The sequence below is a fragment of the Achromobacter sp. MFA1 R4 genome, assembly GCF_900156745.1.
Classification (GTDB): Bacteria; Pseudomonadota; Gammaproteobacteria; order Burkholderiales; family Burkholderiaceae_B; genus Achromobacter.
Genome location: NZ_LT707065.1, coordinates 6,070,974 through 6,184,419, shown reverse-complemented (window position 1 = coordinate 6,184,419; position 113,446 = coordinate 6,070,974). Strand labels below are relative to the sequence as shown.

104 protein-coding genes and 2 tRNA genes (2 of these 106 only partly in view) are annotated in these 113,446 nt (G+C 66.3%); 48 read left to right on the top strand and 58 right to left on the bottom strand.

Annotation, left to right across the window (positions count from 1 at the left end; genetic code table 11):
• From BXA00_RS28300 to BXA00_RS28275, 6 genes are all read right to left on the bottom strand, one after another.
• Positions 1–9,213, bottom strand: the 5' portion of a protein-coding gene (locus BXA00_RS28300) for a retention module-containing protein (RefSeq protein WP_076521683.1). 4,470 nt of this gene lie to the left of the window's left edge; the window shows 9,213 of its 13,683 coding nt (coding positions 1–9,213); its start codon is at positions 9,211–9,213; the stop codon falls past the left edge of the window.
• An 84-nt stretch (positions 9,214–9,297) separates the two neighbouring features.
• Entirely contained in the window at positions 9,298–9,954 is a 657-nt protein-coding gene (locus tag BXA00_RS28295; protein WP_076521682.1) for a response regulator transcription factor, read from the bottom strand.
• A 19-nt stretch (positions 9,955–9,973) separates the two neighbouring features.
• A complete protein-coding gene (locus BXA00_RS28290) occupies positions 9,974–11,395 on the bottom strand; it encodes an HlyD family type I secretion periplasmic adaptor subunit (protein ID WP_076521681.1) in 1,422 nt (473 codons plus the stop codon).
• Positions 11,396–11,402: 7 nt separating this feature from the next.
• A complete protein-coding gene (locus BXA00_RS28285) occupies positions 11,403–13,568 on the bottom strand; it encodes a type I secretion system permease/ATPase (RefSeq protein WP_076521680.1) in 2,166 nt (721 codons plus the stop codon).
• Complete coding sequence (locus BXA00_RS28280) at positions 13,552–13,764, bottom strand: hypothetical protein (RefSeq protein ID WP_076521679.1); 213 nt, start codon at positions 13,762–13,764, stop codon at positions 13,552–13,554. Before BXA00_RS28280 ends, BXA00_RS28285 begins: the two co-directional genes overlap by 17 nt.
• A 25-nt stretch (positions 13,765–13,789) precedes the next feature.
• Complete coding sequence (locus BXA00_RS28275; protein ID WP_076521678.1) at positions 13,790–15,295, bottom strand: TolC family outer membrane protein; 1,506 nt, start codon at positions 15,293–15,295, stop codon at positions 13,790–13,792.
• A gap of 529 nt (positions 15,296–15,824) precedes the next feature.
• On the opposite strand from BXA00_RS28275, the gene leuC reads away from it, so the two are divergent.
• The 11 genes from leuC (at position 15,825) to BXA00_RS28220 (ending at position 27,166) form a co-directional block, all read left to right on the top strand.
• Positions 15,825–17,228, top strand: coding sequence for a 3-isopropylmalate dehydratase large subunit (gene leuC / locus BXA00_RS28270; RefSeq protein ID WP_076521677.1), 1,404 nt, complete (start codon positions 15,825–15,827; stop codon positions 17,226–17,228).
• Between the two features lie 23 nt (positions 17,229–17,251).
• Positions 17,252–17,902: a 3-isopropylmalate dehydratase small subunit gene (gene leuD, locus BXA00_RS28265; protein ID WP_076521676.1), complete on the top strand. Its 651-nt coding sequence runs from the start codon at positions 17,252–17,254 to the stop codon at positions 17,900–17,902.
• 31 nt (positions 17,903–17,933) lie between these two features.
• Positions 17,934–19,010 carry a 3-isopropylmalate dehydrogenase gene (leuB, locus tag BXA00_RS28260; RefSeq protein WP_076521675.1) on the top strand — a complete coding sequence of 359 codons (1,077 nt, stop codon included), beginning with the start codon at positions 17,934–17,936 and terminating at the stop codon, positions 19,008–19,010.
• 209 nt (positions 19,011–19,219) lie between these two features.
• A complete protein-coding gene (gene asd, locus BXA00_RS28255; protein ID WP_076521674.1) occupies positions 19,220–20,350 on the top strand; it encodes an aspartate-semialdehyde dehydrogenase in 1,131 nt (376 codons plus the stop codon).
• A 240-nt stretch (positions 20,351–20,590) separates the two neighbouring features.
• Complete coding sequence (locus tag BXA00_RS28250; RefSeq protein WP_076521673.1) at positions 20,591–22,582, top strand: FimV family protein; 1,992 nt, start codon at positions 20,591–20,593, stop codon at positions 22,580–22,582.
• Positions 22,583–22,585: 3 nt separating this feature from the next.
• Positions 22,586–23,392 (top strand): tRNA pseudouridine(38-40) synthase TruA, encoded by an 807-nt coding sequence (gene truA, locus BXA00_RS28245; protein WP_076521672.1) that lies wholly within the window; start codon positions 22,586–22,588, stop codon positions 23,390–23,392.
• Between the two features lie 53 nt (positions 23,393–23,445).
• The gene (locus BXA00_RS28240; protein ID WP_083714357.1) at positions 23,446–24,663 is read left to right on the top strand and encodes a TRAP transporter substrate-binding protein; all 1,218 of its coding nucleotides are present in this window, start codon (positions 23,446–23,448) and stop codon (positions 24,661–24,663) included.
• 74 nt (positions 24,664–24,737) lie between these two features.
• Positions 24,738–25,400 (top strand): phosphoribosylanthranilate isomerase, encoded by a 663-nt coding sequence (locus BXA00_RS28235; RefSeq protein ID WP_076521671.1) that lies wholly within the window; start codon positions 24,738–24,740, stop codon positions 25,398–25,400.
• Positions 25,401–25,587: 187 nt separating this feature from the next.
• Positions 25,588–25,664, top strand: a tRNA-Val gene (locus BXA00_RS28230).
• A 327-nt stretch (positions 25,665–25,991) separates the two neighbouring features.
• Complete coding sequence (locus tag BXA00_RS28225) at positions 25,992–26,705, top strand: hypothetical protein (RefSeq protein ID WP_076521670.1); 714 nt, start codon at positions 25,992–25,994, stop codon at positions 26,703–26,705.
• Between the two features lie 65 nt (positions 26,706–26,770).
• Positions 26,771–27,166, top strand: coding sequence for a YbaN family protein (locus BXA00_RS28220; protein ID WP_076521669.1), 396 nt, complete (start codon positions 26,771–26,773; stop codon positions 27,164–27,166).
• A gap of 35 nt (positions 27,167–27,201) precedes the next feature.
• Here the strand turns inward: BXA00_RS28220 and BXA00_RS28215 are convergent, their stop codons facing one another.
• The 4 genes from BXA00_RS28215 to BXA00_RS28200 form a co-directional block, all read right to left on the bottom strand.
• Positions 27,202–28,983, bottom strand: coding sequence for an IlvD/Edd family dehydratase (locus BXA00_RS28215; RefSeq protein ID WP_076521668.1), 1,782 nt, complete (start codon positions 28,981–28,983; stop codon positions 27,202–27,204).
• A 63-nt stretch (positions 28,984–29,046) separates the two neighbouring features.
• Positions 29,047–30,063 (bottom strand): TRAP transporter substrate-binding protein, encoded by a 1,017-nt coding sequence (locus BXA00_RS28210; RefSeq protein WP_076521667.1) that lies wholly within the window; start codon positions 30,061–30,063, stop codon positions 29,047–29,049.
• A 29-nt stretch (positions 30,064–30,092) separates the two neighbouring features.
• Positions 30,093–31,373 carry a TRAP transporter large permease gene (locus tag BXA00_RS28205; RefSeq protein WP_076521666.1) on the bottom strand — a complete coding sequence of 427 codons (1,281 nt, stop codon included), beginning with the start codon at positions 31,371–31,373 and terminating at the stop codon, positions 30,093–30,095.
• Positions 31,374–31,419: 46 nt separating this feature from the next.
• Positions 31,420–31,977 (bottom strand): TRAP transporter small permease, encoded by a 558-nt coding sequence (locus BXA00_RS28200; protein ID WP_076521665.1) that lies wholly within the window; start codon positions 31,975–31,977, stop codon positions 31,420–31,422.
• Between the two features lie 128 nt (positions 31,978–32,105).
• On the opposite strand from BXA00_RS28200, the gene BXA00_RS28195 reads away from it, so the two are divergent.
• Positions 32,106–33,131 carry a LacI family DNA-binding transcriptional regulator gene (locus BXA00_RS28195; protein ID WP_076521664.1) on the top strand — a complete coding sequence of 342 codons (1,026 nt, stop codon included), beginning with the start codon at positions 32,106–32,108 and terminating at the stop codon, positions 33,129–33,131.
• Between the two features lie 26 nt (positions 33,132–33,157).
• Here BXA00_RS28195 and BXA00_RS28190 read toward each other — a convergent pair whose 3' ends face one another.
• The 10 genes from BXA00_RS28190 to BXA00_RS28145 form a co-directional block, all read right to left on the bottom strand.
• Positions 33,158–34,048 (bottom strand): DMT family transporter, encoded by an 891-nt coding sequence (locus BXA00_RS28190; RefSeq protein WP_076521663.1) that lies wholly within the window; start codon positions 34,046–34,048, stop codon positions 33,158–33,160.
• A gap of 15 nt (positions 34,049–34,063) precedes the next feature.
• Positions 34,064–35,128 (bottom strand): histone deacetylase family protein, encoded by a 1,065-nt coding sequence (locus BXA00_RS28185; protein ID WP_076521662.1) that lies wholly within the window; start codon positions 35,126–35,128, stop codon positions 34,064–34,066.
• A gap of 46 nt (positions 35,129–35,174) precedes the next feature.
• Positions 35,175–35,465: a cupin domain-containing protein gene (locus BXA00_RS28180; RefSeq protein ID WP_076521661.1), complete on the bottom strand. Its 291-nt coding sequence runs from the start codon at positions 35,463–35,465 to the stop codon at positions 35,175–35,177.
• Positions 35,466–35,504: 39 nt separating this feature from the next.
• The gene (locus BXA00_RS28175; protein ID WP_076521660.1) at positions 35,505–37,145 is read right to left on the bottom strand and encodes an ABC transporter ATP-binding protein; all 1,641 of its coding nucleotides are present in this window, start codon (positions 37,143–37,145) and stop codon (positions 35,505–35,507) included.
• 9 nt (positions 37,146–37,154) lie between these two features.
• Complete coding sequence (locus BXA00_RS28170; RefSeq protein ID WP_076521659.1) at positions 37,155–37,994, bottom strand: ABC transporter permease; 840 nt, start codon at positions 37,992–37,994, stop codon at positions 37,155–37,157.
• Positions 37,991–38,998 carry an ABC transporter permease gene (locus tag BXA00_RS28165; RefSeq protein ID WP_076521658.1) on the bottom strand — a complete coding sequence of 336 codons (1,008 nt, stop codon included), beginning with the start codon at positions 38,996–38,998 and terminating at the stop codon, positions 37,991–37,993. Before BXA00_RS28165 ends, BXA00_RS28170 begins: the two co-directional genes overlap by 4 nt.
• Positions 38,999–39,100: 102 nt before the next feature.
• The gene (locus tag BXA00_RS28160) at positions 39,101–40,678 is read right to left on the bottom strand and encodes an ABC transporter substrate-binding protein (RefSeq protein WP_076521657.1); all 1,578 of its coding nucleotides are present in this window, start codon (positions 40,676–40,678) and stop codon (positions 39,101–39,103) included.
• Positions 40,679–41,217: 539 nt separating this feature from the next.
• A complete protein-coding gene (locus BXA00_RS28155) occupies positions 41,218–42,471 on the bottom strand; it encodes a Zn-dependent hydrolase (protein WP_076521656.1) in 1,254 nt (417 codons plus the stop codon).
• On the bottom strand, positions 42,468–43,208 hold the full coding sequence (locus BXA00_RS28150; RefSeq protein ID WP_076521655.1) for a FadR/GntR family transcriptional regulator: 741 nt from the start codon (positions 43,206–43,208) through the stop codon (positions 42,468–42,470). The genes BXA00_RS28155 and BXA00_RS28150 overlap by 4 nt, the downstream gene beginning before the upstream one ends.
• A 289-nt stretch (positions 43,209–43,497) precedes the next feature.
• Positions 43,498–43,764, bottom strand: a complete 267-nt coding sequence (locus tag BXA00_RS28145) for a hypothetical protein (RefSeq protein WP_076522159.1) — start codon at positions 43,762–43,764, stop codon at positions 43,498–43,500.
• Positions 43,765–43,931: 167 nt separating this feature from the next.
• On the opposite strand from BXA00_RS28145, the gene hemN reads away from it, so the two are divergent.
• On the top strand, positions 43,932–45,362 hold the full coding sequence (hemN, locus tag BXA00_RS28140) for an oxygen-independent coproporphyrinogen III oxidase (RefSeq protein ID WP_083714355.1): 1,431 nt from the start codon (positions 43,932–43,934) through the stop codon (positions 45,360–45,362).
• Positions 45,363–45,390: 28 nt separating this feature from the next.
• Here hemN and BXA00_RS28135 read toward each other — a convergent pair whose 3' ends face one another.
• A complete protein-coding gene (locus BXA00_RS28135) occupies positions 45,391–46,134 on the bottom strand; it encodes a response regulator transcription factor (protein ID WP_076521654.1) in 744 nt (247 codons plus the stop codon).
• Positions 46,135–46,741: 607 nt separating this feature from the next.
• Between BXA00_RS28135 and thrS the strand changes: the two genes are divergently transcribed.
• From thrS to ptsP, 6 genes are all read left to right on the top strand, one after another.
• On the top strand, positions 46,742–48,694 hold the full coding sequence (thrS, locus tag BXA00_RS28130; RefSeq protein ID WP_076521653.1) for a threonine--tRNA ligase: 1,953 nt from the start codon (positions 46,742–46,744) through the stop codon (positions 48,692–48,694).
• 20 nt (positions 48,695–48,714) lie between these two features.
• Positions 48,715–49,266, top strand: a complete 552-nt coding sequence (gene infC, locus BXA00_RS28125; protein WP_076521652.1) for a translation initiation factor IF-3 — start codon at positions 48,715–48,717, stop codon at positions 49,264–49,266.
• A gap of 165 nt (positions 49,267–49,431) precedes the next feature.
• Positions 49,432–50,415, top strand: coding sequence for a glutathione synthase (gene gshB / locus BXA00_RS28120; RefSeq protein ID WP_076521651.1), 984 nt, complete (start codon positions 49,432–49,434; stop codon positions 50,413–50,415).
• Positions 50,416–50,430: 15 nt separating this feature from the next.
• On the top strand, positions 50,431–50,832 hold the full coding sequence (locus tag BXA00_RS28115; RefSeq protein ID WP_076521650.1) for a PTS sugar transporter subunit IIA: 402 nt from the start codon (positions 50,431–50,433) through the stop codon (positions 50,830–50,832).
• A gap of 108 nt (positions 50,833–50,940) precedes the next feature.
• Positions 50,941–51,210 (top strand): HPr family phosphocarrier protein, encoded by a 270-nt coding sequence (locus BXA00_RS28110; RefSeq protein WP_006387993.1) that lies wholly within the window; start codon positions 50,941–50,943, stop codon positions 51,208–51,210.
• A gap of 103 nt (positions 51,211–51,313) precedes the next feature.
• Positions 51,314–53,023: a phosphoenolpyruvate--protein phosphotransferase gene (gene ptsP, locus BXA00_RS28105; RefSeq protein ID WP_076522157.1), complete on the top strand. Its 1,710-nt coding sequence runs from the start codon at positions 51,314–51,316 to the stop codon at positions 53,021–53,023.
• Positions 53,024–53,089: 66 nt separating this feature from the next.
• Here ptsP and BXA00_RS28100 read toward each other — a convergent pair.
• The 3 genes from BXA00_RS28100 to BXA00_RS28085 all read right to left on the bottom strand — a co-directional run bounded on the left by BXA00_RS28100 (position 53,090) and on the right by BXA00_RS28085 (position 56,062).
• Positions 53,090–54,318 (bottom strand): IS3 family transposase gene (locus BXA00_RS28100; protein WP_092582907.1). Its coding sequence is split into 2 segments (ribosomal slippage): positions 53,090–53,968 and positions 53,971–54,318, totalling 1,227 coding nucleotides; the frame shifts between segments, so codons are not numbered across the junction.
• Between the two features lie 138 nt (positions 54,319–54,456).
• The gene (amt, locus tag BXA00_RS28090; protein ID WP_076521649.1) at positions 54,457–55,695 is read right to left on the bottom strand and encodes an ammonium transporter; all 1,239 of its coding nucleotides are present in this window, start codon (positions 55,693–55,695) and stop codon (positions 54,457–54,459) included.
• Positions 55,696–55,723: 28 nt separating this feature from the next.
• Positions 55,724–56,062, bottom strand: a complete 339-nt coding sequence (locus BXA00_RS28085) for a P-II family nitrogen regulator (RefSeq protein ID WP_006218735.1) — start codon at positions 56,060–56,062, stop codon at positions 55,724–55,726.
• 673 nt (positions 56,063–56,735) lie between these two features.
• On the opposite strand from BXA00_RS28085, the gene BXA00_RS28080 reads away from it, so the two are divergent.
• From BXA00_RS28080 to BXA00_RS28040, 9 genes are all read left to right on the top strand, one after another.
• Positions 56,736–57,011 (top strand): accessory factor UbiK family protein, encoded by a 276-nt coding sequence (locus BXA00_RS28080; protein ID WP_076521648.1) that lies wholly within the window; start codon positions 56,736–56,738, stop codon positions 57,009–57,011.
• A gap of 129 nt (positions 57,012–57,140) precedes the next feature.
• On the top strand, positions 57,141–58,667 hold the full coding sequence (locus tag BXA00_RS28075; RefSeq protein WP_076521647.1) for a YifB family Mg chelatase-like AAA ATPase: 1,527 nt from the start codon (positions 57,141–57,143) through the stop codon (positions 58,665–58,667).
• A gap of 375 nt (positions 58,668–59,042) precedes the next feature.
• The gene (gene rpmI / locus BXA00_RS28070) at positions 59,043–59,240 is read left to right on the top strand and encodes a 50S ribosomal protein L35 (protein WP_066659711.1); all 198 of its coding nucleotides are present in this window, start codon (positions 59,043–59,045) and stop codon (positions 59,238–59,240) included.
• A 17-nt stretch (positions 59,241–59,257) separates the two neighbouring features.
• Positions 59,258–59,617, top strand: a complete 360-nt coding sequence (gene rplT / locus BXA00_RS28065; protein ID WP_006218741.1) for a 50S ribosomal protein L20 — start codon at positions 59,258–59,260, stop codon at positions 59,615–59,617.
• A gap of 77 nt (positions 59,618–59,694) precedes the next feature.
• A complete protein-coding gene (pheS, locus tag BXA00_RS28060) occupies positions 59,695–60,717 on the top strand; it encodes a phenylalanine--tRNA ligase subunit alpha (protein ID WP_076521646.1) in 1,023 nt (340 codons plus the stop codon).
• A gap of 13 nt (positions 60,718–60,730) precedes the next feature.
• Positions 60,731–63,148: a phenylalanine--tRNA ligase subunit beta gene (gene pheT, locus BXA00_RS28055; RefSeq protein WP_076521645.1), complete on the top strand. Its 2,418-nt coding sequence runs from the start codon at positions 60,731–60,733 to the stop codon at positions 63,146–63,148.
• Positions 63,149–63,163: 15 nt separating this feature from the next.
• Positions 63,164–63,490, top strand: coding sequence for an integration host factor subunit alpha (locus BXA00_RS28050; protein WP_008159916.1), 327 nt, complete (start codon positions 63,164–63,166; stop codon positions 63,488–63,490).
• Positions 63,491–63,548: 58 nt separating this feature from the next.
• Positions 63,549–63,986, top strand: a complete 438-nt coding sequence (locus BXA00_RS28045; RefSeq protein ID WP_076521644.1) for a MerR family transcriptional regulator — start codon at positions 63,549–63,551, stop codon at positions 63,984–63,986.
• A gap of 239 nt (positions 63,987–64,225) precedes the next feature.
• Positions 64,226–64,302 (top strand) — tRNA-Pro (locus BXA00_RS28040).
• Between the two features lie 121 nt (positions 64,303–64,423).
• On the opposite strand, the gene BXA00_RS29010 is transcribed toward BXA00_RS28040, so the two are convergent.
• Positions 64,424–64,648: a CrpP-related protein gene (locus BXA00_RS29010; protein ID WP_076522156.1), complete on the bottom strand. Its 225-nt coding sequence runs from the start codon at positions 64,646–64,648 to the stop codon at positions 64,424–64,426.
• A gap of 643 nt (positions 64,649–65,291) precedes the next feature.
• Positions 65,292–65,534: a CrpP-related protein gene (locus BXA00_RS28030; protein WP_076521643.1), complete on the bottom strand. Its 243-nt coding sequence runs from the start codon at positions 65,532–65,534 to the stop codon at positions 65,292–65,294.
• Between the two features lie 252 nt (positions 65,535–65,786).
• On the opposite strand from BXA00_RS28030, the gene BXA00_RS28025 reads away from it, so the two are divergent.
• Both BXA00_RS28025 and BXA00_RS28020 read left to right on the top strand, forming a co-directional pair.
• On the top strand, positions 65,787–66,701 hold the full coding sequence (locus BXA00_RS28025; protein WP_076521642.1) for a PhzF family phenazine biosynthesis protein: 915 nt from the start codon (positions 65,787–65,789) through the stop codon (positions 66,699–66,701).
• Between the two features lie 272 nt (positions 66,702–66,973).
• Positions 66,974–67,408 (top strand): GNAT family acetyltransferase, encoded by a 435-nt coding sequence (locus BXA00_RS28020; RefSeq protein ID WP_076521641.1) that lies wholly within the window; start codon positions 66,974–66,976, stop codon positions 67,406–67,408.
• 108 nt (positions 67,409–67,516) lie between these two features.
• On the opposite strand, the gene BXA00_RS28015 is transcribed toward BXA00_RS28020, so the two are convergent.
• Complete coding sequence (locus BXA00_RS28015) at positions 67,517–68,470, bottom strand: succinylglutamate desuccinylase/aspartoacylase family protein (RefSeq protein ID WP_076521640.1); 954 nt, start codon at positions 68,468–68,470, stop codon at positions 67,517–67,519.
• 729 nt (positions 68,471–69,199) lie between these two features.
• On the opposite strand from BXA00_RS28015, the gene BXA00_RS28005 reads away from it, so the two are divergent.
• Positions 69,200–69,796, top strand: coding sequence for a YSC84-related protein (locus BXA00_RS28005; RefSeq protein ID WP_076521638.1), 597 nt, complete (start codon positions 69,200–69,202; stop codon positions 69,794–69,796).
• 97 nt (positions 69,797–69,893) lie between these two features.
• Here BXA00_RS28005 and BXA00_RS28000 read toward each other — a convergent pair whose 3' ends face one another.
• The gene (locus tag BXA00_RS28000; protein WP_076521637.1) at positions 69,894–70,127 is read right to left on the bottom strand and encodes a hypothetical protein; all 234 of its coding nucleotides are present in this window, start codon (positions 70,125–70,127) and stop codon (positions 69,894–69,896) included.
• A gap of 124 nt (positions 70,128–70,251) precedes the next feature.
• The gene (locus tag BXA00_RS27995; RefSeq protein ID WP_076521636.1) at positions 70,252–70,722 is read right to left on the bottom strand and encodes an Lrp/AsnC family transcriptional regulator; all 471 of its coding nucleotides are present in this window, start codon (positions 70,720–70,722) and stop codon (positions 70,252–70,254) included.
• A gap of 159 nt (positions 70,723–70,881) precedes the next feature.
• Between BXA00_RS27995 and BXA00_RS27990 the strand changes: the two genes are divergently transcribed.
• From BXA00_RS27990 to BXA00_RS29525, 6 genes are all read left to right on the top strand, one after another.
• Positions 70,882–71,793, top strand: a complete 912-nt coding sequence (locus BXA00_RS27990) for a DMT family transporter (RefSeq protein ID WP_076521635.1) — start codon at positions 70,882–70,884, stop codon at positions 71,791–71,793.
• Between the two features lie 62 nt (positions 71,794–71,855).
• On the top strand, positions 71,856–72,602 hold the full coding sequence (locus BXA00_RS27985; RefSeq protein ID WP_076521634.1) for a sulfite exporter TauE/SafE family protein: 747 nt from the start codon (positions 71,856–71,858) through the stop codon (positions 72,600–72,602).
• Between the two features lie 71 nt (positions 72,603–72,673).
• Positions 72,674–72,898: a hypothetical protein gene (locus tag BXA00_RS27980; RefSeq protein ID WP_076521633.1), complete on the top strand. Its 225-nt coding sequence runs from the start codon at positions 72,674–72,676 to the stop codon at positions 72,896–72,898.
• A 326-nt stretch (positions 72,899–73,224) separates the two neighbouring features.
• Positions 73,225–73,437, top strand: coding sequence for a hypothetical protein (locus tag BXA00_RS27975; RefSeq protein WP_006218759.1), 213 nt, complete (start codon positions 73,225–73,227; stop codon positions 73,435–73,437).
• 147 nt (positions 73,438–73,584) lie between these two features.
• Positions 73,585–74,691: an AGE family epimerase/isomerase gene (locus tag BXA00_RS27970; RefSeq protein WP_076521632.1), complete on the top strand. Its 1,107-nt coding sequence runs from the start codon at positions 73,585–73,587 to the stop codon at positions 74,689–74,691.
• A 99-nt stretch (positions 74,692–74,790) separates the two neighbouring features.
• Entirely contained in the window at positions 74,791–75,006 is a 216-nt protein-coding gene (locus tag BXA00_RS29525) for a hypothetical protein (RefSeq protein WP_006388022.1), read from the top strand.
• A 113-nt stretch (positions 75,007–75,119) separates the two neighbouring features.
• Here the strand turns inward: BXA00_RS29525 and BXA00_RS27960 are convergent, their stop codons facing one another.
• Positions 75,120–76,055 carry a LysR substrate-binding domain-containing protein gene (locus BXA00_RS27960; RefSeq protein WP_076521631.1) on the bottom strand — a complete coding sequence of 312 codons (936 nt, stop codon included), beginning with the start codon at positions 76,053–76,055 and terminating at the stop codon, positions 75,120–75,122.
• Between the two features lie 106 nt (positions 76,056–76,161).
• On the opposite strand from BXA00_RS27960, the gene BXA00_RS27955 reads away from it, so the two are divergent.
• The 3 genes from BXA00_RS27955 (at position 76,162) to BXA00_RS27945 (ending at position 78,459) form a co-directional block, all read left to right on the top strand.
• Positions 76,162–77,151, top strand: a complete 990-nt coding sequence (locus tag BXA00_RS27955) for a tripartite tricarboxylate transporter substrate binding protein (protein ID WP_076521630.1) — start codon at positions 76,162–76,164, stop codon at positions 77,149–77,151.
• A 2-nt stretch (positions 77,152–77,153) separates the two neighbouring features.
• Positions 77,154–78,032, top strand: coding sequence for an N-formylglutamate amidohydrolase (locus tag BXA00_RS27950; protein WP_076521629.1), 879 nt, complete (start codon positions 77,154–77,156; stop codon positions 78,030–78,032).
• 115 nt (positions 78,033–78,147) lie between these two features.
• Entirely contained in the window at positions 78,148–78,459 is a 312-nt protein-coding gene (locus tag BXA00_RS27945) for a hypothetical protein (protein WP_076521628.1), read from the top strand.
• 68 nt (positions 78,460–78,527) lie between these two features.
• On the opposite strand, the gene BXA00_RS27940 is transcribed toward BXA00_RS27945, so the two are convergent.
• Positions 78,528–79,370, bottom strand: coding sequence for a LysR family transcriptional regulator (locus BXA00_RS27940; RefSeq protein WP_076521627.1), 843 nt, complete (start codon positions 79,368–79,370; stop codon positions 78,528–78,530).
• A 110-nt stretch (positions 79,371–79,480) separates the two neighbouring features.
• On the opposite strand from BXA00_RS27940, the gene BXA00_RS27935 reads away from it, so the two are divergent.
• Complete coding sequence (locus BXA00_RS27935; RefSeq protein WP_076521626.1) at positions 79,481–80,467, top strand: bile acid:sodium symporter family protein; 987 nt, start codon at positions 79,481–79,483, stop codon at positions 80,465–80,467.
• Positions 80,468–80,488: 21 nt separating this feature from the next.
• Here BXA00_RS27935 and BXA00_RS27930 read toward each other — a convergent pair whose 3' ends face one another.
• Positions 80,489–80,878, bottom strand: a complete 390-nt coding sequence (locus BXA00_RS27930) for a Rieske (2Fe-2S) protein (protein ID WP_076521625.1) — start codon at positions 80,876–80,878, stop codon at positions 80,489–80,491.
• A 51-nt stretch (positions 80,879–80,929) separates the two neighbouring features.
• Positions 80,930–82,735 (bottom strand): ABC transporter ATP-binding protein/permease, encoded by a 1,806-nt coding sequence (locus BXA00_RS27925; protein WP_076521624.1) that lies wholly within the window; start codon positions 82,733–82,735, stop codon positions 80,930–80,932.
• A gap of 270 nt (positions 82,736–83,005) precedes the next feature.
• Here BXA00_RS27925 and BXA00_RS27920 point away from each other — a divergent pair, with 270 nt between their 5' ends.
• Positions 83,006–83,830: an aldo/keto reductase gene (locus BXA00_RS27920; RefSeq protein ID WP_076521623.1), complete on the top strand. Its 825-nt coding sequence runs from the start codon at positions 83,006–83,008 to the stop codon at positions 83,828–83,830.
• Between the two features lie 58 nt (positions 83,831–83,888).
• On the opposite strand, the gene BXA00_RS27915 is transcribed toward BXA00_RS27920, so the two are convergent.
• Positions 83,889–84,086, bottom strand: coding sequence for a hypothetical protein (locus tag BXA00_RS27915; RefSeq protein ID WP_076521622.1), 198 nt, complete (start codon positions 84,084–84,086; stop codon positions 83,889–83,891).
• Entirely contained in the window at positions 84,083–85,258 is a 1,176-nt protein-coding gene (locus BXA00_RS27910; protein WP_076521621.1) for a PepSY domain-containing protein, read from the bottom strand. The genes BXA00_RS27915 and BXA00_RS27910 overlap by 4 nt, the downstream gene beginning before the upstream one ends.
• Positions 85,259–85,519: 261 nt before the next feature.
• On the opposite strand from BXA00_RS27910, the gene BXA00_RS27905 reads away from it, so the two are divergent.
• Positions 85,520–86,233 carry a metallophosphoesterase gene (locus BXA00_RS27905; RefSeq protein WP_076521620.1) on the top strand — a complete coding sequence of 238 codons (714 nt, stop codon included), beginning with the start codon at positions 85,520–85,522 and terminating at the stop codon, positions 86,231–86,233.
• A gap of 64 nt (positions 86,234–86,297) precedes the next feature.
• On the opposite strand, the gene BXA00_RS27900 is transcribed toward BXA00_RS27905, so the two are convergent.
• Positions 86,298–88,919, bottom strand: a complete 2,622-nt coding sequence (locus BXA00_RS27900; RefSeq protein ID WP_076521619.1) for a penicillin-binding protein 1A — start codon at positions 88,917–88,919, stop codon at positions 86,298–86,300.
• An 85-nt stretch (positions 88,920–89,004) separates the two neighbouring features.
• A complete protein-coding gene (locus tag BXA00_RS27895; protein ID WP_076521618.1) occupies positions 89,005–89,838 on the bottom strand; it encodes a helix-turn-helix domain-containing protein in 834 nt (277 codons plus the stop codon).
• Positions 89,839–90,028: 190 nt separating this feature from the next.
• Here BXA00_RS27895 and BXA00_RS27890 point away from each other — a divergent pair, with 190 nt between their 5' ends.
• Positions 90,029–91,267 (top strand): MFS transporter, encoded by a 1,239-nt coding sequence (locus BXA00_RS27890; protein WP_076521617.1) that lies wholly within the window; start codon positions 90,029–90,031, stop codon positions 91,265–91,267.
• 335 nt (positions 91,268–91,602) lie between these two features.
• Complete coding sequence (locus BXA00_RS27885; RefSeq protein WP_076521616.1) at positions 91,603–92,835, top strand: GGDEF domain-containing protein; 1,233 nt, start codon at positions 91,603–91,605, stop codon at positions 92,833–92,835.
• On the opposite strand, the gene BXA00_RS27880 is transcribed toward BXA00_RS27885, so the two are convergent.
• Entirely contained in the window at positions 92,825–94,741 is a 1,917-nt protein-coding gene (locus BXA00_RS27880) for a S9 family peptidase (protein ID WP_076521615.1), read from the bottom strand. The two genes, BXA00_RS27885 and BXA00_RS27880, sit on opposite strands and share 11 nt — an antisense overlap.
• 212 nt (positions 94,742–94,953) lie before the next feature.
• Between BXA00_RS27880 and BXA00_RS27875 the strand changes: the two genes are divergently transcribed.
• The gene (locus BXA00_RS27875; RefSeq protein ID WP_076521614.1) at positions 94,954–95,409 is read left to right on the top strand and encodes a BPTD_2524 family lipoprotein; all 456 of its coding nucleotides are present in this window, start codon (positions 94,954–94,956) and stop codon (positions 95,407–95,409) included.
• A 35-nt stretch (positions 95,410–95,444) separates the two neighbouring features.
• Here the strand turns inward: BXA00_RS27875 and BXA00_RS27870 are convergent, their stop codons facing one another.
• Entirely contained in the window at positions 95,445–95,864 is a 420-nt protein-coding gene (locus tag BXA00_RS27870; RefSeq protein ID WP_076522155.1) for a PaaI family thioesterase, read from the bottom strand.
• A 75-nt stretch (positions 95,865–95,939) separates the two neighbouring features.
• On the opposite strand from BXA00_RS27870, the gene dinB reads away from it, so the two are divergent.
• The gene (gene dinB / locus BXA00_RS27865) at positions 95,940–97,037 is read left to right on the top strand and encodes a DNA polymerase IV (protein ID WP_076521613.1); all 1,098 of its coding nucleotides are present in this window, start codon (positions 95,940–95,942) and stop codon (positions 97,035–97,037) included.
• Here the strand turns inward: dinB and BXA00_RS27860 are convergent.
• The 19 genes from BXA00_RS27860 to BXA00_RS27770 form a co-directional block, all read right to left on the bottom strand.
• Entirely contained in the window at positions 97,034–97,495 is a 462-nt protein-coding gene (locus BXA00_RS27860; protein ID WP_076521612.1) for a GatB/YqeY domain-containing protein, read from the bottom strand. The genes dinB and BXA00_RS27860 overlap by 4 nt on opposite strands.
• A 76-nt stretch (positions 97,496–97,571) precedes the next feature.
• On the bottom strand, positions 97,572–98,012 hold the full coding sequence (locus BXA00_RS27855; RefSeq protein ID WP_076521611.1) for an excinuclease: 441 nt from the start codon (positions 98,010–98,012) through the stop codon (positions 97,572–97,574).
• A gap of 59 nt (positions 98,013–98,071) precedes the next feature.
• Positions 98,072–99,298 (bottom strand): beta-ketoacyl-ACP synthase, encoded by a 1,227-nt coding sequence (locus BXA00_RS27850; RefSeq protein WP_076521610.1) that lies wholly within the window; start codon positions 99,296–99,298, stop codon positions 98,072–98,074.
• Positions 99,298–100,029: a 3-oxoacyl-ACP reductase FabG gene (gene fabG / locus BXA00_RS27845; protein ID WP_076521609.1), complete on the bottom strand. Its 732-nt coding sequence runs from the start codon at positions 100,027–100,029 to the stop codon at positions 99,298–99,300. Before fabG ends, BXA00_RS27850 begins: the two co-directional genes overlap by 1 nt.
• Complete coding sequence (locus tag BXA00_RS27840) at positions 100,026–100,481, bottom strand: hotdog family protein (protein ID WP_076521608.1); 456 nt, start codon at positions 100,479–100,481, stop codon at positions 100,026–100,028. The genes fabG and BXA00_RS27840 overlap by 4 nt, the downstream gene beginning before the upstream one ends.
• The gene (locus BXA00_RS27835; RefSeq protein ID WP_076521607.1) at positions 100,478–101,677 is read right to left on the bottom strand and encodes a beta-ketoacyl-[acyl-carrier-protein] synthase family protein; all 1,200 of its coding nucleotides are present in this window, start codon (positions 101,675–101,677) and stop codon (positions 100,478–100,480) included. The genes BXA00_RS27840 and BXA00_RS27835 overlap by 4 nt, the downstream gene beginning before the upstream one ends.
• Positions 101,674–102,225: a hypothetical protein gene (locus BXA00_RS27830; RefSeq protein WP_076521606.1), complete on the bottom strand. Its 552-nt coding sequence runs from the start codon at positions 102,223–102,225 to the stop codon at positions 101,674–101,676. The genes BXA00_RS27835 and BXA00_RS27830 overlap by 4 nt, the downstream gene beginning before the upstream one ends.
• Before the next feature lie 8 nt (positions 102,226–102,233).
• Positions 102,234–103,496, bottom strand: a complete 1,263-nt coding sequence (locus BXA00_RS27825) for an NAD(P)/FAD-dependent oxidoreductase (protein WP_076521605.1) — start codon at positions 103,494–103,496, stop codon at positions 102,234–102,236.
• 27 nt (positions 103,497–103,523) lie between these two features.
• Positions 103,524–105,851: an MMPL family transporter gene (locus tag BXA00_RS27820; RefSeq protein ID WP_076521604.1), complete on the bottom strand. Its 2,328-nt coding sequence runs from the start codon at positions 105,849–105,851 to the stop codon at positions 103,524–103,526.
• Complete coding sequence (locus BXA00_RS27815; RefSeq protein WP_231952166.1) at positions 105,835–106,461, bottom strand: outer membrane lipoprotein carrier protein LolA; 627 nt, start codon at positions 106,459–106,461, stop codon at positions 105,835–105,837. The genes BXA00_RS27820 and BXA00_RS27815 overlap by 17 nt, the downstream gene beginning before the upstream one ends.
• Complete coding sequence (locus BXA00_RS27810; protein ID WP_076521603.1) at positions 106,458–106,901, bottom strand: thioesterase family protein; 444 nt, start codon at positions 106,899–106,901, stop codon at positions 106,458–106,460. The genes BXA00_RS27815 and BXA00_RS27810 overlap by 4 nt, the downstream gene beginning before the upstream one ends.
• Complete coding sequence (locus tag BXA00_RS27805; protein ID WP_076521602.1) at positions 106,894–107,817, bottom strand: glycosyl transferase; 924 nt, start codon at positions 107,815–107,817, stop codon at positions 106,894–106,896. Before BXA00_RS27805 ends, BXA00_RS27810 begins: the two co-directional genes overlap by 8 nt.
• Positions 107,814–108,578 carry a glycosyltransferase family 2 protein gene (locus BXA00_RS27800; protein ID WP_076521601.1) on the bottom strand — a complete coding sequence of 255 codons (765 nt, stop codon included), beginning with the start codon at positions 108,576–108,578 and terminating at the stop codon, positions 107,814–107,816. Before BXA00_RS27800 ends, BXA00_RS27805 begins: the two co-directional genes overlap by 4 nt.
• Positions 108,565–110,271, bottom strand: a complete 1,707-nt coding sequence (locus BXA00_RS27795; protein WP_076521600.1) for an AMP-binding protein — start codon at positions 110,269–110,271, stop codon at positions 108,565–108,567. Before BXA00_RS27795 ends, BXA00_RS27800 begins: the two co-directional genes overlap by 14 nt.
• Positions 110,272–110,274: 3 nt before the next feature.
• A complete protein-coding gene (locus BXA00_RS27790) occupies positions 110,275–110,823 on the bottom strand; it encodes a hypothetical protein (protein ID WP_076521599.1) in 549 nt (182 codons plus the stop codon).
• Positions 110,820–111,074, bottom strand: coding sequence for an acyl carrier protein (locus tag BXA00_RS27785; protein WP_076521598.1), 255 nt, complete (start codon positions 111,072–111,074; stop codon positions 110,820–110,822). Before BXA00_RS27785 ends, BXA00_RS27790 begins: the two co-directional genes overlap by 4 nt.
• Positions 111,075–111,090: 16 nt before the next feature.
• Positions 111,091–111,351, bottom strand: a complete 261-nt coding sequence (locus BXA00_RS27780; RefSeq protein ID WP_076521597.1) for a phosphopantetheine-binding protein — start codon at positions 111,349–111,351, stop codon at positions 111,091–111,093.
• Positions 111,332–112,195 carry a 1-acyl-sn-glycerol-3-phosphate acyltransferase gene (locus BXA00_RS27775; RefSeq protein ID WP_231952165.1) on the bottom strand — a complete coding sequence of 288 codons (864 nt, stop codon included), beginning with the start codon at positions 112,193–112,195 and terminating at the stop codon, positions 111,332–111,334. Before BXA00_RS27775 ends, BXA00_RS27780 begins: the two co-directional genes overlap by 20 nt.
• Entirely contained in the window at positions 112,192–112,914 is a 723-nt protein-coding gene (locus BXA00_RS27770) for a beta-ketoacyl synthase chain length factor (protein WP_076521595.1), read from the bottom strand. Before BXA00_RS27770 ends, BXA00_RS27775 begins: the two co-directional genes overlap by 4 nt.
• A 110-nt stretch (positions 112,915–113,024) precedes the next feature.
• Here BXA00_RS27770 and BXA00_RS27765 point away from each other — a divergent pair, with 110 nt between their 5' ends.
• Positions 113,025–113,446: the 5' portion of a 4'-phosphopantetheinyl transferase superfamily protein gene (locus BXA00_RS27765; protein WP_076521594.1), read on the top strand. The gene runs 244 nt beyond the window's last position; only the first 422 of its 666 coding nucleotides appear in the window; it begins with the start codon at positions 113,025–113,027; its stop codon lies beyond the right edge, outside the window.

Below are 113,446 nucleotides of genomic sequence, written 5' to 3'. Positions count from 1 at the left end.
CTCGCGGCCTTCGAACACCGTGTCGTTGGTGGTCGGGACCGTGACCACGATGCCGCCCGTGGTGCCGGCAGGGACCGTGATGCTGTACGAGCCATCCGCGTTGGCGGTGACCGTGGCAGGCTTACCGCCGATCATGACGGTGGGCGTACCCACGTCGCCCGCTTCGATCTGACCGCCCAGCTTGAAGGTCAGGGTGGTGTCGGCGTCGACGGACTTGTTCAGCGCGACGTTGAAGACTGCGTTGCTGCCTTCGTTGACATCGCCTGCGTCGGAGACAGTCAGGGCCGGCACATCGGCGCCCGGGTTGGGGTTGGACGGATCGGTGCTTTCGGTATCGACAATCGTGGCGTTGCCGCTGTCGGTGATGTTGCCAGGCAAGGCAACGCCACTGGCGGAATTGCCGGTCAGCGTGGCTTCGAGGGTCAAGTTTTCACGGCCTTCGAACACCGTGTCGTCAGTCGTCGGGACCGTGACCACGATGCCGCCCGTGGTGCCGGCCGGGACGGTGACGCTGTAGGTTCCATCCGAATTGGCGGTGACCGTGGCGGACTTGCCGCCGATCATGACCGTGGGCGTACCCACGTCGCCCGCTTCGATCTGACCGCTCAGCGTAAAGGTGAGCGTGGTGTCGGCGTCGACCGGCTTGGTCAGTGCGACATTGAAGACAGCGTCGCTGCCTTCGTTGACGTCGCCTGCGTCCGCGACCGTCAGGGACGGCACATCCGCGCCCGGGTTCGGGTTGGACGGGTCAGTGCTTTCCGTATCGACAATCGTGGCGCTGCCGCTGTCGGTGATGTTGCCAGGCAAGGCAACGCCACTGGCGGAATTACCGGTCAACGTGGCTTCGAGGGTCAGGTTTTCGCGGCCTTCGAAGGTGACATCATCGGTCGTCGGGACCGTGACGACGATGCCGCCGGTCGTGCCGGCAGGCACGGTGACGCTATACGAGCCATCCGCGTTGGCGGTGACCGTGGCGGACTTGCCGCCGATCATGACCGTGGGCGTACCCACATCGCCCGTTTCGATCTGGCCGCCCAGCGTGAAGGTGAGCGTGGTGTCGGCGTCGACCGGCTTGGTCAGTGCAACGTTGAAGACGGCGTCGCTGCCTTCGTTGACATCGCCTGCGTCGGAGACGGTCAGGGACGGCACGTCGGCGCCCGGGTTCGGGTTAGACGGATCGGTGCTTTCGGTATCGACAATCGTGGCGCTGCCGCTGTCGGTGATGTTGCCAGGCAAGGCAACGCCACTGGCGGAATTACCGGTCAACGTGGCTTCGAGGGTCAGGTTTTCGCGGCCTTCGAAGGTGACATCATCGGTCGTCGGGACCGTGACGACGATGCCGCCGGTCGTGCCGGCAGGCACGGTGACGCTATACGAGCCATCCGCGTTGGCGGTGACCGTGGCGGACTTGCCGCCGATCATGACCGTGGGCGTACCCACATCGCCCGTTTCGATCTGGCCGCCCAGCGTGAAGGTGAGCGTGGTGTCGGCGTCGACCGGCTTGGTCAGTGCAACGTTGAAGACGGCGTCGCTGCCTTCGTTGACATCGCCTGCGTCGGAGACGGTCAGGGACGGCACGTCGGCGCCCGGGTTCGGGTTAGACGGATCGGTGCTTTCGGTATCGACAATCGTGGCGCTGCCGCTGTCGGTGATGTTGCCCGGCAAGGCAACGCCGCTGGCGGAATTGCCTGTCAGCGTAGCTTCCAACGTCAGTTGCTCACGGCCTTCGAACACCGTGTCATCGGTCGTCGGGACCGTGACGACGATGCCGCCCGTGGTGCCGGCGGGCACGGTGACGCTGTACGAGCCGTCCGCATTGGTGGTAACGACGGCAGGCGTGCCGCCGATCATGACCGTGGGCGTACCCACATCGCCCGCTTCGATCTGACCGCCCAGCGTGAAGGTGAGCGTGGTGTCGGCGTCGACCGGCTTGGTCAGTGCAACGTTGAAGACGGCGTCGCTGCCTTCGTTGACATCGCCTGCGTCCGAGACCGTCAGGGACGGCACGTCGGCGCCCGGGTTCGGGTTGGACGGATCAGTGCTCTCGGTATCGACGATCGTAGCGCTGCCGCTGTCGGTGATGTTGCCAGGCAAGGCAACGCCACTGGCGGAACTGCCGGTCAGCGTGGCTTCGAGGGTCAGGTTCTCGCGGCCTTCGAAGGTGACATCATCGGTGGTCGGGACCGTAACAACGATGCCGCCGGTCGTGCCGGCAGGCACGGTGACGCTATACGAGCCATCCGCGTTGGCGGTGACCGTGGCGGACTTGCCGCCGATCATGACCGTGGGCGTACCCACATCGCCCGCTTCGATCTGGCCGCCCAGCGTGAAGGTCAGCGTGGTGTCGGCGTCGACGGACTTGGTCAGCGCGACGTTGAAGACCGCGTCGCTGCCTTCGTTGACATCGCCTGCGTCCGAGACGGTCAGGGCGGGCACGTCCGCGCCGGGGTTCGGATTGGACGGATCGGTGCTTTCGGTATCGACAATCGTGGCGCTGCCGCTGTCGGTGATGTTGCCTGGCAAGGCAACGCCACTGGCGGAATTGCCGGTCAGCGTGGCTTCGAGGGTCAGGTTCTCGCGGCCTTCGAAGGTGACATCATCGGTGGTCGGGACCGTGACCACAATGCCGCCCGTGGTGCCAGCGGGGACCGTAATGCTGTACGTGCCATCCGGATTGGCCGTGACCGTGGCAGGCGTGCCGCCGATCGTGACCGTGGGCGTACCCACATCCCCCGCTTCGATCTGACCGCCCAGCGTGAAGGTCAGGGTGGTGTCGGCGTCGACCGGCTTGGTCAGTGCGACGTTAAAGACGGCGTCGCTGCCTTCGTTGACATCCCCGGCGTCCGCGACCGTCAGGGACGGCACATCCGCTCCCGGGTTCGGGTTGGACGGGTCGGTGCTTTCGGTATCGACAATCGTGGCGCTGCCGCTGTCGGTGATGTTGCCCGGCAGCGCAATGCCGCTGGCCGAGTTGCCGGTCAGCGTGGCTTCGAGGGTCAGGTTCTCGCGGCCTTCGAAGGTGACATCATCGGTCGTCGGGACCGTGACGACGATGCCGCCGGTCGTGCCGGCAGGCACGGTGACGCTATACGAGCCATCCGCGTTGGCGGTGACCGTGGCGGACTTGCCGCCGATCATGACGGTGGGCGTACCCACATCGCCCGCTTCGATCTGGCCGCCCAGCGTGAAAGTCAGCGTGGTGTCGGCGTCGACGGACTTGGTCAGCGCGACGTTGAAGACCGCGTCGCTGCCTTCGTTGACATCGCCTGCGTCCGAGACGGTGAGCGCGGGCACGTCCGCGCCCGGGTTCGGGTTGGACGGATCGGTGCTTTCGGTATCGACAATCGTGGCGCTGCCGCTGTCGCTAATGTTGCCCGGCAAGGCAACGCCACTGGCGGAATTGCCCGTCAGCGTGGCTTCGAGGGTCAGTTGCTCACGACCTTCAAACACCGAGTCACCGGTCGTCGGGACCGTGACCACGATGCCGCCCGTGGTGCCGGCGGGCACGGTGATGCTGTACGAGCCGTCCGCGTTGGCGGTAACGACGGCAGGCGCGCCGCCGATCATGACGGTGGGCGTACCCACATCGCCCGCTTCGATCTGGCCGCCCAGCGTGAAGGTGAGCGTGGTGTCGGCGTCGACGGACTTGGTCAGGGCGACGTTGAAGACGGCGTCGCTGCCCTCGTTAACATCCCCAGCGTCGGAGACAGTCAGGGACGGCACATCGGCGCCGGGACCATGGTCATCCACGATGACAGCGTTGCCCGAGTCAGTGATGTTGCCAGGCAGCGCAATGCCGCTGGCCGAGTTGCCCGTCAACGTGGCTTCGAGGGTCAGTTGCTCACGACCTTCAAACACCGAGTCACCGGTCGTCGGGACCGTGACCACGATGCCACCCGTGGTGCCCGCGGGCACGGTGATGCTGTACGAGCCATCCGCGTTGGCGGTGACCGTGGCGGACTTGCCGCCGATCATGACGGTGGGCGTGCCCACGTCGCCCGCTTCGATCTGGCCGCCCAGCGTGAAGGTGAGCGTGGTGTCGGCGTCGACGGACTTGGTCAGCGCGACGTTGAAGACCGCGTCGCTGCCTTCGTTGACATCGCCTGCATCGGACACAGTCAGGGCCGGCACATCGGCACCCGGGCCATGATCATCGACGATGACGGCGTTGCCCGAGTCAGTGATGTTGCCAGGCAGCGCAATGCCGCTGGCCGAGTTGCCCGTCAGCGTGGCTTCGAGGGTCAGTTGCTCACGGCCTTCAAACACCGAGTCACCGGTCGTCGGGACCGTGACGACGATGCCGCCCGTAGTGCCGGCGGGCACGGTGATGCTGTACGAGCCGTCCGCGTTGGCGGTAACGGCGGCAGGCGCGCCGCCGATCGTGACGGTGGGCGTACCCACATCGCCCGCTTCGATCTGGCCGCCCAGCGTGAAGGTCAGCGTGGTGTCGGCGTCGACGGACCTGGTCAGCGCGACGTTGAAGACCGCGTCGCTGCCTTCGTTGACATCGCCTGCATCGGAGACGGTCAGGGCCGGCACATCGGCGCCGGGACCATGGTCATCCACGATGACGGCGTTGCCGGAGTCAGTGATGTTGCCCGGCAGCGCAATACCGCTGGCGGAATTGCCCGTCAGCGTGGCTTCGAGGGTCAGTTGCTCACGACCTTCAAACACCGAGTCACCGGTCGTCGGGACCGTGACGACGATGCCGCCCGTGGTGCCGGCGGGCACGGTGATGCTGTACGAGCCGTCCGCGTTGGCGGTAACGACGGCAGGCGCGCCGCCGATCATGACGGTGGGCGTACCCACATCGCCCGCTTCGATTTGACCGCCCAGCGTGAACGTCAGGGTGGTGTCGGCGTCGACGGACTTGGTCAGGGCGACGTTGAAGACCGCGTCGCTGCCTTCGTTGACATCGCCTGCATCGGACACGGTCAAGGCGGGCACGTCCGCGCCAGGGCCGTGATCGTCGACGATGACAGCGTTGCCCGAGTCGGTAATGTTGGCCGGCAGCGCGATGCCGCTGGCGGAGTTGCCCGTCAGCGTGGCTTCGAGGGTCAGTTGCTCACGACCTTCAAACACCGAGTCGCCCGTCGTCGGGACCGTGACCACGATGCCGCCCGTGGTGCCGGCAGGGACCGTGACGCTGTACGTGCCATCCGGATTGGTGGTGACCGTGGCAGGCACGCCGCCGATCATGACGGTGGGCACGCCAACGTCGCCTGCTTCGATCTGGCCGCCCAACGTGAAGGTGAGTGTGGTGTCGGCGTCGACAGACTTGGTCAGCGCGACATTGAAGACAGCATCGCTGCCTTCGTTGACATCACCCGCGTCGGAGACGGTCAAGGCGGGCACATCGGCGCCCGGGCCGTGATCGTCGACGATCACGGCATTGCCCGAGTCAGTGATGTTGCCCGGCAGCGCAATGCCGCTGGCGGAATTGCCCGTCAACGTGGCTTCGAGGGTCAGTTGCTCACGACCTTCAAACACCGAATCACCGGTCGTCGGGACCGTGACGATGATGCCGCCCGTGGTGCCGGCGGGCACGGTAATGCTGTACGTGCCATTGGGATTGGTGGTGACCGTGGCAGGCGCGCCGCCGATCGTGACGGTGGGCGCACCCACGTCGCCTGCTTCGATCTGACCGCCCAGCGTGAAGGTCAGGGTGGTGTCGGCATCGACCGGTTTGGTCAGGGCGACGTTGAAGACAGCGTCGCTGCCTTCGTTGACATCCCCGGCGTCGGAGACCGTGAGTGCGGGCACATCCGCGCCCGGGTTCGGGTTGGACGGGTCAGTGCTTTCCGTATCGACAATCGTGGCGCTGCCGCTGTCGGTGATGTTGCCCGGCAGTGCAATGCCACTGGCGGAATTGCCCGTCAGCGTAGCTTCCAACGTCAGGTTCTCGCGGCCTTCGAAGGTGACATCATCGGTAGTCGGGACCGTGACCACGATGCCGCCGGTGGTCCCGGCAGGCACGGTGACGCTATACGAGCCATCCGCGTTGGCGGTGACCGCGGCAGGCTTACCGCCAATCATCACCGTGGGCGTACCCACATCCCCCGCTTCGATCTGACCGCCCAGCGTGAAGGTCAGCGTCGTGTCGGCGTCGACGGACTTGGTCAGCGCGACGTTGAAGACCGCGTCGCTGCCTTCGTTGACATCGCCTGCGTCCGAGACGGTGAGCGCGGGCACGTCCGCTCCCGGGTTCGGATTGGACGGATCGGTGCTTTCGGTATCGACAATCGTGGCGCTGCCGCTATCGCTAATGTTGCCCGGCAAGGCGACGCCGCTGGCGGAATTGCCGGTCAGCGTAGCTTCCAACGTCAGCTGCTCACGGCCCTCGAACACCGTGTCGTCGGTGGTCGGGACCGTGACGACGATGCCGCCCGTGGTGCCGGCCGGCACGGTGACACTGTAGGTTCCATCCGGATTGGCGGTGACCGTAGCGGGCTTACCGCCGATCATGACGGTGGGCGTACCCACATCGCCCGTTTCGATCTGGCCGCCCAGCGTGAAGGTGAGCGTGGTGTCGGCATCGACCGGCTTGGTCAGCGCGACGTTGAAGACAGCATCGCTGCCTTCGTTGACATCGCCCGCGTCCGAGACCGTCAGGGCCGGCACGTCGGCGCCCGGGTTCGGGTTGGACGGGTCAGTGCTTTCCGTATCGACAATCGTGGCGCTGCCGCTGTCGGTGATGTTGCTCGGGAGGGCAGTCCCGCTGGCGGAATTGCCGGTCAGCGTGGCTTCGAGGGTCAGGTTCTCACGGCCTTCGAACACCGTGTCGTCAGTCGTCGGGACCGTGACGACGATGCCGCCCGTGGTGCCGGCAGGCACGGTGACGCTGTACGTGCCATCCGGATTGGCCGTGACCGTGGCAGGCGTGCCGCCGATCATGACGGTGGGCGTGCCCACGTCGCCTGCTTCGATCTGGCCGCCCAGCTTGAAGGTCAGGGTGGTGTCGGCGTCGACCGGCTTGGTCAGCGCCACATTGAACACTGCTTCGTTGCCCTCATTGACATCGCCCGCGTCCGAGACGGTGAGGACGGGCACATCCGCGCCCGGGTTCGGGTTGGACGGGTCGGTGCTCTCGGTATCGACAATCGTGGCGCTGCCGCTGTCGGTGATATGGCCCGGCAAGGCAACGCCGCTGGCGGAATTGCCCGTCAGCGTAGCTTCCAACGTCAGTTGCTCACGGCCTTCGAACACCGTGTCATCGGTCGTCGGGACCGTCACGACGATGCCGCCCGTGGTGCCGGCGGGCACGGTGACGCTGTACGAGCCGTCCGCGTTGGCGGTAACGACGGCAGGCGTGCCGCCAATCATGACAGTGGGCGTACCCACATCGTCCGATTTGATCTGACCGCCCAGCGTGAAGGTCAGCGTCGTGTCGGCGTCGACGGACTTAGTCAGCGCGACGTTGAAGACCGCGTCGCTGCCTTCGTTGACATCGCCTGCGTCGGAGACGGTCAGGGCGGGCACGTCCGCGCCCGGGTTCGGGTTGGACGGGTCAGTGCTTTCGGTATCGACAATCGTGGCGCTGCCGCTGTCGGTGATGTTGCCCGGCAGCGCAATGCCGCTGGCGGAATTGCCTGTCAGCGTAGCTTCCAACGTGAGCTGCTCGCGGCCTTCGAACACCGTGTCATCGGTCGTCGGGACCGTGACGACGATGCCGCCCGTGGTGCCGGCGGGCACGGTGACGCTGTACGAGCCGTCCGCATTGGCGGTAACGACGGCAGGGGTGCCGCCGATCATGACGGTGGGTGTACCCACGTCGCCCGCTTCGATCTGGCCGCCCAGCGTGAAGGTCAGGGTCGTGTCGGCGTCGACCGGCTTGGACAGCGCGACATTGAAGACGGCGTTGCTGCCCTCGTTGACATCCCCGGCGTCGGAGACGCTCAGGGCGGGCACGTCCGCGCCCGGGTTCGGGTTGGACGGATCGGTGCTTTCCGTATCGACAATCGTGGCGCTGCCCGTGTCGGAAATGCCGGACGGCAATTGAGCGCCGTTGGCGGCCTGGCCGCTGAGCGTGGCTTCCAGCGTCAGCGTTTCGCGACCTTCGAAGGTGCTGTCGTCGGTGGTGGGCAACGTCACCACGATGCCGTTCGTGACGCCGGCGGGAAGTTGGAAGCTGTACGTGCCATCAGCGTTGGCCGTCACAGCGACGGCGACGCCACCGATGGTGACGACAGGCAAACCGACGTCCTGAGCCTCGACCTGGCCACCGATTTTGAGCGTGACGGTGGTTTCACGATCCAGATCGATCGTATTGCCCAAGCTGATGTTGAACGTGGCAGAACCGCCTTCGTTCACGGTGCCGGCATCCGAAACGGCAATCGTCGGCACGTCGAGTTCGCCAGTGACGGTGACGGCGACCGTCGCCGTCGACGTGGCGCCCGACGGATCGGTAATCGTGTAAGAAATGGTGGAAACGACCGTCTCGCCTTCTCCCAGCGCCTTGTATTCGCCATTGGGGTTAAAGACATACGATCCGTCGGGGAACACCGTGAAAGTCCCGCCGTTTGAACCAGGAACGGTAATTCCCGCGCTGGTCATCGCGCGGCCATTGACGGAAACCAGCGTCAGCGCGTCGCCATCGGCGTCCGCGTCGTTGGCAAGAAGGTTGCCGCTGATCGAATTGTCCTGGCGGGTGGCGACGGTGTCGTTCTGCGCGACGGGAGGGGTGTTGCCCGGCGTTTGCACGGCGGCGGCATCGCCGTCGTCGTCGGTCGCCGCGGCGCCCGACACGCGGGGCAGCGTGTCATCGGCGCGCGCCGGGTTCGGATAAGCCAGGTCCAGCGGGCTGGTGGTTTCCAGGATGCGCGCCAGGCGCACAAAGCTGCTGCCGCCGGCTTCACCGCCGCCGGCCACGACGGCGGCCGTCGGATCCAGGACTTCAAACGGGTCGCGGCCCGCTTGCAGGGCGGCCAGCAGGCGGTCGGAATCCGTGCCCGAAGGCGGCGCGACCGCGGCTTCCGTCGGATCGGCCAGGGGGCCGGTCATGTCGCTGTTCAGCGCCACTTCACGGCCCTCGCCGATGACGATGGGCATGCCGTTTTCAACCTGAAGCGAAACCGTGCCGCCCGACGCCGTGACGATGTCGCTGCCGGCGGGGACCTTGCTGCCTTGATGCAGTTCGGTCAGAGAGCCGTCGCTATTGCGAATCCAGGCGCGACCGGAGATTTCGTTGACGACTGCGGGAGAGGAGTTGGCCATGTGGGTTCCGTTTCAGGGAGTTATCCAAGATGGCCAGATACTACGAGGCGCCGGCGACGGCGGATATTGTCCTCGAGGACAGTTTTATGCAGTGATTTTGGTGCGCGCTTCGGCGGGCGTGGAAATGCCGTGCACCAGCAGGGCGAGCTGCAGCCGGTCGGTGACGCCGAGCTTGTCGAAAACCGCCGACAGGTGCGCCTTGACGGTGCGCTCGGTGATGCCCAGCGCTTCGGCGATCTGCGCATTGGCCTGGCCGCTGGCGGCGTAGCGCGCGACGGTGATTTCGCGCTCGGTCAGCCGGCCTGCGTCCCAGGCATACGCGTCCTGCGCACGCTCGGTGACCAGCTTGAGCAGCCGGGACACCAGGGACCGGCCCATCCAGATGCCGCCCGAGGCGACGACCTCCAGGGCCTGCGCCAGCGCCGCGGGCTGCGCGTAGCTGTGGCAGTAGCCGTGGGCGCCGGCGCCCAGCGCCTGCGTGCCTTGTTCGTCGTTGGGGCTGGCGCTGGCGACCACGACCTGCAGGCCGGCCAGCGCGGGCGTCCACGAAGGATCGTGCCAGGAGGGCAGCTTGGGCACGTCGGCGTCCAGCACCGCCAACGCGCGGCCTTGCTCTCGCCAGCGTTGCAGATCGGCCAGGCCTCGCCCGCGGGCGGCCATCCAGCGCGCCGGGTCCAGGGCGCGCCAGTGCTGCCACAGCAGATCGTCGTGCGTAATCAACAGGACGGGAGTGGGTTTCATAAGGCCTTGAAGCTCTCCATTAACGTTCGGTAAAGGCGTTCGCCTTGGCCCGCAGAATGGGCTTGAGCAGGTACTGGAGCACCGTGCGCTTGCCTGTCAGGATATGAACCTCCGCCACCATCCCGGGGATGATGGGCAACAGCTTGTCGCCTACCGTGCTGCGGTCCGTGCGCACCCGCACGACGTAGTAGGAATTGCCTTTCTCATCGGTCACGGTGTCCGCGCCGATCTGTTCCACCCGGCCTTTCAGGCCGCCGTAGATGGCGAAATCGTAGGCGGTGAATTTCACCTCCGCCTCCTGGTCCGCATGCAGGAAGCCGATGTCGCGCGGCTGGATGCGCACTTCGAGCAGCAGGGTGTCGTCCTTGGGAACGATCTCGATGATGTCCTTGCCGGGCTGCACCACGCCGCCGACCGTGTTGTTGAACAAGGTCTTGATGGTGCCGCGCACCGGGGCGCGCACTTCGGCCAGTTTGACGCGGTCCACCAGCGCCGCCTTGCCCTCGCGCAGCGTGGCGAGCTTGGTGTTGGTTTCGGACAGTTCGCTGCGGGCCTGGTTGCGGATGTTCAGCTCGGTTTCCTGGATCTTGCTTTCGGCTTCCTTGATCGACGCCTGGAAGCGGTCGATCTGCGCCTCGGCGCCTTTCTGTTCGCCGCAATACCGGGCCACGTCGCGCTGCAGGCGCAGCAGGTCGACTTCGGACACTGCGCCGCTCTTGAGCAGGGGCCGCGTCACCTGCAGTTCGCGCGAGGTCAGTCCGCAGCTTGCCGACGCCTGGTCTCGCTTGGCGATGGTTTCGCGCAGGTCTTCCTGGCGCTGCTTGAGTTGTTCACGGGCGACGTTGACGGTCGCGTTGAGTTCCGTGTTGCGCGCCTGCCAGGCGTTGCGTTCCATCTCCGCCAGTCCGGGCGCCTGCTTGAGCACTTCCTCGGGCGCGACAAAGGGGTCGCCCGTGGCCAGCGCCTTCAGGCGGGCCGCCTTGGCCAGCAGCGACAGGTATTCCGCGTTGTTTTCGCCCAGCGACGAGGCAAACCGGGTGGAGTCGATTCTCAGCAGGACTTCCCCCGCCTCGACCTCCTGGCCGGGGCGCACCAGGATTTCCTCCACGATGCCGCCGTCCAGGCTCTGGATGATCTGCACCTGTCGGGACGGCACGACCTTGCCTTCGCCGCGGACCACTTCGTCGATGCTGCCCAGCGCCGCCCAGACGAGCAGCCCGATCGTGGCGAGCAGCGACGTCCAGAGCAGGATGCGCGAACCGCGGGCCCGCGACTCGTGGATGATCCATTCGGCATTGCCGATGTAGTCGGACCGCTTCGCGGGTTTGCCTTTCTCCGCGCCGTCCAGGAGGCGGTTGAAGAAGAACACGAAGATGTCTCGCGGTGCGCGCAGCAGGCTGCCAAAGAAACCGTGCTTGGGGGCTCCAGGATTGTTCAGCATGGTGTTTTCAGCTCCCGCGTCCGACGCGTCCCTGACGCAGGGCCTCGACCACCTGTTCCTTCGGACCGTCAGCCACGATATGGCCGTTGTCGATCACGATGAGCCGGTCCACCAGTTCGAGCAGCGCGGTGCGGTGCGTGACCAGCAGGATCGTCTTGGTGGCGCTGGCTTGCCCCAGGCGCTTGCGCAACTGGGCCTCGCTCTGGTGGTCCATGTTGCTGCTGGGCTCGTCGAGCAGCAGGATCGGCGGATCGTTGATCAGCGCGCGCGCCACCGCCACCGACTGGCGTTGACCCCCGGACAGCGATTCGCCGCGCTCGCCGATGATCATGTCAAAGCCATTGGGATGCAGGTTGGCGAATTCGGTCACGCCGGCCATGTTGGCGGCGGCCAGGATGCTGGCGTCGTCGGCGTAGGGCGCGCCCATCGCCAGGTTGTGCTTGAGGCTGCCGTAGAAGAGCAGGGGATCCTGGGGCACGTGGCCGATGGCCCGGCGCACGTCGGCCGGATCGATCTGGCGCACGTCCACGCCGTCCAGCAGCACGGCCCCTTCCGTGGGCTGATACAGGGCCAGCGCCAGCTTTTCCAGCGTCGTCTTGCCCGAGCCGATGCGGCCGATGATGCCGACCTTTTCACCGGGCTTGAGCTTGAACGACACCTTCTTGAGCACGGGCTGGGTGCTGCCGGGATAGACGAAGGTCACGTCGCGGAACTCCAGGCCGCCGTGAAACACGGGACGGTGCAGGAATTCGGCCTCGGCCGGGCGTTCGACCGGCAATTTCATGTAGTTGTCGATCGAGCCCAGCGACGTGCGCGCGTTCTGGTACTGCATGAGCAGCCCCGCAACCTGGCCCAGCGGCGCCAGGCAGCGGCCGGCGATCATGGACGCGGCGATGATGCCGCCCATGGACAGGGCAGATTCCTGCGCCAGGTACACGCCGATGATCACGACGGCGATCGACACGAGCTGCTGGACGGCCTGGACAAAGCCCACGGTGGACGACGAGATCAGCTTGAGCTTGCCGCCGGTCTGCGCGATGAATTCCGTGGCGCGCTCCCAGTTGCGCTGGATTGCGCTTTGGGCGTTGAGCGTCTTGACGGCTTCCAGCCCGGTCAACGCCTCGACCAGCGTGGCATTGCGCTGCGACGACGCCTGGAACGAGGCCATGGTCAACGCCTCCATGCGCGCCTGCGCTGCCAGCGACACCAGCAGGATCAGCACGATGCCGGCCAGCGGCGGCAGGATCATCCAGGGAGAAATCCAGGCCAGCGCGCCCAGGAACAGCAGGATGAAGGGCAGGTCGACCAGCGTGGTGATGGTGGCCGACGCAATGAAATCGCGGATGGATTCGAACGAGCGCAGGTTGGCCGCGAAGGAGCCGACCGAGACCGGACGGCCTTCCAGGCGCAGGTCCAGCACGCGTTCCATGATCTGCGCGGACAGGCGCACGTCCACGCGCTTGCTGGCGCTGTCCACCACGTGGGAGCGCGCCGTGCTCAGGATCATGTTGAAGATCACCACCAGCGTGATGCCGATGGCCAGCACCCACAGCGTTTCGACGGCGTTGTTCGGCACCACGCGGTCATACACGTTCATGGTGAAGAGCGGCATCGCCATGGCGAACAGGTTGATCAGCAATGCCGCGACGAGCGCGTCGCGGTAAAGCCGGCGGTTCTCCATGATGGCCGCCCAGAACCAGTGGCGTTCGCGCACCTTGGCGACTTCCGGCGACCGGGCGTCAAAGCGGAATTGCGGGCGAATCAGGCAGACCAGGCCGGTGTACTGCGCGGCCAGTTCGGCCGGGCTCATTTCAATGGCGCTGCCCCCCAGCTCGGGGTGGCTGACCACGTACTTGCCGTCTTCCTTCTTGAGCAGCAGGCAGGCGCGTTCACCCTTGAGCAACAGGATGGCGGGCAGCAGATCTTGCGATATGTCTTCCAGCGTGCGCTTGACCACGCGCGCCGACAATTGCGCGCGCGCGGCGGCGCGCGGCAGCAGGGCCGGCGTCAGGCGGTGCTCTTCCAGGGGCAGTCCCGCCGACAGGGCTTGCGCGGTGGCCGCGACGCCGTGCAGGCGGGTGATTTCCACCAGGCAATCCAGCAGGGGATCGTCGTGCGCGGCGCGCGCGTCGGCGCGCCATTCCCGGGCTGCCAATTCAGATAACTTGTCCATCTTCGTCATCCAACAGGTCCAGATGTTCCGAGAGGCGCGCACGCTGCTGCTTGCGCTGGGTGAGCTTTTGCTGGGCCTGGATGGGCAGATCCGTCATGCGCAAGGTGCCGTTGGCGATCAACGCGTCGATCAAGTCTTCCAGGACGCGGACAAAGTCCGCGTCCAACTGCGAGAAATCATTGCCCTGGGTTGCCATTGGGCCTCCTTGCGCATTGCGCCAATCAGGGTCTGGCGGCAGGCGCGTTCATCGGCACGAACGTGGGGGGCAGCGTGCCTTCGTTGTAGTGCACGCGCACGGGCTGCAGGCGGGCGGCGTCCGGAACGGTCGAATTGCACAGCTTGATCACTTCGTCCGACACTTCCAGCTTGCCGTTCTCCTCGGGCATTTCATTGCGCGCGGGTTGCAGCGACAGCGCCGGCAGCAGGGTGTGGGACAACGCCAGCCAGCGGTACTGCGCAAGGCGCAGATCATAAATGGCATTGGTCAGCGCGCGGCGCGATTCGAACAGTTCGTTTTCCGTGTCCAGCAGGTCCAGCAGCGAGCGCTGGCCGATCTGGAACTGCTGCACGTAGGCGTCGCGCACCTTCGTGGTGGCCACTTCGTGGTCGCGCAGGAAGGGCAGCTTCTGGTTCAGGCTGACGATGTTGTTCCAGGCCACGGCCAGGTCCTGCTGTACGTTGCGGCAGGTGTAGTCGCGGATGTCGCGGGCGGCGTAGGACTGGGCGGCGGTCTGGCGCACGCGGGCGGAGTCCGCGCCGCCGCGGTACAGGTTGTAGCTCATCACGACCTGCACGCTGGAACTCTGGATGTCGCGGTTCTCGGGCGTGGGGTCGTTCTGGTCGCGTCCCGTGCTGGCCACGAACTCGAATTTCGGCGAGAACGCGCCCTTGGACGACTGAACGCCGGCCTGGGCCGCCTGCAGGCCGGCCTGCTTGGACAGGAAGCTGGGATTGCGGCGCAGCGATTCATTGAAGTTGCCGGGATTCTTCGGCAGCTTGTCGCTGATGTCGGGCGGCGGCTGCATCGATTCGGGCGGGAAGGCGCCGGTCACGCGCTGGAAGCGCTGCTGCACGTCCAGCAGGTTGGCCGTCTCGGTCATCAGGTTCGTCTGCGCCAGCGAAAGGCGGCCGCCTGCCTGTTCCAGGTCGACGCGCCGGCCCACGCCGGATTCCGTGCGCTCGCCGATCTGCTTGAGGGTCTGCTCATGCAGGGAGTAATTCTGGCGGGCAAGCAGCTCCATGTCGCGGTAGCGTTGCAGGTCGATGTAGGCCTGCACGGCGGAGAAGGCGGTGGTGTCGCTGGTGGCCAGCACGTCGTAGAAGCGCGCCAGCTTGTCAAAGCCGGCCTGCTTGACGTCATTCGTGGTGCGGAAGCCGTCGAAAATCAGTTGGCGCAGTTCGACGGTCCAGCCCGGACGGTTCCAGCTTTGCGATCCGACGCCGGGCACGTTGTTGCGCCACTCGCGCCCCACGTAGCCCTGTGCGTTGATCTGCGGAAAGTAGGCGGCGCGGGCGACGGCCTGGCCTTCGAGCGAAGCCTGGAAGTCGTGGTACTTGGCCTGGATTTCAGGGTTGCTGAGCAGCGTCTGCTCGACGATTTGATTCAACGTCACTTGCGATTGCCCGGCCGGCTCAGTAGCGGCGGGCGTGGCGGACTGTGCAAATGCGGCAGGAACGAATGCAAGGGCAAGGACCGAGGTCGTGCTTTTAAGCAAAAACGAAGCCATAGTGATTATTCGCGAGTCAAGTTGAGATTGAATGGCCGCCATGTTGTATGCAAATGTCAGTTTTGGCGAGTCAAGATTTGTCAATTCTTGATGGTTATAGCCGGCGGTCCATGATGTGATTGTCGCGCAACATCTACTAACTTCGTTGAATTTGCACGAACACCGCTTAATCGAAAATGTATTATTTCTATTAATACGGATTATTACGTATTATTTCGATGAGTACGTCTCCAAAGCGAAAGGCGATTATATCTATTTGAGAGTTCTGTATCTATTTTGTTTACCAATTTGTATCGAGCTGGATATTTGGCGGGTCGTTGCTCCCGTTATGTAATAAGTCGATACAACGCCCGTTATTGCCCTGTAACGACCGGCAGCGTGGTAGTTGTAGTACTGGTATATCAGGTGTGCTTGTACTAGGTTTGGGGGCTGGGCATAATTCCCTCATGCCGCAGCAGCCGGCGCGGCAGGGTAGCCTTTTACCCTCGCGCGAGGCTCGAGCCGGATTGTCTATTTGCAGAGCGCATCCATGGCCCAAACCCTTTACGACAAACTCTGGGACGCCCACATCGTCCACCAGGAATCAGACGGCACCTGTCTGCTCTATATCGACCGCCACCTGCTGCACGAGGTCACCAGCCCGCAGGCGTTCGAAGGGCTGACGCTGGCCGGCCGCAAGCCGTGGCGCACCGGCGCCAACCTCGCGGTGGCCGACCACAACGTGCCCACCCTGAATCGCGCCCAGGGCATCGACGATCCGATCTCGCGCCTGCAGGTCGACACGCTGGACGCCAACTGCGGCAAGTACGGCATTACCGAATTCCGCATGAACGACCTGCGCCAGGGCATCGTGCACGTCATCGGGCCGGAGCAGGGCGCCACCCTGCCGGGCATGACGGTGGTCTGTGGCGACTCGCACACCAGCACGCACGGCGCGCTGGGCGCGCTGGCCTTCGGCATCGGCACGTCCGAGGTCGAGCACGTGCTCGCGACGCAGACGCTGCTCATGAAGAAAGCCAAGAGCATGCTGATCAAGGTCGAAGGCGAACTGCCTTTCGGCTGTACCGCCAAGGACGTCGTGCTGCACATCATCGGCATCATCGGCACGGCCGGCGGCACGGGCCACGCAATCGAGTTCGCCGGCAGCACGATCCGCGCGCTGACCGTCGAGGGCCGCATGACCGTCTGCAACATGGCGATCGAAGCCGGCGCGCGTTCGGGCATGGTGGCGGTCGACGACAAGACCATCGAATACTTCCGCGGACGCCCCTTTGCCCCCACGGGCATCGTGTGGGACCAGGCAGTCAAGTACTGGCGCACCCTGCACACCGACGAAGGCGCCAAGTTTGATACGGTGGTGCAAGTCGATGCGCGCGACATCAAGCCGCAGGTGACCTGGGGCACGTCGCCGGAAATGGTGCTGCCGGTCGATTCCCGCGTGCCGGACCCCGACCGTGAAAAGGACGATGTGCGCCGCAGCGGCATGGAGCGCGCGCTCGAATACATGGGCCTGAAGCCCAACATGCCGCTGACCGACATCCGCGTGGATCGCGTGTTCATCGGCTCCTGCACCAACTCCCGCATCGAAGATCTGCGCGCGGCGGCCGTGGTGGCGCGCGGCAAGCGCGTGGCGTCCAATGTGCGGCAGGCGATGGTGGTGCCCGGCTCCGGCCTGGTGAAGCAACAGGCCGAGCGCGAAGGGCTGGACAAGATTTTCATCGAAGCCGGCTTCGAATGGCGTGAACCGGGCTGTTCGATGTGCCTGGCCATGAACGCCGACCGCCTCGAACCCGGCGAGCGCTGCGCTTCGACCTCCAACCGCAATTTCGAGGGACGGCAGGGACAGGGCGGCCGCACGCACCTGGTCAGCCCGGCCATGGCCGCCGCCGCGGCTGTCGCCGGCCATTTCGTCGACGTCCGCACGTTCCGTTAAGCGTCTAGCATCGAGTAAACAACATGCAAGCATTTACCACTCACGAAGGCCTGGTGGCGCCGCTCGACCGCGAAAACGTCGACACGGACCTCATCATCCCCAAGCAGTTCCTCAAGTCCATCCAGCGCACGGGCTTCGGGCCCAACCTGTTCGACGAGCTGCGTTACCTGGACCACGGCGAACCGGGCATGGACAACAGCAAGCGTCCGCTGAACCCGGATTTCGTGCTGAATCAGCCGCGCTACCAGGGCGCCTCGATCCTGCTGGCCCGCAAGAACTTCGGTTGCGGTTCCAGCCGCGAGCACGCGCCGTGGGCGCTGACCCAGTTCGGCTTTCGCGCCATCATCGCGCCGTCCTACGCCGACATCTTTTTCAACAACAGCTTCAAGAACGGCCTCTTGCCGATCGTGCTGTCCGAGCTGGAAGTGGCGCGCCTCTTTGACGAAGTGAAGGCCTTCCCCGGCTACAAGCTGAACATCGACCTCGACCGCCAGGTCGTGATCGCCGCGGATGGCCGCGCCATGGGCTTTGACATCGAGCCCTTCCGCAAGTATTGCCTTCTCAATGGCCTGGACGACATCGGCCTGACGCTGCGCCACGCCGACAAGATCCGCGCCTTCGAAGCCGAGCGCCTGGCCCGCCACCCGTGGCTGGAAAGCCGCCCGGTCGCCTGATCACTACCCATCGACCACAGGAACGCTCTCAATGACCCACAACATCGCAGTCTTGCCCGGCGACGGCATCGGCCCGGAAATCGTCGAACAGGCCGTGCGCGTCCTGAAGGCGCTGGACGTGCCCTTGGACATCAAGCAGGCGCCGGTCGGCGGCGCGGCATTCGACCAGTTCGAACACCCCCTGCCGCCCGCCACGCTGAACCTCGCCAAGGAATCGCACGCCGTGCTGTTCGGCGCGGTCGGCGACTGGAAGTACGACAGCCTGCCGCGTGAATTCCGGCCGGAACAGGCCATCCTGGGCCTGCGCAAGGCCCTGGGCCTGTTCGCCAACCTGCGTCCGGCGATTCTGTATCCGGAACTGGCAAGCGCCTCGTCGCTCAAGCCCGAGATCGTGTCGGGCCTGGACATCCTGATCATCCGCGAGCTCACCGGCGACATCTATTTCGGCACGCCGCGCGGCGTGCGTTCGTCGCCGGACGGCGCGTTCACCGGCGAGCGCGAAGGCTACGACACCATGCGCTACGCCGAATCCGAAGTGCGCCGCATTGCGCGCATCGGCTTCGAGTCGGCCCAAAAGCGCAACAAGAAGCTGTGCAGCGTCGACAAGGCCAACGTGCTGGAGACCTCGCAGTTCTGGCGCGACATCGTCATCGAGGTGGCGCGCGAGTACCCGGACGTCGAGCTGTCGCATATGTATGTCGACAACGCCGCCATGCAGCTCGTGCGCAATCCGCGCCAGTTCGACGTCATCGTCACCGGCAACCTGTTCGGCGACATTCTCTCGGACGAGGCGGCCATGCTGACCGGCTCGATCGGCATGCTGCCCTCGGCGTCGCTCAACGCTGGTGGCCAGGGCCTGTACGAACCCAGCCACGGTTCGGCGCCGGATATCGCGGGGCAGGGCATCGCCAACCCGCTCGCCACGATCCTGTCGGCCGCGATGCTGCTGCGCTATTCGCTGAACCTCGCGCCGCAGGCCGACCGCATCGAAGAGGCGGTGCGCAGCGTGCTGGCCAGCGGTCTTCGCACCGCCGACATCTTCGAACCCGGCACGACCAAGGTCAGCACCGCCGGCATGGGCGACGCCGTGCTCAAGGCGCTGGCCTGACAGGGCGCGGGCTGGTTTCACAGCCATCCATATAGATCTGTATGGATATATATAGGTAGAGGGAAGGGGCTGCCCGCGCGGCCCCTTCCGCTTCCTGGCCCCGTTTTTTTCTAGCTGCATCGCAACATCCCCGCGTGCATTCTGATAAATTGTTGAATTGCACGGAATTTCCCCTCCCATCTTGTCACCCCATTTAAAGAGCGATTGAAATGAATCAAGCAGTAGGCCTTGTCGGCTGGCGCGGTATGGTCGGCTCGGTGCTCATGCAACGCATGCGCGACGAGAACGACTTCGCACTGATCGAACCGGTGTTTTTCTCCACCAGCAACGCTGGCGGCGCGGCGCCCACTTGGGCGACCGGCGCGGGCCCGCTGCAAGACGCCTACAACATCGACGCTCTGAAAAAACTGCCGATCATCGTGACGGCGCAAGGCGGGGACTACACCTCCGAGGTCTATCCCAAGCTGCGCGGCGCGGGCTGGAACGGCATCTGGATCGACGCGGCCAGCACCCTGCGCATGGCCGACGACGCCATCATCGTGCTGGATCCGGTCAATCGTCCGGTGATCGACGCGGCCCTAAAGCGCGGCGTGCGCAACTTCATCGGCGGCAACTGCACGGTGAGCTGCATGCTGATGGGCCTGGCGGGCCTCTTCAACAACGACCTGGTCGAATGGATGACCTCCATGACGTACCAGGCCGCGTCCGGCGGCGGCGCGCAGCACATGCGTGAACTGCTGACCCAGTTCGGCGAGATCAACCAGTCGGTCAAGCCCCTGCTGGACGACCCCGCGTCGGCCATCCTGGAAATCGACCGTGGCGTGCTGGCCAAGCAGAAGGACGCTGCGCTGCCCCACGAGCACTTTGGCGTGCCGCTGGGCGGCAACCTGATTCCCTGGATCGACAAGGACCTGGGCGACGGGATGTCCAAGGAAGAATGGAAGGGCGAGGTCGAGACCAACAAGATCCTGGGCCGCGGCGCCGCCTTCGGCACGCCCGCCACCCCGATCGACGGCCTGTGCGTGCGCATCGGCGCGATGCGCTGCCACAGCCAGGCGCTGACCATCAAACTCAAGCGCGACGTGTCGCTCGACGAAATCGAAGCCCTCATCGCGCAGGGCACGCAGTGGGCCAAGGTCGTTCCCAACACCAAGGAAGCCACCGTCTCGGCGCTCACCCCGGTCGCCGTCACCGGCACGCTGGACATCCCGGTGGGACGCCTGCGCAAGCTGTCGATGGGTTCGCAGTACCTGGGCGCCTTCACGGTCGGCGACCAGCTCCTGTGGGGCGCCGCCGAACCGCTGCGCCGCATGCTGCGCATTGCGCTGAACGAAGCCTGATGCCCGGCCGGGCGGCGCGTCGGGCTGCCCGGACCTTCGCCACAGCAATCAGGGCACCTTTGGGTGCCCTTGTTTTTTGCGGCGCGTGTGCCCGCCGGCCAAGGTGCATGCCCCTTTCAGGTTTGTGAAATGCGCTTGATCCATTACACTTTTCGGGTGAATTGAGGCCTTTTTTTGCGCTGCAAATGGCGCGAATGGGCCTAAGCCCGTAATTCGATTACAAGAACGGAATTCCAGCTTATGACCCAGCGTTCGCGCCAAGTGAAGCATGCCCGCCGTTTGAAGACCCTTCAGTGGGCAATTGCGCTGGCGATCGGTTCAAGCGTCTGCGGTTCGGCGCTGGCCATGCGCGTGGGGCATTCGCGCGTCGTTTCCGTGCCCGGCGCGCCGCTGCAGGCGCTGGTGGGCCTGCAGGAATTGACGCCCGAAGAGATCAGCTCGCTCAAGGTGTCCATTGCTGACGAAGCTGCGTGGCAGCGCGCCGGCGTCAAGCCGCCGGTGCCGTTGGCCAGCATGGTGGTCCGGGTCGAGAACGGCATGGATCCCACGCGCAAGAATTTGCGGGTGCGGTCTGTGCAGGCGCCTGCGAGCGGCGCTGTCGACCTGCTGCTCGACATCAATTCCAGTTCGGGCCAGCGGCAGGTGCAGGTCAGCATCCTGGTGCCCCTGCGCGGTACCGGCGCAGACATCACGCCCGCCGCCGTCGGCGCGCCGGCCAGGGCTGGCGGGACGGCGGGCTCCGTCACGGTGAAATCGGGCGACTACCTTTTCGCCATCGCCCAGCGCAATGCCGTGCCCAACGCGTCGGTCTACCAGATGCTGGTGGCATTGTGGCGCGCCAATCCGCAGGCCTTCATCCAGAACAACATGAATCTGGTGCGCGCCGGCCAGACGCTCAAGATTCCAGATGCCGCCACGGTGCGCGCCATTGATCCGGCCGAAGCGCGCCGCATCTTCAACGAACATGCCGAGGCCTACGCCAAGTACCGCGGTCGCGTGGGGGCGGCAGCAGGCGCGAACCCCTCGGTCGTCAAGGGACAGGACGCCGCCTCCGGCACCGTCGCTCCGCCGGCCGACGCGGGCGTGGCCAGCGCAGCGCCGGCGCAGGACCGTGTGCGCCTGTCCACCGGCCAGGCGCAGGACAGCGCCGCCGCCCAGGCCGAGGCGCAGGCTGATGCCAAGACCTCATCCGAACGCGCCCTGGCGGACGCGCGCGGACGCGTGGACCAGCTTCAAAGCAACGTCGACGACCTGACCAAGGCCGTCGCCCAGCAATCGGCCGGGGCGGGAGCCACGGGCGCTGCTGGCTCCTCTGGTGCGGCAGGTACTTCGGGCGCAGCAGGCACGCCGGGCACGGCAGGTACGCCGGGCGCAGCGGGGACGCCGGGCGCAGCAGGCGCACCGGGCACGGCAGGTACTTCGGGCGCAGCAGGCACGCCGGGCACGGCAGGTACGCCGGGCGCAGCGGGTACGCCGGGCGCAGCAGGTACGCCGGGCGCAGCAGGTACGCCGGGCGCAGCAGGCACGCCGGGCACGGCAGGCACGCCGGGCACGGCAGGTGCGCCGGGGGCAGCAGGCACGCCGGGCGCAGCAGGGACGCCGGGCGCAGCAGGCACGCCGGGTGCAGCAGGCACGCCGGGCGCAGCAGGTACGCCAGGCGCAGCAGGCACGCCGGGTGCAGCAGGCACGCCGGGCGCAGCAGGCACGCCGGGTGCAGCAGGCACGCCGGGCGCAGCAGGCACGTCGGGCACAGCAGGCACGCCGGGCACAGCAGGCACCCCGGGTGTGGCAGGCACGCCGGGTGCAGCGGGCACGCCGGGCACTGCAGGTGCACCGGGCGCAGCAGGGACTTCGGGCACAGCAGGTACTTCGGGCACAGCAGGCACGCCGGGCGCAGCAGGCTCCCCCGGCGCGGCCGGATCGTCGCCCGCCGCATCCGACAAGCCCGTCGGCACGCTCCCCGACAAGACCGATCAGCCGGGCATGCCCGGCTGGCTGGCCGACAATCTGCTCGTAATCGTTACCGCGGTGCTGGCGCTCGTCGCCTTCGCCATCGCCTGGCTGTTGCGCCGGGCTGGCGCACGGCGCGATGACGATGACGAGGATAGCTATACCGACAACGAGCCGGTGCTGGACACGGCAGCGCTGAACCGCAGGCTCGACACCATCAATCTCGACCTGGACGTACCGCCCACGGACGAACCGCGCCGTGTCGGCGGTCCTCGGGTTTGAAGCATGTCTAGAGTTGCATTGGGGCTGGCGTATGACGGCTCCGCCTGGCAGGGTTGGCAGACACAGCCGCACCGGCAGACGGTGCAGGACTCGCTGGAGTCCGCCCTGGCCAGTTTCTGCGGCGTTGCCGAGCCGGTCCCCACGATCTGCGCCGGCCGCACCGACACCGGTGTGCACGGGGCAATGCAGGTGGTCCATCTGGACACCACGCTGAACCGCAGAACGGAATCCTGGGTGCGCGGCGTGAACGCGTTCCTGCCGCCCAGCATTTCGGTGCAGTGGGCCCAGGAAGTCTCCGACGAATTCCATGCGCGTTTTTCCGCTCGCGCACGCACCTATGTATACCTGCTCTGGCGTGGCCGGGTTCGTCCGGCGCTGTGGGCAGGGCGTGCCGGCTGGTGCTTCCAGCCGCTGGACGTGGACGCCATGCGCGAGGCGGCGAAGGCCTTGATCGGCGAGCACGACTTTTCCAGCTTCCGGTCGTCGCAATGCCAGGCCAAGCACCCGGTGCGGTACATGCATCGCCTGGACATCGAGGAGCGGGGGCCATTCCTGGTGTTCACGCTGAAGGCGAATGCATTCCTGCACCACATGGTGCGCAACATCATGGGCGCGCTGCTGCAGATCGGGCAGGGCAGGGAATCGGTCGACTGGATGCCGCAGCTCCTGGCCTGGCGTGACCGCAGGCGGGGCGCGCCCACGTTCGCGCCCGATGGCCTGTATCTGGCCGCCATCGACTATCCCGACACCTTCGGCCTGCAGGAACTCGACGGCGGGGCCACGCTGTTGTCGCCCTTTACTCAATCCTGAGGGACGCCGCCACCCCGGCGGCGCATTCCCGCGCCTTATCGGAGGCATGCGTCATGCAACGCCGCGCGTTTTTGAAGCAAACCGCCTTGGCCGCCGCGGGCGGCGCCGTGTTGGGCAAGGCCGTCGCCCAGGATGCGTCCGGCGTCGCGCAGGATGCGCTGCCCCCGGCACCGGATGCCGCGCCCGCCGTCCCCGACGCGCCGGGCACCGTGCCGCCCGCCCCGCCCGCCGCCGCCGATGCGCCCGCCATCGTGCAGGAGGCGCCCCGGCTGACCTGGCGATTGGCCTCGACCTTCCCGAACGAGTCGCCCACGCTCTTTGCCGGCGCCGAAGACGTCGCCCGCTACGTGGCCGATGTCACGGAAGGGCGCTTCGTCATCGAAATCCTGCCGGCCGGCAAACTGCCGCGGCCCGACCAAGTCCTGCAAGCCGTGCAGCGCCGCGACGTCGACTGCGGCCACACGGTGTCCACCCGCTATTTCGATACCGACCCGGCCCTCTCGTTCGATGCCTGCGTGCCGTTCGGGCTGAACACCCGCCAGATGAACGCGTGGATGAACCAGGGCGAAGGCCTGACGCTCACGCGCGAGGCGTTCGGCAGATACGGCATTCTGAACTTTCCTTGCGGCCAAACCGGCGCGCAGATGGGAGGGTGGTTTCGCGGTGAAATCAAGACGGTCGATGACCTGCGCGGCCTCAAGGTGCACGCGGGCGGCTTTGCCCGCCACGTGCTGGCGCGTCTGGGCGCCGTGCCCGTCGACATACCCGTGGAACAGGCCTACGCCGCGCTGGAAGATGGCCGCGTGGACGCGGTGGCGTGGATCGGTCCCTACGACGACGAGCGCCTTTCCCTTTACAAAGTGGCGCGCAACTACTATTTCCCGGGGTGGTGGGCGGGGACCCAGCAATTGTCGCTCTACGTGAACAAGGCCGCGTACGACGAATTACCGAAGCCCTTCCAGTCCGCGCTGTCGCTGGCCTGCGCCATGGCCACCGGCAACATGATCGCCCAGTACGATGCCGGCAATCCGGACGCGCTGCGCCGGCTGGTGTCGCAGGGCGCGCAACTGAAAGCGTTCCCGAGGCCGGTCCTGCAGGCCTGCTACGAGGCCTCGCTGGCGGCTTACAATGAACTCAGCGCCAAAGACCCGATGTTCAAGCGGCTCTACGACAGCATGCTGGCTTTCCGCAACAAGCAGGCCCCGTGGTCCCGCATGGCCGAGGGCAGCTTCGACAACATGGTGGCCACGCTGGGCGCGCAGGGCACCTAGCCCCGCCAGCGCCCGGGACATAATCCCCTGGCCCCGGCAAGTCGCCGCGGGACCACATTCCTCTCGAAAATGCCATGCGTACACGCATCAAGATCTGCGGGCTGACCCGCGAAGAAGACATCGACGCCGCCGTCTCGGCCGGCGCGGACGCGATTGGCTTCGTCTTCTATCCGAAGAGCAAGCGTTGCCTCACGCCGACCCGCGCCGCGCAACTGCGCCGCGCGGTGCCGGCATTCGTCGATGTCGTCGCGCTTTTCGTGAATGCCGAAGACGAGCTTGTGCGCACCGTGCAGGGCGAAGTCGGCCCCGACCTGCTGCAATTCCATGGCGACGAATCGCCGCTGGACTGCGCGCGCTTCGGCCACCGCTTCCTGCGGGCTTTCCGCGCCGGCGCGCCCGGCCTGGATACGGCGGACACGCTGGCCTCGGCGTGCCGCGCGTACGGCGAGGCGGCGGGCTGGCTGTTCGACAGCTACAGCGCGGGCTACGGCGGGAGCGGACACGGATTCGATTACGCGCTGCTCGACGACGTGCGGGCCGATCCGGTCTCGCGTCCCTTGATCCTGTCCGGCGGATTGAACGCCGAGAACGTGGGCGCCGCGATCGAAAAGGTGCGTCCTTGGGCGATCGATGTGAGTAGTGGCGTTGAAGTCGAGCAAGGAATAAAAAGTTCTGATAGAATTTCGTTCTTCGTTGCTGCGGCACATGACGCAGACACGAAGTTGAAGGGTAATTAGTAGTAGTGCCTGACTTGCGAGGCATGCGGAATTAATCTTCCAAATGCGTTGTGCAAGGGTGAAAGGGCGTTAGCCAAACTGAGCTAAGCCGATCCCCAAAGCGCAAAAGCCGCAATAAAAAATGCAAAAAATCTTCCAAGACGATTTGCATAGTTTAAAAAAGCACTATATAATTCTTCTTCTTTGCAGGCGGTTAGCTCAGCTGGTTAGAGCGCCACGTTGACATCGTGGAGGTCGTTGGTTCGATTCCAATACCGCCTACCAAATTCCTGCAAAGGTGTGTTCAATAGAGCTAGTCGGACACAGACCTGAAAAGCCGCGTAAGTCATATGACTTCGCGGCTTTTTGCATTTCTTCCCGATTTTCGCGCAGTATCCGGATCGGGTGGCGCATTTTTGCCGCGTCCATTTTGCCGCGTCGATGGCGGCTAACTGATTTGCGGTATGCAGGTTGATTACAAAAATGCCGCTTCAGAGGCGAGAAGATAATGCGCCACGGTCTTGGGCTTCCAGCAGCCAAACCAGCAGGCATCATCGGCACCCCATCCCATACTGCCGGTATATTCCGTCTTTCCCCCATCAAAGCCCGCCCATGCAATCCATTCTGAAGGCGATACTTCTGGCCCAGTTGCTGTGGCTGCCGGCCTGCGCAATCAAGGCACCTGCGCCAGCGCAGGCGCGTCCCGAGGAAGCGCCGATGTATGCCGGCGGCGATCGCCGCGCGGTTGCGGCGTTGCGGGCAGGCGACGAGCAGCAGGCCGTGGAGGCGACGAAAAAGTTCGGATCTCCGAGCGCGGCCGCGCAGGCGAAGATTGAGCAGGGATACCGCCTGCATCGTGAAAACCAGTCTGGCCTGGCCATGCGGCGCTTCAATCAGGCCTGGTTGCTGAACCCGGACAATCCCGAAGTGTATGCGGGCTTTGCGGCGTTGCTCGAAGACCAGCGCAAGGTATGCCAGGCGATGAGCATGATGGATCGGGCAATGAGCTTGAACCCGCCGACGTTTCGGGGCCTTTATGCGGATGCCGGCCGGATCGCGGCGCGTTGCGCGGCGGAGGACAAGACGCTGCCGCCCGAGGCCCGCATCGCGGCCACGGCGCGTTCGGACGAGTGGTATCGCAAGGGCGAGGCCGTGGAGCCGGACAAGGGCTATCTGTATGCCTCGTGGGCGACCGCCTACTATTCGCGCGGCCAGTTCGGCGAAGCGTGGGCCATGGTCCATAAGTCGCGCGCCGCCGGGGGCAGCCCCAGCGCGGATTTCGTGCGGATGCTGCGCGCCAGGATGCCGGAGCCTGCCTCGTCGTGAGACCAGCGCCGCGCCCGCGCGGGGCGGCAACGTGACCGGGCAATTGCGATATCCTGCACACCATCATGATGAGAGCACTTTGGTTATGCCTGGGCTGCCTGATGCTGGCGCTGGGTGTCATCGGCGCCTTCCTGCCGGTGATGCCGACGACGATCTTCCTGATCCTGGCAGTGGCCTGCTTTTCCCGCTCGTCGCCACGGCTCGAGAAATGGCTGCTGGATAGTCCGACGTACGGCCCGTCGTTGCGCGCGTGGCGCGAGCAGGGCGCCGTGTCGCGCAAGGGGAAGGCGTACGCTTGCGTGGGGATGGCGGCGGGCTATCTGCTGTTTTACTGGAGCGCGCATCCCTCGTTGGCGCTCGCCGTCGGCGTGGGCATCTTCTTTCTGGCCAGCGCGGCGTATGTCGTCAGCCGGCCGAGCCCGAAGATCGACGGGTCGGCCAGCACGCGGCCAGGCGAGTAGCCAGCGCCCGTCGTCGACCGACCCGGCACCCTCTTTCAATGCGAATGCCGCGGATCGCCGCGCGTCTCCACTACCTTCAAGTAAAGGGTTGCAGCCTCCAGGCAGCCGCCCGTCGACAACTGCCCCACGGTCTGCCGGTACAGTTCCTGCCAGGGCGTCTGCGAGGGCGGCGCTTCGTACGGCGGATCCTGGCGACGCTTGTCCAATTCCGCTTCGTCCACCAGCAAGGTGACCGACCGCTGGTTCAAATCGACCCGGATCCTGTCGCCCGTGCGCAGCAGCGCCAGTCCACCGCCCACCGCGGCTTCGGGCGACATGTTCAGGATCGACGGACTGGCTGAGGTGCCGCTCTGGCGCCCGTCTCCCATGCAGGGCAGCGAGTCGATGCCGCGCTTGAGCAGGTGCGAAGGGGGCGCCATGTTCACGACTTCCGCGCTTCCTGGGTAACCGACCGTGCCGGCGCCGCGGATCACCAGGATGCAGTGCTCGTCGATATTCAGGGCAGGGTCCTCGATGCGGGCGTGATAGTCCTCCGGTCCCTCGAATACGATGGCCCGCGCCTCAAATGCGTTCTCCGAACCGGGTTCGGACAGGTAGGCGCGGCGGAATGCCTCGCCCACGACCGACATTTTGATGATGGCGCTGTCAAAGAAATTGCCCGACAGCACGATGAAGCCCGCGCGGTGCTTGAGCGGCGCGTCGCAAGTGCGGATCACGTCGGCGTTGTGGGTTTTGGACGCGGCGGCGATCTCGCCGATGGTCTTGCCGGACACGGTCCGGCAGTCCGGATGCAGGCGGCCGGCGGCCAGCAGTTCATGCAAGACGGCCGGCACCCCGCCCGCGCGGTGAAATTCTTCGCCGAGGTGTTCGCCCGCTGGCACGCAATTGACCAGCAAGGGCACGTCTTCGCCCAAACGCTGCCAGTCGTCCAGGCTCAGGTCGATGCCCGCGTGGCGGGCCATGGCGATCAGGTGGGGCGGGCAGTTGGTGGACGCGCCCAGGGCCGACGCGACGACGATGGCGTTCTCGAACGCCTGCCGGGTCATGATGTGGGACGGACGCAGGTCTTCGCGCACCATGTCGCAGATGCGCATGCCGGTGGCATAGGCCATCTGGCCGCGCTCGCGGTAGGGCGCGGGGATGCTGGCGCAGGTGGGCAGGGACATGCCCAGCGCTTCGGCCAGCGAGTTCATGGACAGGGCGGTGCCCATGGTGTTGCAGTGGCCGATCGACGGCGACGAGGCGGTCGCCAGCGTCATGAAGCCTTCGTAGTCCAGCTTGCCCGCGGCCATCAGGTTGCGCGCGTGCCAGATGACGGTGCCCGATCCCACGCGCTGGCCTTCATGCCAGCCATCCAGCATGGGACCGCCGGACAGCACGATGGCCGGGATGTCCACCGTGGCCGCTGCCATGAGACAGGCAGGGGTGGTCTTGTCGCAGCCCGTGGTCAGGACCACGCCGTCCAGCGGATAGCCATGCAGGATCTCCACCAGGCCCAGGTAAGCCAGGTTCCGGTCCAGCGCGGCGGTGGGCCGGCGGCCTTGCTCGGCCAGCGGATGCACCGGGAATTCCATCGGAATGCCGCCCGCGTCCCGGATGCCGGCCTTGATGCGTTCGGCCAGCGCCAGGTGATGGCGGTTGCAGGGCGCCAGGTCGCTGCCCGTCTGGGCGATGCCGATGATGGGCCGCCCCGATTGCAGTTCCTGGCGCGTCAGGCCGTAGTTGAGATAGCGCTCGACGTAGATCGCCGTCATATCGGCGTGCGAGGGATCGTCGAACCATTTCTGGCTGCGCAGTCTGCGCGGGGTCTGGGACATGGCTGTCTCGCTTGCTTCGGTTGCATACAGGCCCGGACCGAAGAGCGATCCGGGCCGCCAGGGCTAGTTGCGCGCCTTCTGGATTTCGTCGTTCAACTGCTTGACCAGTTCGGGCCCGAGTTCCTGGGTGTACTTGTCGACCACGGGCTGCACCTTCTGGCGCATGCGGGCGACTTCCTCGGGCGAAACCGTGTTGATCTTCATGCCGTTCTTTTCCAGCGTGCCCATGGCCTTGGTGGAATCGGCGCGGCTGTCCTTGCGTTCGAAATCGCGCGACGCCGCCGCGGCCTGGCGGATGAGCTTCTGTTCGTCCGGCGACAAGGTGTCCCACCATTTCTTGGAGGCCATCACCACCCACGGCGTGTAGACGTGGCGCGTAATGGTCAGGTAGGGCTGCACCTCATAGAACTTGCTGCTCTGGATCGTGGTGATGGGATTTTCCTGGCCGTCCACCGTGCGGGTTTCCAGCGCGGTGAAGAGTTCCGAGAACGGCATCGGCACGGCATTGGCGCCCAGCGTGTTGAAGACGCCCAGCGCGATCTGGTTCTGCATGACGCGCAGCTTGATCCCCTCCAGATCCTCGGCGCGCGTGATCGGGCGCTTGGAATTGGTCATATTGCGAAAGCCGTTTTCCCAGTAGACCAGGCCGACCAGCCCCTTGGCTTCGAGCTTTTTCAGGAGCTCCTGGCCGAGCTGCCCGTCCAGCACCGCATCGGCTTCCTTTTCGCTGTTGAACAGAAACGGCAGGTCGAACACGCCAAATTCCTTGACCATGCCGGCCAGGGGGGCGGTCGAACCCACCATCATTTCCTGCGCGCCGCCCACCAGCGCGCTCTGCATCTGCTCGTCGGAGCCCAGGTTGGCCGATCCGAAGGTCCTCATCTTGAGCTTGCCGCCGCTCGCTTTTTCGAGTTCCTGCGCCAGGTAGCGGGCCGCGCGGCCCTGCACGCTTTCCTCGTTCAGCCCGTAGCCGAAGCGGATGAGGCGCGGTTTGACGTCCGCGGCCGCGGCCACGCCGGCGACGGTGCAGGACAGCACCGTGGCCAGGACAAGAATGCGGGTCTTGAAATGCTTGATCATGGTGTTCCTCCTTGGGGTTTCAGGTGCCGCTAGTGCAGCCAGCGTGCGGGTACGGTGATCAGTTCGGGAAAGATCACCAGCAGGATCAACAGCAGGGTGTAGGCCACGACGTAGCGCCACACCCCTTTGCAGATGGTTTCCATATTGATGCGGGCGACGCCGCAGACGACGTTGAGCACCGTGCCCACCGGGGGCGTCAGCAGGCCGACGCTGCCGACCATGACGAACATGACGCCGAAGTACACGGGGTCGATGCCAGCCTTGGTGACCACGGGCATCAGCACGGGACCGAGGATCAGGATGGTCGGGGTCAGGTCCATCACCGTGCCCACCAGCGTCAGCAGGATCAGCAGCGCGAACATCAGCAGCTTGGGCTGGTCCATGACGGGCTCGAGCAGCGCGATCAGATCCTGCGGCAAATCGGCCAGGGTGATCATGTACGACGAGACCATGGCGGCGGCCACCAGAAACATGACGACGGCAGTGGTGCGCGCGGCGTTGATGAAAAGGCGGCCCAGGTCGCGCAGTCCGATCTCCCGATAGACGAAAAGGCTGACCAGAAGCGCATACACGGCCGCGACGACGGCGGCTTCCGTCGGCGTGAAGATGCCGCCCCGCAGGCCGCCAATGATGATGACCGGCAGCATGAGCGCCCAGAGGGATCCGCGCAGCGCCTTCCAGCGATTGCTCCAGGGCTCGCGCGGCGAAGGCGTGATGCTGCCGTGCTTGCGCGCCACCCAGGTCCAGACGGTCACCAGCGTCAGGCCCATCATCAGGCCGGGCGCAATGCCGGCGAAGAACAGCTTGGTGATCGACACGTTGGTGGCGACCCCGAAAATGATGAATGAGATCGACGGCGGGATGATGGGTGCGATGATGCCGCCGGCCGCGATCAGGCCCGACGCCTGGCCGGCGTCATAGCCCTTGTCACGCAGCATGGGGATCAGCAGCGAGCCCAATGCCGCCGCGTCTGCCACGGCCGAACCCGACAGCGAGGCGAGCAATACGCTGGCGAAGATGGCGACATAGCCCAGGCCGCCCTGGATGTGGCCCACGAAGGTGTTGGCCAGGTGAACGATGCGGCGCGAAATGCCGCCCGCGTTCATGACTTCGCCGGCCAGCATGAAGAGCGGCACCGCCATCAGCGTGAAGCTGTTGGCGCCCGACAACATGTTCTGGGCAAGGAGCTGGGTGTCGAAGAAATCCAGCTGGAACATCATGACGATCGCGCTGATGATCAACGCGAACGCGATCGGCATGCCCAGGGCGATCAGCCCCAGCAGCACAACGAGGAAAATGGTCAGGATCATTGCAGGTATCCGGGCGGATGGTTGGAGGCGCGCGGGGAGGGCCGGGTCAGACGGCCGGGTCTTCCGGGCTGGACTCGGCCGGCAGCGGGCCGCCCGCGATCACGCGGACCAGGTCGATGAGCGTCAGGATGCCCATGGCCACGGCGGCGTACAGACCGGCCGCGCTGAATACCGCTACGGGCATGCCGGTGACGGGCAGCACGGTGTCCAGGCCAATGGCGGTCTGGACCCAGCTTCCCTCGGCCATCAGCCACAGCACCCACAGGATCAGCAACTGGCAGGCGATGTGCGTCACCCGGCGGGCGGCCGAGCCGAAGCGTTCCACCAGCATGGTCACGCCGATGTGCTGGTGTTCCCGCAGCGCGATCACCGCACCCAGGAAAATCATCCATACGAAGGCCAGGCGTGAGATCTCGTCGGAGACGTTGATGCCGGAGTTAAAGAGATAGCGCAGCGCCACGTTGCCGAACAGCAGCACGACCATGGCGCTCAGACAGACGACCATCAGCCAGGTCTGCAGCGCAAAGCACCAGTCCGCGGCGCGGGACAGCGACGAACGGCCGGGACGCGTGGGTCCCGGCCGCCCCGAGGGGGAAGCTTGCATGTTTGTCTCCTTCCGTTTCCCGGATTTTTCTGGATTATGCTGGCAGGAATGTTAGCGCTAACATTTTCCCTTTGGCAACCCCTAATTTTTGCGTCAGACTACGCGCTTCCCACCCACCGCGAGGGTCCATGTCCGTCCGTAAACCCCGAAGCTCGCGCGCCGGCCGCGTCACCATGCAGGATGTCGCGCGCCGCGTGGGTGTCAGCGCGATCACGGTGTCGCGCGCCTTGCGCACCCCGGACAAGGTGGCCGAAGACCTGCGCCAGCACATCGCCCGGGTCTGCCAGGAACTGGGCTACGTGCCGAACCACGCGGCCAGCGCGCTCGCCTCGGCGCGGTCGCAGACCATCGTGGTGCTGATCCCGTCGCTGAGCAACGTGGTGTTCGTGGACATCATCACCGGCATCAAAGAGGTGCTGGACACGCACGGCTACCACATGCTGATCGGCGTGACCGGCTACTCGCCCGACGAGGAAGAGGCCCTGCTGCGCAAGTACCTGCAGCATTCGCCCGACGGGGTGGTGCTGACGGGCATCGACCACAATCCGGGTGTCTGGGAGCTGCTGCGCGCCCAGGCGATTCCGACCGTGCACACGATCGAGACGCTCGACGGCGCCGAGGACATGAGCGTCGGGTTCTCGCAGTTCGACTCGGGCTACGCCGCGGGCCGCCATTTGGTCGAGCGCGGCTACCGCCGCATCGGCATCGTCGGCGCGCAACTGGACCCGCGCTCGCTGCGCCGGTGCGAGGGTTGCCGCCAGGCCCTGCGCGACGCCGGCCTGTACGACGCAACGCTGGAGATCATGACGCCGGAAAAGTCCTCCATCAGCCTGGGGGCGGCATTGATGGAAGACCTGCACACGCGCCATCCCGATTGCGACGCCGTGTTCTTCTGCAACGACGACCTGGCGCAGGGCGCGGTGTTCCAGTGCGGCCGCCAGGGGCTGCGCGTGCCCGAACAGATGGCGATCATCGGTTTCCACGACCTCGCGGGAACGGCCTGGACCACGCCGCCCCTGTCCACGATCGCGACTCCGCGCTACCGGATCGGCCTGTCGGCCGCGCAATTGCTGATGCGGCATCTGGCGGGAGAGACGGTGCTGGAACGGCACGTGGACCTGGGCTTCACGCTGGTCCAGCGCGAAACGAGCTGAGCCCGGCGGTCGGGCTCGAGGGCTCGTCACCCCGCCCGGCGCAGCGCCAGGAACACCCCCGATGCCATGATCAGCCCCATGCCCGCCAACGCCAGCGCGTCGGGCGGACGCTGGAACCAGAACGTGCTGAAACCCACGGCCAGCAGAAGCTGGAAATAATTCAGCGGGGCAAGCGTCGCGGCCGATACGCGCTGGAAGGCGGCGATCAGCAGGATCTGCGCCAGTCCGCTGCAGGCGCCCAGGGCGATGATGATGGCCGTGTCGGCCGGTCCGGGCCACGGGTCGGGCAGGAAGAACGGCGCCGGCAGCGCGGTCACGATCAGGCAGATGAAGGCCGTGTACGCGTACTGCACCGGCCCGGGCACCTTGTTGGACAGCTTGCGCGTCAGCACCTGGAAGATGGCGTAGCTGACAGCCGACACGGCCATCAGCAGCGTCCCCAGCAGCGGCAGGTCGGCGCCCGGCCGCACGATCAGCAGCATGCCGGCAAAGCCGGCGGCGACGGCGCCCCATTGCGCCGGGCGCACGTGTTCGCCCAGCAGCCACGGCGATAGCGCGACCATGATGAGCGGGGCCGTGAAATAGATGGCGGTGGCTTCGGACAGCGGCATCCAGATCAGGGCCGTCATGAAGCAGGTGGCCACGGTGGCCAGCATGACGCCGCGCAGCACCAGCAGCGGCTTTTCCGGCGCGTCGCGCAGGCGCAGGCCGCGCCCATGGCGCCACAGCATTGCGATCGCCAGCGTCACCACCGCCAGGTAGCGCATCACGTTCAGGAAGGGCGCCGGATAGCGCTCCAGCATCTGCTTGGCCCCCGCGTCGAAGGTGGCAAAGGCCACCAGCGCCGCGAAGAACAGCAGAATGCCGGTCTGGCGCGTGGTGCTGCGGGCGGGCAGCGAGCCGGGCAGGGCGCTCATGCGGCGGGCGCGCGGTCAGGCGCCGCCACGGCCGTAACCCTGGAGAAACGCATCCAGCGCCGGGCCGATCGCCTCGACCATGTAGCCGCCTTCCTGCACCACCACGGTCGGGACGCCCAGGCTGGCGACGCGCGCGCCGATGTCGCGGTAGGCGTCGATGTCCAGCTTGAGCACGCTGATGGGATCGTCCTTGTAGGTGTCGAATCCCAGCGCCAGCACCAGCGCCTGCGGCGCGTAGCCCGCCAGCGCGTCCAGGGCGGTGTCCAGCGCCCGCAGGAATTCGGGGTTGCCGCTGCCGTGCGCAAGCGGCAGGTTCATGTTGAATCCTTCGCCCGCGCCATGCCCGCGCTCGTGCGCGTAACCGGTGTAGAAGGGGTAGTAGCCCGCCGGGTCGGCGTGCAGCGATACCGTCATCACGTCCGCGCGCTGGTAGAAGATGTTCTGCGTGCCGTCGCCGTGATGCGCGTCCACGTCCAGCACGGCCACTTTCGACCACGTCTGCAGCAGCCGGCTGGCCGCCGTGGCGCTGCTGTTCAGGTAGCAGAAGCCGCCGGCACGGTCGCGGTGGGCGTGGTGGCCCGACGGCCGGCACAGCGCGTACGCCACGCTGCCCGCGCCCGCGACGTGGTCCGCCGCCGCCACCGCGCTATGGGTGGACCGCAGGGCCGACCGCCAGGTCTGCGGCCCGATGGGGCAGGACAGGTCGCTCAGGTAGTAGCCGGTCTGCGCCACGATGGACGGGGATGGGCAGGGGCCTCGCCCGGCCTGGTCGATACGCCCGTTGTAATAGGGCGAGAGGTTGGGCAGCACCTCCGGACCCGGATCGACGCCGGGCGCCTTCAAGGCCTGCCAACGCGCATAGGCGGTTTCCAGGTAGTCCAGGTAATCCGTGCTGTGGACATGCTCGAGCGGCTTGCGGCCGTAGTCGGCGGGCGCTTCGACCCGGATGCCCCGGGCCGCCAGCGCGCCTTGCAGGCTTTCCGCGCGGGACGGCAGGTCGGTCGGCGCGGTAATGCGCCCCAGCCGCATGAACTGGCGGGGGGAATGCAGCAACTGTTCTTCGGAGAAAAACGCCTTCATGGATATCCTCGTAGCGGCCGTCGCGGTGGGAGCCGGATGCGCGGGTTCAGGCCCGCTTGAGTTCGATTTCGACGAACACGAATTCCGTGTCGCTGGGGTTGATGACGTTGTGCTCGATACCCACCGGCCGGTAGTACGCCACGCCGGTGGTGAGCTGGCTGGTGACCTGGCCGTTGGGGGTGTCCAGCAGCAGGGGGCCGGTGGTTTGCGGCACGACCACGTAGTTCATGCCGTGGCGGTGCCAGCCCGTCTCTCCACCCGGGGGAAAGCGCCACTCGGTGACGGTGACCAGCTCGTTGTCGATCTGCACGGTGGGAACGGCGGCGGGGCGTTGCATGGAAGTTCTCCTGGTAGTCGGTGAATGGTTGCCGCCGGGTCAGGCGGCCTGGGCCTTGGTGGGATCCCAGTGCTGGCCCGGCACGGCCGCGATCAACTGGCGCGTATAGGCGTGCTGCGGGTTGTCGAAGATCTGCGCGGGCGATCCGTACTCCACCACCTTGCCCCGGTGCATGACCAGCACCGAATTGCAGATCTGCGCCGCCACGCGCAGGTCATGGGTGATGAACACCAGCGCGATCTTCAGCCGCTGCTGCAGGTCGTGCAGCAGTTGCAGCACCTGCGCCTGCACCGAGACGTCCAGCGCCGACACCGATTCGTCGGCGACCAACACCTTGGGCTCCAGCGCCAGGGCGCGCGCGATGCCGATGCGCTGGCGCTGGCCGCCCGAAAACTGGTTCGGGTAGCGGTCGAAGGCGGACGGGTCCAGGCCCACCAGCGACAGCAGCTCGCGCACCCGGACCTCGGCTTGCGCGCGGGGTACCCCATTGGCGACGGGGCCGTCGCTGATGATGCGGCCCACGGTGTGGCGGGGGTTGAGCGAGGCGAACGGGTCCTGGAAGATCATCTGGATCTGATGCCGCATCGGCCGAAAGCGCGACTCGGACAGGGCGGCGATGTCCTGGCCGTCAAAGAGCAGTTGGCCGGCATTGATGCCCACCAGCTTCAGCAGGCATTTGCCGATGGTGGACTTGCCCGATCCGGATTCGCCCACGATGCCCAGCGTCTCGCCGCGCCGCACGGCAAAGCTCACGCCGTCCACCGCATGCACCTCGCGCTTGCCGCCCAGCCAGCCGTGGCCGATCACGTAGGTCTTCTTCAGGTCCTTGACTTCCAGCACCGGCCGGTCGTTGGCGCTTTCGGCGCGTTCCTCGCCGCGGCGGTGCGGCACCGCCGCGATCAGGCGCTGGGTGTAAGGGTGGCGGGGCCGGTTGAGTACCTCGCTGGCGGGGCCTTGCTCGACCAGCACGCCTTTCTCCATGACCGCGACGCGGTGGGCGATCTCGGCCACCACCCCGAAATCGTGGGTGACGAACATCACGCCCATGCCTTTTTCTTTCTGGATGCGCGCGATCAGCGCCAGGATCTGCGCCTGCGTGGTGACGTCCAGCGCGGTCGTGGGCTCGTCGGCGATCAGGAGCGCCGGCTCCAGCGCCAGCGCCATGGCGATCATGACCCGCTGCCGCTGGCCGCCGGACAGCCGGAACGGATACACGTGATACAGCGTGGCCGGATCGGGCAGCCCCACGAATTCAAGCAGTTCCAGCGTGCGTTTCAGGCGCGCCGCGCCCGGATAGGCGTCGTGCACGCGCATCACCTCGCTGATCTGCTCGCCGACGGTCATCAGCGGGTTCAGGGCCGACAGCGGCTCCTGGAAGATCATCGCCATGTCCTTGCCGCGCATGGCCTGCAGGGCGGGTTCGTCGAGCCGCAGCAGGTCCTGGCCGCGGAACAGGATGCGGCCCTGCTGCGGCGTCAGGTAGTCGGGCAGCAGTCCTATGATGGCGTTGGCGCTCATGGACTTGCCCGAGCCGGATTCGCCGACGATGCACAGGATCTCGCCCGCGCGGATGTCGTACGACACGTCCTGCACCGCGTAGGGGCGGTCGCCGCCCCGGGGCAGCGCGATGGTCAGGTTCTGGATGGACAGCAGCGGTGCGGTTTCTGGATTTGCATTCATGCCGGTCTCCTATTCGCCGCGCTTGCGCAGTTGCGGGTTGAGGGCGTCGTTCAGGCCTTCCCCGATCAGGTTGATGGCCAGCACGGTCAGCAGGATGGCCACGCCGGGCCACACGCTCATCCACCAGGCCTCGCGGATCATGGTGCGCGCCGCGCCGATCATGAAACCCCAGCTCATCAGGTTGCGGTCGCCCAGTCCCAAAAAGGACAGCGACGATTCCGTCAGGATGGCGGTCGCCACCATGAACGAGGCCGACACGATGATGGGCGACATGGCGTTGGGCAGGATCTGCGTCCCCACGATGCGCGCGGGCGTCTGTCCGATCACGATGGCCGCCTGCACGAATTCGCGCTGCTTGAGCGTCATGAACTCCGAGCGGACCAGCCGCGCCGCGGGCGGCCAGGACACGACCGCGATCGCGCCCATGATCGAATACACCGACGGGCTCAGGATGGCGACCAGCACGACCGCCATCGCCAATTGCGGAATGGTCTGGAAGAACTCGGTGAAGCGCATCAGCGCATCGTCCACGCGGCCGCCGCAATAGCCGGCCACCGATCCGACCAGAATGCCGAACAGCAGCGCCACGGCGGTCGACAGCAGGCCCACCATCAGGGACACCCGCGCGCCCCAGACCAGGCCGGCGGTGATGTCGCGGCCCAGCATGTCTGTGCCGAACGGATAGTCCGCGTTCGTGAAGGGCGGGATGAGCGGATCGGCCACCATCATCCAGGGCGACTCTTCGTAGAGCAGGGGCGCCGCCAGGGCCACGGCCACCACGATCAGCATGATGACCAGGCCGGCCACCGCTCCGTAGTTGCGCAGGTAACGTCGGGCAAATGACTTCATGCGGAGGCTCCTTGCTGCGCGCCCGCGCCGATGCGCGGATCGATCAGGCGGTAAAGCACGTCGGTCAGCAGGTTGAACACCACGACCATGATGGAGGTGACCAGGAAGATCCCCAGCAAGAGCTGGTAGTCCCGTTGCAGCAGGGCGTCGAACATCAGGCGTCCGATGCCGGGCCACGCGAACACGGTTTCCGTCAGGACCGCGCCGCCCGCCATCTGCCCGAGCTGGATGCCCGCGAATGTAATCACCGGCAGCAGCGCGTTGCGCAGCACGTGCGCGCGGATCACGCGGCTGGGGCTCACGCCCTTGGCGCGCGCCGTCTTCACGAAATCCATGCCGATCACTTCCAGCATCGACGCGCGGGTCAGCCGCACATAGACCGCCATGAAAAAGCAGCCCAGCGTCACGGTGGGCAGGACCAGGTGCTGCGCAATGTCGGCCGCGCGCGCCCAGCCCGTCAGGTTCGCCCCCACGGTTTCCATGCCAAACGCGGGCAGCCAGCCCAGCACCACGGAGAACAGCAGGATGCCCATCAGCGACAGCCAGAACAGCGGCGTGGCGTACAGCAGCAGCGCACCGGTCATCACCGAGCTGTCGATCCAGCGGCGCTTGTTGCGGTAACGCGCCTTGGCGGCCACGACGCCCAGCAGCACGCCCAGCACGATGGAGAAGACAAAGGCGCAGGACATGAGCAGGAACGTGGCCGGCAGGCGTTCGACGATCAGGTCCAGCACCGGCACATGGTTGCGGTAGGAAAATCCCAGGTCGAGCTGGACCACGCCCTTCAGGTAGAGAAACAGCTGCGTCAGGACCGGCTTGTCCAGGCCAAAGGCCACGCGCAACTGCTCTACATAGGCCGCGTCGCCCGCGCCGGCCTGGCCCGCCAGCACGGCGGCGGGATCGCCGGGCGCGAGCCGGATCAGGAAAAAGTTGATGATCACCACGCCCAGCACGACCACCAGGGCCTTGCCGATGCGGGACAACAGGAAAGACAGGAATCTCATGCTTCGGGTCCTTTCAGGACGGGCGCGCCAGCGACAAGCATGCCCGTCGCGCGGCCAGGCTCCACCGCCGCGGGAAGCCCCGCGGCGGCGTCTCGGGGGCGCTTACTTCTTTTCGATGTAGACGTCGTCGAACGACTCATTCAGGCCGATGGCGGTCTTCACCAGGTTCTTCACGTTGGCGCGATACAGGGTGGGAAACTCCATATCCACCAGGAAGCCGTTGGCGACCTCGTTGACCAGCGTCGTCTGGATCTTCGTGTAGAGCGCCTGGCGCTTGGCCGGGTCGACCTCGGAGGCGGCGGCCTCCCACAGCTTGTCGGTCTCGGGGTTGCTGTAGCCCTGCACGTTGGCAAAGGGCGAGCCCTTGACGATGTTCGACGAGATATACAGCCGCTGCACGCCCAGCGCGGGGTCGCCGTACTGGTAGGTGAAGGTGGTGGTCAGGTCGAAGTCCCAGTTGCCGGTGCGGCTGGCCCAGCCGCCCGCATCGGTGGACTCCACATTTACCTTGAAGCCCAGTTGTTCCAGCGCCTGCTTGGTGTATTCGCCCAGGCGGTCCCAGGTGGAGCCGTACGGAAAGCTCAGCTGGCGGATCGTGTAGTCACCCGGCTTGATACCGGATTCCTTGATCAGCGCGCGCGCCTTCTTCATGTCGAACGGCATCGGCGGCATGTTCTTGTCATAGAACATCTCCGTGGTCACGAAGGGGCTCGTCGAGACCTTGCCCAGGCCGAAGAAGATGTTGTTGACCACCATGTTGCGGTTCATCGCCGCCATGACGGCCTGGCGCACCTTCAGGTTGTCGAAGGGCGGCTTGCGCATGTTGAAGATCAGGTACGCCTGCGGCGAGAACATCTCCCAGCCGGCGGTGGTGTATTCCACATTGGGCAGGCCGCGCAGGCGCTTGATGTCGACGTTGTCCACATCACCGCCGCGCAGCACATCGACGCTGCCGCGTTCGAAGGCCACGGCGCGCGAGGCCGAATCGGGAATCACGTTGAACACCAGTTCGTCCAGGTAGGGCTTGCCGGGCTTCCAGTAGTCGGGGTTGCGCGCCAGCTTGATGTATTCGCCGCGCTTCCATTCCTTGAACACGAAGGGGCCGGTGCCCACGGGCTTCTGGTTGGCCGGATTGGTCATGTAGTCGGTGCCCGCATACAGATGCTTGGGCATCATCGGGGCAAAGCCCGGCTCGAACATCAGCATGAACGCCGGGAACGGCGTCTTCAGCTTGATGACCACCGTCTTGGCGTCGGGCGCCTGCACCGACTCCACGAACTTGTTCAGGATGACGCGGGCGCGCGCATGGGTCTTGGGCAGCATTTCCGACAGCGAGAACACGACGTCCTCGGACGTAAAGGGCTTGCCGTCATGCCACTTCACGTTGTCCTGCAGATGGAAGGTATACGTCAGCCCGTCCGCGGCGGCTTCCCAGGACTTGGCCAGGCCGGGCTGCGGCTTGAGGTCGGTGGAGTAGGTCAGCAGGCTCTCGTAGATCTTGCCCGCGACGAACTGCGTCGGCCCCTGCTGATTGATGGCCGTGACGATCACCGGCGGTTCCGGCTGGACGATCATGTTCAGCGTGCCGCCCTTGGTCTGGGCCAAGGCCTGCGTGGCGGGCAGCGCGGCCGCAAGGACCAGTGCGCCGATGCTTAGGGAAAACCATTTTTTCGATTTCACTGCGAGCCTCCGGGCTGGAAAGGGTCTGACAGGCGGCCGCTCGGGCGCGGCGGATGCCGTGCCGAATCAAGCAAACCTCATGCCACCTGCGCTTCTCGGGTACTGCGGGTGGAGCTGCTGCAACAATGCTTCTTTCAGGTGCTGGATACATGCTGGACAAGGCGCCGCGCACCAAAGCGGCGAATTCAGCGGTGCGGGGAGAGGGCGGCGGGCCCGCTGCCGCGGCGCCCCGGGCGGGCGCCGGGCGGCGCCGCGCTGGGCGCGCGGATGGCCAAGGCGGCAGGCGGCGCCCGGTCAAGGCAAGGCCCCCGGGCTTGGATGGCGGCAACGGTGCGTTGAGTGTCCGGCTGCAAGTTTTTTCCCCTTTGCATTTTTGTTGGACAAATCAGGCGTGCTGGCTACGGCTTGGTCGGTCTATCCCGGCATTCCATGCGGGAGTTCCGTAATGGCGTGCTATCCGGAGGGTTCATCGGGCTGGCCCTGCGGCGGCGGTGTGGGTATGGGTATGGGTATGGGTGTGGGCATGGCGATGGTCCGCGTCATGGGCGCGCGTGCGCGCCGTTGGCCCGCGCCACCATGGCGTCGAGCAACACATTGCAGCCGGCCTCCAGGTGGTCCGGCCGGGCATCCTCGATTTCGTTGTGGCTGACGCCGTCCTTGCAGGGCACGAAGATCATCGCCGTGGGCGCGACGGCGGCCATGTAGACGGCGTCGTGTCCGGCGCCGGTGACGATGTTCATGGCGGGCAGGCCGCGGTTCGCGGCGCCGTTGCGCACCTTGTCGACCAGATCCGGATCGAACGGCGTCGGCGGGAAATACTGCACGTCCTTCACGTCGACGCGTACGCCGTGGGCAACCGCGATGTCGTCGCATACGCGCCGCCATTCCCGGTCCATGCGTTCCAGCGTGGCTTCGTCCTCATGGCGCAGGTCCGTGGTGAAGCGGACCTGCCCGGGAATCACATTGCGCGAGCCCGGATGCGCATGAATCTCTCCCACGGTGCCGCGCCCATGGGGCTGGTGGGTATTCGCGATGTTCACGACGGCCTGCAGCAGGAAGCTCGTGGCAAAGAGCGCGTCGCGCCGGATCGCCATGGGCGTCGGGCCGGCATGCATTTCCATGCCCGTCACCGTAACGTCGTACCAGCGCAGGCCGAGCGACCCGGTCACCACGCCGATGGTCTTTTCCTCGTGCTCGAGGATCGGGCCTTGTTCGATATGCGCCTCGAAATAGGCGTCCACCGGGCGCCCGCCCACGGGGTCGGCGCCCGCGTAGCCGATGGCCTGGAGTTCGTCGCGCACACTGATGCCCTGCGCGTCCCGGGCGGACAGGGCGGTTTCAAGCGGGAATTTCCCGGCGAAGACGCCCGAGCCCATCATGACGGGCACGAAGCGCGAACCTTCTTCGTTGGTCCAGATAGCCACTTCCAGCGGCGCTTCGGTCTGCACCCCCGCGTCATTGAGCGTGCGCATGACCTCCAGCCCGGCCAGCACCCCATAGCAGCCATCGAACTTGCCGCCGGTGGGCTGGGTGTCGATGTGGCTGCCCGTCATGACCGGCGGCAGGCTGTCATTGCGCCCGGCGCGCCGGGCGAAGATGTTGCCGACCTGGTCCACGCGCACCGTCAGCCCGGCGTCGCGCATCCAGCCGGTGACCAGGTCGCGGCCCTGTCCGTCCAACGCGGTCAGGGCCAGGCGGCAGTTGCCGCCCTTGGGGGTGGCGCCGATCCGCGCCAGGTCCATCAAGGACTGCCACAGCCGGTTGCCGTCGATGGACAGGGGGGGAGTCGTCATAGGTCGCCTCGGTGATGGGAAAGGTCGGCAAAGTCCTCGCGCAACCGCGCCAGGATGCCAAGCAGGTGCGCATGCATCGCATGGCGCGCGCGGATGGGGTCGCGCGCCACGATGGCGGCCAGGATGCGCTGGTGTTCGGCGTGGGCCACTGCCCACACCTTGGTGTCGACGAAGTAGTCCTGCATCCGGCGGTACACCGAGCTGGACTGCGTCAGGTTCCACAGATGGGCCACCGACGCGGCCAGCGCGGCGTTGCCGCACGCGGCGGCGATGGCGCTGTGGAATTCCCGGTCGTGGCGTCCCGGCGCGTCGGTCAGCGACATGCCCTCGTGGGCCTCGCGGATCGCGGCAAGCTGGGCCGGCGTGGCGTGCTGCGCGGCCATGCCGGCGCATTCGGGTTCGATGATGAGACGGGCTTCCAGCAGGTCAAACGGGCCGATGTCGTCGGCGCTGTGCGCCGCGTCGGCGATCGAGCCGCCGCCCGGGGCCCCGGCGCTGCCTTCCTTGTCGGCGACGAACACGCCGGTGCCGACGCGGACCTCTACGTAACCCTCGATCTCAAGCGCGATCAGCGCTTCGCGGATCGATGCGCGGCTGACCTGCAACTGTTCGGCCAGGTCTCTTTCCGAAGGCAGCCGCCGGCCGCGGGGGAAATCGCCAGCCCTGATCCGCCCGGCGATCTGGTCGGCGATCATGCGGTACAGGCGAGTGACTGCGACGGCTTGGAAGGTGCTCATCGGGCGGTCTGCACGAAACGTTGGTCTGGTGGTCAGGCCACCAATATAGGCACCTCGCTATTGAAATAAAAGGAAAAACCACGCATTTCAGGGAAAACGATGTGAGGGATACCACCGCTGTTCGTCTGGTGGTCAGGCCAGTTTGGGCCTAATTTTGGGCCTAATGTTGGGCCTAATAAAAGATGGGATAGGGGGCGGCAGCACGTTGGCGGCGACGTGTGGGCCGACAGGCGCCCGCCGAAAGGGCACGAGCGATGGCCGGGCCGTCGCCGCCCGGCCAGGCGCGACATTACTGCGCGTCTTCGTCGGGGTCGGGGGTCTGGGTGAAGGCCCGCACCAGGCGGGCGATGCCGTCGAGCTCATCGTGCGCGCCCACCACCCACTCGGGCTTTTCAAACGGGCTGTCCGCCGGCGTCCTGTCCAGGTTGGCCTTCAGGTCGTCCAGCAGTTCCAGCGCCATGTCGGTGGCCTGGGGGCTGCTGCGGGTGGATAGGGCGATGGCGATCGCCAGCGCCTGGCGCATGGCCAGCAGGCGGCCTTCCAGTTCGGTTTCCATTGTCGCGTCCTTGTTTTGCGGCTTGAATCGCCGCATTTTAGGGCCGCGCCGGGCTGGCCGCGCCTGGCCGGCCGCGCCGCATGGCCGCTTGCCCGGCGGCAGGGCAGGCACCCGGGGTTTGCGCAAGATCAAGTCACGGGCGTGCGCACAGGCGAATAATCCAGGCTATGCAAGCCGTCCTACGCCCACAACCTTCGGAATCGCCGGCGCCCGCCAACGCCGAGCCGTTTTTTCCCCCGCAACTGCTGGCCCGGTTGGATAAGAACGGCCCGCGGTACACCTCGTACCCGACGGCGGACCGGTATCACGCAGGCTTCGGGGACCAGGACTATCGCCTCGCGCTGCAGCAGCGGCGCGCCGCCAGTCCGGACGAGCCGCTGTCGCTGTACGTCCACGTCCCGTTCTGTGAATCCGTCTGCTATTACTGCGCCTGTAACAAGGTGGTGACGCGCCACCACGACCGGGCGGCGCGCTACCTCGATGCGTTGGCCCGGGAAATCGCCTTGCACGTGCAGGAACTGGGCTCGGGAGTGCCCGTGTCGCAAGTGCACTTCGGAGGAGGAACGCCGACGTTCCTGTCCGACGAAGAGCTGGCCCGGCTGATGACGGACCTGCGCGGCGCTTTTCGCTTCGAGCCGGACGCCGAGATCTCCATCGAAGTCGATCCCCGCACGGCAACGCCCGAACGCCTGGCCTACCTGCAGACGCTGGGCTTCAACCGGCTCAGCTTCGGGGTGCAGGATTTTGACGAGCGGGTCCAGGTGGCGGTGCATCGTGTCCAGTCGTACGAGGACGTGGCTGCGTTGATGCGCAGCGCCCGTGCGCTGGGCTACGCCTCGGTCAATGTGGACCTGATCTATGGCCTGCCGCTGCAGACGACGGAATCCTTCGCCCGGACCATCGAGCAGGTCATCGCGCTGCGCCCGGACCGCATCGCGCTCTACGCCTACGCGCACCTGCCCGAGCGCTTCAAGCCCCAGCGCCGCATTCATGAAGCAGACCTTCCCGACCGCGCCACGCGCGTGGGGCTGCTCAGTTCGGCCATCCAGGGTTTTCTGGCGCAGGGCTATACCTACATCGGGATGGACCATTTCGCGCTGAATACCGACGCGCTGGCGATCGCCAAGCAACGCGGCGAACTGCACCGCAACTTCCAGGGCTACAGCACGCAGCCCGACCGTGATCTCGTCGCGCTTGGCGTGTCGGCCATCGGACGCATCGGCAACACCTACAGCCAGAACGCCAAGGTGCTCGACGACTATTACGCCGCCATCGAAGGCGGCAGGTTCGCGGTCGAACGCGGTCTGGCGCTCAGTCCCGATGACCTGGTCCGCCGCGACGTCATCATGGACATCATGTGCCAGGGGCGCGTGGACTACGCCCGGGTCGAAGCGCGCCATGGACTGAAATTCGGCGACTACTTCAGCCGAGAGCTGTCGCAGATGGCCAGCCTGGCCGAACTCGGCCTGGTGAACCTGCATCTGGGCGAATTGCGGGTGACCGGACTGGGCTGGTACTTCGTGCGCGCGGTGGCCATGGCGTTCGACGGCTACCTGCGCACCGCCGCCACGGGCGCCACCTACTCGCGCATCATCTGATTTCAGGTCCGCCAAGGCGCCGCTCCGCTCACTCGGCGAACTTGTCGCGCAGATACAGCGCCAGCGACAGGTCGTCCGAAAGCTGCAGCTTGCGCATGGCCCGGCGTTTGTGGGTGCTGACGGTCTTCTTGCTGCGGACCAGCCGTTCGGCGATCTGCGTGACCGACAGCCCCTGCCGGATGTGGCGCAGGATCTCCACTTCGGACGTCGTCAGCAGCGCGTGCGGCGCAGGCGGAGGCGAACTGCGGATCTTGCCGTCCTGAACCGACAGGAACGGGGCCTTGGCGCCCACGACGCCGCGGATCATGTCCGGCAGCAGGATCATGCCTGACTGCTTGGCCAGGTAGCCATTGGCGCCCGCGCGATAGGCGGCGTACTCGGTCTCAAGCCGGTTGCCCGCCGAGAACGTGATGATCGCCATGTTGGGGTGGTAGCGCCGCACCCGGCGCAGGTAGTTGACGCCGTCCCAAGGTTCCAGGGGCAGGTAGAAGTCGATCAGCGCCACGTCGCACGGCGCCTCCGCCAGCTTTTCCAGCAGCGCGCGCGATGAGGTCTCGCGGTGCAGGACCTGAAAGCCCGGTCGGCTTTCCAGGAAGGCGCCGACACCCAGCGCCACCACGGGATGGTCGTCCAGGATGGCTACGCGTATGAGCGGGGGCGGCCGCGACAGCAGCAGATGGCGACGCGTGCCGGGGCCGTTTGCCGGCGTGTCCGGGCGTTCGTGGGGCGAGGGGCGGGGCGCCTGGCTTGCTGACTCTGAAACCGGATTCATCGTTGCTCCACGATCGGAAAATGGGTCGCCGGCAAGCCCGTGCGCAGGGTGGCGGGAGGGCGGCGCGGGTCCCAGCGGGTCCTAGAATTTCGTGGGCAGATTACGTTCTCGATGGGCGGTTCGGACGAGAGAGGGGGCAAAATCAGACCGATGCACCATCGGTCTGGCGGAAATTCGGGACACATATACCAGCGGGATCCAGAGAGGGTCGAAAAACGGCAAACGTGGCGTTATAAAGCCCGCTGCCAGACGATGCAGTCCCCTGGCTGTCCGCCGTCGCGTTTTCGCCACGATCGAGCCGCAAACGGTGCTACAATCGGCAACGATCCATGCAGCTTTCAAGGCTGCATTTGTTTTGCTGTATGTGCTGCGCGCCGCCCGGCGGCGCCTACCAACCGGTCCCAAAAGACATGTTTTTCCCGCGCGCACGAACTACGACCCGGAACTTTCGCCCTATGTCGCGTTAGTTTTTTCGTGCGTCGGGTTTCACCGTGTCAGGTCAGCGGTAGGACTCATCAAGACAATCAAATGAACGCGGCTTTGAAGCCGCGTTTTTCGTTTCTGTTTTTCGATTTTTCAGTTCCAAGAACCCCAGGAAGCACTCCCGATGGTACAGATCACATTGCCCGATGGTTCGCAGCGCCAATTTCCGGGGCCGGTAACGGTCGCCGAAGTGGCGCAATCGATCGGTACGGGCCTGGCGAAGGCGGCCTTGGGCGGCCGCGTGACGGTTGACGGCGCCGAATCCCGCCTCGTCGACACCAGTTTCCGCATCGAGGGCGACGCCCGCCTGGCCATCGTGACCGCCAAGGACGCCGATGGCCTGGATCTGATTCGCCATTCCACGGCGCACCTGCTGGCCTACGCGGTCAAGGAACTGTTCCCGGATGCGCAGGTCACCATCGGCCCCGTGATCGATAACGGCTTCTACTACGATTTCTCGTACAAGCGTCCCTTTACGCCCGAAGACCTGGCCGCCATCGAAAAGAAGATGGCCGAACTGGCCAAGAAGGACGAAGTCGTCACGCGCGAAGAATGGTCGCGCGACGACGCCGTCGAGTTCTTCAAGAGCATCGGCGAAAAGTACAAGGCGGAGATCATCGCGTCGATCCCCTCCAACGAGACGCTCAGCCTGTACCGTGAAGGCGACTTCATCGACCTGTGCCGCGGCCCGCACGTGCCGTCCACGGGCAAGCTCAAGGTCTTCAAGCTGATGAAGGTGGCCGGCGCCTACTGGCGCGGCGACAGCAAGAACGAGATGCTCCAGCGCATCTACGGCACCGCCTGGGCGACCAAGGAAGAGCAGGAAGCCTACCTGCACATGCTGGAAGAAGCCGAGCGCCGCGATCACCGCAAGATCGGCCGCGAACTCGACCTGTTCCACTTCCAGGACGAAGCGCCTGGCCTGATCTTCTGGCATCCCAAGGGTTGGACCCTGTGGCAGCAGGTCGAGCAGTACATGCGCAGCGTGTATCGCGACAACGGCTACCAGGAAGTCAAGGCGCCGCAGATCCTGGACATTTCGCTCTGGAAAAAGACCGGCCACTGGGATAACTATCGTGAAAACATGTTCACGACCGAGTCCGAAAACCGCGTCTATGGCCTGAAGCCGATGAACTGCCCGGGCCACGTGCAGATTTTCAACGCCGGCCTGCATTCCTACCGCGAGCTGCCCCTGCGCTACGGTGAATTCGGCCAATGCCATCGCAACGAACCCTCGGGCTCGCTGCACGGCATGATGCGCGTGCGCGGCTTTACCCAGGACGACGGCCACATCTTCTGTACCGAAGACCAGCTCCAGGACGAATGCGCCGATTTCACGGCCCTGCTGCAAAAGGTCTACCGCGACTTCGGCTTCACCGAAGTCCTGTACAAGGTCGCCACGCGCCCTGAAAAGCGCATCGGCTCGGACGAGGTCTGGGATACGGCCGAATCCGCCCTGATGGAAAGCCTGCGCCGCACCGGCTGCGAGTTCGAAATTTCCCCGGGCGAGGGCGCGTTCTACGGTCCCAAGGTGGAATACACGCTCAAGGATGCCATCGGCCGTCACTGGCAATGCGGTACGATCCAGGTGGATTTCTCCATGCCCGTGCGCCTGGGCGCCGAGTACGTGGACCAGAACGACCAGCGCCGTCCCCCGGTCATGCTGCACCGCGCGATCCTCGGTTCGCTCGAGCGTTTCATCGGCATGTTGATCGAAAACCACGCAGGCGCCATGCCGCCCTGGCTGGCTCCGGTGCAGGCCGTGGTGTGTTGCATTTCCGAACCTTCGGCCGATTATGCGGCCCAAATTACGCAAAGCCTGAAAAAACAAGGCTTTAGAGTAGAGTCCGATTTGCGCGGTGAAAAAATCACTCGTAAAATTCGGGAGCACAGCCTGCAAAAGGTGCCGTACATTCTTGTCGTCGGCGACAAGGAAAAACAAAACGGCACTGTCGCCGTACGTGGACTGGGCGGCCTGGACCTTGGCGCCATCGCTTACGACGACTTCGTCGCGCGGTTGGCCGAGGACGTGGCCACCCGCCGCGACGTCAATCAACCTGATAGCAGCGCTGCTTAACATTTCTAGGAGCTTTCAACATCGCCACTGAAAAAGCCAATCGCATCAACGGTGAAATCCGCGTCCCCGAGGTGCGCCTGATAGGTCTGGACGGAGAACAGCTGGGCATCGTCAAGATTGCCGAGGCATTCCGCCTTTCCGAGCAAAGCGACGTGGATCTGGTGGAAATCGCGCCGAACGCCGAGCCCCCGGTCTGCCGTTTGATGGACTACGGCAAGTTCAAGTACCAAGAGCAAAAGCGCCAAGCCGAAGCCCGTTCCAAGCAGAAGGTCATCCAGGTCAAGGAAGTGAAGTTCCGTCCGGCGACCGACGAGGGTGACTATCAGGTCAAGCTGCGCAACCTGCGCCGCTTCCTCGAGGAAGGCGACAAGGCCAAGGTGACGCTGCGTTTCCGTGGCCGCGAAATGGCTCACCAGGAACTCGGTATGCGAGTGCTTGAACGTGTGCGCGACGATCTGCTGGAACTTGCCCAGGTCGAAGCCATGCCCAAGCTCGAAGGCCGTCAGATGGTCATGGTGCTGGCGCCGAAGAAGAAGGCCGTGCCTGCGGGCAAGCCTGAATCGGCGGCCTGAGCGCCAGCCGTACCCGTTTAGGCAAGGCCCAGCCTTCCATTCCTGCAACCCGCCGTGTCCGTCTCGTGACCGGCGGGTTCGCTTATTGGGCGGCTCTGGGCTACGATGTCACAAAGCATAGCCGCCTTCCCGCGAGGGGAGGCGGCGTCCGTTCAGGGTGTCGCGATGCACGTTTTGTTCGTTTTGGATCCCTTGCCGCTGCTCAAAGCGTACAAGGACAGTTCTGTCGCCATGATGCGGGCCCTCGTGGCGCGCGGTCACACGCTCAGCGTGGCCATGCAGGGCGATCTCTATATCGAGGCGGGCATCGTCAAGGCGTCCACCACCCCGATCGAGCTGGTCGCGGATGCCGACCTGCACGGCAACGACTGGTGGCGAGAATCGGCCGCGCGGGATCTGCCGCTGGCCGATTTCGGTGCGGTCGTGATGCGCAAGGACCCGCCTTTCGACATGGAATACGTGTATTCCACGCACCTGCTCGAATACGCCGAAGCCCAGGGCGCGCGCGTGTTCAACGGCGGTGCGGCCATCCGCAACCATCCTGAAAAGCTGGCCATCACCGAGATCAGCGAGTTCGCCGCGCCCACGCTGGTGACGCGCAACATGGCCCGCCTGAAAGCCTTTCACGACAAGCACCAGGATGTCATCGTCAAGCCGCTGGACGGCATGGGCGGCACCGGCGTGTTCCGCCTGCAGCCCAAGGACCCCAACCTGAACGCCATCCTGGAAACGCTGACCGACAACGGCGCGCGCACCATCATGGCGCAGCGCTACATTCCCGACATCGTCAAGGGCGACAAGCGCATCCTGCTGATCGGCGGCGAACCTGTGCCGTATTCGCTGGCCCGCATCCCTCTGGCGGGCGAGACGCGCGGCAATCTGGCCGCCGGCGGCCGTGGCGTGGCGCAAGAGCTGTCCCCGCGCGACCGCGAGATCGCCGAGGCCGTGGCGCCCAAGCTGGCGGCCCGCGGCCTGCTGCTGGTCGGCCTGGACGTCATCGGCGACTACGTCACCGAAGTCAATGTCACCAGTCCCACCTGTTTCGTGGAAATCGCCGAACAGACCGGCTTCGACGTCGCCGGCATGTTCGTGCAGGCGCTGGAAAAAGCGGTGGCCGGTGCCGCCGCGCCCGGCGCCGCCGCTGCCTGATTCCCCGGAACCAACATGACCACGGGTATTGTGATCGTCGTGCATGCGCCCCTGGGCGCCGCCATGCGCGAGTGCGCGAGCCACGTCATGGGCAATCTGGACGGCATGCTCGCAATCCATGACATCCAGCCGGAAGACCTGCCGGACGACCTGGCGCCGGATGTCCTGAAAGACATCCTCGAACAGGATCATGGGGGCGGCGTGCTGGTGTTGACCGACCTGATCGGCGCCACGCCCGCCAATATTTCCAAGCGCGCCGTCGCCGATGCCCAGGCCCAGGGCATCCAGTGCTGTGTGCTGGCGGGGCTCAACACGCCGATGCTGCTGCGGGCGTTGACTTACCGCAACCTGCCGCTGGCCGAGACGCGCGAAAAGGCGCTCGCCGGCGGGGTGCAGGGCGTCTTGCGTGTAGACTGACGGGCGGAAAATTGCCCTATTATGTCGGCTATTATTTCTAGCCGAAGATCGGTTCGACGATTGGCTGCGATCAACACCGCGGCGTAGCCCGCGGTCATCCTCTTTCCTATGCCTAATACTGACATTGTCATCAGCAACAAACTGGGATTGCACGCTCGGGCCGCGGCCAAGCTGACGCAGCTTGCAAGCAAGTTCTCCAGCGAAATCTTCATCTCCCGAGGTGCGCAGCGTGTGAACGCCAAGAGCATCATGGGCGTCATGATGCTCGCAGCCGGGCTCGGCGTGACGGTCAAGCTGGAGGCTTCCGGCAGCGATGCCGAGCAGGCCCTTTCCGAAATCGAAACCTTGTTCGACAGCAAATTCGGTGAGCAGGAATAGAATGCCTTCTGAAGCAACCGGCCGGGGCCCCGCTTCGGCCGGTTCGTCCGCGTCCCCCTCCGACGCTCGCAACGGGGCTGGCTCTGCCAGCCCCGTTGTGTGTCTGTACGGAAAAGGCGTCGCCAAGGGATACGCCATCGGCCGCGCCGTCGTCATGGGCGCCGCCGCGCTGGAAGTCGCGCACTACCGCATCGCGCCGGAAGACGTGCCCGCCGAAAGCAGCCGCCTGACCCAAGCCCTGGCATCGGCGCAGCAGGAACTGCTGCAACTGGCCGACACGCTGCCGGCCGACGCGCCGCGCGAACTGGGTGCGATGCTCAATGTCCATAGCCTGTTGCTGGGCGATCCCCTGTTGGCCGAACAGACGCTTGCCCTGATCGCCGAGCGCCACTACAACGCCGAATGGGCGTTGACGACGCAGGGCCAGATCCTGGGGCAGCAGTTCGACGCCATGGAGGACGAATACCTGCGCGAGCGCGGGGCGGATGTGCGCCAGGTGATCGAACGTGTGCTGCACGTTCTGGCGGGCACCTCGGCCATTCTGCCCGACATGTCCCACATGGGCGGCGACGACGCCCTGGTCGTGGTGGCGCATGATATCTCTCCCGCGGACATGCTGCGTCTGCGCGGCGGCCGGTTCGCCGCCTTCGTCACCGACCTGGGCGGCCCGACCTCGCACACGGCGATCGTCGCGCGCAGCATGGGCGTGCCCGCGGTGGTCGCAATGGGCAATGTGCGCGAACTGGTCCGCGACGGCGACATGCTGATCATCGACGGTTCGGTCGGCGCGGTGGTGGTCAATCCATCGGACCGCATCCTCGAGGAATACCGCCGCCGGCAAGCCGTCTACGCGGACGAGCGCGCGGAGCTCAGCCTCTTGCGCGACGAGCCCTCCATCACCCTGGACGGGATCGACATCGTCCTGCATGCCAACATCGAGCTGCCGGACGAAGCCGCGATTGCGCTGGCGTCCGGCGCGCATGGCATCGGGCTCTTTCGCAGCGAATTCCTCTTCATGGGGCGGCCGGACCTGCCCGGCGAAGAAGAACAGTACGAGGCCTATGCCTCTGTCGTGAAGGTCATGGCCGGCCGGCCCGTCACGATCCGCACGCTGGACATCGGTTCGGACAAGACCCTGGACGGCGAAGCCACCGTCGCAACCAACCCCGCGCTGGGCCAGCGCGCCATCCGCTATTGCCTCGCGCGTCCGGAAATGTTCGCGACCCAGTTGCGGGCGATCCTGCGCGCCTCGGCCCACGGGCCGGTGCGGCTGCTGATCCCGATGATCTCCCATATGCATGAGGTCGTGGCCACCAAGGCCGCGATCGAGGCTGCCCGGCGCGAGCTCGACGCCCGGGGCCAGGCCTATGCGCCGCACATGGAAGTGGGCGCCATGGTCGAGGTTCCCGCGATCGCCATTGCGATCGAACCCTTCGCCCAGGCGCTGGACTTCCTGTCCATCGGCACCAACGACCTGATTCAATACACGCTCGCCATCGACCGGGGCGACCACGATGTGGCGGGGCTGTACGACCCGCTGCACCCGGCGGTCCTGCGCCTGGTGGCCAACACCATCAACGCCGGCGAACGCGCGGGCAAGCCGGTCGCCGTCTGCGGCGAAATGGCGGGCGACTCGCGCATGACGCGGCTGCTGCTGGGACTGGGCCTGACCGAGTTCTCGATGCACCCCCAGCAGCTCCTGGACGTCAAACGCGAAATCCGCCGGGCGCATTCCAATGCGCTGCGCATCAAGGTGGCGGCGGCGCTGAATCGGGCGCTGCCCGTCGACCTGGATGCCCTCGGTCCAGTCTGATTTTTTGCGGCGTAGCTGACCCGTCCTGCCATAGGTTGACACCTACGGCACGGTATCCGTAGCAGGCTACGGACTGAACACCCGATGAACTTCATCGGGTGTTTTGCATTGTAGGGACAGGTGCGGTCGCTCGGTGTTGTAGATATCGACGGACTGCTTGACCATGAGCCGGGCTTGGGCCAGATCAGCGGGCCTGTGGAGCAACAACTCTCCCTTCAGGATGCCGTTGACCCGTTCTGCCAAGGCATTCTGGTAGCAGTCGTAGCCGTCAGTCATTGAGCAACGGATGCCGTGCCGCGCGTGCAGGCGCTGGTAGTACGTTGAGCAATACTGGATTCCTCGATCCGAGTGGTGCACCAGCGATTGGCTCGAGCGCCGCGAGCGCAGCGCCATCTCCAGTGCGCGGCGCACCCCCTCGGTTTGCAGATTCTCTGCCACGTGGTACCCCACGATCTTGCGCGAGTAGGCGTCAGTCACCAAGCTCAAGTAGGTGCACCGCTGGGCGGTCGGCAGGTAGGTGATGTCGGCTACCCAGACCTGCTCGGGGCCCGTCGGCACCACTTGGCCTTCGCCTGCCTTGAGCAGGTTCGGGTGGCGTCGGAAGCGGTGATGGCTATCTGTGGTCTTGTGATACGCCCGGCGCGGCCGCACCAGCATCCGGGCGCTGCGCAGGATGTCGAACAGCGCATCGCGCCCGGCCTTGATCCCCGCCTCGCGTAGCGGCTGGCCCAGCACGTGATGCAGCTTGCGCGTACCCAACTTCGGTTGACGTACCCGCAGCGCGGTGACCATTGATACCACTTGGCATGCCTGCTGCTGGCGCTCGCGCTCTTTATGCCTGCTCTTGTAATACGCCTGGCGGCTATGGCCCATGTAACGGCAAGCCCTTGCCACGCTCAGCCCTTGGACGAGCTTTTGCGTGAGGACTTGCCCAAAGGCTTTTTTACGACGCGTACCCCGTAATCCTTCTCCAACACATTGACCACGGCCTCAAACAACTGCGCCTTCTCGCGGGCTTCCTTGAGCTGAATCTCCAGTTCCTTGATCCGCTGCTCGGGGGTAAGCACTTTGCCTTGACGATCCATGTCCACTCCTCTGACCGTCGGCAGGCTCCAGCCGCTTAGTCCCGGCCGACCATGCTTGCGCAGCCACACCAGCACCGTCGACCGACCTTGGATTCCATAGCGGCGCTGAGCCTCTTTGTACGTCAGCTCGCCTTTTTCCACCTGCTCGACAACGGACAGTTTAAAAGCCAGGCTGTAGTCCCGCTGGGTGCGCTTGATCCTTGATTCCAATTGACTCTCCCTTTTTCTCTCAAAAAGGTGTCAACCAATTCCAGGACGGGTCAAGCAAATAAAAAAGAGCCCTTCGTGATGAAGGGCTCTTTTCTTGATACCTACCCCGCTGCGAGGCGCAGCGGGGTGTTGCAGCGTTTAGCTGTGGTAGGCGGACTCGCCGTGGCTGGTGACGTCCAGGCCTTCGCGTTCCTGGTCTTCCGGCACACGCAGGCCGCACAGGGCGTTGGCGATCTTGTACGCAATCCATGCCACCACGCCGGACCAGACAATGGTCAGCAGCACGCCTTCGAGCTGGACCCACACCTGGTGGGCGATCATGCCGGGTTCGGCCAGGCCGGGGCCGCCGAAGACCTGGGCATTGAACACGCCGGTCAGCAGGGCGCCGACAATGCCGCCCACGCCGTGGATGCCGAACACGTCCAGCGCGTCATCGGCACGCAGCAGGCGCTTCAGGCCGTTCACGCCCCAGACGCAGACCACGCCGGCAATCACGCCGATGATCAAGGCGCCCACCGGGCCGACCAGGCCAGCGGCGGGAGTGATGCCGACCAGGCCGGCGATGGCGCCGGAAGCGGCACCCAGCATCGAGGGCTTGCCCTTGATGGCCCATTCCGTGAACAGCCAGGCCAGGACGGCGCCCGCGGTGGCGATCATCGTATTGAAGAAGGCCAGGGTGGAGTTTTCATTGGCGGCCAGCGCGGAGCCGGCGTTGAAGCCGAACCAGCCCACCCACAGCAGGGCAGCGCCCACGAAGGTCATCGGCAGGTTGTGCGGCTGCATGGCTTCGCGGCCATACCCCACGCGCTTGCCGACCACGTAAGCGCCCACCAGGCCGGCCACGCCGGCGTTGATGTGCACCACCGTGCCGCCTGCGAAGTCCAGCGCGCCCTGGGCGTTCAGCAGGCCCGGCGCGGTTTCGGAGGCGAACCACACCATGTGCGCAATGGGAACGTAGGCAAACGTGAACCAGATCACCGTGAACACCAGCACCGCCGAAAAGCGGGCGCGTTCGGCGAAGCTGCCGACGACCAGCGCGCACGTGATGCCGGCGAACGTGGCCTGGAACGAGGCGAACAGCAGCTCGGTCAGGCTATTCGACATGGCATACGTGCCGTCGGCCGGGTTGAACATGCCCGAGAAGAAGGCGCGCGACAGGCCGCCGAAGAAGGCATTGCCTTCCGTGAACGCGAGGGAATATCCATAGATGAACCAGAGGACCAGGCCCAGCACGAACGTGCACAACACTTGCAGCAGTACGGACAACACGTTCTTGCTGCGTACCAGGCCGCCATAGAACATCGCCAGACCGGGTACGGCCATCATCAATACAAGCAGGGTAGAGACGAGCAACCAGGAGATATCTGCTTTATCCATTTTCAGGCTCCATTGAGTCTTTATTTATTTACAGCGCAGCTTCGCCGGCTTCGCCAGTTCTGATACGGATCACTTGTTCAAGGGGGGCGGCGAAGATCTTGCCGTCGCCGATCTTGCCGGTGCGGGCGGCTTGTTCGATTGCCTCGATGACCTGATCGACCAGGTGATCGGGCACGGCGGCCTCGACTCGCAGCTTGGGCAGGAAGTCGACGGCGTATTCGGCGCCGCGATAGAGTTCGGTGTGGCCTTTCTGGCGGCCGAAGCCCTTGACCTCGGTGACGGTGAGGCCTTGGACCCCGATTCCGGACAGAGCCACCCGCACTTCGTCGAGCTTGAAGGGCTTGATGATGGCGATGATGAGTTTCATGGCATTTCCTCTCATGGTTGCACGCTACCTGGGTAAAGCAATATCCATGCCATGTCCGGGCGAGGCTGCAAGGCCCGGGAAGGCGCGGAAATTGTGCGCAACAGCACCATAATGGTGCGTAATGCACGGCATGGTGGCCTCAGTTTGGTGCGCGGCCGGGCGAACGGGGGCATGCAACCGGATGTGTTCGGCAGGGCCGATTTGTAGCGATTTAATGCACACCCGATCGGCGCGCTGGCCAGCCCGCGCCCCAACCCGTGCGCCGCCCGATGGTGCGTAGCCGGGCGCTGAGCGTTGCGGGCCGGGGCTTTCGGGCCAGGCGTGCGCGCAGCCGTCCTGCTGTTTGCCGGAAGGCGGAGCCTAAATTGGGGAGCGATCGTGATACGAGGGTTTACACGGGCCCGCTTGTTGCCTGCGCGGGGCTCGAGAAGAATCCGAATCAGGATGCGCATCGGACATATGGACGATGCACGGCGCGGCCGGAGCGATCGGCGGCGCGGCTAGCGGTGTTGGTAGGGGGTTGCCGTCAGGCAGCCCGGTTTTCTCCTGTGCTTTGAAGGGCGGTCACCGCATGCGGCCCGCCCCTTTTTTTGGGCGAACACAAATGGGCGCACCTGAAACCCGTCATCCGACGCACTACACTTGAGGCATCGAGAACTCAGAGAGGCCCCGTATGAACAATCGCACCCAGTGGATGGAAGACCTTCAGAAGAACATCTCCGACCTGATCGCCCGCAGTCCGGCGGCGGACGTGGAGCGCAACGTGCGCGCCATGATGACGCAGGCATTTTCCAAGCTGGACCTGGTCACCCGCGAAGAGTTCGACGTGCAGGCCGACCTGCTTGCCCGCACACGCGCACGAGTGGATCAACTGGCGGCCCAGGTCCAGCAGATGGAAGAGCGCCTGTCTGGTCTGGACAAGGGGCCGGGCGCGGGTCTGGACAAGTAAACAAGTCAGCAAGGCTTCTCGCTGCCCGCCCGCAGGCGGTTCCGAGCGAGATGGTTTTGTCACGGCCGCCTGCGCGGCCGTTTGTGTTTTTGCGGATACTTGGCGGCCCCGCACCCACAGGAGACCGCCATGACGCTTGCCGTACTCGCCAGCAGGGCCCTTTGTGGCATGCACGCCCACGCGGTCCGCGTCGAAACGCACCTGGGACCCGGGTTGCCGGGATTCAATGTAGTGGGCCTGGCCGACACCGAGGTCCGCGAAAGCCGCGAGCGCGTAAGGGCGGCCATCCTCAGCAGTGGCTTCGAGTTTCCCGCCGGGCGCATCACGGTCAGCCTGTCGCCGGCGGACATGCCCAAAGAGTCCGGCCGCTTCGACCTGCCCATCGCGCTGGGGCTGCTGCTCGCCTCCGGGCAACTGGCCGCTCCCCCCAGCGACGGCGCGCAACCTGCCGCGCCCGATCCCGCGCTGGCGCACCTGGTGCTTGCCGGCGAGCTCTCCCTGACCGGGGCGCTCGTGCCGGTCGCCGCGCCGCTGGTCATCGCGTTGAGCGTGGCGCGGGACGCGCCGGACGCCACGTTGATCCTGCCTGCCGGCAGCGCCGAGCAGGCGGCCTGGGTACCCGGGTTGCGGGTGCTGTCGGCACGCTGCCTGGCGGACGTGGCGGCGCATGCGGCGGGGGCCTGCCTGCTGCCCAATGCCGCTCCAAATCCCTGGCCGACCCCCGCGCCAGTGCCTTGCCTGTCGGACGTTCGCGGGCAGCCCGGTGCCCGGCGGGCGCTGGAGGTCGCGGCGGCGGGCGGCCACAGCCTCCTCATGCTGGGGCCGCCGGGGGCGGGCAAGAGTATGTTGGCCGCTCGCCTGCCGGGCCTGCTGCCCCCGCTTGACCGCAGCCAGGCGCTGGAAGCCGCCGCCGTGGCGGCGATGGCCGGATTGCCGGACACGCTCAGCGGGCAGCCGCCGTTCAGGGCGCCGCATCATTCCACGTCGGTCGCGGCGCTGGTTGGCGGGGGCAGCCGGCCGCGCCCCGGCGAAATCAGCCTGGCCCACCACGGCGTGCTCTTCCTGGATGAACTGCCCGAGTTCAGTCGCCGTTCACTGGAGGCGCTGCGCGAACCGCTGGAGGCGGGCAGGGTGGTCATTGCTCGGGCCCTGTACGCCGCGCAATTTCCGGCCCGGTTCCAGCTCGTCGCCGCCATGAATCCCTGCCCGTGCGGATGGCGCGGTCATCCGGTGCGCACATGCTCGTGCACGCCGGATCAGGTAGCGCGGTACGCGGGCAAGATCTCCGGTCCGCTGCTGGACCGAATCGACCTGCACGTGGTGTTGCCGCCTTCCGATCCGGTCTGGATGGCCGCGCCGCCTGGCGAGCCTTCCGCCGCCGTCCGGGAGCGCGTAATGCGTTGCCGCGAGCGCCAGTATGCCCGCCAAGGCAAGGCGAACGCAGACCTCGCGGGGGCCGAACTGGATGAGTTCTGCCTCCTGGCCCCTGATGCGCAGTCGCTGCTGCAGGAGGCCATGCGCCGCCTTGCGGGGTCCGGCCGGGCGCTGCACCGGGCACTTCGGGTTGCCCGCACGATCGCCGATCTGGACGGCGAGGACACACTGGCGGCCAGCCACGTCGCCCAGGCGGTGCAATACCGGCGTCCCGGCGTATGATCGCCGCGGGCCGCGCGTCGCCCGGCTTCGCGGTGTGCTCCCGACTCGACAAAGCGCAGGAAATCACCATATAATCAAAGGCTTTCCCGGATCTGGGCCGCCTTTTTTGCCTGGCTCTGGGAAGAAACGCGTAAATGAACGCGGTGCAGTTGGCCGCAGCAATTTGCGCGTTACCTCCAGAAGTGGCAACAGGTCTACAAGTTTTGCCGCAGGAATGGTAGTAGCCCTTGAAAAGGTAACTCCTAAGGTAGCCCTTGAAAGGGTAACCCCTGAAATGGGGCTCCGCAGGCGTTAAGCCTTCAGGCTCGAACCCTTCCTCGTCAAGCACCTGGCGTCATGTAAATCAACAATGCGTGTTTAGTTTAGGGAATCATCATGCCCAAGATGAAAACCAAGAAAAGCGCCTCGAAGCGCTTTAAGGTGCGCGGCAGCGGCTCCATCAAGCGTGGTCAGGCGTTCAAGCGTCACATCCTGACCAAGAAGACCACCAAGAACAAGCGCCAACTGCGCGGTTCGGCGGCGGTTCATGAAACCAACGTGGCCTCCGTCAAGGCCATGATGCCTTTCGCTTGATCTAAGGGAGATCTACTATGCCTCGCGTCAAACGCGGCGTTACCGCCCGCGCACGTCACAAGAAAGTCATTGCCGCCGCCAAGGGTTACCGTGGCCGCCGCGGTAATGTGTTCCGCATTGCCAAGCAAGCGGTCATGCGCGCTGGCCAATACGCCTACCGCGACCGCCGCAACAAGAAGCGCACGTTCCGCGCTCTCTGGATCACGCGTATCAACGCCGCCGTCCGTGAGCATGGCGTGAGCTACAGCGTGTTCATCGCTGGCCTGAAGAAGGCTTCGATCGAACTCGACCGCAAGGTCCTGGCCGATCTGGCCGTGCGCGACAAGGCCGGCTTTGCCGCCATCGTGCAGCAAGCCAAGGCTGCCTTGGCTGCCTGATCGCGCGCTTTAACTCATCGCGCATCGCTGCAAACGGGGCTGTAATGGCCCCGTTTGCGTTTTGAAGGCTGGATTTCATGACTCGATTGGTTGACGACCTGGTAGACCAGGCGCAAGAACGGTTCGCCGCGGCAACGGATGCCGCCGCGCTCGAGAACGCAAAAGCTCGTTTCCTGGGCAAGGAAGGCGCCCTGACGGTGCTGCTCAAGGGGCTGGGCAAGCTCGATCCCGAGCAGAAGCGAGAGGCGGGCGCTCGGATCAACCAGGCCAAGCAGAAGATCGAAGAGCTTCTGAACTCGCGCCGCGCCGCGCTGGCGCAGGCGGAGCTGGATGCCCGTCTGGCATCCGAAACCATTGACGTCACCCTGCCGGGCCGCGGTCGCGCGCCGGGCGGCATCCATCCGGTGATCCGGACCTGGGAGCGCGTGGAAGAGATCTTCCGCTCCATCGGCTTCGACGTGGCCGACGGCCCCGAAGTGGAAAACGACTGGACCAATTTCACCGCATTGAACAACCCGCTGGATCATCCGGCGCGTTCCATGCAGGACACGTTCTACGTCGACATGAACGACGCGGACGGCCTGCCGCTGTTGCTGCGCACGCACACCAGCCCCATGCAGGTGCGCTACGCCCGCATGCACAAGCCGCCCATCAAGGTCATCGCGCCCGGGCGCACCTATCGCGTCGACAGCGACGCCACGCACTCGCCCATGTTCCACCAGGTGGAAGGGCTCTGGATCGCCGAGGACATCTCGTTTGCCGACCTGAAGGGCGTATACACCGATTTCCTGCGTTGCTTCTTTGAAAGCGACGACCTGGTCGTGCGTTTCCGGCCGTCGTTCTTCCCGTTCACGGAGCCATCCGCCGAGATCGACATGATGTTCACCTCGGGTCCCAATCGCGGCCGCTGGCTGGAAATCTCCGGATCCGGCCAGGTGCATCCGCAGGTCGTGCGCAACTTCGGGCTGGATCCCGAGCGCTACATCGGCTTTGCCTTCGGTTCCGGACTCGAGCGCCTGACGATGTTGCGCTACGGCGTCAACGATCTGCGCCAGTTCTACGAAGGCGATTTGCGCTTCCTGCGCCAGTTCAACGAATAACAGACGGCTGATCATGCAATTTCCCGAATCCTGGCTGCGTACGCTGGTCAATCCTCCGATCGCAACCGATGAACTCGCGCACCGGCTCACCATGGCCGGCCTGGAAGTCGAAGAGACCGCGCCCGCCGCACCGGCGTTCACGGGCGTGGTCGTGGCGCACATCGTCGAAATCGCCCCACACCCTGACGCCGACAAGCTGCGCGTCTGCCAGGTGGACGACGGCTCGGGCGAGCGCCTGCAAATCGTGTGCGGCGCGCCCAATGCTGCCGCCGGCCTCAAGGTGCCGCTCGCCCGCGTGGGCGCGGAACTGCCCGGCGGCATGAAGATCGGCGTTGCCAAGATGCGCGGCGTCCAGTCATCCGGCATGCTGTGCTCGGCCCGCGAGCTGGGCCTGTCGCAGGACCATGCAGGCCTGCTGGAATTGCCGGAGGACATGGTTCCGGGTCAGTCCATCCGCGAGGCCCTGGACCTGGACGACACGCTCTTCACGCTCAAGCTCACGCCCAACCGCGCCGACTGCCTGTCGATCCTGGGCGTGGCGCGCGAAGTGGCCGCGTTGACCGGCGCGCCGCTGTCGGTTCCCACCGCGGCCGCCGTGCCCGTCACCCTGGATGAGCGCCTGCCCGTCAAGATCGAGGCCCCCGACCTCTGCGGCCGCTTTGGCGGCCGCGTCATCCGCGGCGTCAACGCCCGCGCCTCGACGCCCGAGTGGATGAAGACGCGCCTGGAGCGCGCCGGCCAACGCTCGCTGTCGGCGCTGGTGGACATCTCCAATTACGTGATGCTCGAACTGGGCCGCCCGTCGCACGTCTTCGATCTGGACAAGATCGGCGGCGACATCAGCGTGCGCTGGGCGCGCGAAGGCGAAACGCTCGAACTGCTCAACGGCCAGACCGTCACGCTGGACCCGAAGTTCGGCGTGGTCGTTGCTGGCGAGCAGGTCGAAAGCCTGGCCGGCATCATGGGCGGCGAAGCCACCTCCGTGACGCTGGACACGCAGAACATCTATCTCGAAGCCGCGTTCTGGTGGCCGCAAGCCATTGCCGGCCGCGCGCGCCGCTTCAAGTTCAGCTCGGAAGCCAGCCACCGCTTCGAGCGCGGCGTGGACTACGCCAGCATTCCCGAGCATCTGGAATTCATCACCCGCCTCATCGTCGACATTTGCGGCGGCCAGGTGGGGCCCATCGACGATCAGATCGTCAATCTGCCCCAGCGTCCGCCGGTGCGCATGCGCCTGGCGCGCTGCCATCGCGTTCTGGGCGTGCCGGTCACGCGCGAACAGGTCGCCACGATCTTCGGCAGCCTGGGCCTGGAGTACGCGGTCGAAGGAGACGATTTCATCGTCAACCCGCCGTCGTACCGCTTCGATCTGGAAATCGAGGAAGACCTGATCGAAGAAGTGGCGCGCATCTACGGCTTCGAAAGCATCCCCGACGTGCCGCCCATGGCGCGCGCCAAGATGTTCTCGCAACCCGAGGTGCACCGCGGCGCGCATGCGCTGCGTCGTCTGACTGCCGCGCAGGACTACCAGGAAGTCGTCAACTACAGCTTCGTGGAAGCGGATTGGGAACGCGACTACGCCGGCAACGACAATCCGGTGCGCCTGGTCAATCCCATCGCCAGCCATCTGTCGGTCATGCGTTCCAGCCTGATCGGCGGGCTGGTCGCCAATATCCGCCACAACGCCAATCGCAAGCAGTCGCGCGTGCGCCTGTTCGAGCTGGGTCGCGTGTTCATGCGCGACGCGTCGGCCCAGGATGGTCCGCTGGAAGTGGCGGGCGTGCGCCAGCCCATGAAGCTCGCAGGCGCGGCCTGGGGCCCGGCGGCTGAAGAGCAGTGGGGCGTGCCGACACGCCAGGTGGACTTCTTTGACGTGAAGATGGACGTGGAGTCGCTGTTCGGCGCTCGTGGCCGTCGCCTGCGTTTCGAAGCGGCTTCGCATCCGGCGCTGCACCCCGGTCGTGGCGCGCGCGTCATGCTGGACGGCAAGGAAGTCGGCTGGATCGGCGAACTCCATCCGCGCTGGGCGCAGCAGGCCGACCTGGCGCATGCGCCGGTGGTCTTCGAACTGGACGTGGAGGCGCTGTCGGAAGGCGAACTGCCGCAGGTGCGCGAACTCTCGCGCCAGCCCGTGGTGGTGCGCGATCTGGCGTTGTGGGTGGACGAACACGTGACGGTCCAATCCATGCTGGACACCGTTGCCGCAGCCGTCAAGGGCGATGCGCAACTGGCAGTCGTGCAGGATGCGCGCGTGTTCGACGTGTGGCGCGACAAGGCCCAGGGCAGCGAGCCCGTCGCCGAGAAAAGCCTTGCTTTCCGTTTCTGGCTACAGGACACTGAAGTCACATTGGACGAAGCCCGCGTGGCGGATTGCCTGGCGCGCATCAAGGATGCCTTGGTCGCTGCGCACGGCGCGCGCCAGCGTGCCTGAACCAAGGGGACCAGTATGCTTGCCGAGCAACGCACCCTCACCAAGGCCGAGCTGGCCGAACTGCTCTTCGAGCGGGTCGGCCTGAACAAGCGCGAGGCCAAGGACATCGTCGATACGTTCTTCGAGGAAATCCGCGACGCCCTGGCGCGCGGAGATTCCGTGAAGCTGTCGGGTTTTGGCAATTTCCAGGTGCGCGACAAACCGCCGCGCCCTGGCCGCAATCCGAAGACCGGAGAGACCATTCCCATCGCCGCGCGGCGCGTGGTTACGTTCCACGCCAGCCAGAAACTCAAGAGCGTGGTTGAGCAGGCGGTCCCCGCAGCGCCCGACGCCGCGGAGTGATACGCTTTGTCGGTAATTGTTATCGGCGCCCCACGTTTCGCGCGCATAAAATCCGCTTATGACACGTACTGAATCCACCGTTACCTTACCGCCCATTCCCGCCAAGCGTTACTTCACCATCGGCGAAGTCAGCGACCTGTGTGGCGTCAAGCCTCATGTATTGCGGTACTGGGAACAGGAATTCACGCAGCTCAAGCCCGTGAAGCGCCGCGGCAACCGCCGTTATTACCAGCACCACGAAGTGCTGCTGATCCGCCGCATCCGCTCCCTGCTCTACGAACAAGGCTTCACGATCAGCGGCGCGCGCAATCGTCTGGGCGACGCGCGCGACGTGCCGCACGATCAGGACGCCGCCGTGCGCCTGTCGGGCACCGAGATCCAGTCGCTGCGCAGCGAACTCACCAACGTGTCCGCGATGCTCGCCGAGGCGCTGGGCAATCCGGCGGCTGCGACTCCGTCTGCCGCAACCGCAACGCAAGCGGCTCCCGCCGCGTGACGCGCGCGCAGCGCATGCGCGTCATTTGATATCCCTAGATTGATCGCAGTATCCGCAACGCGCGCTGGCCTTTATGGCGGCGCGCGTTGCCATCTGTAGTACCTATCGTCTCGCGCGCGCCGGTTCGCCAGGAATGGCACGGCATGCGGCGAGGTGAAGCAAAAAAATTTCGAGTATTCAGCTTTTTTTTGCACCAATGCGTGCAAACATTTTTTAGTTCTGCTATACTCTTTTTCTTTCGGGGCGTAGCGCAGCCTGGTAGCGCACTTGCATGGGGTGCAAGGGGTCGCGAGTTCGAATCCCGCCGTCCCGACCAGCAGTTCCAAGGCCGTTAGTGAGTGATCTCACTAGCGGCCTTTCTCATTTCCGGGCCTTTCTCATTTCCGTGCCAATCTCATTCTGGCACCGCGCATGCATGCCCCATGCAGCCGAGCGCGTTAATCCACCGATTGCTGCAGCACTCTGCGTCGATGCAATTCAGCAAGCCGCGCAGCGGTTTCTTCGCGCCAGCCGGCTTCCCAGGAGGCCAGCCTGGCGCGCCATGTGGGTAGGGGTTCGCCGGTGTGGTCCGGCATGTTCATCGCCTTCATGAGGGGACAAGCCGAAAGCGGTACGCCATATCTGGCGGCTTCCTGGCCGGCTCGGTGGATTGGGTCATCCATTTCGCGCCTCCTGGGGGGATAGGTCCTAAGCCAAAAGATGAGCGCGATCGCCATCCAAGTCCAGAAAAGTTACGCGAAGAAATAGCGGGATGGATCAGTCCGGATCAGTCCGATCCGTTCCATCAGGCGCCTCACGCCTGCCTCCATGCTTGCCCGATGCTTGCCTCGTCCCTTCGCAAGTTCGAAAGTTTCTGATGGAGGTCGATGACTGCCACGCCTAAGCTGGCAGCCTCTGCGCGACAACGCGCCGCTGGTAACGGGGTCGGGATGATAGGACTGCTGTGGAGATGGATCCGGGAAGGCACGCATCAGGTGGACAGCGACTTCTACTTGCGGGAGTACCCCGACGTCGCCCGGTCGCCGATATCGCCAGATCATCATTACGTGCGCCACGGTGCGCTGGAAGGGCGCGTGCCGAATGAGCGGGTCAAGGTCGTGCGTCTGTACGGATTCTGGAGAGGGCGCTGGAAGCGACTGACGGGGGGCCGCGATCACGCGCTGGCGGGGCGTTTCGGGGAGCATGCATGCCGCGGTATGCAAGGCGCTGTGCAAGCGAAAGGTCCCTTGGCGCACGGCGGCCTTGGCGAGCGCACCGCGCGAACCACGGGCGGCATTCTGCGGGAAGAATGAGTCGGCCAGTGGTTCAATTGCACAAGAGCGCCAAGGCGCGCGATTCGTAGCGGCACCGCCCCTCCGGCAACGGCTTGCCGGCGCCGCAGGCCTCATGCCATCCGGCTTCCCACGCTTGAACCTTGTTATGCCATTCGGCGATCGATTCGCCTGTGTGGCCAGGCATGGCGGCGGCGCGATAATACGGGCAGTCCCAACAGGTCAGTCCGTCGCGGGCCGCTTGGGCGCCCAGCTTTTGAATGTCTTCGCGTTGCATCGCAATCTCCTCCAAAGTGGAGGCTCGGGACGCAAAGTATTCCGCAGACCCCTGCGGTTTTCAATAGTGACGGCGCACCATATGCTCCAGTGCCGGCGTCACGTCGAGGCGCGCGCGATGCGCTTCGCACTTCAACGCCGTCGCATAGGCTGTTATGCGCGAAATTTCTCTCGACTGTGCCTGTTGCGCGCGTGCCGCGACACGCACAATCTCCGCTCCCCGCCCGGACCGGGCGGCTCTGGAGGACGCTGTATGCGCTACCGCTATGTCACCGCCGATGTGTTCACTGGCCATGCTTATCTTGGCAACCCGCTGGCCGTCGTGCTCGATGCCCAGGGGCTCGATGCAAGCCAGATGCAGCGGATCGCACGTGAATTCAATTATTCGGAAACCAGTTTTGTAATGCCCGCTCGCGATCCGGCCCATACGGCGCGGGTGCGCATCTTTACGCCGGATCGCGAGGTGCCGTTTGCCGGTCATCCGAACGTCGGCACGGCCGTGGTGCTGGCGCGCGAGCAGATCGCGGCGGGGCGGCCAGCGCCGCAAGCGTTCGTGTTCGAAGAGGAGGCGGGCCTGGTGCGTATTGCGCTGGTCTACGGCGAGCGCGGTCTGCAGGGTGCGCAACTGCTTGCGCCGCAGCCATTGTCCCGCGGCAGCGAGGCGCCGGTGGAGGCGGTGGCGCGCGCGCTGCGGCTGGCGCCCGCCGACATCGCGGTGTCCGAACACGCGCCCATGGTGGTATCGGTCGGCTTACCGTTTCTCGTCGTGCAGCTTGCCAGCCGCGAGGCCTTGCGGCGGGCGGCGCCGAATTCTTGCGGCTATGCAGCCTTGATGCCGCAGCTCGGCGCCAAGTCGATTTATGCGTACACGACCGATACGGCCGGCAACACGACGGACGCGCCCACCGATATCCAGGCGCGCATGTTGACCGGCCGGATGACCGAGGATCCCGCCACGGGCAGTGCGACGGCTGCGGTCACGGCGCTGCGGGCATCGATCGCGGGCAAGGGCGACTTGCGCTTGCGTGTGGGGCAGGGCGTTGACATGGGGCGCGCCAGCCTGTTGCTGGCCGAGGCGCAGCCGCGGGACGATGGTGTATGGGCCAAAGTGTCGGGGCAGGCGGTGGTGGTGATGGAAGGCACGCTGCCCGCGCCGGCCGGTCATTGACGGGCACACCGCCGCCACCCGCGACGTAGCGTGCGGGCTGGCCTCTCGTGTATGCTCTGACGCATGAACGCATCGCCAGCCGCTGCCGCATGCCGCGCAGATTTTCGACGAATCACTCGACGTCTACGTTGAGTGGTCAGTCGCGTTCGGGCGCCGTTCTTGCGGCGCTCTTCCCAGAAGGCCACGATATCCTCGTGGCCTTTTGTTTGCAGGGTCGACCCCGCCCGAGGCGTATCGCAAGGTCTTCGCTTTTCCAGAGAAAGGAATCAAGCATGACCCTTCAAGCCCTCGCCATCCGGCCTTTCCATCCGTCCGACGAGACGGCGATCATTGCGTTGTGGCACGCCTGCGGATTGACGCGGCCGTGGAACGATCCTCGCAAGGACGTTGCGCGCAAGCTTTCGGTCCAGTCCGATCTGTTCCTGGTCGGCACGGTGGATGGCGTCATCGTCGCAACGCTGATGGGCGGTTATGACGGCCATCGTGGATGGATCAACTATCTGGCGGTGTCGCCCGCGCATCGGCGGCGCAATTACGCCACGGCGCTGATGCGCGCGGTGGAGCGCAAGCTGCTGGCGATGGGGTGTCCGAAGATCAATCTGCTGATCCGCTCGGAGAATGTGGCGGTCAAGCGCTTCTACGACAGCCTGGGCTTTGAGCAGGATGCGGTGATCAGCATGGGAAAGCGTTTGATTCCGGATCGTTGAACGCCGCGGCGGACGCATCGGCGCGGCGGCAATGGAGGTCCGCTTCGGGACGCGGCTGCAACCGCGCTCGTTGATGGAGCGCCAGCGCGCCGTGTCCCTGGGAATGCGTCAGATCGCTTGCGTCAAATACACGGCCTCGCGGCCGACGATGGGCATGCGCGTGGGCATGAAGATCGTGCACTGGTCGCACGGCGAGCGGATTTCCTCGGCGCCGTTCATGGCGATCAGTTCGCCCTTGTCGAACGTTTCGAAGCCGATGACGGGGCGCGTGAAGGCGAAGTCTTCGGACTTCACCATGTGGACCTCCAGCAGGCGATAGCGTTGCGGGATGGGCGGCGGCGCGGCGTCGGTCGGCGTATCGATGAGACCCAGGTGTGCCAGGAACCGCATCGTCACGTCGGTCGCCAGTTCGGCTGCGGAGCGGGCGAAATGCTGCCCGCATTCCACGACGAGCGCGCCGCCGCTGTCCGACATGGGGTCGCCGTGATGGCCATAGCCCATGACGCCGGTGCCGGGAAACTTGTCCTGCGGCATGACCAGATGCACCTGTGGCGCGCCCACTGCGGCGGCCAGGGCGGTGTTGCGATCCATTTCGTTGTAGACCCAGAATGGCTGCACGGGCGCGCGGGTGGAATGGATATCCAGCACGAAGTCGGCGGCGTCCAGCACGGGGCGCATTTCGCGGGCGCGGCGCAATTCCGGGCTGTCCTCGGGGCCGTCGAGCATGGCCGCGGACCAGATGCGGTTCAGGTTGTGGACGAGCTGGCGATTGTCGTACGGCCTGTCGATGTCGAAGGCCTCGTAGGCCTCCACATGCGCAAAGCTGACCGTCAGCGTGCCGATCTTCGGACGCACGCCGGTGTCCAGCAAATGCGTGGCGGCCACCATGCCGCAGATCTCGTTGCCATGGGTGATGGCGTTGATCAGCACATGCGGGCCGGGCTTGCCGGAATCGAAGCGATGGACGTACGGTATGCCGGTATTGCCCTCGCGGTAGGCGGACAGGTCGCGAGGCAGGATCTCCAAGGGAGCGGTGTCAGGTTCGAAGGCGGATTTGTTCATGGGTGTCATGGGCTGTTTAAGCGTGGGCCGACGCGATCGCCTGTCAGGAAAATGGGGCGGGCGCCCGGACATTATGGCCGCGATCCGCGGGTTCGTCCGGACAGCTGGAAAAAAATGATAAGCATTGCCATGCGTTGACGATTGCGCCGACTGTCGATTTCCCAGGTTGCGGCGCCAGAATAATCGCCAGAACAAAATGTGCGGCACCCCCGAAAATAGCCTTGTTTTCAGACTATTTTGCAGTATTCAAGATGCGTCGATACTACCCCCATTAGTATGGTTTAACCCCCTGAAAACAGTGCTTTGCAAGCCAGTTTGTTTTTGGCATATTGCGGCCGGGCAAGCAGATTTTCACAGGTGCAGAATGGGCGGGTGGCCGCAGCGTCATATCAACGGGTTTCAAGTGGAGTGCGAAGTCGTCAACCTGAATCCCGGTGTATTGGCCATTGAAATAACCGTCAGCCGCAATGGCGACGGAGCGGGTCGGCAGCGTTGGTCGTTGCCGCGGTTCGTGACGTTCAATGATCCCGCGGTCGCGCGCCGGCATGCGGAACTGGTGCTGTCGGGCATCGTGTCGGTGGACGAATTCACTGGCGAGCCTCGCTACGGCATTCTGTAGAGCCGCATATCCGCCGCTAGTTTTTTGTTTCGTTTATCACATTCGTGTGTCTTGTCGGATGAGGAATGACCGGTAAAGTTGTCACTGGACGACAACAAAAGGAGAGTTCCATGTTCGACACTTTTCCTGCTCTGCGCCGTACCGGCATGGCAATCACGCTGGGCGCCGCTGGCCTGCTGTTTGCGGGATGTACAACGACCACGCCGTCCAAGTCGCCAGCCGCCTCGACGGCCGAGCAGCGGCAGTCGCTGAACAGCGCGGCCAATGCGACCCTCACCAAACTGTATGAAGCTTCGCCGCAGTCCAAGGATCTGGTGGCCCGGGCCAAGGGTGTGCTGGTGTTCCCGGATGTCTTGAGCGGCAGCTTTATTGTCGGGGCTGAGCATGGCAAGGGTGTGCTGCGCGTGAATGGCGCGAACGCGGGCTACTACAGCACGACCGCGGGCTCGATCGGCTTCCAGGCCGGCGCGCAGTCCAAGGCGATGGTCCTGCTGTTCATGACGGACGACGCGCTAAACAAATTCCGCAACAGCAGCGGCTGGACGGTTGGCGCCGATGCCACGGTGGCGGTGGTCAATATTGGCGCCAACGGCCGTATCGACACCAACACGGCGCAGCAGCCGGTGGTCGGATTCGTGATGAACAATGGCGGCCTGATGGCGGGCGTGTCGCTGGCGGGCACCAAGATTTCGAAGCTCGAACCCTGATCGGCCCAGTGCCAGTAAAAACGCCGCGGACGATTATGTCCGCGGCGCTTTTTTTGCGAGGCAGGAGGGCACTGCCTCGCCGGATTGTGCCGGCCGGTCAGCCGATCACGCCGTCGCTGCTTTTGCGGATGGCTGCTTCGCGATCGATCTCGGCTTGTTCGATCTTGGGATCCAGGCCGCGCCAGCGCACGATATGGCCGCGCTCTTCCTCGGGCTCCCAGCCCAGCATGCCGTAGCGCGTGATTTCAGTTTCGCCCGTGGCGAACTCCACTTCAAAGTAACCCTGACGATCGGGTAGCGTATTGCCGGGGAACCATTCGGTTTCGGGCATGGTTTGCTCCTTGCTAAGCGATGGGAGGGATGCTGGCGCCGATCAGGACAAGCCGGCGCCAGGCGCATTCATTGTGGGCTTGCGGCCGCGATCCCGCAAGTGCTGGATGGGCGCCGATGCGGTGTCAGGCAAGCGGTACGGCAGTGGTGTAGAGAACCTGCTTGAGCGCAAAGCTGGAGCGTATGCTTGCCACGCCCGGGATGCGCGTAATGTGCTCGACGATCAGGCGTTCGAGCGCGTCGACGTCCGGCACCAGGGCGCGGATCAGGTAGTCCGCGTCGCCCGACATCAGGTAGCACTCCATGATCTCGGGCAGCACTGCGATTTCGCGTTCAAACACGTCCAGCGCCGCCTTGCGTTGTTTGTCGAGCGAGATCTGGATGAAGACGTTGACTTTGAGGCCCAACTTGCGGGCGTTCAGCAGCGTGACGCGCCGATGGATGAGGCCCTCGGTCTCCAGGCGCCGCACGCGCGCCAGGCAGGGGGAGGCGGACAGGTTCACGCGCGCGGCCAGCTCCACGTTCGTGAGGCGGGCGTCGCGTTGAAGTTCGTTCAGGATGCGGATGTCGGTGGCATCCAGGTTGATTTCCGGCATAAGTCACCTAGCGATGGCGGGTTTGCAGTGTATCTGTGCTGAGTATGCCGTCTCTTGGGCTGGAAAGCGGTGAAAAATGCTGGGGTTTACCCTATAGACTTTGCTGTCGTTCGGCCATGGGGCCGAAATGCAGAATAAGCAGCAGTAGGTCCAGTCGGTATGAGTCAGCCAAGCAGTCTTCGCACGTTCTTGCCGCTTGCCGGCGCGGTTGCCATCTGGGGTGGAAACTGGCCCGTCATGAAATTGGGCCTGGGGCACATGAGTCCGCTGTGGCTGGCCGCCAGCCGTTTTGGATCAGCCGCGCTGATCAGCGTGCTGGTGCTAGGGATGCTGGGACGCCTGCGCCTGCCGATACGCCAGGAATGGCCGCTGGTGGCTGGCGTTGCGTTGCTGCAGATGGGCGCCTTCACGGCGCTGGCGTTGTGGGCGCTGCAGTATGTGGCGCCGGGACGCGCATCGGTCATTGCCTATGCGACGTCCATCTGGGTGATCCCGCTGTCGTCGCTGGTCCTGAAGGAGCGCTTGTCGATCGGGCAATGGCTTGCGACGGCGCTGAGCTATGCGGGCATCGGCGTCATCGTGGCGCCGGCCTTCAGTCCTTGGCAGGCGCATACCGTCATCGGTCTGGTCATGTTGCTGGGCGCCTCGTTTGCGTGGGCCTGCAACATCATCCAGTTGCGCGCCAACCGCCACGTGCGGCTGGGTGCGGACATGATTCCGTGGCAGACCGCGACGGCCACGATACCGCTGGCCGCGCTGGCATGGATGCGCGACGGTGCGCCCACGTTCCTGGGCGACGCGCAGGCCTGGCCGCTGATCCTGTATACCGGACCGCTAGCCACCGCGCTGACGTTCATCGTCGTGCTGGGCATGACGCAAAAGCTCGCGCCGGCCGCGACGTCCATCGCGATGCTTTGCGTGCCGGTGATCGGATTGATCGTGTCGTCCGTCGTGTTCCACGAGCGCATCTCGCCCGATCTGGCCCTTGGCCTTGCGCTGATCGCGGCGAGCGTGGCGGCTTCGGCATTGGCCGCGCGGCTGCGGCGTCCGCTGGCGCTGCGGGTTTCGTAGAAGGCTCTAGAATGGCGTGCGCCGCAATGGTGCCGGCACTTCACGCGCAAAGCGCAGCGGATATGGATTCCTTATACATTGTGGTCGCGGTGGGCGCCATGGCGGCAGGCTTTGTTCAGGGCTTGTCGGGCTTCGGCTTCGGCATGGTGGCCATGTCGTTCTGGGCCTGGACCATCGACCCGCGGCTCGCGGCGGCGATGGCCGTCTTCGGTGCGCTGACCGGCCAGCTGCTGGCGGCGTTCACCGTGCGCCGCGGTTTTGCGACGGCCCACCTGCTGCCGTTCGTCGTGGGGGGATTGCTGGGCATTCCGCTGGGCGTGAAGGTGCTGCCGCATCTGGATCCATTGGTGTTCAAAGCCTTTATCGGCGGGCTGCTCGCGATCTGGTGTCCGATCATGCTGTTCGCGGCGCGCATCCCGCGCATCACGGTGGGCGGCAAGGTGGCCGATGGCGTCGCGGGCGCGATCGGCGGCGTCATGGGCGGATTGGGCGGCTTTACGGGCGTCATCCCGACCTTGTGGTGCACCTTGCGCGGGTTCGATCGAGACGTGCAGCGCGCCGTGATCCAGAACTTCAATTTGTCGATGCTGATGGTGACGATGGCGGGCTATGTGCTGACCGGCGTGGTGACGCGCGACATGCTGCCCCTGTTTGCGTTGATCGTTCCCGCGATGCTGTTGCCCACGTTGTGGGGCACGCGTGTCTATGTCGGCATCAGCGACGTCGCCTTTCGCCGCGTCGTGCTCGGCCTGTTGACGTTGTCGGGCGTTGCGCTGCTCGCCGCTTCCGTGCCGAAGCTGCTGGCCTGACGGCGAGCCCCATGCCGGCGGGCGATGGCGGCCGGCATGCTATCGTTGAGCCATTCAAGAGAGAACCACGCATGGCATTGCATCGTTTCGAAAAGGGCGAACTTGGACATTGGCTGCGCGTCGTGGCCGACAACAACGCGCCCGGCGCGGTCCAGACCGACGTGCCCGCGCACGTCGCCCAGGCGCTGGAAACCCTGCGCTGCATCGAATCCGGCGCCGACGGGCGTTGGGTCATCACGGACAAAGGCAGGCTGTCGCTGCGCATGGAAGAACCCGGCGCCATCCATTTGCGCTAGGGCATTTTTTTCGTCGCGCGCCCCGACCAGACCAGGCTTGCGCCATTCGCATTGATTCCCTCGGCCGAGGGGACGCCGATGATTACGGCATAGTTGCGAATGTTTTCGCGGTATTTCGCCCGACATGCCGTCTTTCCGAGGTCACCGGGAAATTCTTGAGACGGAATGTGCGAATTGACATCTTTCGGACGTATCCGGCCCCGCGCCGCGCCGGTAAGATGAACTTGCGTGACGGTTGCGGGTCTATTCATTTGCGCGGGAACATTTGTTCTGGCGCGGCGTCACGCGTGGTTCGCGCGTATAAGTAACCGACTGGGAGGTAGCACATGCAGCATCGTGACCAGGAAGTACTGATCGACGTTTCCACAGCGGCCATGGACACCGGCGGATATGGCGTATTGCTGACGGTAACGGCCGAGGGCGGCACCGAAGTGGATGCCGCATTTTCCCACTTGGGTAACTGCGCTTCGTTGGACGAAGCACGTGATCGCGCGGAAATCTTCGCGCAAAACTGGGTAGAGGAAAATATCTTCCGATAGGGCTTCGGCCCTGGAAGGAGCTGGCCGGCACAACCGGTCTGTGCGCGCATGAAACCTTGGTGGACTCTCAGAGAATGGCGACGACGATTTCGGTTATCGTTGCTGCTCCAAAACATGGGGCCCGCACCGGGTTCGCGACGTTCCAAAATGGCTGCCGCACAGACCAACTCCTTACTTGCGGACGATATCCGCGCGCTGCGCGAGCATTATGATGCGGTCGTGTTGCCCATGTGGCTGGACCGCGGTTTCAACGACATGCTCGGCCTGCCTTTCGAATCATTGGATGGCGCTGGCGGTCAGCCATTGGCGCCGGTGCGTTATCGCGCGATGGCCTGTGCGCGCCAGTTGTATGTCTTTTCGCAGGCCCCGGGCATGGCGGCCGCGCAGCATGCCGACCGCCTCTTTGAATCCTTGACGCGCGTGTTTCACGATGCGCATGGCGGCTGGCGCTACAGCGTGGACGCGCAGGCGCGTCCGCTGGACGACACGCAGGATCTCTATACGCACGCGTTCATCGTGCTGGCGTGCGCGGCGTATTTTCAACGCAGCCGCAATGCGCAGGCGCGCAAGCTCATGCTTGCGACGGCGCACACGATCGAAGCGCGATTCAAGACCGCCGATTCGCTGTACCACGCGGCGCTCAGTGCGGACTTTTCCCGGCCGCTGAAACCCCCCGCGCAAAATCCCATGATGCACCTGACCGAAGCCTACCTGGCGGCGGCGCAGGTCGCCGAGCCGGCGTTGTTCGCGCAACATCTGCGCGAGCTGGCGCAGGGCATCAGCCAGCGCTTCGTGCATGCGCCGACGCAGTGCGTGGCCGAATCGTTGCAGGGCAGCGTGGATAACCGTCTTGAGCCGGGCCATCAGTTCGAATGGCTGTCGCTCGTGCAGGACTCCGCGCAGGTGTTCGAAGGCCTGGATCTGGCCGAATCGCTGCCGCGCGCCGTGCAATGGTCCAGGGATCATGGGGTGGATGGCGGGGGCGTGAAGGCGGCGCTGGACGAGTCCGGCGCGGTGGTGGACGACACGCGCCGCATCTGGGCGCAGACCGAGTATCTGCGGGTGTTGGCCGTCATGGGCGACTTGGCCGCGTTGCAGCCGGCCCTGGCCGCGTTTCGCGCCCGCTTCCTGCACCCCGGCGGGTGGTACGAGTGTCTGGACGCCAAGGGCGCGGTGACGCGGTCCGACATGCCGTCAACGTCCCCCTACCATCTGGCAACCTGCCTAGTGGCGTTACAAAACGTTGTATCTTGATCACGTTAACAATTTTTGTTCCCCTGTGAAGTGTTTTTAATAGAAAGACATTGGTGAAATCCCTTACAATTTGCTAACACTGTTTGTGGGGAAGCATCAATGAGCGTTATGTGCTTGGCTTGCCAACGCATTAACCCGGGACTTGCAGGCGTCGCGCCGCATTCGCACCTGGGACATCAAGGATTTACCAACCCAACGCAGAAGGGACGGGAGGAAAGCCGCGAAGACCACTTCCGCTGCCTGAACTGCGGCGCCAAATGGCTGCGCGAAACCGACAAATGGGGCGTGGACCTGGGCTTCAAGCTCGCGCCCTGAACGTTCCCACTGCCACTCGCACGACACGGGCCCCAATCGGGGCCCGTTGCATTTGGGGCGATCCGCGCGCGGTGACCGGGGCCAGCGCCACCGGATGGGGCGACCCCGTCCCCTCAGGCGGGCGCGCCGGCCGCCACGACGTCGGGATCGAGGCTGGCGGTTTCCAGCAGCCATCGCCGAAAACAGGCGAGCGCATAGTGATCGCGCCGCTGCGCCGGCGCGCACAGGTGATAGCCGCGGTCGATGCGGATGGCCAGTTCGGGGAAGGGCGCGGCGACCCGGCCGGCCAGCAGTTCGTCGCGCACCAGGCAGCGCTGCAGCACCGCAATGCCCATGTCGGCCATGACGGCGCGTATCAGGATGGACACTTGGTCAAACCCGTTCGACAACGCGACGTTGCCGCGCGGAACACCGGCCGCGGCGAACCATTGCGCCCAGTTGTCCATGCCGTTGGTGTGGTACAGCAGCGGCTCGCCCAGCAGGCCTTGCGGCGTGGCCCACTGGCCCCGCGCCTGGCGCGCCGCCAGGCGGCCTGGATGGCAGATCACCACCATCTCGCGTCCGATCACGTAGTCGGCCTGCCAGCCGGGCCATTGGGCCGGCGTGCCCGACAGGATGCTTGCGTCCGGCGTGGCGCCGGAGAAGTCCTCGTTGCGGCGGTAGGCGGAGAAACCGAGCTGGATGTCGGGGTGGCGCTGGTGGAAGTCCGGCAGGCGCGGGACGAGCCAGGCGCTGGCCAGCGTGGGCACGGACGACAGAGTCAGGCGCAGGCGCCGGTCATCGGCGCGCAGCCCGGCGCTCAGCGCCTCGATGGCTTGCAAGGGCGATTGCGCGCCGTCGTAGAGCTTGCGGCCGGTCTCGGTCAGGGTGAGACCGTGGGCGTTGCGGTGCATGAGGGGCTGGCCGAAATGCGCTTCCAGCCGGGAGATGGCGCGGCTGATGGCGCCCTGCGTCACGCACAGCACCTGGGCCGCCTGGGTGAAGCTGCCCAGCCGCGCCGCCGTCACGAAGGCGTGCAGCTCGGACATGGACGGCGAGTGCAGCCGCATTGAGCATGACCTTTGGTAATGAAGGAGTGCAATATAGTCGTTTGAAAGGGGATCGTAAAGTTCGGACACTGGCGGCCTTCAGAACAACAACCTCAGGAGTCGCCACATGTCACGCCGTCTTTTTGGCCGGTCCGCGCGCTTTGCGCTCGCCGGCATGTTTGCCACGCTGTCCTTCGCCGGTATCGCGCAGGCCGCCGATTACCCCGCCCGTCCCATCAAGCTGGTGGTGCCGTTCGCCGCCGGCGGCTCGACGGACATCGTCGCGCGCCTGGTGGCCGAATACGCCGGCCGCGACCTGAAGCAGACCATCGTGGTCGAGAACAAGGCCGGCGCCGGCGGTTCGCTGGGCATGGAACAAGTTGCCCGCGCGACGCCGGACGGCTACACGATCGGCATGGCGACGATGAGCACGCACGGCTCCAATCCGGCCGTGTTCCGCAAGATGAACTACGACCCGGTCAAGGACTTCGTGCCGGTGGCCAATGTGCTGGCCGTACCGAGCATCTTCGCGATCAATCCGAACGTGCCGGCCAAGAACATGGCGGAGTTTGTCGCGCTGGCCAAGAGCGCGCCGGAACGCTACAGCTTTGCGTCGCCGGGCGTGGGATCGCTGGGCCATGTGAATATCGAGAACTTCATGATGCTGTCCGGCATCAAGCTGCTGCACGTGCCTTATCGCGGCGCCGGCCCGGCCCTGAACGACGTGATGGGCGGGCAGGTGGACGCGATCACGGACAACCTGTCGTCGACGCTGCCGCAGGTGCTGGGCGGCAAGCTGCGTCCGTTGGCGGTGCTGGGCGCCGAGCGCTCGCCGCTGCTGCCCGACGTGCCGACCTATATCGAGCTGGGGTATCCCGACATGGGCACCGGCGGCTGGTTCGGCCTGGTGGCGCCGGCCGGCACGCCGCAAGCCGTGGTGGAGCGCCTGAACAAGGCCGTGCGCGCGGCGATGGACAATCCGGAGTTCCGCAAGAAGGCCGAGGAGGTGGGTGGTACGCTGATGCCCACGACGCCTCAGGAATTCCAGGTGCAGATCGACCAGGCCCTGGCCCGCTACGCAAAAGTGGCCAAGGCCGCCGACATCAAGGCTGACTGACGATGACGACCGCCGACTTCCCCGCAGTTTCCGTGCATGAACCGACTGGACCGGCCTTGCCGCTGGTCTGCGATTCGCCGCATAGCGGCGAGCGCTATCCCGAGGATTTCGGGGCGGCGGCGACGCTTGCGCAATTGCGCCAGGGCGAGGACACGCACGTGGACGCGTTGTGGTCGGCGGCGCCGGCGCTGGGCGCCACGCTGATCGCGGCAAATTTCCCGCGGGTCTATATCGATCCGAACCGCACCCTGCAGGACCTGGATCCGGAATTGCTGGCCGAACCCTGGCCCGAGCCGCTGGACCCGGGCGAGAAGACGCGCCTGGGCAAGGGCCTGATCTGGCGCCGCATGGACAAGGCGACGCCGATCTACGACCGCCGGCTCACGCTGGCGCAGGTGCGCCACCGCATCCAGGCGTACTACGAGCCCTATCACGCCGCGCTGGCGGGGGCGATCCGGCGGGTCGAGCAGCGCTTTGGCGCGGTCTGGCACCTGAACCTGCATTCCATGCCCAATGACGCTTACGAGCGGCTGGGCCGCCAGAGCGAACACCCGCTGGCCGATTTCGTGCTGGGCGATCGCGACGGCACCACGTGCGAGCCGGAGTTCATCGCGCTGATCGAGACGGCGCTGCGCGACAAGGGCTATACCGTGGCCCGCAACGATCCCTACAAAGGCGTGCAACTGATCGCGCAGATCGGCCAGCCGGCGCGCAACCGGCACAGCCTGCAGGTCGAGATCCGCCGTCCGCTTTACATGGACGAGGCGACGCGCGAGCGCAATGCGGGCTTCGAGTCGCTGCGCGCGGACCTGTCGCAGGTGCTGGAGCAGGTGGCGGCCTATGTGCGCGTGCGCGCCCAGGCCGCGGCGTCGACAAAATAGAATCGACTGCGCACCGGCGCGCGGGCCGGATGGGCTTCCCCGTTTAAGTTTTCTGGCGGCAGGCCGTTGTGGATCGTGTCGGTGCGCCCGCACGTATGCGCCCAAGGAAACCGGAATGTCCGAGAAGATCATCAGTGGATTTTCAGTGGTCGCGTACGCGACGCAACCTGAGGGGCGCATCCCGCCGCGCGCGTTTCTTGAAACGCGTCGCCTGCCCGTGAAAGGCGACGCGGCGGCTGACGCAACGGCCGAAGGCGCGGAACCGGACGCGGCACAGGCCCCGCCGGAGCCCCAGAGCCAGGCGTTCGAGATCTTTCTGAGCCGGCGCTTTCGCAGCACGATCGAAGCCATGTCCGCGGCGCGCAACGCGCTGGACCGCGTGAAGTCCGTCGATGCGGATGGCGTGCCGGACCCGCTGCCCGAGTAGCGGCCGTCGCGCCAGGGCTGCGGCGCGCAGGCGAGCCGGCCCGGTGTCTGTGCCTCAGACCAGGCGCTTCAGACCAGCGTGCTGCGCATCAGGATCTCCGTCAACGCGCGCGTCGGCTTGTTGGGCGCCGGGGCCGAGATGACGATGAGTTCGACCTGGGGGAGGGCGGGCAGGTGCGCCGCGCCCGCCGGCGCCGACAGGCCGGCCGTCGACAGGTGCGAAGGTTGCACGGTGATGCCCAGGCCCGCGCGCGCGGCGGCCTGGCAGCCCGCGTAGCTGGTGCTGGTGCACACGATCTGCCAGCTCCGGCCGGCGCGGGCCAGCGCATCGAGCGTCAGCGTGCGGGTCACGCTGGGCTCGCGCAGCAGGATCAGCGGCAGGGGCTCGTCGGGCACGACCCGCAGGCCTTCCTTGGCGCGCCACAGCAGCGCCTCTTTGTGCAGCGTCTGGCCGCGGCGGTCGCCGCGCCGGCGCTTGCCGATCATCACGTCCAGGCGGTTGTCGTCCAGCAGCTTGTAGAGTTCGCTGGTGACGCCGATGGTCAAATCCAGTTCGACCTCGGGATGCGCGATCCGGAACGCGGCCAGGACATCGGGCAGGGGGCCCATCGCCAGGTCGTCCGATGTGCCCAGCCGGATGCGGCCGCGCAGGCGCGGCGCGTCGAACAGGCGCTCGGCCTTTTCGTGGGCGGCCAGGATGATCTCGGCATGGACGAGCAGGCTGCGGCCATCGCTGGTCAGGGCGAGCGAATGCGTGTCGCGCTGGAAGAGGCGCCGGTTCACGGCCTGTTCGAGCTGCCGGATGTGTTCGCTGACGGTGGGCTGGGTCAGGCCGAGCCGCCGGGCGGCTTCGGTGAAGCTCGGCGCGCCGGCGGCCGCGGCAAAGGTCTGGAGCCACAGGGGATTGAGCATGGACGGGGGCTTGTCATAGGAAATGCCGATGACAGTTAAAGTACCCAGTGGCCTTCACGATGGCAAGAGGCGCACCTATAGTGAGCGCAACTTCTGGACATTCTCTTGCCATGCGCCGTTTCCTGCCTGACCAATTCACGCTCATCCTGATCGCCACCGTCGTATTCGCCAGTTTCTTCCCCGCCGTGGGCAAGGGCGCGACCTTCATGATGGTGGCAAGCAACGTGGCCATTTCGCTGCTGTTCTTTCTGCATGGGGCGCGGCTGTCCACGGACGCCATCGTGGCCGGCGTCAAGGACGTGCGGCTGCATGCGCTGATCCTGGCGTGCACCTTCCTGCTGTTTCCCGCCCTGGGGCTGGCCCTGCGGGCCCTGTTCCCCGGCTTGCTGGTGCCGTCGCTGTGGCTGGGCGTGCTGTTCGTCTGCACGCTGTCCTCGACCGTGCAGTCCTCGATTGCGTTCACTTCCATGGCGCGCGGCAATGTGCCGGGCGCCATCTGCGCGGCGACCGCCTCCAATCTGCTGGGCACCGTGGTGACGCCGCTGCTCGTCGCGCTGCTGCTGCATCGCCAGGGCGGCGGCCACGGGTTGGCCGACGCCGGCCGCATCCTGCTGCAACTGCTGTTGCCGTTCGCGGTGGGCAGCCTGCTGCGGCCGTGGATCGGCGCATGGGCGCAGCGCAACAGCCGCACGCTGGCCAAGGTGGATCGCAGTTCGATCCTGCTGGCGGTCTATACCGCGTTCAGCGAGGCGGTTGCGCAAGGGATCTGGCACGCGTTCCCGGCCATCGACCTGGCGACCATGTTGCTGGTGAATGCGCTGTTGCTGGGATCGGTGCTGCTGATCACGACCTGGGGCAGCCGCAAGCTGGGGCTGTCCAAGGAAAACGAGATCACGCTGGTCTTCTGCGGATCGAAGAAGTCGCTGGCGTCCGGCATTCCGCTCGCGACCGTACTGTTCGGCACGTCGCAGATGGGGGTGGTGTTGCTGCCGCTGATGCTTTTTCACCAGATGCAGCTCATGGTCTGCGCGGTGCTGGCGCGGCGCTATGCCGAACGCGCCGAGCCGGCGCAGGCGGCGGCGGTGGCCCGGGCGTAGGCCGCGCGGCGCCGTGCGGGGTCAGCCGTTGTCCGCGTCCAGGGGGCGGATCTTGCCCGCGGGCAGCCAGAACACGCTGCCGTCGCGCTCCTGCACGGCCAGGGCGGTCAGGCGCCCGTTCTTGCAGGGACCGCCCACGCACAGGCCGGTGTCGGGCTGATAGGTGGCGCCGTGGCGCGCGCACATGATGAGGTCGCCCGCGCGCGTGAAGAAGCTGCCTTCCCAATCCAGTTCGACGCCGACGTGGGCGCAGCGGTTCAGGTAGCCGTGCACGCGGTCCTGGTAGCGCACGAAGAAGGCGGTGGTGCGGCCCGCGCCGTCGGTGACGGGCACCTTGACGCCCAGGCCGCCGTTGACCAGGTCGGCCGCGGCGCAGACGCGCACTTCGGGTAGGGAGGGAGATTCCTGCATGGAAGGCCTGGCAAGCAAAGGGTGCGATGTTCGGACAGGGCGCGCGGCTTGTCAATCGGCCGGCGCCGCCTGCGCGCTTTCCTGCTGGCGGGTCCACATGCCGGCGTAGATGCCGCCCTGGGCCAGCAATTGCGAATGGCGTCCGCGTTCGACGATGCGGCCGTCGGCCAGCACGATGATCTCGTCCGCGTCCGCCACCGTGGACAGCCGGTGCGCGATGATCAGCGTACTACGGCCCTGGCTGACCTCGCGCAGGTTCGCCTGGATCTCGCGTTCCGTATGGGTGTCCAGCGCGCTGGTGGCTTCGTCGAAGAGGAAGATGGCCGGGTTCTTGAGGATCGTGCGGGCGATGGCCACGCGCTGTTTTTCGCCGCCCGACAGCTTCAGGCCGCGCTCTCCCACTTTGGTCTCGTAGCCGTCCGGCATCGTCAGGATGAGGTCGTGGATGTGCGCCAGCCGCGCGGCGGCCTCGATCTCTGCATCCGTGGCGCCGGGCCGGCCGTAGCCGATGTTGTAGCGGATGGTGTCGTTGAAAAGCACGGTGTCCTGCGGCACGACGCCGATCGCGGCCCTGACGCTGGCCTGCGTGACGTCGCGCACGTCCTGGCCGTCGATCAGGATGGCGCCGCGGTCGGCGTCGTAAAAGCGGAACAGCAGGCGCGCGATCGTGGACTTGCCCGCGCCGGACGTGCCGACGACGGCCACCGTCTTGCCGGCGGGGATGGTGAAGCTGACGCCCTTCAGGATGGAGCGGCGCGGGTCATAGCCGAAATGCACGTCGCGGAATTCGACCGCGCCGCCCGCGATCCGCAGCGGCATGGCGCCCGGGCGGTCCGCCACCTCGCGGTCCTGGCCCAGCAGTTCGAACATGCGCTCCATGTCGATCAGCGCCTGCTTGATTTCCCGGTAGATGAAGCCAAAGAAGCTGAGCGGCGTGTAGAGCTGCAGCAGGTAGGTGTTGACCAGCACGAAGTCGCCCAGCGTGTAGCGGCCTTCGGCGATGCCATTGGCCGCCATCCACATGACCAGGGTCAGCCCCACGGAAATGATGGCGGCCTGGCCCACGTTCAGGATCGAGAGGCTGACCTGGCTGCGCACGGCCGCGCGTTCGTAGCGGGTCAGCGAGGCGTCGTAGCGCCGCGCTTCGTGTTCCTCGTTGCCGAAGTATTTGACGGTCTCGTAGTTCAGCAGGCTTTCGATGGCCTTGGTGTTGGCTTCGGAGTCCGTTTCGTTCATCTGGCGCCGGAACTTGGTGCGCCATTCCGTGACGGCCAGCGTGTAGGCCATGTAGAGCGTGACCGTGGCGCCCGTGGCCAGCGCCAGCCAGCCGTCGAACATCTTCCACAGCACGACGCAGACCAGGCCGATCTCGAAGAAGGTCGGCAGGATGTTGAAGAGCAGGAACGACAGCAGCGTCTGGATGCCCTTGGTGCCGCGTTCGATGGCGCGGTTCAGGCCGCCGGTCTGGCGGGCCAGGTGAAAACGCAGCGCCAGGCCGTGCAGGTGGCGGAAGATCTGCATGCCGACCGAGCGGATCGCGTGCTGGCCGACACGCGCGAAGAGGGCGTCGCGCAGCTCCGAGAACAGCAGCGACAGCACCCGCGCGGTGCCGTAGGCCAGGATCAGGCCCAGCGGCACCGTCACGGTGCCGGGCGCGCCCTTGCCCAGTTCGTCCACCGCCTGCTTGTATAACAACGGCACATAGACGGTCGCGGCCTTGGCGGCGAACAGGCACAGCAGCGCGGCCACGACGCGCGCTTTCAGGCCGGTCTTGCCGGGCGGCCACAGGTAGGGAAAGAGGGTCCGAAGCGTGGAAAAGCCACCGCCCTTGCGGGGCGGCGTTTCTGAAGGATTCATGCTCGCAATGCCGTGGTTGAGGGCGCCTGCGCCAGGGGAGTTACACCGTTTGGAGGGCATTATGGAGCACCGGCGGTACTATTCGAGGGATAACCCCTGGGCCGGATGGTCCTGGACCGGGGGCGATCAAGGCGGTATTTCGGCACGGGCGCAGCGCGTCGGGCCCGATTTTTCTCTTTCATCCAGGGATCCGTCCGGCTGCATCCCTGGTTGCGCGACCTGGCGCGTATTCGCCGCGCGGGCGTCGTGTCGCAAGCTACGGAGGGTCTTATGGCGAAGGTACCCACAGTGAAATTGAACGACGGGGGCAAGATTCCGCAGTTGGGCCTGGGGGTCTGGCAGGTGCCGGACGATCAGGCGGCCTCCAGCGTGAAGGAAGCGCTGGCGGCAGGTTACCGGTCGGTGGACACGGCGGCCATCTATGGCAACGAAGCGGGCGTGGGCGTCGGCCTGCGTTCGGCCGGCGTGGCGCGCAAGGACCTGTTCATCACGACCAAGCTCTGGAACGACAAGCACGGCTACGACGATGCGCACAAAGCCATGGACGAGAGCCTGGAGAAACTGGGCCTGGCCTATGTGGACTTGTACCTCATCCACTGGCCGGTCGCCGGCAGCGAGAAGTTCCTGGACGCCTGGCGCGCCATGGTCGAGATGAAGGAAGACGGCCGCGCGCGCGCGATCGGCGTGTCCAATTTCACACAGTCCAACCTGGAGCGCCTGATGGATGCGTCCGGCGTTGCGCCCGCGGTCAACCAGATCGAACTGCACCCGGGTTTCACGCAGACCGCATTGCGGGCCTTTCATGCGAAGCACGGCATCGTGACCGAGTCCTGGAGCCCGCTGGCGCAAGGCCGCATCACCCAGGAAAAGGTGATCCTGGACCTGGCGCAGAAGCACGGCAAGTCGCCCGCCCAGGTGACGCTGCGCTGGCATTTGCAGCATGGCCTGGTCGTGATTCCGAAGTCCGTCACGCCGGCCCGCATCCGCGAGAATATCGACGTGTTCGATTTCGAGCTGTCGTCCGAGGACATGGCGGCCATCGACGGCATCAAGGAAGGCCCGCGGCTGGGGCCGGACCCGCAGAAGTTCGCGTAGCGCGATCCCGGATGGTTGCCGCGGCGCGCGGGGCCGCGGGGCCGGCCGGGGGGGCTCGCTAGCGCTTGGGTGGAAAGGCCCAATAGCGCACGATGACCACGAGCAGCAGGCTCAGGGTGGTCCAGGACGCCCAATGCCAGGCGCCCGTGCCCAGCAGCGCCGCCAGCAGGCCGAAGATGCTGAGGACACCCAGCACGATGGGCGCGCCCCAGACAAACAGGAAACCGCGGCCGCGCTTGCCTGGCGTAGGGGTCATGCGGGCGTCCTTTGCGGGGCCGCGGCGGCCTGGTGTTTCTTGATGAGTTCGTTGATGCGCGCTTCGGTGGCGCGGCGGCGCGCCAGCCACAGATACAGTCCGCTGACCAGCACGACGATGGTGACCAGGTCGAGCAGGGCCCAGATGATCTTGAGCGGCAGGCCGCCGTAATCGCCGAAATGCAGCGGGCGCGACACTTCCAGCGCGGTCAGGTACCACGGCATGCGGGCCACGGTCGTGAGTTCGCCGGTCCGGCCGTCCACCAGCACGGGCGTGTTCAGCTTGGAGGTCAGGGGCGAGTCGCCGCGCATCCAGGCGATGAAATGCTGCGGACTGCCAAAGGCGTTGCCGGGGAAGGAAATGAACGACACCTCATTGCCGGGCATGGCCTTGCGCGCGGTGTCCGCGGCAAGCTGCGCCGACGCCAGTTGCGTGGGGATGGGCTGGCCCTTGTAGGGCTCCAGGACGCGCGGCAGCTCGGTGGATTGCCACAGCCGGAACAGCGGCGTGGACAGCTCGTTGATGACGCCCGTGATGCCCACGACCAGCGCCCACACCAGCGTGACGATGCCCAGCAGATTGTGCAGGTCCAGCCATTTCAGGCGCGTCGACCGCGCGGCGCGCACGGTGCCGAATTCCAGCTTCTTCATGAAGGGGCCGTAGAGCACGACGCCGGATACGATGGCCACGCAGAACAGCAGGCCCATGAAGCCGAGGAACAGCTCGCCGGCCAGGCCCGCGAAAAGGTCCACGTGCAACGCGAGCATGACGCCCATGAAGGAAAACTTGTCCTCGGTATACAGCGGGCCGTCCAGCAGCACGTCGCCCGTGCGAGCGTCCATGCGGATGGCGTGGCCCGAGGCCTGGCCGTCGCCCGGCGTCTTGGCCATGCCGACGAAGACCTGGGGCTCGTCGGGGTCGAAGAAGAGGTAATCCACGACCTCGTTCGGGTACATGGCGCGTGCGTTGGCGACCAGGGTGTCAAGGTTGGCCGGGGGCGTGCCGGGCGGCACCTGCGATAGCGGCTTGGCGTCATCCAGCCAGTGCTCGATTTCGTGGTGGAACACGAGCGGCAGCCCGGTCAGGCAGATGATGAGCAGGAAAATCGTACAGACCAGGCTGGTCCATTTATGGACCAGATACCAGGTTTTGATGGTGGATGCGGCGGTCATGGCGACGGCGGGAAGGCGGCTTGCGCCGATTCCTTGCAGGGCAGAACGGGAGGAGCCAACATTATCACGAACAAGAGCGATTCTCGTATCGCTATTTGCCGGTTGTTCATTTGCCGTTGTTCATTTGCCGTTGTTCATTCGCCCGTTGTTCATTAGCCCGTTGTGCGTATGACCCTTTCGGCAACCGGGCCTATGCCGGAAGCGCGGAAAAGCGGGTTAAAAAGAAGGGTCAGTTTTTTCCCTGCGGCAACCCGAAACACCATGGAGCAACGTTTTCTGAAGGTCCCGCGCAACGCGTCCGGCCGCGATTTCGCGGTGGGCGACGTGCACGGACATTTTTCGCGCCTGCAGCGCGCGCTGGACGAATTGGGGTTCGACCCCGCCTACGACCGGCTGTTTTCCGTGGGCGACCTGGTCGACCGCGGCCCCGAGAGCGAGGCGGCGCTGGAATGGCTGGCGCAGCCCTGGTTCCACGCCGTGCAGGGCAATCATGAGGACTACGCGATCCGCCACGTGCGCACCGGCGAGGTGGACGTGATGAACTGGCGCGGTTATGGCGGCGGCTGGTTCCTGGATCTGCCTGCCGAGCGGCAGGCGGTGTTTGCCGAGGCGTTCACCCGGCTTCCCATCGCCATCGAGGTGGAGACCTCGGCGGGCGCGGTGGGGCTGCTGCACGCCGATTGCCCCGTGCTGTTCTGGCCCCGGCTCGAATCCGCGTTGCAGGACCGCTACAAGCGCACCAGCGCGGCCTGCCAGTGGTCGCGAGACCGCCTGCGGCAGATGGACCGCACGGGCATCCTGGGCGTGCGGGCCGTGGTGGCGGGGCATACCCCGGTGCCTTCGCCGCTGGCGCTGGGCAACGTCTACCACATCGACACGGAAGGCTGGAATGAAGGCTACTTCACCTTCCTGGACCTCGAATCCCTGCGGGCGTGGCCGCGTGAGGTCGTGACCGACCCCGCACCCGCCAGTTGAGGCGGCGGGGCAGAAGTAAAAAAACGGGCGCCGAGGCGCCCGTTTTGCGTGTTGCGCGGCGCTGTTAAAGCGGCCGGGCCGTCACCGTGCCCGGGCTGGTGACCGCGCTGGCGCGTGCGCCGTCCGGATCGGCGGGCGCGCCCGCGGCCGGGATGGCCTGCGCCGGGGCGCCGCCGCCAGCGGGAATGGCCTGGGCAGGCGGCGCGGCGAGGGCGTTGTCGGCGCGCGGCACGGGAATCGGCATCAAGGGCGGCTGGATGGGGCTGTCCTGGGGCGCGGCGGCGCCGCCGGGGGGCAGCGGCTTGACCGAGGTGTCGACGCCGTCAGTCGAACGGTTGTTGTTCAGGAAGTCGGTCAGCGCGTCGCCCGAGGAGAGGTCCAGCGAGGCGACCGCCTGCCCGGGCGGGAACTCGGAGAAGTAGTACTCGCCGTTGTCCACCAGCAGGCCGTCGGGGCGCGGCGCGGGCTTGGCTTCGGGCACGCCCTTGAGGACCGGCTGCATGTAATCCAGCCAGGTGCTCAGCGCCAGGCCGCTGCCGAATTCATTGGTGCCCAGCGACTTGGGCTGGTCAAAGCCCATCCACACGGTGGTGGCCAGGGTGGGCGTGAAGCCCGAGAACCAGACGTCCACGGCGTCGTTCGTGGTGCCGGTCTTGCCGCCGATGTCGTTGCGCTTGAGCACCTGGTGCGCGCGCGCGGCCGTGCCGTTGACGGTGACGTCGCGCAGGATGTCGTCCATGACCCAGGCGGTGCGCGGGTCGATGGCGCGCGCCTGGGCGTCGCCGGCCACGACGGGCTGCGCCTGCATCAGCACGTTGCCGGAGCGGTCGGTGACGTGGTCGATGAGATAGGGCGTGACGCGGTAGCCGCCATTGGCAAACACGCTGTAGCCGTTGGCGACCTGCAGCGGCGTGGCGCCGCCCGCGCCCAGGGCGAGCGGCAGCACGGCCGGCCAGCGCGACTTGTCAAAGCCGAAGCGCGTCAGGTAGTCCTGCGCGTACTGCGGCGAAATGGCCTGCAGGATGCGGATCGACACCATGTTCTTGGAACGCATGAGCCCCTGGCGCAGGGTCAGCATGGGCTCGTATTTGTTGCCGTCGTTCTTGGGTTGCCACGCCTTGGAGCCGGTCTGCTCGGCCGTCAGCATGAAGGGCTGGTCCGAGATCTGCGTGGCGGGCGTGAGGCCGCGTTCCAGCGCGGCCGCATAGACGAAGGGCTTGATGTTGGAGCCCGGCTGGCGCCATGCCTGCGTGACGCGGTTGAAATGGCCGCGGTTGAAGTCAAACCCGCCGATCATGGCGCGGATGGCGCCATCCTGCGGCACCATCGACACCAGCGCCGCCTGCAGCGCGGGCATGTTGATGATCTCCCAGTTGTCGCCGTTCTTGTGGATGTAGACCACGGAACCGCGGCGGATGCGCTGGCTGTCGCTGGCCTTGGGATTGAGCGCGCGGGCGACGACCGCCAGGGCCTTCTTGTCCGAAATCGTGATGATGTCGCGCCCGCTGCGCGCGACGGTGACTTCGGTGGGACTGGCGGCCAGCACGACGGCGGAGAGCAGGTCTTCGCTGTCGGGGGACTTTTCCTGCACGCCATCCAGGATCTCGTCGAGCGCCTGCGCGTCCTTTTCCACGCCGTCGGGCAGGTCGACCTGTTCTTCCGGGCCCGGATAGACGGCGCGGCGCGTGTAGTCGATGATGCCGTCGCGCACGGCGCGGTAAGCGGCCTCCTGGGCCTTGGAGTCGATGGTGGTGTAGACGTCGATGCCCTTGGAGTAGGTGTCTTCCTGGAAGATGCCGTACATCAGCTGGCGGGCCAGCTCGGCCGGATAGTCGCCGTGCACCGCGAAGCCGCGCGCGCTGCCGCCCTCGGTGCCGCGGATCGTGAGGCGCTGTTTCAGGGCCTCGTCGGTCTGCTCCGGCGTCAGGTAACCCAGCGTCTTCATGCGGCCCAGCACGTAGTGCTGCCGGATCTCCGCGCGCGGGAAGTTGGTGATGGGATTGAAGCGCGACGGCGCCTTCGGAATGCCGGCCAGCATGGCGGCTTCGGCCGGGGTGACCTCGGACAGCGGCTTGCCGAAGTACGTGCGCGAGGCGGCCGCGAATCCATAGGCCCGATGGCCCAGGTAGATCTGGTTCATGTAGAGCTCGAGGATCTGGTCCTTGGTGAGCTCGGATTCGATCTTGAACGTCAGCAGCAGTTCGTAGAACTTGCGCGAGTACGTCTTTTCCGACGACAGGTAGAAGTTGCGCGCGACCTGCATGGTGATCGTGCTGCCGCCCTGGGACTTGGAGCCCTTGACGATGTTGGTCAGCACGGCGCGCGCCACGCCCATCCAATCGACGCCGCCGTGGCTGTAGAAACGGTCGTCCTCGGCCGCCAGCACGGCCTGCCGCATCACGGGGGGGATTTCATCGAAGCGCAGCACGTTGCGGTGTTCTTCGCCGTACTCGCCGATCAGCACCTTGTCGGCGGTATAGACGCGCAGCGGCACGCGCGGCCGGTAGTCGGTCATCGCGTGCAGGTCGGGCAGGCTGGGCCACGCCAGGGCGAGCGCGAGGCCGAGCAGGACGGCGCCGCACAGGGCTGCGCCGGCCGCGGCGATGCCCGCTTTGACCAGGAGAGGTTTCCAGGGAAGGCCCGATTTGCCGCCCGGGGTGGCGGAGGATTGCTGGGGATTGCTCATTGCAGGCGATTCTAGGGCAGAACGGTATAGACCGCCCAGGGCCCGATAAGGTTTCGGTAACGAAATCTGGCTGTGCCCGAGGGGTTCAGCTTTCGTTCAGGTTTCTGGTCACGCCGGGGACGGATTGCAGGTAGCGGTGGGGCGGTGCGCCCAGCGCGCGGTGGAACATGGCCGAGAATGCGCTGGCGCTGCGGTAGCCCAGGTCCGACGCGATGCGCGCCACCGGCACGCCCAGCGACAGCCGGCAGACCGCATCGGCCAGCCGCACCTGCTGCACCCATTGCCGGTAATTGAGGCCCAGCTCGGACTGGAACAGGCGGATCAGCGTGCGGGCGCTGGCGCCGACCTCGCTACCCCAGTCTTCGATGCCGCGCTGCAGGCCGGGCTGGTCCAGGATGGCCGCGCAGATGGCCTGCAGGCGCCGGTCGCGCGGCCAGGGTATCTGGATGGGCACGACGCGCGCGGCCGCCAGTTCCGCGAGGATCAGCGCGGCGATCTGTTCGCTCCGTCCCCCCAGCGGGTAGTCGATGGGTTCGGCGGTCAGCGCCAGGATCAGCTCGCGCAGCAGGCCGCTGACCTCGATCACCTGGCATTGCGGCCAATAATCCCGGGCCGCGTCGGCCTGGATGTAGAGCGAACGCATGGAGACCGCGCCCACCATGTCCACGCCATGCGGCACGCCGGCAGGCACCCAGAGTGCGCGCAGCGGCGGCAGCGCCCAGAAGCCGCTGGGCGTGGTGACCCGCATGACGCCGTCAACCGCATAGATGAGCTGGGCGCGCGGGTGCGAGTGCGAGCCGGTCTGCGCGCCGGCGGCAAACTCCTTGGCCATCGCGGTGACCACGCGGGGGCGGTGCTGGTAGTCCTGCGCGTCAATGCTGCGGGCAGGATCGCGCACGAGGGCGGGACGGGCGGCCATGATGTCACTTCCGACGAAAGGATGAGCGGGATGCCTGAAAGCGCGGCTGGCCTATTTTGTCACTTTGCCGACGGAAATTGGCAGATCGCTTTGCGACCGGATTTCTACACTGACGGCTGATTCCGGGGACCGGCTGGTCCGTCCCCCGGTGATTCATTCCCCGCTGGCCCATTCCTCTCGCAGGCGCTCCATGAACTCCGCCCAGAATCCCGCCGCCGCCATCCCCGCCGCTCCTGCCGCCGCCGCTCCCGCGTCCGATCCGTCCACGGCCTTCAAGGTGCTGGGCGCGATCAGCGTGGCGCATCTGATGAACGACATGATCCAGTCGATCCTGCTCGCCATCTATCCCATGCTCAAGGATTCGTTCAGCCTGACGTTCACGCAGATCGGGCTGATCACGCTGGTCTACCAGCTCGCCGCCTCGTTGCTGCAGCCGTTCATCGGCTTCTACACCGACCGGCATCCCAAGCCGTACTCGCTGCCCGTGGGCATGGGCTTTACGCTGGCGGGGTTGCTGATGCTGTCGATGGCGCCGTCCTTCGGCTGGCTGCTGGCGGCGGCGGTGCTGGTGGGCACGGGCTCGTCGGTGTTCCATCCGGAGTCCTCGCGCGTGGCGCGCATGGCCTCGGGGGGGCGGCACGGGCTGGCGCAGTCGCTGTTCCAGGTGGGCGGCAATGTGGGGTCGGCGCTGGGGCCGCTGCTGGCGGCGCTTTTCATCATTCCGCACGGCCAGGGCAGCGTGGCGTGGTTCTCGCTGGCGGCGCTGTTCGGCATCGTCGTGTTGATGCGGATCGGGCGCTGGTATGCCGCCAACCGCGTGCTGCTCAAGCCGCGCGCGCGCCGCGACGGCGCGGATAACGGGCTGTCGCGCAAGCAGGTGCTGGGGGCCTTGGGCGTCCTGGGCGTGCTGGTGTTTTCCAAGTACTTCTACCTGGCCAGCCTGAACAGCTACTTCACGTTCTACCTGATCGACAAGTTCGCGCTGTCGGTGCGCGAGGCGCAGCTTTATCTCTTCCTGTTCCTGGCCGCCGTGGCGGTGGGCACGGTGGTGGGCGGACCGGTCGGGGACCGCATCGGCCGCAAGATCGTCATCTGGGTGTCGATCCTGGGCGTCGCGCCCTTTACGCTGCTGCTGCCGCACGCCGACCTTTTCTGGACGGGCGTGCTGGTCGTGATCATTGGCGTGGTGCTGGCGTCGGCGTTTTCCGCGATCGTGGTCTATGCCCAGGAGCTGGTTCCGGGCAAGGTCGGCATGATCGCGGGGCTTTTCTTCGGCTTCGCCTTCGGTATGGGCGGCCTGGGCGCCGCCGCGCTGGGCAAGCTGGCCGATGCCACCAGCATCGCCTATGTCTACCAGGTCTGCGCCTATCTGCCGCTGCTGGGCGTGGTGGCCATCCTGCTGCCGCGGGGCGCGCGCCCGCGCGCCTGAATGCGGGTTTTCCGGTAGGCCCACGCCGTCGCCCTGCAAAATTTGCGGTTTTTTGCGCAAGTTAACTGTCAATTACTGCAAAGTGGCCGTCACCAAGCCATCGGCTTGGCGTATTCTTTGTTGCAAGCCGTGCGATCGTCCTGGCGCGGGCTGTAAAGGTTCCAGACGAATAGACGCGCGCCGCCCAGGGTGAGCGCGCGTGGTCGTCTTTTCGCCGTTCTGGTAACAAAAAGCATCAAAAATGCTTGCTTGTAACGCGTTTTCTAGTGCGAACCCAGTGCAACAGCAGTTCCCAAAGGCGGGGCAGGCCCAGAAGGCCTGGGCCGGCATACACCATGACGACTAGCCTGTTTTTCCTGATGTGGGGCCTGGCGACGGCCCTGGCGCTTCCGTTGCTGCTTCCGTTTCACGGCCGCGGCGTCGACGGCGTGCCCGCGTTCATGGCGGCCAACGCGCTTGCCGTGCTGTCCCTGCTGGCCTACGCATCCGCCGACATCATTCCGCCCGCAGCCTATGTGATGGTGTCGAACGCGGCCTGGGCCTGTTCCGCCGCGCTCGTGTATGTGGGCGTGCGGCAGTTTTTCGGCCTGCGCCCGCATGTGCTGCGCACGACCGTGCTGTGCTCGCTCAGCACGGTCGGCTTTGCGCTGCTGCTGTACCGCAACGACAGCCTGGTGCTGCGGATGTTGCTGTATTCGGTCTATACCTGCGTGCTGATGTCGGCGACGGGCGTGGTCATTTTCCGGCAGCGCCGCCAGTTCCAGGCGCGCGGCGTGGTGCTCTACCTGTTGCTGGCGTTCTTCGGCCTGGTGGGTCTGCATGCCCTGCGCGTGTATGTCTATGGCGCCGGCGTGGACACGGCCGTGTCGCTGCTGCAGCCGTCGGCCTGGGGACTCTTTTTCATCGTCTGCGGGTCGGTGACGGTGCCGGGTCTGTTCCTCGCGCTGCTCTTCATGATCCAGACGAGCCAGGCGGAAAAAATGCAGGCCGCGCTGACGTTCGACAGCCTGACGCACGCGTACTCCCGCCGCAGCATCATGGACGAGCTGGAGCGCGAGCTCCTGCGGGCCGAGCGCACCGGCGGCAAGCTGGCCGTGCTGGTGCTGGACATCGACCACTTCAAGTCCATCAACGACCGCTATGGCCACGCGGCGGGTGATACCGCGCTGCGCCACTTCGCGCAGGTGGTGCAGAACGCGGTGCGTTCGAGCGACCGCTTCGGCCGGCTGGGCGGCGAGGAATTCGTGCTGCTGATGTACGACTGCGATCCGGCGCGGGCGCTGGTGCAGGCGCAGCGCGTGTGCGATGCCTTGCGCGACACGCCCTTGTACCTGCAGGGGCTGGAAGTGCAGATGACCACGAGCGGCGGGCTGGCGTCCTACCAGCCGGGCGACAGCGCCGACGGCATCCTGGCGCGGGCCGACCTGGCGCTGTACCAGGCCAAGGCCCAGGGGCGCGACCGCGTGGAAATGGCCTGGAGCGGTCGCGGCCAGGTCCGCGCGGGCAGCGGCCAGATGGCCGCCGCCCCGCTGGCCCTGAACGAGGAAACGGCAGGGACTACGGCTTGAGGTGTTCCGTCAGGAACTTCTCCATGGCCTCGTAGAACTCGAACTTGTTCTCGTCGTTGTGAAAGCCGTGGCCTTCGTTGTCCTTGACCATGTATTCCACGTCCACCCCGCGGGCCTTTAGCGCGGACACCATCTGATCGCTTTCGTCCTTGTTCACGCGCGGGTCCTTGGCGCCCTGCGCCACGAAGAGCGGCGTCTTGATGCGGTCCGCATGCAGCGCGGGCGAGGTCGCGGTCAGGCGGTCGCGATCGCGCACGGGGTCTCCAACCATGTCGTGCATCTTGTCCAGCATCGGCTTCCAGTAGGGCGGAATGGACTTCATGAACGTGAAGAGGTTGGACACGCCCACGTAGTCGACCGCCGCCGCGTACAGATCCGGCGTGAATGCGACGCCCGCCAGCGTCGCATAGCCGCCGTAGCTTGCGCCATAGATGCCGATGCGCGCGGGGTCGGCGATGCCTTGCTCGACCAGCCATTGCACGCCGTCCGTGATGTCGTCCTGCATCTTCAGGCCCCATTGCCCGAAGCCGGCCTCCCAGAAGTCGCGGCCGTAGCCCGTGGACCCGCGGAAGTTCATCTGCAGCACGCAGAACCCGCGGTTGGCGAGGAACTGCACTTCGGGGTTGTAGCCCCAGCCGTCGCGCGCCCAGGGTCCGCCGTGCGGGTTCACGACGCAGGCCAGGTTCTTGGGCGGGCGGCCCGCCGGCAGTGTCAGGTAGCCATGGATGGTCCTGCCGTCGCGGCTCTGGTAGCTGATGGGCTGCACCCGCGACATGTCTTTCTCGGGGATGGCGGGGTTCAGGTCGGCCAGCTTGGTCAGGGTGCCGGCCACGGCGTCGTAGATGTAGCGCGCGCCGGGCGTGCGGTCGTTGTACGCGGCGACGATGAATTTGTTCTCGTCGCGGTTGCCGCCCTGGATGGCGATGTCATAGCCATCCAGGCGCTTGGACAGGGTGCGGTACAGGGCCTCGGTCTCGGCGTCGAAGAAGCGGTACTGCGGCTTGTCCGTCTGGTAGGACGCCACGGTCAGCACGCGGCGCTTGCGCGAGAACGCCGCGCCGTCCAGGTCGACCTCGGCCGGCGTGAAGATGACTTCCTCGGCGTCCGGATTGGCGGGGTCGATGATGACCAGGGACAGCTTGTCGCGCCCGCGGTTGCTCAGGGCGTAGAACTTCTTGTCGTCGAAGGTGAAGAAGGCCGGGCTGACGCTGGTGCGGTAGTCGGTGGTGATGAGGGGGCGGAACTCGGACGCTTCGTCGTCGCGGTAGAGCAGGGTGGTGTTCAGGCCGTCGCTTGCGATGGCGGCGCGCACCTTGCCTGCGTGGTCCGTCTGCCAGCCCACGATGTTGCCGGGGTTCTGGGCCACCAGCACGGCCGCGCCAGTGTGCACGTTGACGCGGTAGACGTCGAACACCTCGGGGTTGCGCTGGTTGTGGCTGATCAGCACGTGGTCGGGATCGTCTTCGAGGTCGTCCTCGATGCCCGCGCGCACGCCCTCGTAGGGCGTCAGGTCGGTGATCTTGCCCGTCTTCGCGTCGACGGCCAGCACGTGGAAGTTCTCGTCTCCGCCGAAATCCTTCTGGTAGAGCACCACGTCCGCGCCCTTCCAGAAGTAGGCGCTGATGTCGCGCGCGGTCTCGCGGGTCAGTTGCCGCGGTTCGCCCACGAGCTGGCTGCCCTGCAGGGGCTGCACAAAGATGTTCATGCGGGCGGGATGGCCGTCCACGCTGGTGGGCTGCATGAAGGCCAGCGTCTGGCCGTCGTCGGACAGCCGGAAAAATCCGCGTTCCGGATTGCGGAAGAAGTCTTTCAGGGGATAGGCGCGGGGAGGCGGCTGCGTGGCGCAGGCACCCAGGGTGGCGCCGACGATGCCGGCGGTCAGGACGGTGCGCAGGAATGAGAACAAGGGAAACCCTCCGTGGTGACGATCCGCGTTGCAGGGGACGCGCGGGACGAAGGGGCGCACGCGGACGCACGCGCGCCAGTGGCGGCGCTGCGGCGGGCCGGTCCCGGCGGCTCGTCGATAATGCCATAGCCGCGCAAAGGGTGTCGAACCGGCCCCACTTATCCCGCCAGGCCGTTTGCGGGATAATCGCGGCAATTCTTCTGGAGATTTACATGTACAGGAATCTGGTCGCGGCATCGGCGCTGGCCCTGGGGCTGGCTGGCTGCTCGATGGGCATTTCGCAGGACGGCTCGTCGCCGCACAGCGAATTCAAGGCGCCGGTGGCCTTCAAGGACGCCTACGATGCGGTCATCCGCCAGTCCAACGCCTGCCTGCGCAGCACCGACAATGCCTACCGCGTGGTGTCCGACCTGAACGAAAGCGCGCAGTCCGGCGTGGTGCGCGTGCTGGCCCCTTATTCGGACCGCGAGATGTCGCGCGTCGACCTGAAATCGCTGGGGGCAAAATCCACGGACGTGCGCATCGTGATGTGGGGCAAGGGCACCTGGGACGCGGCCGCCATGCGTGCGATGCAGGACGCGGTGTATTACGGCCTGGTGTCGTGCAGCACCTACATGCCGCTGGACCCGCGTCCGCCCGTCAAGCCGTCGCGCGACCTGCCGAAGTAAGGCGCGCGCGCTGGATCAGTCTGGGTCGGTCTGGGTCAGTCGCCGCCCGGACGGCGGCGGATGATCTTGAAGGTGGCGGTGGCGCGCGCCACCAGTTCGCCGTCGGCGCGCCGGATGTCGCCCTCGCAGAAGGCGATGGACGCGCCGCGGCGCAGGCAGCGCGCTTCGATCACCAGGTCGCCCGTGCCCGGGGACAGGAAGGTGGTGTTCATGTCTATCGTGGCCATGCCTTCGGTGGCGTCCGCGGACCCGCGCGCCGCGGCGCTCAACGTGAAATCCAGGACGCTCATCAGCGTGCCGCCGTGCACGTCGCCGCGGCTGTTGGTGAGGTCTTCGCGCCAGGGCAGCGTCGTGCGGGCATAGGCCGGCGCGATGCTTTCGGGCACCAGGCCAATGAAATGCATGAAGGGAATCGTCAGGCCGAAGTAGTCGGTTGTGGGGGCGGATGCAGTCATGGAACCGTCGTGTGCGGGAATGGGTAGCGGATTGTCGCCGGTCATAATATATGTTTTTGCCACGGGATTGAGGCCATGACGGGGCAGGAGACTGCGCGTTCCCAGCGCAAGATCGTGCATGTGGACATGGACGCTTTCTATGCGTCGGTGGAGCAGCGCGACAACCCCGAACTGCGCGGCAAGCCGGTGGTGGTGGCCTGGACCGGACCGCGCTCGGTCGTGTGCGCGGCCTCTTATGAGGCGCGGCGCTACGGCATCCATTCAGCGATGTCCGCCATCAAGGCGGAGCGCCTTTGTCCGCACGCGATCTACGTGCCGCCCGATTTCAACCGCTACCGGGCCGTGTCGCGCCAGGTCCGGCAGATCTTCGCCCGCCATACCGACCTGATCGAACCCCTGTCGCTCGACGAGGCCTATCTGGACGTCACGCACAACAAGTGCGGGCTGCCTTCGGCCACCGAGGTCGCGCAGGTCATCCGCCAGCAGATCCGCGAGGAAACCGGCCTGACGGCGTCGGCCGGCGTGGCGCCGAACAAATTCCTGGCCAAGATCGCGTCCGACTGGAACAAGCCCGACGGCCTGTTCGTGGTGCGTCCCAACAAGGTGCTGGCGTTCCTGGAGCCCTTGCCCGTGCGCAAGGTGCCGGGCGTGGGTAAGGTCACCCAGGCGCGGCTGGAGCAGCTGGGCATCCAGACGGTGGGCGACCTGGCCACGCACAGCGCGCAGGAACTGGAGCATTATTTTGGCCGCTACGGCCGCCGCCTGTATGAGCTGGCGCGCGGCATCGACGAGCGCGAGGTCCAGACCGACCAGCCCTTGCAGCAGGTGTCGGCCGAAACCACGTTTTCGCAGGACGTCCGGCTGGACGCCGTGGGCGAGGCGCTGGACCGCATGGCGGAAAAAGTGTGGGACCAGGCGCTGAAGAAGGGCGCCCTGGGCCGCACGGTGGTGCTCAAGTTGAAGACCGACCGCTTCCGCATCCTGACGCGCAGCCAGACCAGCGCCCAGCCGCCGGCGTCGGCGGCGGAACTGGCAGCCCTGGCCAGGTTGCTGTGCGAACGCGTCGAACTCCCGCCTGAAACGCTGTATCGGCTGGCGGGCGTGGGCATGAGCAACTTCGCGGATCCGGCGCAGCAGTCGCGCCAGCCGGACCTGTTTGGCGGCGCGTTTTAGGCGAGGCGAGCCTTCACCTGCTGCGACAGCGCGGTCATGTCCGCGCGTCCGGCCAGGGCCTGCTTGAGGATACCCATGACCTTGCCCATCGCGGGCGCGCCGGTCACGCCTTGCGCGGCCACTTCGGCCAGCGCGGCGTCGATGGCGGCGGTCACTTCCTCGGGCGTGGCGGCCTGGGGCAGGAATTCTTGCAACACGGCCAGTTCGGCCTTTTCCTGTTCCGCGGTTTCGGTGCGGCCGGCCTGCTCGAACGCGGCGATCGACTCGCGGCGCTGCTTGACCTGCTTTTCGATGATGGCGGTGATTTCCGCGTCGGACAGGTCGCGGCGTTCGTCCACTTCCTTCTGCTTGACGGCGGCCAGCAGGAAACGCAGCGTGGTCAGGCGCTCGGCGGCCTTGGCGCGCATCGCGTCCTTGACGGAGTCGGACAGGCGGGTCTTGAGCGTAGCAGTGCTCATGGGTAAACCTTTGTGGTGTTGCGGTAAACGGGAAGTTTAAACCGGGCGGGGGCGGGCAGGCTGCCCCGCCCCGGGCTTACTTCACGGTGGCGAGGTCGCCGCGCAAGGCCACGCCCGCGACCATCGCGCCGGCGTGGCATTCGTAGTCGGTGGTGCTGCGGTATTCGTTCTTGCGGTAGTAGCTGACGATATTGGTGACGGCATTGGCGCCCGCCTTCTTGGCGGCTTCATGCAGGGCGATCACGGCCGATTGCGCCACCCACAGGCAGGCATCCGCGTCCTTCTTGGCGAAGGCATTCGTTTTGCGGTTGGTGATCACGCCGGCTTCCAGCACTTTGCCCTTGGGGCCCGTGCCGGCCAGGTAGAACTTCACACTGCCGTCGATCTTGCCGGCCGCCTGCGCGGCCTCGATGGCGGCCTGCATGGGAAGGTGGACGGTGCGATCCGCGGCCAGGACAGGCGCCGAGACAGCGAACGACAGGGCCAGCGCGCCAGCGAGCTTGCAGTGAAGGTTCATGATTTGCATTCCTTGGGAAGACAGTGAAAAAGCGGAGTGGAACGGGTGCCAGGGCAGCGTCATGGCCAGCGCCGGAAGATCAGGGACGTGTTGATGCCGCCGAACGCGAAATTGTTGTTCATGACGAATTCGTTGTTCATGCGCCGGCCTTCGCCCGTCAGGTAGTCCAGGTCGCCGCACAGCGGGTCGACATGCCGCAGGTTCAACGTCGGCGCGTACCAGTCGTTGCGGAGCATCTCGATGCTGAACCAGGATTCCAGCGCGCCGCAGGCGCCCAGCGTGTGGCCGAGGTAGCTTTTCTGGGAGCTGATGGGCATGCGGTTGCCGAAGAGCCGGGCCGTGGCCTGGGTCTCGGCCACGTCGCCTTGCTCGGTGGCCGTGCCGTGGCCGTTCACGTAGCCGATCGCGTCGGGCGAAAGGCCGGCATCGGCCAGCGCCATCTCCATGGCGACGCGCATGGTGGCCGCTTCCGGGCGGGTGATGTGCGTGCCATCCGAATTGCTGCCAAAGCCGACGATTTCCGCGTGGATGTGCGCGCCGCGGGCCTGCGCGTGTTCCAGCGATTCCAGCACCAGCATGCCGCTGCCTTCGCCGATGACCAGTCCGTCCCGGTCGCGGTCGTAGGGCCGGGGCGTCAGTTCCGGCGTGTCGTTCTTCTGGCTGGTCGCATACAGCGCGTCGAACACCAGCGCCTCGCTGGGGCATAGCTCTTCGGCGCCGCCGGCCAGCATCAGGTCCTGGCGGCCGTAGCGGATGGCTTCGTAGGCGTAGCCGATCCCCTGGCTGCCGGAGGTGCAGGCGCTGGAGGTCGGGATGATCCGGCCCTTCAGTTCGAAGAAGATGCCGATATTGGCGGCGGTCGTGTGCGGCATCATGCGCACATAGGAGTTCGCGTTCAAGTCGTCGGTCACGCCATTGAGCAGCATGTTGCCGAAGGCGCGGATTTCCGCCGTGCTGCCGACGGACGACCCGCAGGCTACGCCCATGCGCCCGTCGGTGATGCTGCGATCGCCAAGCAGTCCCGCGTCGGCCAGCGCGATTTCCGCGGCCCGCACCGCAAGCTGCGAGACGCGGCCCATGCTGCGCAATTGCTTGCGCGTCCAGTGCGACGGGGCCTGGAAATCCTCGACCGGCCCGCCCAGGCGGGTGTTCAGCTCCGCGTAGCGCGACCAGTCCGGCATGACGCGGATGGCGCTGCGGCCTGCCTGGAAAGCCTGCTGGATGCGCGGCCAGTCCGATCCCAGCGCGCTGATGCCGGCCATGCCGGTGATGACGACCCGCTTCATCAGCACAGTCCTCCATTGACGGCGATGACCTGGCGCGTGATGTACGCGGCGCCGGGGGACATCAGGAATGCCACGGTCGCGGCCACTTCTTCGGGCTTGCCCATGCGTTGCGCGGGGACGGCTTTCAGGATTTCATCGACGGGCACATGTTCGTCGATCATGTCGGTGTCGATCAGCCCCGGCGCGACGCAGTTCACGGTGATCTGGCGCTTGGCCAGTTCCACGGCCAGGGCCTTGGCCGCGCCGATCAGGCCGGCCTTGGAGGCGCTGTAGTTCACCTGGCCGCGGTTGCCGACCAGTCCGGAAACGGACGCCATGCATACCACGCGCCCCGGAGCGCGGCGCCGGATCATGGGCATGGCCAGCGGGCTGAGCACGTTGTAGAAGCCATCGAGGTTGGTCCGCAGGACCTGGTCCCAGTCATCGCCGGTGAGGGCGGGAAATGCGCCGTCGCGTGTCAGGCCGGCGTTCAGGACCACGCCGTAATAGGCCCCGTGGGCCTCGATGTCCGCCTGCAGCGCGGCGGCGCACTGCGCGCGGTCGGCCACGTCGAATTGCAGCACGCGCGCCTTTTGGCCGCGGGCCTGCACTTCGGCCTGGACGGCTTCGGCCTGGGCGCGCTGCTGGCGGCAGTGCAGCACCAGATCGTGGCCGGCGTCGGCCAGGGCCAGCGCGATGGCGCGGCCTATGCCGCGGCTCGAGCCGGTGACGAGGATGGGGTCGGCGCTCATTGGGGGGCTTCTTCCTGCATAAAGGTTTGCGGGTCGCTGGGCTGATAGACGTTCAGGCGGGCTTCGGCCAGCAAGCGGGTCGGGTCGCGCAGTTCACATTCAAAGACGCTCATGCCGCTGGCGTCGATCAGGCCGCGCCGGACATGGATGGTGACGGCGGCGCCCGCGGGCAGCGAGGCCGCATGGCATTCATAGCGCCGCGTGCCAAGCAGGAAACCCAGCTTGACGGCTTCGTTCGCCTGCCGCGCCTGGCATCCCGCCCAGGCGCCCACGGCCTGCGCCATGAGTTCCATCCCCAGCCACGGCGGCAGCGAACCGTCCGCCAGCGAATAGGGGCCCGGCCGGATGACGGCATGCGCGGTGAGGCTGTCCGCGTCGTAGTGGCTGACCGTGTCGATCAGGATCATGTTGCCCGCGTGCGGCAGCAGGCTGGCCACCGGCCATGGGATCATGGATGACCTCCGAATACGAGGCTGGCATTGTTGCCGCCGAAGGCGAAGGAGTTGCTCATCGCCACGCGGCGCCGGCCCGCGGCGTAGCGATGCGCGGGGGTGCTGAATTCCAGCGCGGGCAGCGCCGGATCGGGATGGCCGTCCCAGACATGGGGCATGAGCCGGCCTTCGGCGTTGGACGCGGACAGGGTGATCCAGGCCAGCGCGGCTTCCAGCGCGCCTGCCGCGCCCAGCGTGTGGCCGGTCAGGGCTTTGGTCGATGCGCAGGGCACGCCGTTCGGAAACACGGCGTTCGTGGCGTGGCTTTCCATCGCGTCGTTGTGAGGGGTGCCGGTGCCGTGCAGGTTGAGCCACCCGATGCTGGCGGCGTCCACGTCCGCCGACCGCAGGGCGGCCAGCATGGCCCGGCGGGCGCCTTCGCCGGTGGGGTCGGGCGCGGACATGTGCCAGGCGTCCGAGCTGGCGCCGCCGCCGAGCAGCGCCACGGCATTCGCATCGGCGGGGTCGCGCTCCATCAAAAAGAGGACCCCGGCCTCGCCGATATTGATGCCGCGGCGATGGACCGAAAACGGCGTGCATAGCGCGTCGTCGACGGCTTCGAGCGTGGCGAAGCCGTTGATGGTCAGGCGGCACAGCGTGTCGGCGCCGCCGCAGACCACGGCGTCGCACAGGCCCAGCCGCAGCAGGCGCTGCGCCGACAGCAGGGCGCGGGCGCTGGACGTGCAGGCCGTGGAAAGCGTGTAGGCCGGTCCCGTCGTGCCCAGCCAGTCGGCGAGGAACGAGCCGGGGGACGACAGGGCCTGTCGGCGGTAGTCGTAGGTGGCGGGCCAGGCGCCATGCTGGCGCAAGTCGCGGAATGCGGGCGCGTTGTCATTGACGCCGGACGTGCTGGTGCCCAGCACCACGGCGACGCGGTCCGCGCCATAGCGGGCGATGGCGGCGCGCAGCGGCGCCTCGATCTGCGCCGCGGCCGCCAGCAGCAGTTGATTGTTGCGGCTGTGGTGATGCGCGGGCACTTCCCGGGGCAGGGCCGGCAGCGCGCTCGTGCAGGCCCCCAGCGTCAGGACGCGGCCATTGACCCAGCCGGCCTGGGCGCGCATGCCGGTGGTGTCGCCGGCGAACGCGGCGCGGCCGACGGCCTCGACGCCGGCGCCAAGCGCGCACACCACGCCGGGGGTGCCTAGCCAGGTCATCATGGCTGCTCCTTCAAGGGGGTGATCCGCCACGTCACGTCGTCGGCGGTCCGGATGGAAAACGCCGGGCCTTGCGCATCGCCCGGCCAGGTGACGGTCCAGCGCGCCTTGCCCTGCCCGAGCAGAACGCGCTGCGTCACGCCGCCGCCGGGCCCGGCGGCGCGCCACGACGCGGCGCCGTACTCGGCGTCCAGATCCGCTTGCGGCGTCCAGGCGAACATCAGCGCGGCGAACAGCTCGCGCGCCTGCGCATTGGGGCGCATGAAGCCATCGTTGCGCCATTGGCCCCGTTCCAGCATCTGCCGCGCCTGCGGCACCCCCATGGGATCGAACAACGACCACCGCAGGGCGGCGCCTTCGCGCTGGACCACGAGGAGCAGGTCGGCGGCGGGCTGGCCGGGCGCCGTCTGCGCCACGTGCAACTGGCGCGGCAGCGCAAAGCCGGCATCGTGGGCGGGCAGGGGCGGCGCGCCGGCGCAACCGGCCAGCGCCAGCAGCGCAAGCGCCAGGCTTCGGCGTACGGTCGGGAAGAGGGCGGCAGCGGCGTTCATGGGGCGGCTCAGGCGGGCTGCGCAAGCGGGGCGCCCGCGCGGCAGAGTTCGCTCAGCATGCGCAGGCGGCGCTGCGGGTTGGCGACAAAGGGGTTGCGGGTGTCCCACGCGTAGCCGGCCAGGATGGCGCTGATCATGCGGCGTATTTCCGGTTGCGCGCGCGGGTAGAACACGACGTCCTGGAATTCGCCGCTGTACCAGCCCTGGACATAGGCGCGGAATGTTTCGACGCCCACCATCAGCGGGTCGGCGAACTCGGCTTGCCAGTCCACCTGGGCGCCGCCCAGCTGCCGGTGCAGCGCATCGGCCGCCAGCTTGGACGAGCGCAGCGCGATGGTGACCCCGGACGAAAACACCGGATCCAGGAACTCCGCGGCGTTGCCCAGCAAGGCATAGCCCGGGCCGTGCAGGCGCGTCACGCTGGCCGAGTAGCCGCCTATCGTGTTGGCGGGCGTATCCCAGACCGCGTTCTTCAAGACGCGCTTCAGGTTGGGCGCGGCCTGCGCCATGGCGCGCAAGGTGGTCATCAGGTCTACACCGGGGGCGCCGAAAAGGTCCTCGCCGCCGACGACGCCGAACGAGCAGCGGCCGTTGGAGAAGGGAATCAGCCAGTACCAGATGCCCCGTTGTTCGGGATGCACCGTGATCAGGATCTTTTCGCGGTCAAAGCCGGGATCGTCGATGCGGTCCTCGATGTGGGTGAAGATGGCCTTGCGCGGCGGCATGGACGACGGGCGTTCCAGGTCCAGCATGCGCGCCAGGACGCGGCCGTAGCCGCTGGCGTCCAGCACGAACCGGCTCTTGACCTGATAGCTATCGCCTTCGGCGGTGCGCACGTCCAGCAGCGGGCCGTCGTTGCCGAAGTCGGCCGCGGTGACTTCCTGCCGGTAGCGCACCTCGACGCCTTGGCGGGCGGCGTCGTCGGCGAGCACTTGGTCGAAGTGCGCGCGCTGCACCTGGAAGGTCGTGCCCGGCCCGGCGGTGAACTTGTCGCGAAAGTCGAAGTAGGTGTAGGCGTCGCCGCAGGCAAATGCGGCGCCGTTCTTGACCTGGAAGCCGGCGGCCTGGACGGCGGGCATCATGCCTGCCTCGTCCAGGTATTCCAGGCAGTGCGCCAGCAGGCTTTCGCCGATGGAAAAGCGCGGGAACTGCTGGCGTTCAAGGATCAGGACGTCGTGCCCCTGCCGTTTGAGCAAGGCCGCGGCGACCGCGCCGGCCGGGCCCGCCCCGATGACCACGACTTCCCGATGTTCCATGCTGGATGTTTCCATGTTGCGATGCGTGATGAGAGGAAAGCGTCAGCGCCCGCGGGGCGGGCCGATCCACGGCGCCCACAGCAGCGAAAAGGCCACGCCAAGCGCCACGGCCAGCCCGAAGTTGGCAATGGCGGGGGTCTGGCTGAGGGCGAGCAGTCCGAACGACAGCAGCGTCGTGACCGCGCCCAGGAGAATGCCCACCAGGCTGGCGGCCGCGCCCGCGACGCGCTCGAACATGAAGATCGCGTAATCCACCCCGATGGCGGACACCAGCAGCAGGCCGAACAGGCTGAACAGCGTCAGGGGCTGGCCAAGATAGCCCAGCGCGGCGAGGCTGCAGGCGGTGGCCGCCAGGGGCACGGCCAGGATGCGCCAGGTCGCCGCGCGGCCCAGCGTCAGCAGCAGCAGCACCGCGGCGGCCACATAGGAAATGAGCTTGAGTTCGGCGGCTTCGATCCGGGTGGCGGCGAACATGCGGTTGAGTTCGCCGCTGCGGTCGACCAGGCTGACGCCCGGCGCGTCCTGCGCCACGGCGGCCAGGGCCGCCGGGTCGCGCAGGCCGAGCAGGGTGATCATGCCCGCATATTCGCCGCCGTGCTGGCCCAGCCACAGCGCGCGCCAGCGTTCGGCCTGGGGGCCGCGCAGCGCGTCGTCGATCGTGAGCGGGGGCAGCGCCGCGAGCGACTGCAGCTCCTGCGCGATGGCCTCGAAAGGAATGCCGAGGTCGGTCATGGCCTTCCAGGCCTGCGGCTGTGCGGCCAGGGCGGCCAGTCTGCCGCGCAGGGCCTCCTGCTCGGCGGCCGGCGACACGAGCTGGCTCAGCGCGTTGTACGTGGCCAGTTTGCCGTCGCGCACCAGCGCATCGAGCCGCTGGGCGACCCGCGCCTGGCGGCGCAGCAGTTCGTCGGGATCGCGGGCGCGCACCAGGAAGAACTGGCTGGTGGGCACGACGCCGGTGATGTCGCCGATCTGCCTGGCCTGCGCCATCAGGGGCGCCGGCAGGCTCAGCCACTGGCGCAGGTCGTCCTGGATGCCAAGCCGCGCAATGCCGCCCGCGACGCCCGCCGCCACCAGGGCCGCGCCGATCCACAGGACGCCGCGCCGGGCGGCCAGCCGTTCGCGCGTGCGCAGCGCACGCTGGGCAAAGCCCAGCAGGGGCAGCCAGGGATGTGGCCGCCAGCCGCGCATCCAGGCAGGAAGCTGGCACACGGTGCATGCATAAGCGCCCAGCAGGCCGGCCGCCGAGAACACGGCGGTCTGGGTCAGCGCCGGGAACGGCGTGAACGCCAGCGCGAGGTAGCCCACCAGGCTGGCGGCCAGGCTGATGGTCAGGCCGGGGAGCACCCGGCGCAAGGCCGGCCAGGCTTGCCAGTCCGGCATCCCAAAGCTCTTTCCCAGCCAGTGCATGGGGAAGTCCACGGCCACGCCGATCAGGCTGGCGCCGATGACGAGCGTGAGGACGTGGATGGAGCCGAATACGGCGACGCACGCGACCGTGCCGGTCACCAGCCCCACGGCCACGGGCACGAACGCCAGCAGCACGCGCCAGCGGCGCATCGCCAGCAGCAGCACCAGCACGATCCCGATGGCGGCGCCGGTTCCGATCCAGCCGCTTTCGGCGACGGCCTGGGCCTTGCCGGCCGCGGCATACAGGGGGCCGCCCGCCACCAGCAGCTCGGCGCCCGCCGCGCCCAGGGCCGCTCGATCCTGGTCGATTTGCGCCGCAATGCGTTGCGGCGCGTCGGCGTCGAAGGCGTCGGCGCGCGTATCGGCGCGCACGAGCACCCAGCGCCGGCCGCCCTGTTCGGCCTGCAACGTGCCCGAACCCATGTCGAAATGCACCAGTCCGCCGGGACGCAGCGCCTGTTCGGCGCGGCGCGTCAGCCCCAGCCAGTCCTGATCGGCGGGCACCAGGCCCGACGAGGAGAAGGGATCGGACAGTTCGCGGGCACGGCGCTGCGCGTAGGCCGCGGGGTCGTTTTCCAGTTGCTGGCGGTCCGCCAGCGGGAGCATGGCCAGGCGGCCCGCCAGGAGGTGCTCGCGCAGGGCGGCCAGGTCGACGTTCAGGTCTACCTGCACCTGGGAGAACAGGCCGCTGTCCGTCCACCGCTTTGCCAGCAGACGCGCCGGCGGCACGGGATCGGCGCCGTCGCGCGCGGCGACCAGCGCAATGAGCTGGCGCGAGAGCGGTTCCTGGATGCGGCTCTCGGCCAGCCGCCGCGTGGCGTCAACGGACGCCTGCGGCACCAGCTCCATCAGATTGGCGGAAACCGGCCAGCCGTTGCGGCACTGCCAGGCGCCGGCCAGCAGCACCAGCAGCAGCCCCAACTTGAACAGGCGGGGCAGCCAGCGTTCAGTCCGCGAACGCACGCTCTTCCTCGGGGGTCAAGGCTTGCGCGGCGATGGCGCCGGTCATCTGCAGCACGCTGCGGTCGCCTTGGGTTTCACGCAGTTCGATGCGGTCAACGAGCGCGCCGCCATCGATCCGGATGGTGTCGAAGATCTGGCGCAGCAGCGCCGAGCGCGGTGTCAGGGTCAAATGCCAGTCGGTGGACTCGCCCGTCAGCGCCAGGTCGAAGTTTTCCTGCAGCGCGCGGGTGTCGCCGGCCAGCACGGAAAGAAAGAGCTGGTTCTCGCGGCCGCCGCCCGTCTGCTGGGGCAGCTTTGTCCAGGCGCCGGACGCGTCCCGGCGCGAGATGCCGTTGGCATCGATGCGCAGGTCCTGCGCGATGGGCGTGCGCAGCAGCCATAGCAGGCCTTTTCCGGCCGCCAGCGTGAAGTCGCCGCGGCTGGTCAGGGGCTGGGGCAGCGAGCGCAGGAATTTCTGCTGCACGAACTGGCCGCGCACGATCGGCGTGGCGCGCAGTTGTGCCCGCAGGTCGTCCAGGTCGAAGGCCGCGGCGGTCAGGGGCAGCAGGGCCAGCGCCAGCAGGCAGGCGAGCCGCTTCCAGAACGGGCGGGGGGTGGGAATGCGCATCATGTGCCGGCCTCCAGGGACTGGAGCCTGCTTCGGACCGCGGCGACGAAGACCTCGGGCGAGGCCAGTTGCATCTCGCCGCTGGCCAGGCAGACGGCCACCTGCTCGGACGTGGCGCGCGTCAGCCGCTGGCCCGTGTCCGCATCCTGGATCAGGTAGTTGATCTTGAGCCGATGTTCCCATTCCACCAGTTCGGCGCGCACGACCAGCCGTTGGCCGAACTGCGCCGGCTGGGCGTAGCGCAGGTGCAGGTCGATCACCGGCCACACATAGCCGCTGGCGCGCATGGCGCCGTAATTGTGGCCAAGGCTGTCCAGCAGCTCGCAGCGCGCCTGCTCCAGGTACTTCACGTAGTGACCATGCCAGACGACATTGATCGAATCGACGTCGAAAAAGGGCACGCGAATTTCGACTTCCGCGCCGATGGCGCCGCGTTTACGCATCGTCTTTCCAGAAGGGGTAGAAGTTGAACCACTGCAGCGGGGCCAGTCGGCAGTGCGCCGCGAGGCGGTCGGCATAGCGCTGCGCCCAGTCGGCGATCCGTTGCTGGCGCGTCGCGCGCGTCCAGGCGATGCCGTCCGACAGCCGCTCCATCGACACGCGGTAGCGATCGCCCTGGCGGGTGCAGAACAGCAGATTCACCGGGCAACCCAGCAACCCGGCCAACAGCCAGGGGCCCTGGGGCAGTCGCGCGGTCGCGCCCAGGAATTGCACCGGCACCGTGCGATCGCCCTGCAGCGGCACGCGGTCGCCGGCGATGGCCAGCCATTCGCCCCGATCGAGGCGTTGCGCCAGATCGAGCATGACGGCCGCGTCCAGTTCGCTGACCTGGATCATGCGCAGCCCGCCGCCGGCTTCATCGAGCAGGCGGTTGAAGTGGACGGCATGTTTGCTGTGGACCAGCACGTTCAATCTGAGCGCGCCGGTCTGCTCGGCGAGCGCGCGGCAGATTTCAAGGTTGCCCAGGTGCGAGCCCACCAGGATCTGGCCGCGGCCATGGCCCATCTGGCCGTGCAGGCCATCCGGGTCGGCGATGTCCAGTTGGGCCATGGTGATCCTGCCCTGCCAGACGTCCAGCTTGTCGAGCATGGCGGTGGCGAAGGCCAGGTATTGCCGGTAGACAGGAAAGGCGCGGGGCAGCGGCGCGACGAGGCCGCCGGCGTTCACCAGGCGCCGCTGATACGCGGCGATCGCGCGACGGGCGCGCGCGCCGAAGGCATAGAAATACAGCACGACGAGCCAGACCACGGGCGCGACGGTGCGCCGGCCCAGCCTGCGCGCGGCCCAGGCCGTCAGGCGCATCAGCGCCGGATGGCCGCGTTCCCGCTGCCCCGCCCAATGGCTGTCGGGGGCGCTCATGGACGGACGCTCCCGGTCAGGCGGCGCCACAGCAGGGCTGGCGACCGGGCCAGCATCCCGAAAAACAGCCGCGCATGCATGCGGCTGATCAGCAGGTTGTCCTGCAGCCCCTTGAAGTGCGAGATGCCGCCTTCGGGATAGACGACGCGCGTCGGCAGCCACGCCATGGGCATGCCGCGCCAATGCAGCCGCACCAGAATGGCGATGTCGAAATCCATGCGCCGGCCGACATGGGCGCCGTCGATCACGGGCAGGACGGCGGCCAGCGGATAGACGCGAAAGCCGCACATGGCGTCGGGGATGTCGAACGACAAAGTGTTGATCCATACCCAGACGCGGGTCAGCCAGCGGCCGTAGAGGCGGCTGCGGGGCATGTCGTCGCCATAGACTGGCGCGCCGCAGATCACCGAGTCCGGCTGCGCGCGGGAGGCGTCGGAAAATGCCGTCACGTCCTGCAGCGCGTGCTGGCCGTCGGCGTCCACCTGCAGCGCATGCGTGTAGCCCAGCGCGCGGGCGGCGCGCAATCCGTCCTGCACCGCCGCGCCTTTGCCGCCATTGACTGCGCGGCGCACGAGCCGTATGTCGGGCTGCATACCGGGCTGCGCGGCCAACTGGTCCAGCACCGCCGCGCACGCCGGGTCCGAGCCGTCATCGACCAGCACGCAGGGCAGGCCCTGCGCCGTCAGTTGCGCCACCACCGCGGACACGGTGCCGCCGTGGTTGAACACGGGGATGACGGCGCACAGCTTATGCGGCGCCATGGTCCGCCCCTTGGAGAATGCGTCCCGACGAGCAGGGCGAGCCGTCCACCGTGAACGCGAAGTACAGCTTTTGCCGGTCCGCGTCCCATTTCAGCGCCAGGGCGGCGGTGTCGCCCGGGCGCAGGAGACGCTGGAACTTCAGCGCCTCCATGCCGGCAAAGCTCAGTTCCGGCTTCAGGTCGCGCTGGGCAAGCGACATGGCCCAACTGATCTGGGCCACGCCCGGCACCACGGGCGCGATCGGAAAGTGGCCGCTGAAGTACGCCAGGTCATAGGGAATGTCGAGCGTGTAGCGCCGCTCGTTGTCCGGCAAGGCCGCCACGTCCGTGGGGATGGCGACGGGCGCCAGCGGGCGCGGGCCGGCCGCGGCGTCGAACTCGGCCTGCGGCAGCTTGCCTTGCGCGTTGGCGGGCAGGTCCCGGAAGAATCTCCAGCCGCGGGGCACCGCCAGCGATTCGAAGCGCGTGGCCATATGGGCCCGCAAGGCATCGACCACGGCTGCGCGGCCCTGGTTGCGCAGCGCATGCAGGCCATGGGCCGTCAGCGCCACCAGCGCCGTCAGGCGCGGCGCGCCGGCCGCCTTGCCCACGCGCACGTCGGCGACGTAGGCGTGTTCCGTCAGTGCGTGTTCCAGCATGGGCAGCGACACACGCTTTTCTTCGATCTTCACGATGCGGTCCAGGCGGCCCAGCAGCCGGAAGCCGCCGGCCGTGAGCTCGGCGCCGTCCGCGGTCTGGCGGTCGTCGGCATGGACCCATGGCGATGCGACGCGCAGGGCGCCGTCGCCGTTCACGTCCACGGTCACGCCGGGCAGCGGCTGCCAGTCCGCGTCGCCGGTGCGCCAGGCCACCGCGCCGGTTTCCGAGCTGCCGTAGATTTCCGTGGGACGCACGCCGAGCGACCGCGCGATGTCATCGGACACGTCCCGCGGCAAGGCGCCGCCCGACGAGTGGATGCGGGTCAGCCTGCCGCGCAGCTGCGCCCAGTCCAGGCGCTGGCCCAGCCGCCGCAGCAGGGCCGGGCTGGCGATCCAGGTGAAGGAAGGATGGCGCAGGCTGGCCTGCTGCAGGTCTTCGGGGTAGAGGCGCTGCGGCCGGTCGATCTGCCGGCCCGCGCACAGCGGCCAGAGCACGCGGAAGGGCAGGCCGTACATGTGCTGCGCCGACACGCTGCCCAGCACGGGCGCCTGCGGGTCGGGCCACTGCTGCTGCAGCGCCTGCACTTCCTGCGCCAGTTGGCCCCAGGTCTTGGCAATGTGCTTGGGCGTGCCGCTGGAACCGGAGGTGCACAGCACCAGGGTCTGCGACGCGTCCAGTTCCGCCGGTTCGAGGGGCGGATGTTCATGCAGGTCGGCGAGCCGCCACTGGCGGGCGGCGGGCAAGGGCAGCGCGGCGTCGGTCAGCCACGCGTCGACGGTGGCGTCCAGGCCCTGGCAGGTCTGGGCCTGGCGGTCGCCCGGCAGGACGGCCACCACGCCCGCGCGCCAGCAGGCGAACAGCGCGCAGGCGAGTTCGGCCGCGTCGTCGAACCAGAGCGCCGCGCGCCGCAGCGAGCGGGCGCGCAGCGTGCCCGCGATGCGCAGGCTGGCCTGCGCGAAGGCGTCACGGGTCAGCAGGGGCGAATCGGCGACCGGGGCGTTGCCGTCGCCGGGCGAGGCCGGCAACAGCAGGCGGGGCAGGGGCGTCCAGGCCATGGATCAGGCCGCCTTGGCCATGGCCGGGCGCAGCAGCCACTCGCCGGCGGCCATCAATCCCATCAGCACGTAGCTGACGCAGCCGTTGTAGGCCACCCACCAGCTCCAGGGCCCCCAGACCGCCAGCGCGGCCGCGACCGAGCCATTCAGCGCGAAAAAGACGCACCATGCGCGGGTGACGTTCCGGGTATAGCGCACGCCTTCGGGCGGCAGCGCCGGATGGCGCAATCGCGCCAGGCGTTCGACGACGGGCTGCGGGCCGCGCAGGCTCATGCCGAAGATGGCCAGCATCAGGGCATTGACCAGCACGGGATACCAGCGCAGCCAGCTTTGCGAATCGGAGACGGCGAGGATCAGGCAGAAGACCAGGGCGACGGCCGGCAGCAGGCGGTCGCCGGGCTGTGTGGCGCGCGCCGTGAGCGCGCGCGCCAGCCAAAGCAGCGCCAGCGGCAACGCGAGCCAGGCGGCGCTTACCCTGTCCAGCGTCGCGTAGACGAGGAACGGGTAGGCCACGGCGGCGGCGGCCAGCGCGGCCGCGACGCCACGTTTCATGCGGCGGGATCCTGCTTTTGCCACATCGCCTGGACCACGTCCTCGACGGTGCGGACCGTGCGGAAATCATTGGCGTCCAGCTTGCGGCCAGTCTGGCGGCGGACGTGGTCGATGAGGTCGATCGCGTCGATGCTGTCGATTTCCAGGTCGGTGTACAGGTGAGCGTCGGGCGTGATCCGTTCCGGTTCGATCTCGAACAGTTCGACCAGCGCGCCGCGCAGCGTATTGAATATTTCTTCGCGGGTATGCATCGTGACTCCGTGTGCGTCAGTCGCGGCGTTGCGCCGTGACAAATGCCGCCAGGCTGGCAATGCTGGCGAAATGCTCGCGCATGTTGCGCGTTTCGGGATCCATGGTGATGGCATAGCGCTTTTGCAGCGCCAGGCCCAGCTCCAGCGCATCGACCGAATCCAGGCCCAGCCCGTCGCCGAACAGCGCGGCCTCGCGGTCGATGTCGTCGGGGGTGATGTCTTCCAGTCCCAGGGACTCGATGACGAGCGTTTTCAGCTCAAGTTCCAGTTGATTCATCCAGCTTTGACTCCACTTCCACCGTCTGGGGCGACAGCGCGTTCATTGAGGCGCCGTCCGGCGCGCTGCGCGCCAGTTCGGCTTCGAAATAGGCATGCAGATAGGCATTCATCTTGCGGCCGGCGATGGGCAGCGGATGCACGGCGCTCCAGGTCGTCGGGTCGATGTCCTCGCCGACCTCGATGACATAGCGCATGCGGGAAGGCGGAATGCGGTACCAGGGCTCGCCCTTGGTCAGGCTGCGCGGATTCATGCGGATGACGACCGGCGTCACGACCCGCGCGCCGCGCAAGGCAATCGCGCAGGCGCCGCGATGGAACTGCGGCAGGGCGCGGGGCGGCGTGCGCGTGCCCTCGGGAAATACGATCAGCGTTTCGCCATTGCGCAGCACGTCCGCGGCGCGATCGAACATGTCGAAGCTTTCGTCGTTGGTGATGTAGCCCGCGCTTGCCACCGGCCCGCGGGTAAAGGGATTGGTCGCCAGGCCGTGCTTGACGATGCAATTGGCGTTCTTGACGTGCCCGACCAGGAACACCACGTCCAGCAGCGACGGATGATTGGCAAGAATCATCTGGCCCGGACGGCCCAGGCGTTCGGCGCCCTTGAATTCCACGGTCAGGATGCCCACGCGCACCATGAAGCGGATGAACAGCCTGAAGGTGCCATGCAGCGCCCAGCGTGCCCGGCGCTGCCGGTCGTGGCGGTCGCCCGGCAACAGCCGTTGAGGCGGGAACACCATCAGGCGCAGCAGCACGCCGCCCAGGCCGAACAGGGTGAAGGCCATGCCAGTGGCGACCAGGCGCCAGAGCCAGAAATCCTGGCGGACTTGTGCCGTGCTGTTCATGCGTTGCGTGTCCAGGTCCATTGGCGGGTGCGGTTGGCGTGCCGCCAGCTTGGGGTCCGCAGCGCGAGATGGCGAAGGAGGTTCAAGGGATTGGGCCAGATCTGCGGCGCAGCGTCGCCGGGGGGGGCGGGGCTGGGCGCTAGCGCCCAGTCCGTGCCCGGGCGCAGCCGGAAGGCGGCAGCGTAAGAGAACGGCACATCGTCCACCCACGGGGCGTAGGGGCGGGGCGGCTGTTCTTCGGCCAGCACCACCAGCACGTTGTCATGGCCTTGATCGAACAGCATGGCCGCTTCAATAAAGGCGTGTTCCAGGCCGTCGTCCTCGACGGCAATCGCGACGGACTCGGCGGTGTCGCGGCGTATGATCGACCACTGCGCGGCGATCGCATTGTGGACCGACAGTCCGAATGCGGTGGGGGACAGCGGCTCGTCCGCCGCCAGCGATTCCAACAGCCCGAAGTTGCGCGACGTTTCTCCGTGGCGCGAGGCGAATACGAACGGCATGTCCGGATATCCGTCGGCCAGCGGCCAGGCGCAAGCAAAGACGCCGCGGGCCAGGGGGCTGAGGCGGCGGCGTTGCATGGGGGGCAGGAAGTCGAGGCGGGGGGCGCTTTGCTCTCCGAGGGGGCAGTAGGGGTGTTCGGCCCAGTGCTGCCAGCGGCTCGGGTCTTGAAATCCGTGCGTCCAACCTTGCCAGTGCGCGATTGAGAACGTCAACATAGCGCGCGATTCTACTATGGTGAACACGGTCGGAAACGATTTAAACAGTTACAAATTACACAAAATAACCCATATTACCGATAATTTTATCCAATAGTTACTTTTAAGCCGTGGGCGTTCAGGAACTTTTAATCTGGTGGGCCGATCAAAGCGCCGCCTCTCAATACCGGGTTGAACACCTGTCTGCGGACGACGTCCGGCGGGCGGCGGCGATCCGCAGCGGCAAGGCGCTGCAGGACTGGAAAGTCAGCCGCGCGGTGTTGCAGCATCTGCGCCGCGCACGGCCGGTTCCCGGGGCAACGTCCCTGAGCCACAGTGGCGGACATGCCGTTTGCGCAACGGCGCCGCCCGGCTGGAAGATCGGCATCGACCTGGAGGCCATCCGGCCACGCAACGTGGACGGGCTTGCGCAGTGGGTCTGTTCGCCAGACGAACGCGAGGCATTGGCCGACTTGCAGGGCGAAGCGCGCCTGCAACACTTCTATCGGCTCTGGACACTGAAAGAAGCCTTCATTAAAGGAGCGGGGCTGGA

Coding starts and splice junctions, on each gene's coding strand:
- BXA00_RS28295 (WP_076521682.1), bottom strand. CDS start 9,954: ATGAAACCCACTCCCGTCCTGTTGATTACGCACGACGATCTGCTGTGG.
- BXA00_RS28290 (WP_076521681.1), bottom strand. CDS start 11,395: ATGCTGAACAATCCTGGAGCCCCCAAGCACGGTTTCTTTGGCAGCCTG.
- BXA00_RS28285 (WP_076521680.1), bottom strand. CDS start 13,568: ATGGACAAGTTATCTGAATTGGCAGCCCGGGAATGGCGCGCCGACGCG.
- BXA00_RS28280 (WP_076521679.1), bottom strand. CDS start 13,764: ATGGCAACCCAGGGCAATGATTTCTCGCAGTTGGACGCGGACTTTGTC.
- BXA00_RS28275 (WP_076521678.1), bottom strand. CDS start 15,295: ATGGCTTCGTTTTTGCTTAAAAGCACGACCTCGGTCCTTGCCCTTGCA.
- leuC (WP_076521677.1), top strand. CDS start 15,825: ATGGCCCAAACCCTTTACGACAAACTCTGGGACGCCCACATCGTCCAC.
- leuD (WP_076521676.1), top strand. CDS start 17,252: ATGCAAGCATTTACCACTCACGAAGGCCTGGTGGCGCCGCTCGACCGC.
- leuB (WP_076521675.1), top strand. CDS start 17,934: ATGACCCACAACATCGCAGTCTTGCCCGGCGACGGCATCGGCCCGGAA.
- asd (WP_076521674.1), top strand. CDS start 19,220: ATGAATCAAGCAGTAGGCCTTGTCGGCTGGCGCGGTATGGTCGGCTCG.
- BXA00_RS28250 (WP_076521673.1), top strand. CDS start 20,591: ATGACCCAGCGTTCGCGCCAAGTGAAGCATGCCCGCCGTTTGAAGACC.
- truA (WP_076521672.1), top strand. CDS start 22,586: ATGTCTAGAGTTGCATTGGGGCTGGCGTATGACGGCTCCGCCTGGCAG.
- BXA00_RS28240 (WP_083714357.1), top strand. CDS start 23,446: ATGCAACGCCGCGCGTTTTTGAAGCAAACCGCCTTGGCCGCCGCGGGC.
- BXA00_RS28235 (WP_076521671.1), top strand. CDS start 24,738: ATGCGTACACGCATCAAGATCTGCGGGCTGACCCGCGAAGAAGACATC.
- BXA00_RS28225 (WP_076521670.1), top strand. CDS start 25,992: ATGCAATCCATTCTGAAGGCGATACTTCTGGCCCAGTTGCTGTGGCTG.
- BXA00_RS28220 (WP_076521669.1), top strand. CDS start 26,771: ATGATGAGAGCACTTTGGTTATGCCTGGGCTGCCTGATGCTGGCGCTG.
- BXA00_RS28215 (WP_076521668.1), bottom strand. CDS start 28,983: ATGTCCCAGACCCCGCGCAGACTGCGCAGCCAGAAATGGTTCGACGAT.
- BXA00_RS28210 (WP_076521667.1), bottom strand. CDS start 30,063: ATGATCAAGCATTTCAAGACCCGCATTCTTGTCCTGGCCACGGTGCTG.
- BXA00_RS28205 (WP_076521666.1), bottom strand. CDS start 31,373: ATGATCCTGACCATTTTCCTCGTTGTGCTGCTGGGGCTGATCGCCCTG.
- BXA00_RS28200 (WP_076521665.1), bottom strand. CDS start 31,977: ATGCAAGCTTCCCCCTCGGGGCGGCCGGGACCCACGCGTCCCGGCCGT.
- BXA00_RS28195 (WP_076521664.1), top strand. CDS start 32,106: ATGTCCGTCCGTAAACCCCGAAGCTCGCGCGCCGGCCGCGTCACCATG.
- BXA00_RS28190 (WP_076521663.1), bottom strand. CDS start 34,048: ATGAGCGCCCTGCCCGGCTCGCTGCCCGCCCGCAGCACCACGCGCCAG.
- BXA00_RS28185 (WP_076521662.1), bottom strand. CDS start 35,128: ATGAAGGCGTTTTTCTCCGAAGAACAGTTGCTGCATTCCCCCCGCCAG.
- BXA00_RS28180 (WP_076521661.1), bottom strand. CDS start 35,465: ATGCAACGCCCCGCCGCCGTTCCCACCGTGCAGATCGACAACGAGCTG.
- BXA00_RS28175 (WP_076521660.1), bottom strand. CDS start 37,145: ATGAATGCAAATCCAGAAACCGCACCGCTGCTGTCCATCCAGAACCTG.
- BXA00_RS28170 (WP_076521659.1), bottom strand. CDS start 37,994: ATGAAGTCATTTGCCCGACGTTACCTGCGCAACTACGGAGCGGTGGCC.
- BXA00_RS28165 (WP_076521658.1), bottom strand. CDS start 38,998: ATGAGATTCCTGTCTTTCCTGTTGTCCCGCATCGGCAAGGCCCTGGTG.
- BXA00_RS28155 (WP_076521656.1), bottom strand. CDS start 42,471: ATGACGACTCCCCCCCTGTCCATCGACGGCAACCGGCTGTGGCAGTCC.
- BXA00_RS28150 (WP_076521655.1), bottom strand. CDS start 43,208: ATGAGCACCTTCCAAGCCGTCGCAGTCACTCGCCTGTACCGCATGATC.
- BXA00_RS28145 (WP_076522159.1), bottom strand. CDS start 43,764: ATGGAAACCGAACTGGAAGGCCGCCTGCTGGCCATGCGCCAGGCGCTG.
- hemN (WP_083714355.1), top strand. CDS start 43,932: ATGCAAGCCGTCCTACGCCCACAACCTTCGGAATCGCCGGCGCCCGCC.
- BXA00_RS28135 (WP_076521654.1), bottom strand. CDS start 46,134: ATGAATCCGGTTTCAGAGTCAGCAAGCCAGGCGCCCCGCCCCTCGCCC.
- thrS (WP_076521653.1), top strand. CDS start 46,742: ATGGTACAGATCACATTGCCCGATGGTTCGCAGCGCCAATTTCCGGGG.
- gshB (WP_076521651.1), top strand. CDS start 49,432: ATGCACGTTTTGTTCGTTTTGGATCCCTTGCCGCTGCTCAAAGCGTAC.
- BXA00_RS28115 (WP_076521650.1), top strand. CDS start 50,431: ATGACCACGGGTATTGTGATCGTCGTGCATGCGCCCCTGGGCGCCGCC.
- BXA00_RS28110 (WP_006387993.1), top strand. CDS start 50,941: ATGCCTAATACTGACATTGTCATCAGCAACAAACTGGGATTGCACGCT.
- amt (WP_076521649.1), bottom strand. CDS start 55,695: ATGGATAAAGCAGATATCTCCTGGTTGCTCGTCTCTACCCTGCTTGTA.
- BXA00_RS28085 (WP_006218735.1), bottom strand. CDS start 56,062: ATGAAACTCATCATCGCCATCATCAAGCCCTTCAAGCTCGACGAAGTG.
- BXA00_RS28080 (WP_076521648.1), top strand. CDS start 56,736: ATGAACAATCGCACCCAGTGGATGGAAGACCTTCAGAAGAACATCTCC.
- BXA00_RS28075 (WP_076521647.1), top strand. CDS start 57,141: ATGACGCTTGCCGTACTCGCCAGCAGGGCCCTTTGTGGCATGCACGCC.
- rpmI (WP_066659711.1), top strand. CDS start 59,043: ATGCCCAAGATGAAAACCAAGAAAAGCGCCTCGAAGCGCTTTAAGGTG.
- rplT (WP_006218741.1), top strand. CDS start 59,258: ATGCCTCGCGTCAAACGCGGCGTTACCGCCCGCGCACGTCACAAGAAA.
- pheS (WP_076521646.1), top strand. CDS start 59,695: ATGACTCGATTGGTTGACGACCTGGTAGACCAGGCGCAAGAACGGTTC.
- pheT (WP_076521645.1), top strand. CDS start 60,731: ATGCAATTTCCCGAATCCTGGCTGCGTACGCTGGTCAATCCTCCGATC.
- BXA00_RS28050 (WP_008159916.1), top strand. CDS start 63,164: ATGCTTGCCGAGCAACGCACCCTCACCAAGGCCGAGCTGGCCGAACTG.
- BXA00_RS28045 (WP_076521644.1), top strand. CDS start 63,549: ATGACACGTACTGAATCCACCGTTACCTTACCGCCCATTCCCGCCAAG.
- BXA00_RS29010 (WP_076522156.1), bottom strand. CDS start 64,648: ATGGATGACCCAATCCACCGAGCCGGCCAGGAAGCCGCCAGATATGGC.
- BXA00_RS28030 (WP_076521643.1), bottom strand. CDS start 65,534: ATGCAACGCGAAGACATTCAAAAGCTGGGCGCCCAAGCGGCCCGCGAC.
- BXA00_RS28025 (WP_076521642.1), top strand. CDS start 65,787: ATGCGCTACCGCTATGTCACCGCCGATGTGTTCACTGGCCATGCTTAT.
- BXA00_RS28020 (WP_076521641.1), top strand. CDS start 66,974: ATGACCCTTCAAGCCCTCGCCATCCGGCCTTTCCATCCGTCCGACGAG.
- BXA00_RS28015 (WP_076521640.1), bottom strand. CDS start 68,470: ATGAACAAATCCGCCTTCGAACCTGACACCGCTCCCTTGGAGATCCTG.
- BXA00_RS28005 (WP_076521638.1), top strand. CDS start 69,200: ATGTTCGACACTTTTCCTGCTCTGCGCCGTACCGGCATGGCAATCACG.
- BXA00_RS28000 (WP_076521637.1), bottom strand. CDS start 70,127: ATGCCCGAAACCGAATGGTTCCCCGGCAATACGCTACCCGATCGTCAG.
- BXA00_RS27995 (WP_076521636.1), bottom strand. CDS start 70,722: ATGCCGGAAATCAACCTGGATGCCACCGACATCCGCATCCTGAACGAA.
- BXA00_RS27990 (WP_076521635.1), top strand. CDS start 70,882: ATGAGTCAGCCAAGCAGTCTTCGCACGTTCTTGCCGCTTGCCGGCGCG.
- BXA00_RS27985 (WP_076521634.1), top strand. CDS start 71,856: ATGGATTCCTTATACATTGTGGTCGCGGTGGGCGCCATGGCGGCAGGC.
- BXA00_RS27980 (WP_076521633.1), top strand. CDS start 72,674: ATGGCATTGCATCGTTTCGAAAAGGGCGAACTTGGACATTGGCTGCGC.
- BXA00_RS27975 (WP_006218759.1), top strand. CDS start 73,225: ATGCAGCATCGTGACCAGGAAGTACTGATCGACGTTTCCACAGCGGCC.
- BXA00_RS27970 (WP_076521632.1), top strand. CDS start 73,585: ATGGCTGCCGCACAGACCAACTCCTTACTTGCGGACGATATCCGCGCG.
- BXA00_RS29525 (WP_006388022.1), top strand. CDS start 74,791: ATGAGCGTTATGTGCTTGGCTTGCCAACGCATTAACCCGGGACTTGCA.
- BXA00_RS27960 (WP_076521631.1), bottom strand. CDS start 76,055: ATGCGGCTGCACTCGCCGTCCATGTCCGAGCTGCACGCCTTCGTGACG.
- BXA00_RS27955 (WP_076521630.1), top strand. CDS start 76,162: ATGTCACGCCGTCTTTTTGGCCGGTCCGCGCGCTTTGCGCTCGCCGGC.
- BXA00_RS27950 (WP_076521629.1), top strand. CDS start 77,154: ATGACGACCGCCGACTTCCCCGCAGTTTCCGTGCATGAACCGACTGGA.
- BXA00_RS27945 (WP_076521628.1), top strand. CDS start 78,148: ATGTCCGAGAAGATCATCAGTGGATTTTCAGTGGTCGCGTACGCGACG.
- BXA00_RS27940 (WP_076521627.1), bottom strand. CDS start 79,370: ATGCTCAATCCCCTGTGGCTCCAGACCTTTGCCGCGGCCGCCGGCGCG.
- BXA00_RS27935 (WP_076521626.1), top strand. CDS start 79,481: ATGCGCCGTTTCCTGCCTGACCAATTCACGCTCATCCTGATCGCCACC.
- BXA00_RS27930 (WP_076521625.1), bottom strand. CDS start 80,878: ATGCAGGAATCTCCCTCCCTACCCGAAGTGCGCGTCTGCGCCGCGGCC.
- BXA00_RS27925 (WP_076521624.1), bottom strand. CDS start 82,735: ATGAATCCTTCAGAAACGCCGCCCCGCAAGGGCGGTGGCTTTTCCACG.
- BXA00_RS27920 (WP_076521623.1), top strand. CDS start 83,006: ATGGCGAAGGTACCCACAGTGAAATTGAACGACGGGGGCAAGATTCCG.
- BXA00_RS27915 (WP_076521622.1), bottom strand. CDS start 84,086: ATGACCCCTACGCCAGGCAAGCGCGGCCGCGGTTTCCTGTTTGTCTGG.
- BXA00_RS27910 (WP_076521621.1), bottom strand. CDS start 85,258: ATGACCGCCGCATCCACCATCAAAACCTGGTATCTGGTCCATAAATGG.
- BXA00_RS27905 (WP_076521620.1), top strand. CDS start 85,520: ATGGAGCAACGTTTTCTGAAGGTCCCGCGCAACGCGTCCGGCCGCGAT.
- BXA00_RS27900 (WP_076521619.1), bottom strand. CDS start 88,919: ATGAGCAATCCCCAGCAATCCTCCGCCACCCCGGGCGGCAAATCGGGC.
- BXA00_RS27895 (WP_076521618.1), bottom strand. CDS start 89,838: ATGGCCGCCCGTCCCGCCCTCGTGCGCGATCCTGCCCGCAGCATTGAC.
- BXA00_RS27890 (WP_076521617.1), top strand. CDS start 90,029: ATGAACTCCGCCCAGAATCCCGCCGCCGCCATCCCCGCCGCTCCTGCC.
- BXA00_RS27885 (WP_076521616.1), top strand. CDS start 91,603: ATGACGACTAGCCTGTTTTTCCTGATGTGGGGCCTGGCGACGGCCCTG.
- BXA00_RS27875 (WP_076521614.1), top strand. CDS start 94,954: ATGTACAGGAATCTGGTCGCGGCATCGGCGCTGGCCCTGGGGCTGGCT.
- BXA00_RS27870 (WP_076522155.1), bottom strand. CDS start 95,864: ATGACTGCATCCGCCCCCACAACCGACTACTTCGGCCTGACGATTCCC.
- dinB (WP_076521613.1), top strand. CDS start 95,940: ATGACGGGGCAGGAGACTGCGCGTTCCCAGCGCAAGATCGTGCATGTG.
- BXA00_RS27860 (WP_076521612.1), bottom strand. CDS start 97,495: ATGAGCACTGCTACGCTCAAGACCCGCCTGTCCGACTCCGTCAAGGAC.
- BXA00_RS27855 (WP_076521611.1), bottom strand. CDS start 98,012: ATGAACCTTCACTGCAAGCTCGCTGGCGCGCTGGCCCTGTCGTTCGCT.
- BXA00_RS27850 (WP_076521610.1), bottom strand. CDS start 99,298: ATGAAGCGGGTCGTCATCACCGGCATGGCCGGCATCAGCGCGCTGGGA.
- fabG (WP_076521609.1), bottom strand. CDS start 100,029: ATGAGCGCCGACCCCATCCTCGTCACCGGCTCGAGCCGCGGCATAGGC.
- BXA00_RS27840 (WP_076521608.1), bottom strand. CDS start 100,481: ATGATCCCATGGCCGGTGGCCAGCCTGCTGCCGCACGCGGGCAACATG.
- BXA00_RS27835 (WP_076521607.1), bottom strand. CDS start 101,677: ATGATGACCTGGCTAGGCACCCCCGGCGTGGTGTGCGCGCTTGGCGCC.
- BXA00_RS27830 (WP_076521606.1), bottom strand. CDS start 102,225: ATGAACGCCGCTGCCGCCCTCTTCCCGACCGTACGCCGAAGCCTGGCG.
- BXA00_RS27825 (WP_076521605.1), bottom strand. CDS start 103,496: ATGGAAACATCCAGCATGGAACATCGGGAAGTCGTGGTCATCGGGGCG.
- BXA00_RS27815 (WP_231952166.1), bottom strand. CDS start 106,461: ATGATGCGCATTCCCACCCCCCGCCCGTTCTGGAAGCGGCTCGCCTGC.
- BXA00_RS27810 (WP_076521603.1), bottom strand. CDS start 106,901: ATGCGTAAACGCGGCGCCATCGGCGCGGAAGTCGAAATTCGCGTGCCC.
- BXA00_RS27805 (WP_076521602.1), bottom strand. CDS start 107,817: ATGAGCGCCCCCGACAGCCATTGGGCGGGGCAGCGGGAACGCGGCCAT.
- BXA00_RS27800 (WP_076521601.1), bottom strand. CDS start 108,578: ATGGCGCCGCATAAGCTGTGCGCCGTCATCCCCGTGTTCAACCACGGC.
- BXA00_RS27795 (WP_076521600.1), bottom strand. CDS start 110,271: ATGGCCTGGACGCCCCTGCCCCGCCTGCTGTTGCCGGCCTCGCCCGGC.
- BXA00_RS27790 (WP_076521599.1), bottom strand. CDS start 110,823: ATGAAACGTGGCGTCGCGGCCGCGCTGGCCGCCGCCGCCGTGGCCTAC.
- BXA00_RS27785 (WP_076521598.1), bottom strand. CDS start 111,074: ATGCATACCCGCGAAGAAATATTCAATACGCTGCGCGGCGCGCTGGTC.
- BXA00_RS27780 (WP_076521597.1), bottom strand. CDS start 111,351: ATGAATCAACTGGAACTTGAGCTGAAAACGCTCGTCATCGAGTCCCTG.
- BXA00_RS27775 (WP_231952165.1), bottom strand. CDS start 112,195: ATGAACAGCACGGCACAAGTCCGCCAGGATTTCTGGCTCTGGCGCCTG.
- BXA00_RS27770 (WP_076521595.1), bottom strand. CDS start 112,914: ATGTTGACGTTCTCAATCGCGCACTGGCAAGGTTGGACGCACGGATTT.